Origin of the sequence: Rhizobium sp. WYJ-E13 (assembly GCF_018987265.1) — a bacterium.
Taxonomy (GTDB): Bacteria; Pseudomonadota; Alphaproteobacteria; order Rhizobiales; family Rhizobiaceae; genus Rhizobium.
The window spans coordinates 2,130,723-2,239,728 of sequence record NZ_CP076853.1; the positions used below are offsets into that span (position 1 = coordinate 2,130,723).

Sequence of the window (109,006 nt, forward strand, 5' to 3'; positions counted from 1 at the left end):
CAGGCTCGACGAGACGGGCGAGGTTGCGTAGCGATTCCTGCCAGCCGAGATAGCAGGCCTCCGGCGGGATGAGGTCAGGGATGCCGGCCTGCACCACATGGAGTTCGGTGCCGACCGAAACCTTCGTCAGGGTCACCGTCACGTCCATTTCGCCGGGCAGGTTGGCGTCGTCGAACTTGTCGGTGTAGCGAAGCTTCTGGCCGGGAACGAGCTCCAGATACTCGCCGCCGAAGGAATGGCTGTGGCCGGTGGTGAAGTTGCGGAAAGACATCTTGTGTGTGCCACCCACGATCGGTTCCAGATGGTGGACCGTGCAGACAAAGCCGTTGGGGGGAAGCCACTTGGCAACGGCATCGGCTTCCAGGAAGGCGCGGTAGACCTTGTCCGGGGTGGTTGCCAGGACGCGGTGAAGGCGAATTGTGCTTGGCATGATGATTCTCCCTTTGGATTGAACTTTGGCAATGCCTCTAGGACGGGCCTGATCTGGCCGATCCGACACGGCGCTCGATTTTTTTGCTTCCGCCCTCTCGTCTGCCCGCGATGGAGGACCGCATCCCGACCTTCCGCCGAGGCGGTGCATGTTTCAAGCTTGCTAATTGGAAAACAGCCGATCGGGCGTGGATGGCTGTCGGTATTGGCCTGCCTCAAACGTTCTTTGGTCGACGAGGCAATACTTCGGAAATTGAAACGATAGTTTGGAGATTGAAAACATGGCGCTCAAGCGGATGGACAATGTAGGAATCGTCGTCGAAGACCTGGATGTGACGATCGATTTCTTTCGCGAACTCGGCCTCAATCTCGAAGGACGGGCCATGATCGAGGGAGAATGGGCCGGACGCATCACCGGACTGGGCGATCAGCGTGTCGAGATCGCCATGATGCGCACACCTGACGGACACAGCCGGCTGGAGCTCTCCCGCTTCCTCGCGCCTGATGTCGTCGCGGATCATCGCAACGCACCGGTCAACGCGCTCGGCTACCTCCGCGTCATGTTCGCCGTCGATAACATCGATGACACACTTGAAAGGCTCCGCAATCGCGGTGCCGAACTCGTCGGCGAAGTCGTGCAGTATCAGGAGGCGTACCGGCTCTGCTACATCCGCGGGCCTGAAGGGATTCTCATCGGGCTTGCTGAGGAACTCGGCTGAGTACCGTATCGATCGGGGCTTCGGTGCCCCGATCCTTAGCCGCCCTTCCCCTTGCGCGCCGCCTTGCCGGCACTCGCCCGCTTGCCCGCCACCTCCACCAGCCGGCGAAAGGTCGGGCATTCCATATGCGAGGGCGCCGGGCATTCGGCCACGTGCCGCAGCGTGTCGCGCAGCGCCGAGAGCTGGCGGATCTGGCGGTCGATCTCGTCGGCCTTCTCGTGGAGCGTTGCGCGCGGCAAATCCGGGCCGCCGGTCCCGCCGAACATGCCGGAAATTTCCGTGAGCGAGAAACCGGCCGTCTTGCCCATCGAAATCAGCGTCAGCTGCAACAGCACCTCTGGCGGAAACTGCCGGCGCAAGCCGTGGCGGAAGACCGAAGTGATGAGCCCGACCTCCTCGTAATAGCGCAACGCCGAAGGCTTGATTCCGCTTCGTGCGGAGACCTCTCCGATATCCAGAAATTTCATGCTTGACCTCAAGTCGGCTTGAATTGGTAGCCTGCTCTTGAACGACATTTCAAGCAAGAGGATATCGATATGCAACAGGCAGAAATAACCGGATCGGAGAACGCGGCAAGACGAGGCGCCACACTGACGCTGTCGCTCTCGATGCTGCTCGCCTCGCTCGGCACCAGCATCGCCAACATCGCCCTGCCCAAACTCGCGGAGGATTTTTCGGCGCCCTTCGCCCAGGTGCAGAGCGTCGTCGTTGCCTATCTCGCGGCCCTGACGATCTCGGTCGTCATCGTCGGCCGGCTCGGCGATCTCTATGGGCTGAAGCGCATGCAGCTTGCGGGCCTCGGCCTGTTTGCCATCGCCTCGTTGCTTTCGGCCATGGCACCCGATCTGACGCTGCTGATGGCGGCGCGCGCCGCTCAAGGCGTCGGCGCGGCCTTCCTGATGACGCTCTCGATGGCGCTGATGCGCGAGACGGCGAGCGAGGCGCGCATCGGACGCGCCATGGGCCTGCTCGGCACCGTCTCCGCGCTTGGCACGGCGCTTGGCCCGTCGCTCGGCGGCGTATTGATCCCGCTTGCCGGCTGGCGCGGCATTTTCTGGGTGCAGGTTCCGCTGGCGGGTCTGGCGCTGATCCTCGCCATCGCGACACTGCCGGCTGACAGGGCCAGGGGCAAGACGCGCCCGGCGGGCCTGCTTGCCATGCTGGAACGGCGCCTCGTCCCCAATCTCGTCGTCAACATCGTGGTCGCCGCCGTGATGATGACGACGCTGGTGGTCGGCCCCTTCTATCTCGGCCTGGCGCTTGGTTTGAAGCCGGCCTGGGTCGGCCTCGTCATGTCCGTCGGCCCGGTCATCTCCATCGCCAGCGGCGTGCCCTCCGGCCGGCTGGTCGATGCCTGGGGTGCTGCCCGCGTCCTGTCGATCGGCCTTGCGATGCTCGCCGCCGGCGCTTTCCTGCTGGCGATCCTGCCTGGGCTTTCAGGCGTCGCGGGCTATGTCGCCGCCATCATCGTGCTCACACCCGGCTACCAGCTTTTCCAGGCTGCCAACAATACGGCAGCCCTTGCCGATGTGCCGAAGGACCGGCGCGGCACGGCCTCCGGCCTGCTCGGCCTGTCGCGCAATATCGGCCTGATGTCAGGCGCATCCCTCATGGGCGCCGTCTTCGCCTATGGCGCCGGCACGCAGGATTTCATCCATGCGGCGCCGGCGGCGATCTCAGCCGGCATGCGGCTGACCTTCCTGCTCGCCGGCGGGCTGATGCTGTCAGCCATGGCCGTTGTCTTCGTTGGCGCCTTCGAACGGACATCGGCCAAGGCATAATAGTCCGTAACCTGCCTCGGGCGGTGCTACCGCCGCTAGAGGCAGCCTCTGCTAAAACAGCCACACCACGCAGGGCAACTCAGGCAAATACGGTAATGCAGACGGCCGTCCAGATTAACCCCGTCCCCAGTGCCATCGCTCGCCTGGCGACGGCGACCTTGTCTGCCTCGTCCTCCGCGACAGGTGTGGTCACGATCCAGGGCACGCAACCAAGTGCTGCAAATCCGATGACAGCCACAGTCATCACAAGATAATCGACTGCACGCCAGCTCCCCTGTTCATAGACCCCCCAGTAACCCAGAAAGGCCATTCCGACTGCAAACATGGTGGCGGACGCAGAGCAAAGCCCTGTCACGGAACCGGTCGGTGCATGCAGGTTGCTTTTCTCACGTGTCTGCGAGCTCATGACGCAATATCCACGACGGTTGGCTGTCCCTTCCGCAAATATGTCAGGAATTGAACGCGGCGTGAAGCGCTGGTGCCCCGTATGGGACATCAGCGCGTTCCCCGCCTTTGCTACAGCAGCCGAACCGACATCCCACCATCGACGATCATCGGGCTGCCGGTCATGAAGCTCGACTGGTCCGACAACAGGAAGAGCGCTGCCTGCGCGATCTCTTGAGCCGCGGCCATCCGCTTCATCGGATGCAGGCCCGAGATATAATCGAGGAATTCGGGGTTATTCTCCCCGCCGGCAGGCGTGATGGTGCCGCCGGGAAGCAAGCTGTTGATCCGGATGCCATCGGCCGCGTAATCGGCGGCGACCGATTGCACGAGGCCGATCAGGCCCGCCTTGGAAGCTGCATAGGCCCCCATGCCCGGCAAGCCGCCATTGCTGTATCCGACGAAGGACGAGGTGAAGACGATCGAGCCGCTGCGCTGCGCTTTCATGACCGGCAGCTGCGCCTTCAGCGCAAAGAAGGCGCTCGTCAGGTTCGTGGAAGTCACCGCCTCCCAATTGGCCACGCTCATCTCCGAAAACGCCCCCATCTCGCCGACTATGCCGGCATTGTTGAAAGCGCCGTCGAGCCGGCCGAAAGCATCGAGCGCCCGGTCGACCAGCGCCTTCGCGTAGGTCTCGTCGCGCACATCACCGGCGAGAGACACGGCCGTGCCGCCGCTTTCATTGATCTCGGAAACCAGCGCCGAGAGGTTCTGTGCCCGCCGCGCGCCGAGCACGAGTTTCGCGCCCCTCCCCGCAAACAGCCGGGCGGCGGCCGCTCCGATGCCGCTGCTCGCGCCGGAAATGATGATGATCTTGCCGTCCAGTTCCATATCCAAACCTCCTGTTTTGATGGTCATGGAGGGGTAGGAAATATGAGAAGCGGCAGCCACCCGATTCCGGATCGGCGGCCTGCCAGCCGACACTGAAACCCGTTAACCATCTCCCGCTCTCTAAGACCATAGTCCGGCGGATGCCGGACCTCGGTCCGATGCACGCCCCGCGTTTCGCGCCTAACATCGCCTTCATTCGATAGCGGCCATCCCGAGTCGGCTATCTCACGATTTTTGATGAATTATCCTGCGAGGAGATCCGGATGCGTATCGCAACTCTTGCGTCCATAGCCGCACTTTCGATGATCATGGCGTCCAGCCCGCTGACGATCACCGGCGCCGATATTGCCGCCATGGCAAAAGGCGGTGGAAACGGTGGCGGCAACGGCGGCGGTAATGGCGGAGGCAACGGCGGCGGTGGCGGCAGCAGCAATGGCGGCGGCAACGGTGGCGGACAAAGCGGCAGTCACGAATACCGCGGCCACCAGTCCGGCACTTCCCGGATGGGCATTTCATCGCACGACGGTTCTAAATCCGCGAAGGGCAAATCCGGCGAGGCGAAGACGAAATCGCTCACTGCGAAAAACGCCGCAGCCGATATCAAGCAAAAGAACCTCGCCTCCGAGCTAAAGGGCCTGAACTCTCTCAACCGCAGCTACAAGGCCTATATGCACACGTCCGATCCGAAGATGACCGCGATCGCCGCCTATGCGATGGCCTATGCCCAGTTTGAACTCGATAACGGCATCGAGCCTTCAGTCGACGACCCGGTCCTCGGCGACGCGGCATTGGAGGATGCGCTGGCTTCCGCAACGCGCAGCGGCGAAGTGAGCCCAGAGGTCCTCGCCGAGGCCAAGACCATCCTCGGCGTTGGAGAAGCCGACGGCAAAATCGATCAGATCCGTGATTCCCTGTCCTACTCCGCCCCGACCTCGACAGGGAATTAACGGCTCCTCGATCCGCCGGGCACCATGCCCGGCGGATCGATTGCGCTTGTCATGGGCTTTCCCATTGGCAGGATAGTTTCTTCCCCCTGCAGCTGCACCCGCTTCCCGCGACATCCCCAGCCGACCTGCAACAGGCTTCGAGCCGAGACCGAAAAAACCCGCGAAAGACCTCTTGGGCCGGACCCAGCGTCATAGTTTCGAAAGGGTTCCGAGACAGCGCGGGAGGCGTGATGGACGCCAAGGAACGGGAACTGGCTGACGGCGCCGCAATGGGCTCTTCTTACGCCTGCTCCTCGATCGTCACTTGCGCCACATCAGGCGCGCCGCTGTTGATCCGCGTCGCGATGAAATGGCCGACAGCCACCGCCGCGATGCAGAGCACGACGGACGCCGCAACATTGATGCAGGCCCGCACCACGGCACCTGATCGCAGCAGATCGAGCGTCTGCAGGCTGAAGGAGGAGAAGGTCGTATAGCCGCCACAGAAGCCGACGATCACGAAAAGGCGCATGGTATCGGAGACCGGGAAGCGACCGTTGGCGAGCGTCAGCGCGCTGAAAAAGCCGATCACCAGCGAGCCTGTAATATTGATGATGATCGTGCCCCAGGGCAGACCACGGCTGATCGGCATGGCGAGGACAGAGACGGCGTAGCGGGCGAAAGTGCCCAAGGCGCCGCCGGCCATGACGATGAGACAGGTATAAAACGACATGCTCGCTCCAAAAATCTCGGACGGGCAATAAAAAACCCGCCTTGCAGCGGGCTCCGGACAGATTCCCACCGCGGTTGAACACGGTAGGAGTCATCAGCCTTTACGGCGGTTTCGGGGGTACTCCATCCCCATCGAGGTCGATATATAGCGCGGGCTGCGGTGGAATGGCAAGGGGTGAGAGATGGATGATCTCACCCCGACAGACACCCATGAAAACGCTCGGTCTCCTGGTACGGCCGGCTCGCCCGCCAGACTGTTATTTCCCGCGCGGCGGCCTGCGGGTTTTATCGCTCTTGTCCTTGGCGGAAGATGTCTTTGCATCGAAGGCCTGACCGAAATTGGTGCCTCCCAGGTGCCCGCCGCCGCTGGTGTTGGCCACCTGGCGCGCGGCACGTCTAAGAAGCGCTGCAGCATTCGTCTTCGTCATTGTTGTTCTCCTGAACAAACCGGCTTGAAAACAAAAAGGCCGGGACTGGCCCGACCTTTCCAAGGTTCGCATATCCGCAGTGCCAGTACATCCGTGGTCAAAGCGGGGTGCGAGCCGATTGATTATGCAGAACCGAGGTTCTGCGCCGCGTTCTTGCCGCTGCGGCTGTCGCGGACCAACTCGAAAGTCACCGACTGGCCTTCGCGCAGCGCAGACATGCCGGACTGCTCGACAGCCGAAATGTGAACGAACACATCCGGCGAGCCGTCGGTCGGCGAGATGAAGCCAAAGCCCTTGGCCGTGTTGAAGAATTTGACGATACCAGTATTCATGCACCATTTCCTTTCAATCGCAAAGAATTACCAAGCCCGCTGTGTGCAGGCGATAAATGGTCGAGCTTGAGAGGAAAGATTAGCCAATGCGCATCTTGCGCAGAAACGAAGCTGACGAAGCAAATTCGATAAGCTGAACATAGGGAGCATTTGTGTTCGGAACAAGGTATATTTTATTTTTATTAATTTCGCCGGCTGTTGTGGAGGCAGCAAAAAGGGCGCATCTTGATCGGGTCAGCAGCCATTTTCACGGGCGCTGTTGGTTAAGGGCATCCACACCCTGGCCCCGACCAGAAGGAGGACTGAATGTCTTCCACGATCCTGATGCATCCAATCGCGATGTCCCCAATTACGATGTCTTCGGCCGGCGAAACCGTTCTTGACAGCGACGATATGAATCTGCTGGCCCGTGTGCTCCATCGAGCCGGATATGACCAGGCTGCCGAGCCGGCGCTGTTCGTGCATGCTGCAACCCAGATCCGTTCGCTGTTCGCAAGCGGCATCCGCCATGAAACGATCCTCATGGCAGCGCTTCAGAATGCCAGCGATTATTCCGGCGTGGCCGATCCCTTCGTCAAGCGCCGCTTTGCCATCCAGGGCCTGCCGCCGGTCGGCGCCGCGCCGGCAGCATGATGCGCAAGAGAACGGATACGCCCGTAGGTGAACGGCATCTGCAGCTCGTGCATTCCAGACCGGCCAATGCGGCCGATCTGGAATCCGAAGTCTCGGCATCGCTTCACCGCGCGGGCGATATCGATGCGACCTATATTTTCGTATCGGCGCATGATGGCGGCGTCACCCTTGCGGGATGGGTGCCGCTCTACACCCAGATCGAGCGGGCGGCGGATGTGGCGTGGGGCGTCGGTGGCGTGAGGCACGTTTTAAACGAGCTGTCCTGTTCGCTCTGAAGGGAAACACATGCCGGTACCCTTCGAATCCATGCCGCAGGAAGAACGCCTCGCCATCATCGAGCTGCTGGTCGCCCATCTTGCCACGGCCTCATCCGACGCGGCGGCTGCCGGCAACGCCTCGCTGCACGCCGAAATCGGCAAGGTTTCGGGACGGCTGAAGACCTGCCGCGAGCAGATCTCCGCCAGCGACCCGGCATCCGCCAGGCCCGTCGTCTCCGCAGCGCTGCGCCTGCTGTCGCACCTGCAATCCAGAGCTCCCGGCGCCACGGCATCTGCCCGTACGGATTTCTGCTGATTTGGCAGCCGCCGGGTCGTCCACGCGCAGCGGGTAGTGTGCTGAAGGACCGATCGAGACCCGTGGCTCGACCCCAGTCCGGCAGGACAGAGGGGGGTGAGCCCCACGATACGCCCCTATTCGTTAATCCTCACTCGCACCAGCCGCCGCCTCGAACAACTCCGGCACCGCCGGGTTCCTGCCGGCTCGCGGTGCGCACAGCACCACATCGAATTCCGGTGCATCCACAAGCACCCGCGACACCACACCCTCAGCAAGATCACTGCACAACGATTGCGGGATCAGCGCCACCCCCAGCCCCTCCTGCACCAGCCGGATGATCGTGTGCTGCAGGCGCGGCTCGAAGGCATAATGCGGGATGACGCCGCCGGATGCGCAATAGAGGCCGATCGCCGTGCGCAGCGTTGGCGCCACGGTTGCGGGCGCGGCGATCAGCCTTTCGCCCGCAAGCGACTGCGGCCCGATGGTTTCGGCATCAGCCAGCCTGTGGCCCGACGGCACGATCAGGCACAGCCGGTCGCGGGCGAGCAGTTGCGTGCGCAGATGCGGTGCAGGACCGCCGCCGAAGGTGACGGCCGCATCAAGTTTGCCTTCGGCCAGCATCTCCTCGATATCGGTGGGTATGCGCTCTTCGAGGATGAGGCGCACATCCGGCCGCGCTTCGGAATAAAGCCGCACCAGCGCCGGGATGACGCTATGGGCGGCATGCATCATGAAGCCGAGCTTCAGCTCGCCCTTCATGCCGCCGGCGACCAGTTGCACATCGCGGCAGGCGGCATCGAATTGATCAAGCACGGCGCGGCAATCGGCAAGGAAATGCTGGCCGGCCGGCGTCAGCGCCACATTGCGCGAATTGCGCTCGACGAGTTTTGCGCCGAGCCGCTTCTCGATCGCCGCGATCTGCCGGCTGAAGGGCGGCTGGCTCATGTTCATGCGCGCCGCCGCATGGCCGAAATGCAGCGTTTCGGCCAGCGCCACGAAATAGCGCATATGACGTGTGTCCATTCAATACCCCAGAAGTATCAATCAGCATCCAAGATGACATTGGATTATCTCGATCCCAGGCGATAGGCAATGATCGCCCAGCCAAGAATGACATCCGAGTTGCCCCATGCTGACGAACCTGACGATTGTCCTGCCGATCTTCGCCCTCATCCTCGCCGGCTGGATTGCCCGCAAGACCGGCGCGCTCGGCGAAAATGCCACGCGGGAGGTCAACCGGCTGGTCGTCTATCTTGCCTTGCCGGCGCTGCTCTTCGACATCATGGCCAATGCCAAGCCCGCCGAGATCTGGCAGCCGGGCTTCATTCTCGCGTTTACATCAGGCTGCGCCGTCATCTTCGGCGCCACGCTCTGCTGGCGCATCGCCAAAGGCCGGCATCTCGCCGATGCCGCGATCGACGGGCTGAACGCGAGTTACGCCAATACCGGCTTCATCGGCTTTCCGCTCGTCCTGTCCCTGGTCGGCGACACCGGCATGGCGCCGACGCTGATCTCCACCATTCTCACCGTCTGCGTGCTCTTCGCCGTCGCCATCATCCTCATCGAAGGCGGCCTGCAATCCGAAAATCGCCGACGCGATATCGCCATCAAGACTGCCCGCTCGCTGGCAAAAAACCCGCTGCTCGTCGCGCCCGCGCTCGGCGCGCTGGTCATGGTCTCGGGTGTGGCGCTTCCCGCCCCCGTGCATGCCTTCCTGAAGCTCTTGGGCGGTGCCGCCTCGCCCTGCGCGCTGATTGCGCTCGGCCTGTTTCTCGCCGGCACCAAGGCCGGCGAAGCGAGCGCCCGGGCAACGACGACAAGCATTCTCGTCGGCCTGAAGCTGATCGCGCAACCCGCCGTCACCTGGGTCATCGCCGCACCGCTCCTCAACCTGCCGCCGACCGCCGCCCATACCGCCGTGCTGCTCGCAGCCCTCCCGACCGGCACCGGCCCCTTCATGCTGGCAGAATTCTACGGCCGCGAGGCGAGCCTCACCGGCCGCGTCGTGCTCGCCTCCACGGTGCTCTCGGTGCTGACGATCTCGGCCTATCTGGTGGTTGCAGGCCATTGAGGCGAAGCCGCAGGTAACGAGACCGGGCTTTGACAGGTGAAAACCAGATCGCACACGCAGCAAGCAGAAAAAGAGTAGTTTATTCTTCTCAATAGCTCCTTATACATACAGAAGTTGCAGCGCTTGGGGAGCGACACATGAGACGATTGCTATCGTTTTTGGCTATTATCGGATTGATCGCATCGGTCGCGGCTGCGGAAGATGTAAAAAAGCCAACCGTCGATTTATGGATCAACGAGATTGGAGCCGAAAATCCTCTGATGGAGGCGATCCTCAAAGATCATATGGATGAAGCGGTTCGGATAGACAGCCTGCTTCAGGCGGAGAATCCCGAAGCTGGTCAAAACGCGATGGTCGCAGTCCAGCGGAAATACAGCAACCGTGCATTTTCGCGCGCCAGTGATGCGGCAGCAATCCAGGTGATCAAGAAAAGCGCTGAAATCATCGACTTCTTTAGCGAAAACTATCCGCAAGGCTGCTTCGAGCTGCTCCACAAACAACTGTCATTCAAGGCAGTATCAATCCTCAACGAAAAACGCATCTACTCGCCTTATCAGGAGATCCAGCGGCTTGCTTACGAGGACGGAAAAAACCGAGCACCGGTTGAGAGAATGGACATAGCAACCATGTACGACGTCGTGACCAAGGATTTGGGAGTAAGCGATGATGAGATCGACATGATCGTGAAATCCGAGAGTACTCCCGCGCCGCACCTTTGTTCAATCATGAAAAAGTACCTCAATATCGAGGCCGTACGAGAGTCCCAGAGGGGCCAATATGCAAGGGCGAACATCTCTTCGAAGAGAGCGGAATGACGATATGGCAAAGGTTCATGCACCTATGGCAATATTTTACGCTCGCGTGGATCGTCGCTCTTACACTGGTGTGTTGGCCGCTCGTTGCGAATGACGCGTGGTGGACGGGCACGGCGAAGGTCGAAGATTACGCATTGACCGAGTTGCCGATACGCTGCGTTGAGGCCCGTGGCACATTTGCCGTTGACTATGAAATGCGCGATCCAGCCGAACCATGGAACCGCGACCCCTATGAATCGTACGATCTGGCCTGCTGGTACGGTGAGAAGCAATTCAAAGCTCTCTGGCCGGAACATAAGGATACGCCGTTCGCTGAACTTTCGGTCGCGCAATACAACTCTTTGGGCTGGACGCAGACTGACCCGGCCGGCGCTTACAAGGGGACCAAGTTGGCCGCGCTCATCCTATTCATTCCGCCATCAATATTGCTTTCGCTCGGATGGCTGCTTCGGCTCGCGTATTCAGGTCTACCGCCAACCGCCTCATAGGCACAAGACGTGGCTTTCCCGTCTGGATGCACCGGGTATTCAGCGATCAGAGCGAACCGCCGCTCAATCTGGAGGCCTAGAAGAGCCCGATCAGCCGGGCCGAACTGATCATCAGGCCGGCAATCGCCACCAGCACAAAGGCGCACACGAGAATAAAAAAGATCCGGTTCTTCACAATGTCTCCTTGGGGCTGCTGCGGGCAAGGCGCATCATCGACACCAGCCAATCCGCCACCTCATAACCGATCTCATCATTGCCCACTACACTATAAAAGTGCAGGATCAGCCGCCGCATTCATTCGATCTGACATTGAGGGAAGCCGGGGCCAATCATGTCATCCATCACCACAGGCAATGAAGAGCAATATAGCGACAGCAAAAAGCTTGCCGCCCGCGGGCGCCTGAACCGGGAATATACGATCGCCGAAACCGGCTGGTTTCCCTGGGTGGCGAGGCATCTGCCGCTCAAATCAGGAGATCGCGTGCTGGATGTCGGCTGCGGCCCCGGCTGGTTCTGGGCTTCGGTGGTAAATGAACTGCCCGATGATCTTGCCCTCACCCTTGCCGATCTCTCCCCCGGCATGCTGCAGGAAGCACTCGAGCGCTGCCACCCGCTCGCCTTCGCCGAAGTCACAGGAAAGCAGGCCGACGCCACCGCCCTGCCCTTCGAAGACGGCTCCTTCGATACCGTCATCGCCATGCACATGCTCTACCATGTCGCCGATCAAGCTAAGGCGATTGCCGAAATGCACCGCGTGCTGAAACCGGGCGGTCACCTTGCGGTGACCACCAATGGTGCGGGCAACATGCGCGGCATGTATAAACTGACGACGGTGTTCGGCAGCCCGCCCTACGACCCGGCGGGTGCGGCCTTCGGCTATGAGACGGCAGAGCGGCTGATGCAGGCGCAGTTCGGCAATGTGACGATGACGGAACACCCGGCGCATATGCGGATAACGGAGCCGGAAGATGTGTTTCTGGCGCTGACCTCCTATCCGCCGGGGGATCGGGCTGATGAGGCCGAGCTCGCCGCGTTTCGGGCGGCGATATCAGAGGCATTCCGGGCGGGCGGCGGTGTGCTTGAGGTGGGCAAGGAGACCGGGTTGTTTATCAGCCGGAAGGTAGGGTGAGAGCGTGCCTCGCTGCTTAGTTACCCGAGCAACTGCGACCTCACCCTATCAGCTTTCCCTCGGTCCAGAATTCTTGGACCTTGATCCACCATTTGCTCGTTTCTGACCGCAACCATGGAATAAAATCCTCAGGCTGAGCAACGTTGTAAAAATGCTCGTTCTGCAAGTCTTCGAGCAGCCCGATCGTCACTGCTTCTTTGACATAGTCGTCGCCGCTGATGTGCCAGCGTTCGACGACGTCAAAGACCGCATCTAACCGCTTCGTGTCACCTGCCTCGAGATGCTCAATCAGATGACGCGCAAGGTCATTGAGAGCCAGGTAAAGCGGTAGCTCGTCTCCATCAGGCAGAAATGTCGCCAGGAAGGCCTCCCATTTTCCTCGAAAGGATGGATCGGCCAGCAAGAGCGGCTCAAACATATTCGAGCGATCGAACTCGAATTGGTTCATATCGATATTTCCCTTCGGTGGTGGCTGTGTTTCATTGCGCGACATCCGCTCGAGAAGGCAAGGCTTACTTTGGGCACCAACGCAACCCTCCCCACCCCTCATTCCTGTGCTTGTCACAGGAATCCAGCCTGCCCAAGTCCTTGGGCAGGAAAGACTATTTTCCTTGAAGTCTATTAGCGAGCGCTATCGCGCAGATAGGCAACGCGCTGGTTTTCCGTGAAAGAGTCCTCTCGGCTTGCCGACGCAAGCCGGCTGGATTCCTGTGACGAGCACAGGAATGAGGGAGGAGAGATTTCACCCCCACAACCATCTCCACGTTAGCCCTACCCCAACTCAAGAGGTTGGTTCATGGCTACCGTTGTCTCTATCTGCAATCTCGCCCTTTCCAATATCGGCAAGGACAATATCAACGATCTCACCGAAAAGAGCGCCGAAGCACGCGCCTGCAACCAGTTCTATGCGCAGACGCGCGATGTGCTCTTGCAGTCCTTTCCTTGGGCTGCGGCCGGCAGGACGCTGGCGCTGGGCGCGCTCGACAATGACAAGCCGGGTGTCTGGCGCCATTCCTATGCGCGGCCGGCCGATTGCCTGCAGATCCGCTGGATCAGGCCGCGATATTCCGCTGATGCCGCAGCGCTGCCGGAGACGCTCAACCCCGATCTCGACGAGGCCGGCCGCGAGATGCAATATGCTTATGCGCTCGAGGGCGACCGGCTCTATTGCGACCTCTCGCCCGCACTCCTGCGCTATACCTGCCGCCTGACCGACCCGACGAAATATGCGCCGCTCTTCCTCGAGGCGCTCTCCTGGCATCTGGCCGTGCGGCTTGCCATGCCGCTGACGCGCGATCCGAAGATCCGCGCCGATGCGATGGCGCTCGCCCAAAGCAGCCAGCGGGCCGCCGAACAGGCCGAGGCCAATCAGGTAAGGCACACCAGCGAGAATTTCGTCAGCGAGCTGATTGCGGTGCGCGCCCATGGCTGATTTCCGCGCCTACCAGCCCTCCTTCACAGCCGGTGAACTCTCGCCGGCCCTCGGCGCCCGCGTCGATCTTACCAAATACCAGAGCGGCCTGCGCACGGCACTGAACGTCTTCGTCCATCCGCATGGCGGTGTGTCGAACCGGGCCGGGCTGCAATTCATCCACGAGATCAAGGACAGTTCGAAACAGGCCCGGCTGATCCGCTTTCAGTTCAATACCGAGCAGACCTATATCCTCGAATTCGGCCACCAATATATTCGCATCTTCCGCGATGGCGGCCTGGTGCTGTCGGGTGCGGCCCCCTACGAGGTCGTGACCGCCTATACTGATAATGACGTGCAGGACCTCGTCTTCGTGCAGGAAGCCGACGTGCTCTATCTCTGCCATGTCAATCATCCCGTGCGCAAACTCGGGCGTCTCGCCGATAGCAACTGGACGCTGACGACGGTTCAGTTCAAGCCGCTGATCAATCCGCCCGCAGGCACTCCCTCCGTCACCAAGCCCGGCGATACATCAGGCAAGCCGGGCTATGTGGCAACCACATACCGCTATCGAGTCTCCGCCGTGGCCGACAGCGGCGAGGAAAGCCTGCCGTCCAACGCCGGTGCCGTCGTCAACGACCTCGCCATCCAGGGCGGCATCAACCGTGTCACCTGGGCGGCGGTTTCGGGTGCGGCGCGCTACATCGTCTACCGCGACGACAACGGCATTTTCGGCTATGTCGGCGGCACGACGGGCCTGACCTTCGACGACGAGAACATCACGCCCGATCTCTCCGATACGCCGCAGACGGGCCGCAACCCCTTCAATGCTGCGGGCGACTATCCGCGCTGCGTAACCTTCATCGAACAGCGCCTCGCCTTCGCCTCGACGCAAAACGACCCACAGGCCGTCTGGCTCAGCCAATCCGCCAATTACGAGAATTTCGGCGTCTCCTCGCCCGCCAAGGCAAGTGACGCCGTGACCTTCCGCATCCGCGCCCGGCAAGTGAACGAGATCCGCTCGATGATCTCTGTGCGCGGCCTGCTGCTGCTGACGTCGGGTTCCGAATGGATCGTCACCGGCGGTTCGGCCGCCGATGCGATCTCGCCCTCCGCCATCAAGCTCGATAACCAGGGCTATCGTGGGGCCGCCAAGGTGCAGCCGATTGTCGTCGGCAATACGGTGCTTTTTGCCCAGCGCCTTGGCGGCGTGGTGCGCGATTTCTCCTACGATTACACGCAGGACAGCTATGTCGGGAAGGATCTGACCATCCTCGCCCGCCACCTCTTCAAGGGCCGCGAGATATCGGCCTGGGATTATGCGCAGGCGCCGGATTCCGTCGTCTGGGTGGTGCTCGATGACGGTGCGCTGGTCTCGCTCACCTACATGAAGGAGCAGGATGTCTGGGCCTGGACCCGCCATGAGAGCGGTGCCGATGCCTTCTTCGAGGATGTGACCGTCATCGAGGAGAATGGCGAGGACGTGCCCTATTTCATCGTGCGCCGCACGATCAATGGCACTGAGAAGCGCTATATCGAACGGCTGCACAGCCGCGCCTTCGATGATGTCGAGGACGCCTTCTTCGTCGATTGCGGGCTGACCTATTCCGGCCCGCCGGCCACGACCATTTCCGGCCTCGGCCATCTCGAAGGCCAATCCGTCGTGGCGCTGGCCGATGGCAATGTCGTGCGCAATCTCACCGTCGCAGGCGGAGCCGTGCGGCTGCAGAACGCGGCCTCGAAAATCCATATCGGCCTGCCGGTGACGGCGGCGATCCAGACGCTCGATCTCGATGTCGGCCAGGTGCAGGGCCTCGGCACCGTGCAGGGTCGCTCGAAATCCGTCTCCGAAGTGACCTTCCGGGTGGAAAATACCCGCGGCATATTCACCGGTCCTGCCGATGGCGAGCGCGATGGCAATGTGCTGGTGGAATACAAGCAGCGCCGCGATGAAAACTGGAACGAGGCGATCAGCCTCTATACCGGCGATCTCACCATCACCCCCTATTGGGACTGGAATACCAGCGGCGCCATGTGGGTAAAACAATTCGACCCGCTGCCGATGACGATCCTCTCCATCATGCCGGATGTCACCCTTGGCCGCTGAGATTGCCATCGTACCCGCCCGGCCCGGCCATATCAGAGAGATTGCCGGGCGCATGCGCCGCGCCGATAGCGAGGAGGTCTTCGCCGCCTCCGGACGCTCGCCGACCTCGGCGCTTTCCTTCTCCTACCGCCATTCCTCGCTTGCCTGGAGCGCGCTCTTCAATGGCCGGCCGGAGGTGATGTGGGGTGTCGGCGATATCAATATCCTGACCGGCATCGGCGCGCCCTGGCTGCTCGGCACGGATGCGGTCGAAGAGAATTTCCGCGCCTTCCTGCGGATATCGCGCGATTGGCCGGCTCAACTGTTGAGCCGCTATCGCTTGCTCCGAAACGTCGTGGATGCCCGCAACATGGTCTCGCTCCGCTGGCTCGAATGGCTGGGTTTTCGGCTGTTCGAGCCGGTGGAGATCAATGGCCATCAATTCCGGTTATTCGAAATGGGAGTAGCAGATGTGTGATCTTGGTCTAGCGCTGACATTGGGCTCGACGCTGCTCGGCGCCGCCGGCCAGGTGCAGCAGGCAAAGGCGACGGCGGAGGCGAACAAATACAACGCCCAGGTCGCCGAAATGAATGCGCAGATCGCCGACAAACAGGCGAAGGACGCGATCGAGCGCGGCAAGCAGGAAGAGCAGCAGAAGCGCCTGCAGACCGCGCAGCTCGAAGGCCGGCAGCGCGCCGCAATCGCCGCAAACGGCGTGGACCTCTCCTTCGGCTCGCCGCTCGACACCATCGTCGATACCGCCAAGATGGGCGAGATCGATGCGCTGAACGTGCGCACCAATGCCTATCGCGAGGCTTATGGCTACAAGATGCAGGGCACCAATCAGCTGGCCAGCGCCAAGCTGGACCGCATGCGCGCCGACGCCGCCGTCAAGGGCGGTTATCTCGAAGCTTTCGGCACCGTGCTCGGCGGCACGGGCAAGGTCTACAGCCAGGCGAATTCGCTTGGATATATCAAGTGAGGTGAAGAATGCCGACTGTTCCGACCTATCAGGATACGCAGCCGCATATCGCGCTTCGCCCGGAATATACCGAGGGTTTTACGGTCAAGGCCGATGCCGAGGCCTTCGGCTCGGCGATCGGCAAGGGCATGCAGGGCCTTGCGACCGGCATGGGCACGCTCGGCGACGCCGTGGTGCAGGTGGAGCAGCTGGACAATGCCAATTCCGCCAAGGATGCCCAGACGAATTTCGCCGACTGGCAACGCGGGGCGCTTTACGGCAAGGACGGCTTCCTGACGCTGACCGGCCGGGCCGCCGTAGAAGGCCGTACCGCCTTCGAAAAGCTCGTCGAGCAGAAACGCGCCGAATTCGGCAAGGGCCTGACGCCGGGTGCTGCCCGCAGCTATGAAGAGGCCAGCCGCGCCAGCATGAACACCCTGCTGGACAGCACGATCCGCCACACCTTCGACCAGCGCAAGGCGTGGTTTGCCGAGACCTCGCAGAAGAGCATCAAATCCTCGGCCGAGGATGCCGTCGCCGCCTATGGCGATCCCGCCAAGGTGACGGCCGCCATACAGAAGGGCGTCACCGAGATCGAGCATCAGGGCCATTTGCAGGGCTGGAGCCAGGAAAGGCTCGACGAGGAGCGCGCGCAATATGTCTCCGACACGACGAAAAAAGTCGTGCTGCAGATGGCAAACGAAAGCCCCATCAAGGCCGAGCAATATGTCAAATCCGCCCCCGGCCTGTTGCCCGCCGCCAAAACCGAACTGCTGACGACGCTCGACCCCGCCGTCACCGCCGAAAAGGCCAGGCACAACGCTACCGACATCATCGCCGGCCTTGCGCCGACCTATACCGGCGCGCCGGATACGGACACCGGAACGGCCCCCTCGCCCGGTGCACCGCAGAGCCAGACAACAGCCGCCAATGGCACTACGCCGCCAGCCGGCGGTGCCAGCCCAGCAGCCGCCGCGCAGCCCACCAAAGCGAGCACGAAAATCAGCGGTCTTGACGCCAAGGACGCCGGCGACAAGACCGCGGACACCCGGCTGGCCGGCTCGCCGACGACGGGATCTCAAACCGCTGTCTCTCAAGCCACAGGCCCGCAAACCACCGCGGCTCAGGCCCCCTCCCGCCAGCCGAGCGGCCCGGAAGATTTTCGCACCGTCGCAAACACGATCGCCTTCCCCGGCAAGGCGAAGGACGATGTTGCGCTGGCAGGCTTCGTGAAAAACGCCGCCGGAACCTCGGTCGATCCCTCGCTCAAGGACTGGCTCGCTACGCTGGCCCAGGGCGTTCTCGGCACCATGGGTCCGGTCGGCACGACCATCGAGGCCGTGAAACTCGGCTCCGGCGCTTTTCTGCGCTTTGGCCTGCCGACCGAAACACCCCGCCCGGGCGACCTCGTTGTCCTCGGCCCGGGACAAAAGGCCGGCATCGCGAGCGGCACCCGCGACGGCAATGACGACAAGGGCTATATCGGTTTCTTCCGCGGCTACGATGCCGACGGCAACGTCATCGTTCTCGGTCCTGATCCGCGACGTGCGGGCGAAACCGCGCTTTCCGCCCACGCCCCGAGCCGGGTGGTCGGCTTCCGCACATCCGGCACCGTCGATGCCAGGACGATGGCCTTGCCGAACTACAATCCCGACGGCCTGCGCATGCTCGAAGAAGGCCTCAACCGGATCACCGACCCCGGCCTGCGCGCCGCCACCGAAGCGCAGCTCGGCGGCTATGTGATCTCGCAGAAGAAGGCGATCGACGCTCAGCGCATCCAGGTGCAGGAATGGGCCAACAACCAAGTCGTCGCGGACCCCAGTTTCGATCCGACGACATTGCCGGTTCCCTACCGCCAAGCCATTGGGCCGGCGGGCATGACGACGCTCCTCGACTATAAGGAAAAAGTCCGTGCTTACGGCCAGCCGACCACGGACCCGCAGATCCTCTACGATCTCCAGACGCAATTCGCCACGGACCCGGCTGCTTTCGCGCGGACAGACCTCTTCGAATACCGTGCCAAACTCTCCGACAAGGACTGGGAAAAGGTCACCGGCTGGCGGCAGATGGCCCTCAGCGACCAGCGCAAGGCCCGCCTTGAAAGCCTGGATCTCAAGACCGCCTTCGAACTCGCCCGCCCGCAGCTCGAAGGCCTCGGCCTCATCAACACCAATCCCGGATTCTTCTCATCCGGCGACGCTCCCCGCCGCGCCGCCCAATTCCAGACCATGCTGGTCGACCAGATGGACGAGTTCAAAACTACCCATAACGGCCAGAACCCGACCCAGAGCGACGTCCAGAAAATGATCAACCGCCTGCTCTTGCCAATCGTCATCAGCACGCCCGCCCACGGCCGCGGCCTGCCGGCGAGCGAGCAGCCGGCCTATCTCTTCGAAGCCAACAGCCGCGCCAACGACGCGACCTACGACATCACCGTGCAGTACCAGGATATTCCGCGGGATCTGAGGTTGGCGATCGAGGCGGACCTGAAGAAACGCAACGGAAAGCAGCCAACGCCTGGAGAAATTGCGTATGAATATGAGCTATTTATTCTTAATCGCTGACCTGATGCAGTAGGAAAAGCCTCTCGTTTCGAGCCATGACCGATCCCGATCAATCACTCACTTCGATCGGCGGAGCACTCTCGAAATGCTGCTTCAGCCGCTCGATCTCCTCAGCCGACCAGCCGGGGGGGCCCGTGACCGCCAGCCACGCATCAATATAATGCTGCGGTGCATAGACATGCCCGAAGCCCAGCGGCGACGTTGTGGCGATCATGGCGTCGAAGCCGAGCTGCAGGGCGGTGACGATCGGAAACCACTGAAAATGCGGTGATACGTCGGGGCCGCGCTGCCCCTTCATCCACACAGGCTCCCGATAGAGCGCCCGCCAGTCGAAGAAGGTGACGGGATCGCTGGCATATTGCAGGAAGACGATGCGGACCGGCCCCCAGGCGGCACCGGCAGTGGTGGCAGACGTCCACTGATTGGAAAACCGGATCATGCTGCCATCGCGAAATTGCGGCAGCCAGGCCGGCGATCCCGGATTACGGTTTGCGGTCAGATAGGACCATGTGGAACTCGCAAAGGGCGGCCCGCTCCACAGCGCCCCCTGGAACGGATCGTCGAACACCTCGAAGAGATTGACGGATGATTGCGAATTCAGCGCCCCGAGGCTCAGGCCATGCAGATAGAGTTTCGGGCGATGATCGCGCGGCAGCGTCCGCCAATAGCCGTAGATTTCCCGAAACAGCGCCCTTGCCGTATCGGATCCGTATTCCGGCTCGACCATCAGTGACAGCCAGCTGCTGAGATAGGAATACTGGATCGCGACGCTGGCGACATCCCCTCGCAGCAGATATTCGACCGTATCCAGAGCTTCCGGATCGACCCAGCCGGTTCCCGTCGGCACGACGACGATCAGGGAGGATCGCTCGAATGCGCCCTGGCGCTTGAGTTCGGCAAGCGCCAGGCTTGCGCGCGCATCGGCATTGTCTGCGCTGTTGAGGCCGACATAGACCCGGATGGGATCCTTTGCGGGAGAGTTCAGGAACGCGCCGATCTGGTCCCGCGTCGGGCCAGAGGTGATGAAATGACGACCCCGTCGTCCGAGCTCCTCCCAGTTGACGAGCGAGACCGCACTTCCCGTTTTGGCCGGGTCGTCTGGCATCGGCGTATCATCGTCAATCAGCGCATCGGCCTCCCGGAAGGAGGAATCGACGACGCGCAACGCGACATGGAACAGCACGCCGTCGACGACAGTCCAGAAGGCGAAGGCCGAAATCAGGATCGCGGCAAGGGCGGCAATCCGCCTGGGAACGATACGGCTGGCGCGCTCATAGCTCGCAAGCACCATCATCTTGAAAAGCCGGCCGATCGCGATGAGAAGGATGAAGACCACGGCTGCGGTGAGGATCAGCAGGAAGGGTTCGATCGTTGCATTGGGCGGAAGCTGCATCAACGCCCGGACCGAATTCTGCCAGGATGACGCCTGCCACACGAAAAACGTGGCGATCAGCATACCGGCTATGACCGCGACCGATCGCACTATCCATCCGGGGCTGAACCGCAACGACGGGATCTCGAGATAGATCCAGAGCCATTGCAGGACGACGCCACAGAAATAACCGACCGCAGCGCTCGTGCCCGACAGGGCACCCTGCACGAACCAAGACCGGGGCATGAGGCTCGGCGTCAGCGACAGGCACAGGCAAAGCAGCGCCAAGAAAAGCCCCGGCCACGAAAGCGGCCTGACGGAAACGATCGTCCGATATCGCATCATTGCCCTCACACCACGCCGATTGCTGCACCTCCCTGTTTTATGTCAGGTTTTGCATACAATCCAGAAGCGATGTGCGGGCGTATGGTCTGCCGTCCGGCGACCGCTATGGTTTCTCGTAGAAATGTCCGTAGATTGCCTGACCGTAATGGTCTTCTTCTCCGGCGAAGTTTTTCTCACGAAGATAAAACGCGCGATATTCCCTATCGATATCTGTTCGAGCGAGGGTGATGTTGCTGTTTCCCCGCTTCCTCATCTCCTCGACGAGCGAATTTAGAACGAAACTGGCGTAGAAATCGAAATGCTTCCGGCGGCAAATATAGCATTTGTCATTTGTCACCAGGAATACCCTGAGATCGGTCCATGATCGGTACAGATATTTGTAAACCGCCGGCAGGATCTGCGAATAATTCAGGTTCGCGTAGTCGTCCAGGCAGAGCACGCCATCTGGCGCGAGCAGCGCGTCGGCAAGCTTCATCTCTTCAAGCGTACCCCGATAGGAGTGCGTGGAATCAACATGCATAAACCGAACTGACCTCTTCAACGACGTATACCCGTCGTAGCTCTTCGCGAATTCTTCAGATCTCCCCAGGTGAAAATCCGGCTTGGCGAAGAAAGAAGCGGCGGTCTCCGCAGTCATATACGGCTCAACGTCCACCAGAACGAACTTGTCTTTAGGCTGAACATGGGCGCTCAACACAGCCGCTGATCGTCCCTTGAAAACCCCAAACTCCAGAATGCTGCCCGTGACACCTGTCGCCTTCTGAAACGCAAGCACGGAATCCATCAACTGCATCGAAAAGGCAGACATCATGCCTTCAATACTGTCCGCCTTCTCCTGGACTTCCCCAAACGGAAACGTGGCGACTCCATCCATGTTAACAGCCGGGTGTCGCCTGTGTCTAAAGCGGGCAAATAAGTCCATTCCCATCATCCCCTCGTTGCCGCTCACCGATTGCAGATTTGTTTCAGAAGAGCAACGAAGAAGGGGGATGATCCCCAGGGGATGGATGCATCACTGGTCCGCCTGCAGTAAATGTACATGACCGCGCCTTACCCCTCAATTAAACGATGATCCTTGGCCAACGCTCCGCGCCATGTTGGCGATCAACCTTTGTCCCGGACGCGCTGACAAGCTCCCAACGCGGAAGACGTGGTTACGACGTCACAGCTTTCGATCTTTTCGCTATCCGAGAAGGCATCAATGAAATAGGGATTTCTGACTTGTCGAAAGATCTTGTCTCCAATCTGCATTATCTGCGGGGCCTTATGTCGAACGAAAGCTTCAATCAACTGCTGAATATATTCTGGCTTCGGCCGGAAACCGCTCTCTGGCGGTACCTGGACATCAAAGCGATGCGCGACTTCGAGTTCGTTGGCCAGTCGCTCGACTTCGGGTGCGGTGACGGTTTGTTCTCTTTCATCAGGGCCGGTGGAAAGTTCGATCCGCTCTTTGATGCTTTTCAGAAAACCGCCAATCTTGATCGCTTCTATGAGAAAGTCGACGTATTCGACGCCTACGATGACAGCTACGCGCCATTGGTGACCAAAAGACCGGATTACCAAATCTCTGTTGGCTTCGATCACAAGCCGAATCTTTTGAAAAAGGCGGCCGGATTGGGTCTCTATACTGAGACGGTGGCTGGCGACGGGAACGAGCCTCTGATTTTCGAGGACGAAAGTTTCGATACGATCTTCTCCAATATCGTCTACTGGCTGGAAGATCCTGCGAAAGTACTTGGCGAGCTTTCCAGAATATTGCGCCCTAGCGGGCGGCTGTGTCTGATGCTGCCAAACACGACCCTTCCCGAATACAGCTTTTTCAACCGCCTATTCGTACAGACTAAGAACCCAGCATGGGGTTGGCTTGACGGAATTGATCGTGGCCGACTGAGCGACAACATTAAGCAGGCCGCGAGCGACGAGCAGTGGCGGGACGTTTTTAATGCCTCGGGTTTGAAGGTACATCATCACTCTCAACACCTGTCGAAACACATCATTCAGGCTTGGGATATCGGCTTCCGGCCAATGTTCCCCGCGTTCCTGAAAGCTGTTGAAGCCATCCCCGCCGACAAACTTGCTGACGTGAAAACTGAATGGGTGGAATCGCTAAAGAGGTTCGCCTTGCCATTCGCCGCTACCGAGACCCGCGATAACCCCACCAACGCGTTCCACTGCTACATCCTCACAAAGTAGCGGGTTACACTAATCCGCCTGCCCACAGATGCGCTCAAAACCAGCCGCCGTTCGGGCGGCTTTTTCCTTGTATCGGGATAACACAGTAACTCCGGCTGCGAGATACGGAGTCCATAATCCCGCGCCCGATGGCGTTGGTCTCTACTCACCACATCAGCCCGACAACCTTCTTGCGCCTATGGTCACCAAAACCAGAGGCGTGATCTATGACAATTTCAACCGAGACAAATCGGTCCGGCCCCTACAGCGGGGACGGCACCACCACAGCCTTCGAATACAAATTTAAGATCCTCGAACCGCAACATCTGCAGGTGATCCGCACGGACGCCTCCGGCGCGGATACGATCCTTGTATTGGATGCCGACTACACAGTAACCGGCGTTGGAAACGATGGCGGCGGAAGCGCCGTCATCACCCCTGCCCCAGCCGCCGGCAGCAAGATAACGCTGCTGCTGAACGTGCCATTCACGCAGGAAACCGATCTGGAAAACCAGGGCGCGTATTATGCCGAAACCGTCGAGCAGGCGCTCGACCTGATCGTGATGCGACTTCAGCAATTGAAGGAACGGGCGGCCCGCGCCGTTACCATTCCACCGAGTTATGATTCCGCCACCATCGACCAGCTTATTTCCAATGTGCTGGCGCTGAGCGACAAAGGAGCAGCCATCGAAGCCGTCGCGGCTGTGGCGCAATATCTGGAAACAGTCGCTGGCATAGCTGATGATATTCCTGCCGTTGCGGACCTCACGCAAATTGCTGGACAGAAGGCCAACGAAGCTGCGCAATCAGCGGCGGCCGCAAACGCAAGCGCCAATCTCTCGACCGCCTATGCGAACAATCCGGAAGACGTTCAGATCCCAGGCTCGGGCGGCCTTTTCTCTTCATTTCATTGGTATCGAAAAACGCTCGCACTCTACGATTCGGTTGCCGCCGGCATCGCCGGAATGTTTCACAGTTCCGCCGCAAAAGCGGACATCACAGATAGCGACGAATTCGCCATTGCCGACAGTGCTGACGGCTGGGCCCTGAAAAAGGTTCTGGCGAGCAGTGTTGTCAAATACGTCTGCATTGCCACCGGCTTCGATTTTTTTACCGGATTCATCCCGGCCTATGTCGGGGCTTCATCCGTCACCATCGGCCCAGGCATGGGTTTTTTTGGCGGCAAGAAACATCAGGCCGCCATTGCCACGGCAAAGACGCTTGTTCAGTTGCTCGACACGGGATCCGTGCAGCCGTCAAAGACCTATTTCCTCTATGCCATCAGGAAGGCATCGGATGGCACTACGGATTTCGTGATGTCGCTGTCGGCATCAGAGGCAGGTGTCACGAAGCCGGTCGGCTGGGAATGCCTGTCCGGAAGCCGCGTTGGCCTGATCCTCACCAATTCATCGGGGAACGTCGTCCCGTTCTGGCAGACCGGCAATGAGGTCAACACCGACACCTACGCGTGGTTTACCGCCAATGCCAATGTGCAGGGCTTGGCAATACCGAGCAATATTCCCGTGGGATTGAGTGTCGATGTCTCGGTGCAGATCGACACTGTCGTCGCAGCCCCCGGGCAGGATTGTATCGGCATCGTTTCGGATGCTGCTGCCGCAAACTACACCACCGGTGCCGCCCATCAGGTGCGGTGCCGGTCACGCTCGGGCAACGATTATCCCGACCAGAGCGCGGCTGCGGGCAAGGCACGCAGCAATGTCAATGGCCAGCTCTGGAGATACGCCGCGGTGACAAGCACGGCCTGCGCAGCCTCCGTCTTCGTCTGCGGCTGGCATGATTACACCTGCAAGAGGCTATTTGCATGACAACAGTGTATGTTCGCTACGACAGCGTCGGAACCATCCTTGAAATATTCTTCCGCGATCAGCCTGATATGATCCTCGTGGCTCATGATGACAAAGAGCCCGCGATTGCGAAATACCTTCGCGGCCCCCTCGGCCGAGAAGATCGCTTCCCGCCCCTCAAGAAATGGCAGCTCTGGCTCGCGGCACTCGAACTCGAGCCGCCGATCGTCAAGGCAGATATCCTCGCGACCGTCGGCGGCATGGCCGATATCTCGTTCAAGGACAAGGAAACGATCCGCATCATGATCGAGGATGCGCAGGATTATTCCCGCGAAGATCCCCGCATCGATCTCCTGGCTGTCGCCATGGGCATTCCGCCGAACCAGATGGACGACCTCTGGCGATGGGCGGCCGAGTTTCGGCCCCTGTAACGGCGAGCAAGTGTGACGGCAACCGGATGTGACAGCATGTGGAGCCGGCCAAACCGGTCCCACTGAGAGTCACTGGCCGGCAATCACACTCACAGCGGCAGCGGCTTGCCCGTCTGCTCGGCCATCATGTATTCCGCATACCAGTCCGGCCAGTTCTCGTCGTGCTTTCCGCCATTGCGCTTCTCATGCTCGCCATGCGCCTCTGCCGCCCGACGCAATCCCGCGGCGACGTCTTTCGCCGTGCCGAAGGCGGCGAGGTCGGAGGTGATGCGGCCGGGCAGCCGGGCGGTGATTTCCTGGAAGAGCCAGCCATTGCCGTCAGGGTCGCTGAAGGCTGCGAAGGAGCGGTAGCTGCCTCTGTCGGGATCGGGGCCGCTGACCCGGCGCCGGCCGAAAAGATAGGGCACGTCGGGGCCGCTATAGACTTCACCTTCGGGATGAAAGGCCTCGCTGACCTCAACGCCGCGCTCGCGTAGCTCCTTGCGGGCGGTCTCGATGTCGGAAACGATGAGATAGAGGCCTTGCGCGGAGCCGGGTGCCGCCGGTGTCACGTTCTTCCCGAAAATGACGGATGCGTTTGAGCCCGGAGGGGTGAACTGGATCACCCGGTAGTCATCGCCCGAGGAATAATCGGCATCGAGGCGCCAGCCGAGCCCGCCGTAAAATGCCTTGGCCCGATCGACATCCGAAACGGGCACGACGATGATCTCCAGCTTCATCTCGCTGGTGCCGTTGCCGGTCATAGTGTTTGCGCTGCTCATGATCTTCCCCCTCCCATCGTCACGACGATGGTGTTGATGATGATGATGACGGCGATGCGGCGAATGCATCGCCCGCGCCCACTCTACCACGTTGCGCGCCGGTGATCTCCGCTCAACCCTCTCGCGGCATCGCCTTGATGAAATCGATGAAGGCGCGCAGCGGCGCCGGCACCAGCCGCCGGCCGGGATAATAGAGGAAAGGGCCGGAAAAGCTCTCCCACCAGTCCTCCAGCACCGGCTCCAGCGCGCCGCTTGCAAAATAGGGCCTGAGCCAATCCTCGAAGGTGAAGACGACACCGGTTCCGGCGACCGCCGCATCGACGGCGAGATCCGTGCCGCCGCCATTCTGGACGATCAGCGGGCTTGGCGGATCGACCCTGACGATCTCGCCATCGCGCTCGAACTCCCAGACCGGAATGGCGCGGCCGGCAAACCGCCCGCGGATGCAGGCGTGATTGAGCAGATCGCGCGGATGCTCCGGCCGGCCATGTGCCGCGAGATAGGCTGAAGACGCGCCCCCGGCATAACGCTGGACCCGCGGGCCGATCGGTACGGCGATCATGTCCTGCTCCAGCCGCTCGTCGTAGCGAATGCCGGCATCGCAGCCGGCAGCGATGATATCGACGAAATTCTCCTCGGTGACGATTTCGAGACGGATGTCGGGATAGGCTTTCAGAAACGGCGGCACGATGCGCGGCAGCACCAGCCGCGCCGCACTGACCGGCACATTGAGCTTCAGCGAGCCGGCCGGCCGATCGCGGAAATCCTTGACGAAATCGAGCGCCGCATCGATCTCGCCGAAGGCAGGACCCAGCCGCTCCATCAGCCCGCGACCGGCCTCGGTCGGCACCACGCTGCGCGTCGTGCGGTTGAAGAGCCTGACACCAAGTTCCGCCTCCAGCCGGCGCACCGCATCACTCAGCGCCGACGAGCTCATATGGCTCGCCCGCGCCGCCTCGCGGAAACCGCCGGCTCTTGCGACGGCCAGAAAGGCGCTGACATCGCCGATGTCGAGCGTACCCTGCTTCATGTGCCAGTCTCCGTTAATTGTCCTCGATGCCGGACAGCCCGTCCGGATTATAGCCAATTGTCGCAGCAATGTTAGAGGCCTATCTCCTCATTGCCTTCAATCGGAGATCCAGAATTCATGTCAACTGTCGAAAAATCCGGAAGCTTCAAACTCGGCGACCGCACGGTCAAGCGGCTCGGCTATGGCGCGATGCAGCTCGCCGGCAAGGGTGTCTTCGGCCCGCCGCGCGATCGCGACGAAGCCATCGCCGTGCTGCGCGAGGCGGTCGAAAGCGGCGTCGATCATATCGACACCAGCGATTTCTACGGCCCGCACGTCACCAATCAGATCATCAGGGAAGCGCTGCATCCCTATGGCGACGACCTCGTCATCGTCACCAAGGTCGGCGCGCTGCGCGGGGCTGACGCCTCCTGGTATCAGGCCTTCTCGAAGGAAGAACTGACCGCGGCGATCCACAGCAACCTGAAAAACCTCGACCTCGACGTGATCGAGGTGGTCAATCTGCGCGCCATGTTCGATGTGCACGGCCCGGCCGAAGGCTCGCTCGAAGCGCCGCTCACGGTTCTCGCCGAGTTGCAGCGGCAAGGCCTGATCAAGCATATCGGCCTGTCGAATGCCACGGCAAAACAGGTGGATGACGGCCGCAGGATCACCGAGATCGTCTGTGTCCAGAACCAGTACAACCTCGCCAACCGCGACGATGACGCGTTGATCGACAAGCTCGCCGCCGAAGGCACCGCCTACGTGCCCTTCTTCCCGCTCGGCGGCTTCTCGCCCCTGCAGTCCTCGACGCTCTCCGATGTCGCTGCCCAATTGGGCGCCACGCCTCTGCAGGTGGCCCTCGCCTGGCTCCTGAAGCGCGCGCCCAACATCCTGCTGATCCCCGGCACCTCCTCGCGCGGCCACCTCAGAGAAAACCTCGCGGTGGCCGATATCGAATTGTCTGATGATGTGATGGCGCAACTCGACGGCATTGCCGCAGCGAAAGGCGCCTGACTCTACGGAAGGAACGAAACGCGGCCGATCACCTGCCGCGTTTCGAAGCCCACATTACGGCCCCTCCCCAGATTGACGAATCGCCAAGGCATCGACATCTTTCTCGTCAGGCGTGGCCTGCGCCCAACCTCCAGCGATCCTCCCCGGCAGGATCTTCAAAACGGAGGCAAAGGGACTTCCGTCTCGGGTTCGAAGACCTTGGTCCGATCGCTCGGGCGTGGTTGCCGGGGAACATGCGTCCGTGACGGAGAGGCCAGACAATGACCCAGAACGGAAATCTCAAACGCAGGGTTCGCGCCCGCGCCGCAAAAACCGGCGAATCCTATACTTCAGCCCTCAGCCATATCCGCAAGAAGCCGACGGATGAGCCTGCCGGCAAATCCCTGCGGCTGGCGGTCGCCCAAACGTCTGTTTGCCTAGACCCATGCGATGCCGCGGCATTCCGCACCAACGGCGCCGAAATGCGCCACCTGATGCGCCAGGCGAGCAAGGCCGGCGCCCGGCTGATCCACTTCCCCGAGGGAACGCTCTGCTTTCCGAGCAAGCGCCTCCTTTCCGAAACCGGCCCCAGGGAGATCGGCGCTGCCGACTGGAGCCGTTACCAATGGGAGGTCCTGCGCGAGGAGTTGGAGGAGACGAGAAGGCTCGCAAAGAGGCTGGAGCTCTGGACGGTCTTCGGCGCGCCGCACAGGCTGACCCCGCCGCACCGGCCGCATAACAGCCTCTATGTCATCTCAGACCGGGGCGAGCTGGTGACCCGTTATGACGAGCGCCTGCTCTCCCACACCAAGATTTCCTTCATGTATTCGCCGGGCAAGATCCCCGTCACCTTCGAGGTGGACGGTATGCGCTTCGGCTGCGCTGCCGGCATAGAATCTCACTATCACGAGATCTTCACCGAATATGAGCGGCTCGACGTCGATTGCGTGCTCTTCTCCACATCGGGCGAAGTCCCCTCCGCCGCTCCTCCCTTCGCCGCCGAAGTCCTGGGAGTTGCGGCCAGCAATGCATTCTGGGTGAGCTACGCCGCCCACGCGCCGCAAAGCGTCATCGCCCCCTGCGGCATCGCCGGCCCCAAGGGCCAGTGGGCCGCTCGTTGCCCTGATGACGGCAAACCCGGCATCGCCATCGCCGAAATCGCCACCGACCCGGCCAATCTCGCCCGCCCCTGGCGGCGCAACGCCCGGGGCGATCTCTACCGGCCGCACCAGATCGAGGGGGATCCGAGGAGCGACAGCCGCGAATCCTTTTGAAGCGGCAGGGGCAATTCCGGCAGACCGTGCAGCAATTGTGCTGGAATTGCATGCTTCTTACTTCAGGAAAAGACCGGTCACGGCAAGCCCCGCGCCAACCCCGTAGATCAGCACCATACCTGCATACACGCAAGCGGTTGAAGATTCATATTCCCAGCCGGATGGTAGTTCCACAAATCCTGAGACTATGCATCCCACGAGACCGGTTATCAAAAAATGCCACTTGTCGATTGGTTTCTCATCCACGTCATCAGAAGGCCTGATCTCTCCAGGAGGGTGAAATTTTAGCCGAAATCGGTTTGTCGAAACGATGACCATCATCATAATGAGACCGGACCACCCAAGCCCCCGACCCAGATAATCCGTCCGTTCATCGCTTGTTGAGTGAGAAGCCAGATCCGCCTGCCAGAGGCATATGATGCACGTCACATAGACAAGGATCACGCCAGTCAGCACGCAAAAAAATGCCAGCAGCGAATAGAGCTGTCCCTTGGGCAATAGCCGCGCCCAATATCTCGCCCCAAACCAGGCCGCCATGAAGGTGGGCACGAGTGTGGAGAGGAAGCCCAGATTGGAAGTCATGCGCTCGGCCCCCTAGCGCTGGTCGGGCGGCGACCAGCGCTTGCAGCCGTCACGGCAATATTGCGGGAAGGCCGCGCTCGCGCTTGCCAGCGTGGGGTAGATCACGACGATGGTGACATTCCCCGCCCTGCTGACCGAGACGAGAAACATTCCGGCCGGCAGGCTGTTGAGGTAGGCATCGCCATTGGGGAAGGCAGCACCCGGCCGCGGCGGCTTCGTCGCTCGGGAAGCAACGAATCTGATTGCCTGCAGGCTCTGATTGTCCTTGGCCAGATAACCGGAAAACCGCTTCTTGGCCTCCTCCTCGCCCAGATCATGGACAGCTTTGACGATGTCAATCGTAACATTCCTGGTCACAAGATTGACAGGCACATCCTCGTTTTGATGGGAAAAGCCTGATGAACCGATGATCTCCCAGAAGCTGTCGGCGCGATAGGGCATGAACTCTCCGTAAAGTGCGCGGCCATCCAGCATGCCGATCCGGAACGTGCCGATCTGATCGCCGACCTCAACTTCATCGAAACACACGCTTTTCCGCTCTCCGACATCGCAGGCATACCAGCCCTGCTGCGACAGAATGCTCTCATAGGCATCCCCTACCTGCACGCCGAATATGAACTCTGCAGGCCCGCCATTTTCAGGCTCCGCCGCATGGGAAGCCGATGGCAGGAAAAACAGAAACAGGCCAACACCCGCAGCCCTCAGCCGACGAGCGAAGTTCCGCAAAAACATGCTCCTCACAGACCACCCCTGGCGCCCGCAGACGCTTCCGTCACCTCTGCCTCGTGCGTTATCCATCTCTTCCCAAGCCGGCTTCTGCCGCCATGACGCATCATGTCTCTACCGAAAATCGTTCAGATGATTGAGGTCACCGAGATAGCCGAGGCCCGAAAGCGCGAGCACGACGATCAGACCTGACAGCACGCCGGCGAAGCGATCGCGGCCTTTGCGCCTGATGAAGCGAACGATGAAGAAAACGATCAGGCCGACGACAAACGACGGCAGCGATCCGCCGATGATCTCGCCGATAAGTCGCGGCCCTGCCGACGGCGGATAGGCCGTCGCCGCAACGAAACGGCGCACCAGACTGCAGACCAGCGCGACCGCCGCCAGGATCGCGATTCCCGATACCATACCACCTTTGCCACCGGCCGAAGCCCCACGCAGATCAGTCCCGTTTGCCACCGGCATTCCCCCTTCGATTTATAAAACAACTCTTGCGCACCTACCCCTGTCTCTCGGCCGAACGGGAGACAGACATGGACAACATGCAGGACAATAACGCCTCGTCGCGGAAGCGAGACCGGCAGGCCGCAGCTACTGCGAGCAGCATTATTCAATCCTCGGATGAAAATCCAGATCAGGTCGCGGAAGATAAAGATCTCGCGGTCACATATGTGCGCGTTACCGGAAACCTTGCCCCGCCTCCCCAGATGCTTCCAGGGAATCGCGAGCTTCTTCAGGGAATTATCGACGCCGAACGTAACAGACGCATTCTGGCGCTGTCGCCGCGGACGGCAAGCTGGCTCCGCGAAAACCCCTCTGCAGCGATGCTGGCGAAGGACGATATCCACAACCTCTCTTCCTTCGAAGAGGTGGCGCAGCGGTTCGGCCAGGTGCCGAAGGCTTTCGATGATCCAGCGAAGGAGCCGGTCGCCTCATCCACGAATCCCGAAACTCCTCCGTCTACAGGCCCTGTAAGCCCAGCGGCACTGCAACAGGCGCCAGCCTCAAATGCCGTTAGGCCAGACACCGCGGAAAACGTTCCCTCCGCCGCCGAAAGCGGTCTCAGCGAAGACGATAGAAAAAAAGAAGAACTCATTGCTGAGATCCGTAACGCGAAGAAGCTGTCTCCCGAAGAGTACGAGGTGCTCAAAGAAAAAGTCCGAACGCAGCCTTGGTTCGACGCGGGCACCGGCACGCTTTATCTGGATGCCGTGCGGGAAGGAAAGACCACCGACAAGGAAGTAAATGCGGTACTGAATTCCAAGTCCACCACTGTAACAACCGAGAGCGGAATTCAAAATTTCAAGGAACTGGGCAAGGGCACAGCTACGGGTGTCGTTGTAGGTGGTGGCCGCATAATGGAAGGCTCCGGTCAGCTTATCAATAGCAGCCAGTCGGAAGCGCAAAAGGCACTCATGGTCGAGATCGCCAGAGCCGCGTCGCTATCACCTCATGAGGTCGATCTATTACGTTTGAAAATCGATCAGCAAAACATCCTTCCGCGGGATCTTGCGCAGAGGGTTATGTCTGAGGTGTTGGCGGGGGACACGGTACCTGACGATGTCGAGCAGCGGTTTGCCCCTTTGCTGCAAGGGGTGTCTGAAACCTTGCAATCCGGAGGACAACGCCTCGCCGATTACGGTAAGACGATGCTGCCCGCAGCGCCTGGATACGAAAACAGTTTAGGCCGGCAGTCCGGAGAAACCTTTGGCCAGGCACTGATTGCGACCGGGACGACAATTGCTCTCGGCCCCTCAAGCACCGCAGGCATTGTTGGCGGCCTTGTTGTGGAATCGTTGCGAGCGGCAGGAGACGGAACTGCTGCTGCGAGAGAAGCGGGTTTGCCGGAGGATAAGCAGACCTTGGCAGCCATGCTCTACGCCCCGACCGCGCTCGCCGATCTGATCCCGTTCGGAAAAGCCGCATCGTCAGCACTGAAGTTCCTTCCCATAAGCACGGTCGCGCAACATTTGGTCAAAACAATCGTCAAGGATGGTGCAGCGCAGACAACTCAGCTCGTCGCCCAGAACACCATCAAGCACTTTTTCATCGATCCCAAGCAGGAGATCCTCGAAAAGTTCAAGGACACGTTCGTCGCAGGCGGTTTTGCTGGTGTGGGCAAGGAACTCTTGATCGATCTCGGCGAGAAACTGCTTCTACGCAAGCGCGGTTCTGCGCACAATTCTGCCTCCCGCCCCGAAGCGGCCATTCAGGACCGCCAGCAATTTGAAGAAATGGCGACGACGGCAGCGTCGTCGAAATTTCGCCAGCGCGACCCTGAAGGGCATCGAGAGCACACCGCCGAAGTGCTGAAAGGCACCAAAGTCGAGCACTTCTACACGTCGCCCGAACGTGTGGACAACTATGAAAAGGCGACAGGCGTGGATTCGTTCGGGCTGAACGGCACTCCCGCCATGCAGGTGGCAAAAGATACCGGCAGCGATCTGAAGATCCCAACTGCCGACTACCTGGCCAAATCCACCCCCTCCAAAGCGGATGCGGACTTCAGGGACAGTATGCGCTTCGGCGCCGACGCCCTCAACCATTCCGAAGCCCTTGCTTCGCATATCGGCGTGCCTGCGCCCGGTCTCAATCCGAGAGTTAAGCAGAACGGCCCCTACATCGCCACTGGATACGTGGGTAACCAAAAGGTCGATGACTACACGGTTTCGCATTCTCGCAATGCCGATCCCACCGCGAAGAAGATGGGACGCGTCGCGAATTCCGGAAACACGCAGCGCTATCCAGACGGGCTGAGGATCACGAGCCCCCACCAACAGCCCTGAACGCCTGCCGATTTCCCGAGAGGATTCCCGTTGACCAATCTGACCAACAATTCCGCCGATAGCGAAGTACTGTCCGCCAAAACTTTGCCCGAGAGCCAAACGGCGGGAGCACAAATTCCCCCGGTAGCCAACCTCGTCTTTAGCCGTCAAGACCGCAATCTCGATGCCGCGCCCCACGCTTCGAACAGCACCGACGGCTTGGCGATCCTAGATATATTCCGCAAGCCTGATCTCTCCACCCTACTGTTTGGAGCAAGCCGCTATTTCCTTCAAACCATGCAGGACATGGCAGCACACGATATCCTCATCGTGACCGAAGATTTCGCCCATCTCGAAAACTGGTGGCGCGAAAACGCCCGCGCCATCGCAGCGGATGCCGCGCGCGCGGCATCCGGCGTCAAGATCACTGCCAAGGACGTGCTCGCCGCGCTCGATCGCGGCACCACCGGCAGCGCCGCGAAAGACGCGGCCATCGATACCGACATGCAGTCTCGCTTCGCTCACGCCGCTGAAACCTATCTGATCGAAGGCATAGCACCCTCACCCGAGATGCGCGGCGTCTTCGAGCAGTTCCGCGACTGGCTACTCTCCATCTATCGCCGCCTCGTCGCCCTCGACATCTCCCTCGCTCCCGACGTCGCCGCCATCTTCTTTCGGATGCTCGCCAGCGACATCGCAATCGAGATGGCCCAGCAGGATGTCGGCGGCGAAGCGCCCGTCTTTGCCGATGCGCAAGCCGCCTGCCTGACGCAGCCGCATTACGACCGCCTGCTGAAGCTGCGCGCGCTCGCCTCACAGGAGGCGAAGGCCCGCCTTCTGCGCCAGATGATGGAGCCCGTGCGGCGCGAGGGGCAGAAGGCTTACAAGGCGGAGAAGGCTGCTGTGCGGCGCGAGGTGGAGAAGGAGATCGACGCCACCAGCCTCTACCGCGCCATCGAATGGATGGCGAACCGCCGCTGGCTGGATGAGGAGACGCCGCCACCATCAGGCGACATCCGGTTCGACAAGGCCGCCCTCGTGGCGCGCTATGGCGCGGGCATCCTCGAAGCCCTGCCCCGCAGCAAGCACTTTCTCCATGCCGATCACGGCGGGCTCGATCCGGATATCGTCGCCGACCTCTTCGGCCTCGGCTCCGGCGACGAGCTGGTCGCCGCCATGGCGCTGGCGCCTGCCCGCGAAGACGCAATCGCCTTTGAAGTCGAGCGCGTGATGCTGCAGCGCCATGGCGACATGCTGATCGACGGTTCGGCTGAAGAGCGGGCAATCGCTGCCGTGCACAACGACCGGCGGGCCGAATGGCTGGCGGCCGAGCTTGCGGCCCTCATCGAGGTTGCGGGCTCGGGCGACGGGCTGACGGCGGTCGAAGCCAGGGCCTATGCGCTCTCGGCAACCGCGGGCATGGAGGTGGCCGATGCCATGGACGGCGCGCGCTTCCTCGCCGCCGGCAGGCGTACCGCTATCGAAGCCATCAGGCTGGGTGACGAACTGGCGCAGGATGAGACCTGGCGCGAGAGGGCAAGCCGCAAGGCTGCCGGCAATGCAGACGCCGCCGCTCACGGACAGGACGAGCGTATCGCCAGGCTGATCACCGCCAAACGCCGCCAGCTTCTCAATCACGCGATTTATGCCGAAAGCCTCGACATTATCGGCGAGGTGGAAAAATTCGAGGCCGAAGCGGAAAGCCTCGCAAGCGGCCCCACGCGCGAAAAACTCGCCGCGGCCGTCCTTCGCGACAATGGCCGCATCGATTATCCGGGCGCGATCGACGCCCTGCTCGACCGCTTCGGCCTCGGCGGCCGGGCGGATCGTCAGACCGGAGTTCAGGCGGGCGGACAGGATGATCCGCGCATCGCCCTCAGAAACTATAGTCTCGCCATGAAGGCGGCAGGCCGGGAAAACGAGCTTGCCATTCCCGATAGTGTGCTGATCGGCTCCGGCCGCCAGTCCTACAAGGAGATCACGCTGGAGCGCTTCCGCGCCGTCGCCGCGGCGCTGAAGAATCTCGAACATGCGGCCAGGCGCGCCGGCAAGCTGATCGATGCCGATCGCGAAGCCGATATCGAGGCGACCGTTGCGAGCCTCGTCGGCGCCCTGAGAAGGCCGCGACCGGCCGGCCCTGCCAAAGGCGAGCGTCCTCCCCTCGATCCGGCCCGTGCGGCGGATGCGCTGTTGCTTGAGCTCGACGCCACCGCTGCCGGCCCAGCCCACCGGGCCATCAAGGCGCCGCTCGATGCCGCAGCAAGCCGCCTTGCGCTGCGCAAACAGAAGGCGGCCGCTGATCTGGAAGAGCTCTACAATGTCTACTCCGGCGAGGAGCGATACCAGATGGCAACGTCCCGCTATCTCCCGGCCCTCGGCCAGTCCCTGTCAAAATGGGAGGCTATTGCCATCGCGCTGAACACCGGCAACGAGGTCAATCGCCGGCGCCTGACGGATGGCCGCATCCAAGGCGCGCTCGACGAAGCCGGGCTCGCCGCCGTGCTCGCCTCGCTCGATGCGCGCGATGCCGGCTTCGTGCAGTCTGTCTGGGATTATCTCGCCGCCCTCGAGCCCGATATCGCCGCCCGCGAAAAGCGTGTGACCGGCATCGCGCCGCAATGGGTGCAGCCCGTCTCCGTCGAGATCGCCGGCAAGGCGCTGAAAGGCGGCTATTATCCGCTGGCCTATGATGCCGCCGATGCGGCACCGGATCCGGCGCAGGCCCTTGGCGCCGGCCGTTTCGCCAAATCCGCAACCGAGGCCGGTCATGGCAGGTCCCGCGTCGACCTCGCCGCCCGGCCGCTCGATCTCGACATCGCCGTCCTGCACCGGCACGTCAATCATCTCATCTACGACCTGGAATTCAGCGAGCCACTCGCGAATGCAAGGCGCCTGCTTGACGATGCCGGCCTCAAGACAGCCTTCGAGGAGGCCGGCCGTGCCGCTGATCTGGAGGCCCTGAAGGCCTGGCTCAGCGAAATGGGCGCCGGCGAATTGCGCTCCGCCGATCGCATTGGCCGCATGGCTCGCCTGGCAAAAAAGAACGTCACCGCCGTCAGCCTGGCGAATGATCTGGCGGCCTCGCTTTCAAGCCGCTGCCAGCTCGCCGGGATCATCGCCGCCTCAGGCAGGGGCGATTTCGTGGCCGCGCTGCAGAATGCCTTCCGCCCCGGCATTATCGGGGAGGTCGCCAGCCGTTCGCCTCTCATGGCCAGCCGCGGGTTTTTCGCTGAGGCCGGAACGGCATGGGAGACGATGGCCGGCTGGCTTGAGGGAACGCTGCGACACCATCTCATCGAGAGACCGGCCTGGCTTGCCTTTTACAACAATGGCATCGGCCAGTTCGGAGGGGATGAAGCGAAGGCTCTTGCCCATGCCGATGCCCGCATGCGGCAGGCGATAGTGGATCCGTTCCCGGCCCATGCCGGCAGCAACGAAACCCTGCTGCTCTTCAAGGCGCTGGGCGCGCATCTCGCCGCAAAGTTCAAGGCCGGTGCCGAAGCCACCGGTCAGGATGCGGACACGGCAGCCCGGCAGGGCATTGCACTCGCCATGGATCTGACCGCGCTCGCGATGACGGATATGGTCTTTACCGCCGCCATCGGCGGGCACGACAACGGCCCTGCATGGCCGGCCTTCCTGGCCCAGCACACCGGCTATTCCGTCATGGCCGCCCTGCCCGCCATCCGCGATGCGGAAAAGCCGCTTGCCGGCACTGAGAGCGATGCCAGGGCGCTCGTAAAGGCCATCCGCCCTCCGTCAGGCGACATCGGCATCGGCCACCAGCATGTCACCGAGATCCTCGAAGCCACCGGTCTCGCGGCGGAGTCGCCCGCCGATGAAATCCCCCGCAAGGTGGACGCCGGGTTTGCGCGGATCGGCCAGCCGTGATTTTCGATCTCAACCGTTTGCGCCCTATCCATGATGCCAAAAAGGAATGGCATCATGGATGAGACAACCCGCAACGAGCTTGAGAAGCTCCACAGCAGGATCGGTGATTTGAAAGAACGTGTCGTCTCGCTGGAAGCGCAGCAGCCGCATATCAACGCCGCCCTGCTGCGCATCGAAGGCAGCGTCGAAAAGCTCGCAAACCGCATCGGCAAGGCGCTCTGGGCCGTCGTCGCCATCGTGCTGACTCCGCTTGCCGGCCTGCTGATCAAGGCAATCGCCTCAGGTGCGTTCGCCCGCTTTCTTTAGGGCAAGTCCGGCAGAGGTGTGGGCGGTTTTGCATCTCAAGAACATCGCGATCCCTCCGAGTTCAGCTTGACAACTCTCCCCACCTCATCCTGCCGCTCTCCATCATCATCAAGGGCAGCAGACATGACCCTCGTCTTCATTCGCATTCTCTTGCGTTACCTAGCCGCCATCCTCGTCACCCGCGGGCTGATCGCGCCCGATCTCGGCGAGATGATCTCGCGTGATCCCGATGTCGCCATGGCGCTTCAGATTGCCTCCGGCGCACTTATCGCGGCAACAGCCGAAGGCTGGTATTATCTGGCGCATCGCTGTGGATGGGCGAAATGAAGTGGCTGAGCGACCTGCTGCTCGGCGGCATCATCGAGAAATTCACCGGCCCGCTGCTCGCCGCTTATCAGGCGAAACTCTCGGCCGAGACCGACCAGCAGAAGCTTGCCGCCGCGGAAGTGATCAAGGGCATCGAGGCCGCCCGCGACATTGCGGTGGCCGAAGCCGCCGATCGCTGGAGCGCCACCCGCCTCGGCCGTCTGCTCATCGTCATCCCCTTCGGCCTCTGGTGGGCGGCGATCTACATGGTGCAGATCCTCAATCCCTGGTTCGGCCTCAATCTCATCGTCGTCGATGTGCCGCCGCGCATCAATGACATGGCGCTGGTGCTGATCCCGGCGATCGTCATCGGCGATGCCGGCGCGCTCTTGGCGCGGCGTCTGAAAAGATAGCAAGACACCGCCTCAACCATCTGCTGCGATCATTGCAGCGTCAAGAGAGCGCTGGGTTGGGGGCCGAATTCCTCCGGTGACCTTGCGAAACGCCTTCGGCCGGAGCCAGGCGCTCTCTTGATACCCTCTTCGAGATACGTCCTTGCTCGCGTATAAGATTTCCACGCCGCCATTTGGCATCACGCGAGATCGAAGACGTTGAACATGTCCGCAAGTCTGGGAGCAGCCCATAGTCAGGTCACCCTGGTTTCCGCCGAAGAGCGGCCGGACCTGATCCCGGCTTTTGCCGAACTCGGCGCGGCCGTCTGGCCGAAATTCATCGGCGGTGACGAGGCGATCGTCAAACATTGGAACAGCCTCTTTTCGCCAGGACTCAGCCGCCACCAGTTCCTTGCCCTCGGCCATGATGGCCACGGGAACGAACGCGTCCTTGCCACATCGAACAACATTCCCTTCTTCTGGCCGAATCCCGATGACGAAACCTCCCTGCCCGACGAAGGGTGGGATGCGGTCCTTACCCACGGCGTCGGTGCCGCTGCATCGCGGCAGAGGCCCAATGCCCTCTCCGCGCTCGCGATCGTGGTGACGCCCGATGTGCGCGGCTCGGATCTCGCCGAACGCCTGATCGCCAATATGAAGAAACATGCGAAGAACGTCGGCTTCGATGCGCTCGTCGCCCCCGTGCGCCCCACGAGGAAGCCGGCCTATCCGCTGGCATCATTCACGGACTATATCGGCTGGACGACGCCGGACAGCGCCCCCTTCGATCCCTGGCTGCGCAAGCACTGGCAGCTCGGCGGCCGGATTGTGAAGATCGCTCCGCGTTCGATGCGCGTCATGGCACCGCTGGAGCAATGGACCGTCTGGACCGGCCTGCGCTTTCCCGTGTCCGGCCCCTATCATGTAGAGGGCGGGCTGGCGCCGCTGATCGCCGATCGCGAAACCGACATCGGCCGTTACGAGGAGCCGAATGTCTGGATGCGGCATAGGCTCGATGACACCGGCCGCTGACGGCTCGGGCGGATGCGAGTATGTCTCCGCCGTTGTCGATATCAGCGGATTGGCGCCTTTCGCATTATCTCTGGCGTCGTCTGCAACTGAACTGGCAGGATGCGCAGGCTACCTTACGTTCCATGCAAGAACAAAAAGGTGCATCATGAACAGCAAATCCCAACCTACGGCCCTGGTCACGGGCGCGTCATCCGGCATGGGAAAAACCATCGCCGGGCGGCTGATCGCTGACGGCTACCTGGTCTATGTCGCAGCCCGCAGCGTCGAGAAGATGACAGATCTGGCAGAGCTTGGCGCAATCCCGCTGCAGATGGATATTTCGAAGGACGAGGATATCGTTGCCGCGGTGCGTGCCATCACCGAAAGATCAGGTGGTGTCGATGTGCTGGTCAACAATGCCGGCTTCGGTCTCTACGGCCCTGTCGAGGAGATCCCGCTCGATGAAGCGCGCTACCAGTTCGAGGTCAATGTCTTCGGCCCCGCGCGCCTGACCCAGCTTCTGCTTCCGGCAATGCGGGCGCGCGGCGCAGGCACCATCGTCAACATCACCTCGATGGGCGGCAAGATCTATACGGTGCTCGGCGCCTGGTATCACGCCACCAAGCATGCGCTGGAAGGCTGGTCCGACAGCCTACGGCTCGAGCTCGAACCCTTCGGCATCCGTGTCGTCGTGATCGAGCCGGGGCTTATCGAGACGGGCTTTGGCGATGCTGCGTCCCGGGGCATCCTGGAACGGTCCGGCACCGGCCCTTACGGGAAGCTCGCGCAAAGCGTGGCCGCCTCCATCGACAGGAGCTATGGCCGGGGCCAGGGCACCGATCCCAAGGTCATCGCCGATGTCGTCGGCAATGCCCTCCTGTCGGCCCGGCCCAAAACCCGCTATGCAGCGGGCAAATACGCAAAGCTCATGATCTGGGTGCGCAAGTGGCTGGGCGACCGTGTCTTCGACCGGCTGATCAAGAGCCAGATGTGAAGGCAGCGGCGGAGGATGCAGCGATGACCAGGGATACGGGCGACAGGTGCAGGCTGCCGCAGGCCTTCTGGCGGGCGGCGGAACGCATGGGCCTGCCCGCCCCGGCTCTGCTGCGTCAGGCAAGGCTGCCGGCGACACTGCATATCGCGCCGGAGACATGGCTGTCCACGGCACAGTATTTCGCGCTGTGGCGTGCGGTCGAAACGCTGTCGCAAGACCCCGCCATCGGCCTGCGCATGACCGTCGAGACCGATACTTCGGTTCATCCGCCCGCCACGATGTCGGCCTTTTTCGCCCGCGATTACCGCGACGGGCTGCATCGGCTGGCGCGGTTCAAACGGCTCTGCACCCCGGAGGAACTGACCGCAGCCGAAACCGGGAGCGAATGCCGGGTCGCGGTGCGATGGCTTCATACCGATGAAGCCGAGCCGGATGCGGCCGCCGACGTCACCTTTGCGGCGATCCTCGAGCTCGGGCGGCGGGGAACGGGGCGGCATCTCAGGCCCATCCGGGTCGAGATGACCCGAACCGGGCCGGTATCCGAAGCGCATCGATCCTACTTCGATGCACCTGTTCGTACCGGCTGCGCGAAGAACGTGCTGGTGCTGGATCGTGCCGATCTGGATCTGCCGTTCGCCGGGCACAACCCCGAACTGCTTGCGATCCTCGATCCCTCTCTTGCCGCATCGCTTGACGAAATCGAAGCGCGATCCTCGGTCTCCGATCAGGTGAAGATCCTGATCAAGCGCCGCATCGCCAGCGGCAAGCCCGATATTGCCGATGTAGCCCGCGAAATGGGCATGAGCGAGCGGACCCTGCAACGACGCATCACCGAACAGGGCACGAGCTATCGCAGCCTGCTGGACGAGGCGCGCCGGGAGCTCGGCCGCCATTTGCTGTCCGACGAGCAGAACGGCGTCGACGAGATCGCATTTCTGCTGGGCTTTCAGGATACCAGTTCGTTCTATCGGGCCTTTCGCACGTGGGAGGGCCTTACCCCCGCAGAGTGGAGAAACCTTCACTGAACTGTTTATCTGGCGCCAGCGAAACCCGGTACTCGTCTGCCGAATACCGATAGCAGCCGTCTGCGATTCCTTGTCCGCGCCGCACTGCGCCCGAAGCACAGATTTTACCCCGTAGTTACCGTTACGTACTTTCGTGCCGCGCACAAAAAGCCTAGAATTAAGCGGACACTAAAATGCCGTCCGGGGGAGCTTTGGCATGGGCGATGGAAGGAAGACGAGAAGGCAGCAGAACCGCCACTGGAGCGCCATCGGCGCAACGCTCGCAACGGTCTCCCTGGCCGCTCAAACGGCAGCGGCAGCAGATGAGGCAGCGACGCAACCCTATCACGCCGCCCTCACCGATCATGTGCCCGTCTTCATCACCGCGCCTGGACAAACCGACTATCTCTTCGTCGTCGTCATCGTGATGATGCTGTTGATCATCCTCGCGATCGGCAATTTTTATTTCCAGCTCCATGCCGTTCCCGAGCGCATCGCGCACCGGGCCAACAAGGTGCAGCTGGAGATCGTCGCCGTACTGGCACTGATCTCCCTCTTCACCCACAATCATATCTACTGGATTATCGGCCTGCTGCTGGCAATGGTCCGTATTCCCGACTTTTCGACGCCGCTCTATTCCATCGCCCGGTCCATTGCGAGGCTCGCGAGCCGCAGTCCCGAGGCCGGCATCGCTCAGAGCGCCCCCGTCCCCCCGGCTGAAGCGCATCCGGTTGAAGCGCCCTCGGCTGCAGCAGCGCAGCATCATCAGGCCAATCATGGGTCAAGCGGCGCTCCCGTCTCCGGCGCTCCGATCGCCCCTGCCCCGTCGCCTCATCCGCAGCTCATCCAGCCGGTCGTTACAGCCAGCGCCCAGAAAGCCGGCGCCCAGGAAAAAGGTATCTGACCATGCTGGAATTGCTCCTCTGCTCGATGCTGACCATTTTTCCCGATTATCTCTTCCGCCGTTATGGGCAGGGAAAGCGCATCGGCTATGAGATCACGCTCTACAGCATGTGGTACGAGTTGCGCTGGGGTATAACCGCCTGCCTGCTGCTCACCATCTCGCTGATCACCATGATCTTCTATTTCCACCCCGCGACGAATAGCGTCACCGCGGTCTTCCGCACCGTCACCATATTGCCGGAAGCGATGGGCCGGGTGGATGAGGTCTTCGTCGGCGTCAACCAGAAGGTCGCGGCGGGCGCGCCGCTCTTCCGCCTTGACGATTCCGCCCAGAAGGCCGCGCTCGACGTGGCGCGCAAGCAGATCGCCGAAGTCGAGGCCCAGACAAAGGTGGCCGAAAGCGAGCTTGCGAGCGCCGACGGTGTGATACGTCAGGCCGAAGGCGCCTTGCAGGTTTCGATCGACGAACTGCAGATGAAGACCCAGCTCCTGAAGAACGACGCCGTTGCCCGCCGCGAGGTGGACCGGCTCACCAATACGGTCGAAAGCCAGCGCGGCATGGTCAGCGCCGCCTATGCCAACAAGGAGACGCTGCAGACCAAGCTCAATGTGCTCTTGCCGGCGCAGAAGGCGAGCGCCGAGGCGGCTTTGGCGCAGGCCCAGGTCGAACTCGACAAGACGGTCGTCAAGGCCGGCATCAGCGGCACTGTTCAACAGTTTACGTTGCGGCGCGGCGATGTGCTCAACACCATGCTGCGCCCAGCCGGCATCCTGGTGCCCGAAGAGGCCGGTCGCGGCACGCTGATTGCCGGTTTCGGCCAGATCGAGGCGCAGGTGATGAAACCCGGCATGGTGGCCGAAGCCACCTGCGTCGGCAAACCCTTCGCCATTATCCCGCTCGTCGTCACGGAGGTGCAGGATGTGATCGCCGCCGGCCAGTTGCGCCCGACCGACCAGCTCGTCGATGTCGCCCAACTGGCAAAACCGGGGACGCTGACCGTCTTCCTGCAACCCCTCTTCCCCGGCGGCCTGGACGACGTGCCCCCGGGCGGCAGCTGCATCGCGAACGCCTATACCAGCAATCACGATGCGCTCGCCGACCCCAGTATCGGCACCTTCAAAGCGATCGGCCTGCATGTCATCGACACGGTCGGTCTCGTCCACGCGATGATCCTGCGCATGCAGGCACTGTTCCTGCCGGTGCAAACACTGGTGCTGAGGGAACATTGAGGCCGGCGACGGGCCGGCGCACGGTCCGCCTGCTATTGAAGTGGCACGAACAGGCCGAGCTTGACGTCGCGCAGCACGACATTCGTGTGCATGCGGCGGATCTGCGGGTTTTCCGCCATGATCAGGGCCGCGATGTCGTCATAATGCTCGACGTCGCGGGCGGTGACGATTGCGATCAGATCGACCGCACCCGTGACGTAATAGACCTGCTGTATATGATCCTGTTTCTCCGCCCATAGGCGGAACTTCGCCAGCGCGTCGTAATTGTCCCGCTCGATCTCCATCCCGACGATGAACACCATCGATGTCCCCGTCGCCTTGCGGTCGAGGACGGCCACCTCCGCCTTGATGATCCCTTCCTCGCGCAGCCGCTTCAACCGCCTCTGCACGGCCGAGACCGATAACCCGACCCGTTCGGCGACCGTTTCGGCCTTCAGCTGGCAGTCGCGCTGAACGATATCGAGAATCTCACGGTCAAAACGATCCAGTTGTTCCATTGTCCAGTCCGATTTCTGTCGCGGCACTTCGCGTATTCTGCCGCATTTGCCGCATGAAGAAGATTATTTTGCGCAAAATATGCAGAATGAATGAAAATTGCGCGAAAAAACCGCGTTAATTTATCATTATCCTTCGCGAATTCACTTCCGCCGGAACCATGCATGCCCGATCAGTCCTCTCCTGCTCTTCGTGTCGAAGATCTCCATAAAAGCTTCGGCTCGCAACAGGTTCTCAAAGGCATTTCGACCGAGGCCCGCAAGTCCGATGTGATTTCGATCATCGGTTCGTCGGGTTCCGGCAAGAGCACCTTCCTCAGATGCATCAATTTCCTGGAAACGCCGGATCGTGGCCGCATTGCGATCAACGGCGAGGAGATCTTGCTGAAGATGGGTCGGGGCGGGCGGCTGCAGCCGCGCAACTGGCGGCAGATCGAACGGCTGCGCACCGGGCTCGGTATGGTCTTCCAGAGCTTCAATCTCTGGGCGCATCGGACAGTGCTGGAGAATGTCATCGAGGCGCCGGTGCATGTCATGGGCATTTCGCGGCGCGAGGCCATCGAAAAGGCCGAGGCGCTGCTCCACAAGGTCGGGCTCTTCGATAAACGTGACGCCTATCCCGCTTTCTTGTCCGGTGGCCAACAGCAGCGCGCGGCCATTGCCAGGGCGCTCTGCATCGATCCCGCTGTCATGCTGTTTGACGAGCCGACATCGGCGCTCGATCCGGAACTGGTCGGCGAGGTGCTCAAAGTGATCCGTGACCTTGCAGAAGAAGGCCGGACGATGCTGATCGTCACGCATGAAATGCGCTTCGCACGGGATGTCTCGAGCCGCGTTCTGTTCCTGCATCAGGGACGGATCGAGGAGGAAGGCCCGCCGGAGCAGATATTCGGGGCGCCGGTGAGCGCCCGCTGCCGGGAATTTACCGGTCTCAACGCCCACTGACGCGAACTCTCATCGACAACACAAACCAGGAGAATCCTGCGAATGAAGCTGATCCCCACCCTTTTCGCCGGCGTTGCCCTTGCGCTTTCCGCTGTCGCCGCGCAGGCCGAAGTCCGCTTTGGCGTCATGAACGAATCCTATCCGCCTTTCTTCGCCAAGGATGCCTCCGGCCAATGGCAGGGATGGGAAATCGACCTCATGAACGCCGTCTGCGAGGAGATGAAGGAGAAATGCTCGATCGTCGACATTTCCTGGGATGGTCTCATCCCGGCTCTGCAAAGCAAGAAGTTCGACGTGATCTGGTCGTCGATGTCGAACACCGCGGAACGCTCGAAGGTGATCGACTTCACCGACAAATATTACAACACGCCGAGCACCCTGATCGGTCCCAAGGACCAGAAGCCAGGTTCGACGGCCGAGGACGTGAAGGGCAAGACCATCGGCATCCAGGTGTCGACGATCCAGTCGGAATATTACAAGAAGTATTTTGCCGGCGTCGCCGAGGAAAAGACCTACCAGACGCTCGACGAGGCTTTTCAGGATCTCGCCTCTGGCCGTATCGACTATGTTTTCGGCGATTCGCTGGCGCTTGATGCTTTCCTGAAAAGCGATGGGGGTAAGGATTGCTGCGCCAAGATGGGCGACGTCGCCGACGATAAGGAAATTCTCGGAGCCGGCGTTTCGGGCGGCCTGCGCAAGGAAGATACCGAACTGAAAGCCAAGCTGAACAAGGCGATCGCTGCGGTTCGCGCCAATGGCCAGTACGACGCGATCACCAGGAAATACTTCGACTTCGACATCTACGGCGCAAAGTAAGCAGTCCTGATGGCGACCGCACAACAAGGCATTCTGGACCTGCTGTCTCCCTATCCTCCGGGATGGGGCGGCGTTCTCCTGGCAGGTGCGGTCTCCACGGTCGCCATCTCGGCTTGCGCCTTCGCGATCGGCCTGCTGCTCGGTACGGCCGGCGCGCTTGGAAAGCTTTCGGGCAACCGCGTTCTCCGCCTGCTGCTCGATGTCTACACCACCGTTATCCGCGCCGTTCCCGAGTTGATCCTGATCGTCGGGCTCTATTACGCCGGCACCGACGGTCTCAACCGGCTTTTGGCCGCGCTCGACCTGCCGCCGGTCAATGTGAACGGCTTTGTCGCGGCCGTCGCGGTGCTGGGCTTCGTGCAGGGCGCCTATATGACGGAGGTGCTGCGCGGCGCGATCCTCGCCATTCCCCTTGGCCAGATCGAGGCCGCCAAGGCCTTCGGCATGGGGCCGGCGCTGAGATTTCGCCGCGTGATGTTGCCGGCACTCTTGCCGAACGCCCTGCCGGGCCTTGCCAATCTGTGGATGTCGGTCACCAAGGACAGCGCACTGGTTGCGGTCGTCGGCTATCAGGAACTGGCGCTCGCCACCCGCCTTGCCGGGGCAAGCACCAAACACTACTTCGTCTTTTTCCTCGCCTCGGCTCTTCTCTACCTCGCCATCACGCTCGTTTCCAACGTCCTCTTCAAACTGATCGAGGGGCGGATGCGACGGGGACAGCTGCGCCTTGCCTGAAGCGAACGCCCCATGAATTTCACCTGGATCTCTTCCTATTGGCCGCTGCTTTTGACGGGCGCCTGGCAGACTGTCTGCCTGCTGGTGATATCGGTGGTGTTCGGCTTCGTCATCGCGATTGGCCTCGCCTTCGCGCAGGTCAGAGGCTGCGGACTGACACGGCTGCTGGCGCGGGGCTACTGCACCTTCTTCCGCGGCACCCCTCTGCTGATCCAGCTGTGGCTTCTCTACTACGGCGTGGGTTCGCTGCTGCCGATGATCCCCGGCATCCGGCAGAGCCTGTTCTGGCCGATCCTTCGCGAAGGCTTCTTCTTCGCTGCGGTCAGTTTCACGCTGAACTACGCCGCCTATGAGGCAGAGGTATTGCGCGGCGCGCTGCTTGCCGTTCCCAAGGGGGAACTCGAAGCCGGCCGAGCCTTCGGCCTATCGCCTTGGAAGCTGACCCGCCGCATCTGGTTGCCGCGCGCCATTCGCATCGCCTTGCCGACCATTGCGGGCGAGATCGTCATGCAGCTCAAGGCGACGCCGCTCGCCTTTACGGTGACGGTGATGGATCTCTACGCCGTCGCAAACAAGGTCCGGCAGGACACGCTGCTCGTCTACGAACCGCTATTGGTCGTCACCCTCTTCTATCTCGCCTTGACCGCAGTGATCGCCCGCGTCTTTCGAGGTCTCGAAGCGCAGGTGCCGGTCCGTCGCTAGGCCCAAAGAACCGGCCATGAACTCGCTTACCCACGAACCATCTGCACCCCACCCACTTTCCTATGAAAAACCCGCTGCCGGTCACGGCGCAACAGACCGAATGGAGACCTCTTCGTGAGCACGACCCGAATTCTCGACGGCGGCATGAGCCGCGAGTTGCTGCGGCTGGGCGCCGAACTGAAACAACCGGAATGGTCGGCGTTGGCGCTGATCAACTCGCCTGACATCGTGCGCCAGGTACACCAGGAATTCATCGCCGCCGGCTCGCAAATCGTTACGACAAACAGCTATGCGCTCGTGCCCTTTCACATTGGCGAAGACCGGTTTCGGAAGGAAGGGCCGGCGCTGATCCGTCTTGCCGGCCGCCTGGCACGTGAGGCGGCCGATGCGGTTACGGATCGGAAGATACTGGTCGCCGGTTCGCTGCCGCCGATCTTCGGCTCATACGAGCCGCAGAACTTTCAGCCTTCTCGGGTGCAGGATTATCTCAAGGTGTTGGTCGAAAACCTCGGCCCCTTTGTCGATATATGGCTCGGCGAGACGCTGAGCCTGATTGCCGAGGCAGAAGCCGTCCGCCAGGCGGTGGCGACATCAGCCAAGCCGTTCTGGATTTCCTTCACGGTGGCGGATGACGAGGCAGCCATGAAGGGCGCAGAACCGAGGCTCCGCTCCAACGAAAGCGTCGAGGACGCGGCATCCTGGGCGGCATCCTCGGGCGCTGAAGCCCTCCTGTTCAATTGCAGCAAGCCAGAGGTCATGCAGGCGGCCGTGGAGACGGCAGCGCGCGTGCTCCGGAAGATGGGCGCTCCCCTCGAAATCGGCGTCTATGCCAATGCCTTCGAAGGGGAACAGGGCGAGGCAGCCGCCAATGAAGGCCTGCACGACACCCGCAGCGATCTGAATGACGATGCCTATTCGCACTATGCCTGCTCCTGGGCCGAAGCGGGCGCGACCATCATCGGCGGCTGCTGCGGCATCGGTGCAGCCCATATTCATCGCTTGAGGACAACGTTTTCGGATTGAAGCACCCGCTGGTCGCGATACTCCTGTTCTCCTGGGCAAAGAGTGCAGCCGCATCGCCAACGCCTATACCAAAGGGATCAGCCTGCATGTCATCGATACGGTCGGCGTCATGCATGCCATGATCCTGCGCATGCAGGCCATGCTGCTGCCGGTGCAGACGCTGGTGCTGACGGGGTATTGAGCGAAGCGGTAGGGTGCCGCAGTTTGATAACGGCACCCCATTGGACTATCTTGGACGCATGACGCATTTTGGAAACCAGATCGTTCCTGCCGAATTCCCCGAGCTGAAGATGCTCGCGTGGAACCGGAATCCTGCGCGTCCCATTGCCGCCGACGAAGCCTTTGCCTTGTACGAGCGGAACTGGCGCTTCGTCGATCGTGAGAACCTGACCTCTCGTGAAAAGCTCCTGATCGAGGAGCTCACCGAAGAGTATGGTCACGGCCTCATGCTGGTTTAACAGATTTACCGATGCTTCCGACGACGCGACCTTGCGCGATACCACCCGCGCCGCCACCTATGCAGTGTAAGACCGCCTCATAGAGACAGGCATGAACCCCGCAGACGACTTCACCGGTGCCCTCGCCCTTATCCCCGAGGGCTACAGCGAAGGCAGTTTCGAGGCCGGCCGCTGGGGCGCCACGGTCAAGCGATCCCCCGACGGCAAGCGCATCTGGCTCTATGCCGAAGATCTCTCCGGCACCGATATCGTCAGCTTCAACCTCTATCTCCTGGAGGCAAGCGGCAGCACGCTGAAACCCTGCGAAATGTCGTCCGCGAAAGTCATCGCCTTCGTGCTCGGTTACCGCCCCGACCCGCATTAGCCGATACTGCCGGCAAAACGCTCAGGCCACCGCTGACGCTGAAAAGCCTCGATGACGAAATCGATGAATACCCGCGTCTTCAAGGGCAGCAGCCTTTTGTTGGCGTAGTAGATCGAGATCGGCCCGATATCGACATACCAGGAGGGCACGAGCCGGATCAGCTCGCCGCTGTCGAGATAGGCAAGCGCATCCGGCTTCGAGATCAGCGTAACGCCGAGCCCGAGAAGGGCGGCACCGCGCATGGCGGCGGGATCGTTGACGACGATCTTTGGCGCGAGATCGACCAGCTGTTCCACTCCCGCTGCGTTACGCATCTGCCGTTGCGGAATGCGCCCGGTATTGATCGATTTCATGACGATGCCGTCCATCCCCGCAAGCCCGGCCGGATCGATCGGCGGCACACGGCCCTGCATATAGGCTGGTGATGCCACCGCCACGAGATGGGCTGGCGCAAGAGGCCGCGCCACTAGGCCCGAGGCGAGCTCGAAGCCTCCGCCGATTGCCGCATCGTAACCCTCCGCGATCAGATCCACCTGCCGGTTCTCGAACATCCATTCCGGCTGCACCAGCGGATAGCGTTTCATGAAATCAGGCAGCATCGGCAGGATATAGCCCGTGCCCAAACCCGGCGGCAGGCTGACCTTCAGCACGCCTGCCGGCTCCGCATGCTCGTTGGAGATCTCGGCAATCGCCCCCTGCAGCCCCTCGAGATGATCGCGCACGGAGAGAAGAAAGCGCTCGCCTGCCTCCGTCAGCGTCAGGCTGCGCGTGCTGCGGTGAAAGAGCCGGAGTTTCAAATTGGCCTCGAGCGCCGCCACATTGCGGCTGACCGCCGCCGGTGTCAGACCGAGGCGTCTGGCCGCCGCCGAAAAGCCGCCAAGCTCGGCGCTCCGCACAAAGGATTCCAGATTTGCCAAACTCTCCATTGCCGATCACCTTCAAGGAAAACTTGAAACTGATACCACCCACTCCCCTCTAATAAAACATGAATGACATCGCGATAATGCCTTCATCGAAACGAACACGACATGCAGAAAGGAAACTTGCCATGTCCATCGGTATCATCGGCGCCGGCAATATCGGCGCAGCCTTCGCCCGCGCTCTCGCCCGCAACGGTATCGCCGCCACCATAGCCAACAGCCGCGGCCCTGAAACGCTCGCCGAACTCACCGCCGAGCTCGCCCCCCATATCACCGCGGGCACCATCGAGGAGGCGGCAAAGGCCGATATCGTCCTCATCGCCGTGCCCTGGTCGAAACTGCCGGCAGCACTGTCCGGCCTGCCGGACTGGGCCGGCCGCATCGTCATCGACGCCAATAACCCGATCGAAGGCCCCCTCTTCAAGCCGGCCGAGCTCGGCGGCCGCCTGTCGAGCGAAATCGTCGCCGGCCTGGTGCCCGGCGCCCGCCTCGTCAAAGCCTTCAATCACCTCTTCGCCAATCTCGTCTCCGCCGACCCCAGGGCCGAAGGCGGCAACCGAGTGCTGTTCTATTCCGGAGACGATGCGCAGGCGAAAGCTGAAGTTGCTGACATCATCACGCGCCTCGGCTTTGCCGGCGTCGACCTCGGCCCGCTCAAAATCGGCGCCAGCCTGACGCAATTCCCCGGCGGCCCGCTGCCGGCCCTCAACCTCGTCAAGTTCGGCTGAGAGAGGTTGATATGTCACCGCTCGAAACCGCAAGGATCTTCTTCGCCCATTGGAGCGCCAGCCGCATCGAGGAGGCGCTCGCCATGCTTGCCGAAGAGGTGCTCTACGACAACGTGCCCCTGCCCGACATCGTGGGCCGCGAAAACGTCCGTAAATTCCACGCCGATTTCGGCACCGGCTCCGCCTTCAAGGTGGACTGGCAGGTCACGGCAATCGCCGCCTCCGGCAACGTGGTGCTGAACGAGCGCATTGATATCTTCACCCATGAAAGCGGCAGCCAGATCACCCTGCCGGTCATGGGCACGCTGACGGTGGAAAACGGCAGGATCACCGTTTGGCGCGACTATTTCGATCTGGGGAGTTTTGAACGGCAGCTGGCCGCGATAAAGCGGTAGCAACTCAAAGCCCGGTCGCATCAGCGGCCGGTGCCGCTCACTGCTGCTGAAACGCCAGCCGAACGCCGAGCGCCATGTAGATCGAGCCGATGACCTTGCCCTGCCAGCGGCCAATCGTCCGGTTCCTGTTGAGCCAGCCGCGCACCGAACCGGCGCCGATCGCGAGCGCCGATGTCACGCAGATGCTGAGCGTCACGAAGATGATGCCGAGCAGCGCGAATTGCCCGATCACCGAACCGCTTTCGGGATGGATGAATTGCGGCAGGAAGGCGAGGAAGAACAGCGCCGTCTTCGGGTTCAGGATTTCCGTGAAGACTCCCTGCCGGAAAGCCTTGCCGGGGCTGATCTCCGGGGCGGCCGCCAAGTCGAGATTGCCGGATTTTTCGATGAAGGACCGGTATCCAAGATAGATGAGGTAGGCCACACCGATATATTTGACCACTTCGAAGGCGAGCGCCGAGGTCGCAAGCAGGGCCGAAAGGCCAAAGGTCGCCATGGTGGAATGGATGAGATCGCCGACCCCAATGCCAAGCCCCGTTGCAATGCCGGCCCGCCTGCCGCCGCTGACCGATCGGGCGAGAACCAGCAGTGTTGCTGGCCCGGGAATTACCATCAGCCCGAGCACGACAAGAACGTAGGTCGTCAAAACAGCGATGCTCATCTTCGATTTCCGTTGCTTGAAATGTCCGCCTTCAAATTAACGGCTTCTGGCGTCTGCGCAATATTCGAAAAGTTTATGCCGCGACAGCTGCCCGGATCCCCATCCCGCGAAAAACGCCTTGCGCGGCGCAGCGAATAAGCGCAGGATTCCAATTGCTGGCAGCCACTTCAAGGGCGCTGCCGGTTCGGGCGTTAGCCCTGGCCCCAACGAAAGGAGGACGCGATGTCTTCCGATTTTTATCCGCCAAGCCTGTCGCGCAATCTCATCCGGACCGGCGCATTCGGTTACCGTGAGAATGTGGCGCTCGGCATTCTCGATCGTGCCGAAGCCGCTGGGCGGCAGGGCGATCGTTTTGAAGCCGCAGAAAGTTTCGTGGCTTTTCCCAATTTCAGCCATGGGCCGGAGACCGGCCGGAGAACAAGCACGCTGCGCATCCATTCCCTGGGGCATTCCCCAGAACAATCCCAAGCGCAACCCCAAGGCCAATCGCGCCTTTCCACTTTGGCAGCCTCTCTGGACGAGCATTCCGGCATCGGACGGCAGCCCCTTTGATGCCGCGCCGGCCAGCCGTCGGCGGGCCGCAATACCTGATCTGTCCCGCATCGTCACACCAGGAGGAAACCATGGCGAAAGGCCAAGTGCGCAGCAACAAAGAAACCCGCAAGCCGAAGAAAGACCGCTCTGCCGCATCCTCGGCAACGCCTGCGCCCGGCACGCAGGTCAAGATGGCAGGCAGCAATACGGGCAGCGACAAGAAGAAATAACGCCCGAGCCCAATCCGGCGCGGCGGCCTTCCGGCCGTCCCGCCCATCATCCAAGAGGACAGCAATATGACCACCAAAAAGCGCGCAGCCGAAAATCTCTTCCGCGCGCCACAGCCCGAAAAAGACTCCGATGCCGAAAAGCTTCAGGATGTTCGCAAGCGGCTGCGCTTGAGACAGCGCGAAATCAGGCAGGACGAACGCAGCGAGCGCCAGAAAACGAGAGTGACATTACCCGCCGTTTCATCCTGAAACCGCCGGCCCCGGAAAACCTGGAAGAACTGGAAAATCCGGAAGAGCCGCAATACTCCGACACCCGAATGGCTCGGCCATATCAGGAACGAGCAAGGACCATCACGTGGCAGAATTCAATTATACGATCGAAGCCGGGCTCTACACCGGCAAGACATTGCGCAGCTCCCGCGGCCCCCGCTACAGGCGCTTCGAAACCGCCGCGGAAGCACTGCGTTTTGCCATGGAAGAGATGCCCGGCTCGCAATTGCGCGGCTGCGTGCTGGAGGTGAACGAAGCCCGCTTCGACGAAAGGCAGATCCGCGTGCTCTACGATGCACCTGCCTATCCGCTCTCGCGCAGAGAGAAGTGACGGACGCCTCCTCCGCGGTCATTTGAGTGCTGCGTCATGAAAACACGGAGGCAGGATGACGATTTTCTCCGTCCGCCACATCACATCCTACCATTACAAACGGCCGGTGCATTTCGGCCAGCACCGGCTGATGTTCCGCCCCCGCGACAGTTTCGACCAGACGCTTTTGAACTGCAGCCTCGATGTCTTTCCCAAGCCGGAATCCGTCCGCTGGATTCACGATGTCTTCGGCAATTGCATCGCGCTGGTCGATATAACGGCCGCCTCCGCCGAACTGCGCTTTGAAACCGTCATCCGTCTCAACCATACTGCGCAGGTGCCGCTCGATCTGGAGATCGACCGCCAGGCGCTCAGCTTTCCCTTCACCTATGACGAGGACGAGGCGGTCGATCTCGAGCGCACCATCGACAGGCACTATCCCGATCCCGCAGACGAGGTCGGCAGATGGGCGCGGCAATTCGTGCCGCTTGTTCGGCAGCCGCGCACCGGCCATATCCTGATGACGCTCTGTTATGCGATCCATGAGAGCTTCAGCTATGTCAGGCGCTTCGAGCACGGCACGCAGGCGCCCCGCGAGACATTGCTGCTGCGCAGCGGCACCTGCCGCGATTTCGCGCTGCTGATGATGGAGGCGACCCGTTCGCTCGGCTTCGCCGCCCGCTTCGTCACCGGCTACGTCTATGTGCCCGATCGCGACGGCTCCGTCACGCTCGGCGGCGGCTCGACCCATGCCTGGTGCCAGGTCTACCTGCCGGGTGCGGGCTGGGTGGAATTCGACCCCACCAATGGCATCGTCGGAAACCGCGACCTGATCCGCGTCGGCGTCGCCCGCGACCCGCGCCAGGCCGTGCCGCTCTGCGGCAGCTATGACGGCGGAGCGCACGATTTCGACAATATGCGTGTGCAGGTCAACGTCACCATGGAACGGGATTTCGATGCCGCAAGCGGCAGGTGACGGAACACCTGGCCCGCTTGTGCATTCGCCTGCAGGACGTTCATTTGATCGAAGGGACACGACTTCCATGAAGATCCGCGCAGGCTTTCACATCGGCTATGAATGCGAACACGAAACGCCCATGCTGCTGGTCCTCGACATCCACCCGTCCCGCCGCGTCGATCTCCTGACGGAACAGGTCCTCGGTTTCGACCGGCCGATCGAGGCCTGGTCCTATGTGGACGGCTTCGGCAATGCCTGCAGCCGCATCACAGCGCCGCCGGGTCTCACCACCATTTCCACCGAATTCGAAATCTACGACAGCGGCCTGCCCGATCCCGTGCCCGAGGGCGCCATGCAGCACGATATCGATGATCTCCCTGATGATGTGCTCGTCTACCTGCTCGGCAGCCGTTACTGCGATACCGACCGCCTTGCCGACTTCGCCTGGAAGACCTTCTTCGGCATACCGCCCGGCTGGCCGCGCGTCCAGGCAATCCTCGATTTCACCCATAACCGCATCGCCTTCGATTACCAGAAGGCCGATCCGCTGCGAACCGCCTTCGGCGGCTTCACCGACCGGTCAGGCGTGTGCCGCGACTTCGCCCATCTCGCCATCACGCTCTGCCGCTGCATGAACATCCCGGCACGCTACTGCACCGGCTATCTCGGCGATATCGGCGTGCCCGTCGACCCGAACCCGATGGATTTCAGCGCCTGGTTCGAGGTCTATCTGAGCGGCCGCTGGTACACACTCGACGCCCGCCACAACACGCCCCGCATCGGCCGCATCCTGATCGCCACCGGGCGCGACGCCACCGACGTCGCCATGTCGACGGCTTTCGGCCCTGCGGTGCTCAAACGCTTCGAGGTGATCACCGAGGAGATTCCGGTGTGATGTGACGGGGGAAATGAACGCCTTATTCAAAGAGTTCGGCGTGGGTACCGGCACTAACGAACACGACCAGATTCCTCTTGTCGTCTATGGAGTAGATGAGCAGAAAGTCACCACCGATGTGACATTCTCGATGATCTTTCCAGTCACCCGTCAGCTCGTGATCTTTCAGCTCGGCCGGCAGAGGACCTTCATTGTCGACGATCAAACCGACGACCTTCTTCAGTGCGACCATGTCATAGCGGCCGGCCCCCGAAAGGCGCTCCCAATCTTTCTGAAATTGTTTGGTATGGCTTGATTGCCGCGGCAACGAAGCCCGCTTGGTGGAAGCGGGCTTCGCTCGGTTTCTGTCACTTGGCAAGCGTGTTGCCCTCAAGTGACTTGATCAGCTCTTCGGCAGTGTCGAAATGCTTGCCATGATCCGCCTTGATCGCTCTTGCTTCTTCCATCGCAGCGATCGTCCTGGCGTTCGGTCGAGTGAGTTCGACGGGAAGAGCCTTATCTCGGGCGATTCTGGTCAAAACGATGCGGATAATGTCCGAGGTGGTCAATCCAAGGCTATCGAGTACCAAGGCGGCATCATCCTTCACCGAAGAGTCGATGCGGGCACGCACATAGGCATTTGCAGCCATCTTCAGCCTCCTTGTTGAGTTCGATATTTATGTAGCCCAATTGAGCAACACCTTCAAGAAACGTTCCCTATCAGCGTCTTGCTTCAAAACGCCCTTGGGAGACCCGCCTGCTTCAGCGTCTCATTGGCAGTATGGCGGGATTTGACACCATGATCGACCGTGAAATGGCGATTTGAAATCGGACTGAACCAGATTTCATGGTCGCCCTTTCCCGGCCGAACATATTTGCAGCCGGCTTTCGACAGTAACTCTTTAAGTTCCTTGAGATAGCCGGCCATGCAGTCAGTAGGTGGGATTGGGGATACGAACGAGCTGCTCGGCCATGATATGAACAGGGATTTCCGGCAGGTCGGACGTAAATCCGTTCAGCTCGAAAAGATCCGTTATGGCAGCGATGACCTTGGGCTCAAGAGCTTCCAGAGTATCGGCCTCAACGGCCAGCCCATCGATGTCGCTGCTGCTGGCGACCCATACGGCAGCCTCTTCATCCCACTCCGCGCGCACAACGATCGATACGTGCTTCATACGATGAGTTCTCCAAATCGGACACGATTGTCCAACACGCTCGCGCGCCACCAGTGTGGCTCGCCACGGTGTCATAGTGCACATATGTAGCGGAAAGAAAGCGAATTTTTAGTAGAGCGGCCTCTGCAATCGCGATCATCGGGGCAAACCACGGCTCCCGCTCGCAACGCTTCAATGCAACTCCTGTAACCCCGCCTCATCCGCCAGGGTGAAAATGAACCTCGTCCTGCGCGGCTCGTTCCTTTCCGCGCCACCCGTCGCAGGCATCGCGCTCCTGTAAGGACCTGCCCAGCACCGGTTCAGGCCCGCTTGAGGGCCGCGAGATCGCCGTTCTCCAGAGCCGGCAGATTGGCCTCGATCTTGTCGATCGGCCAGTCCCACCAGGCAAGTTCGAGGATCTCGCTGATGACCTCGACAGGATAACGCATGCGGATGATGCTGGCCGGATTCCCTCCCACGACCGCATAGGGCGGCACATCGCGGGTGACGACCGAGGCGGCGGCGACGATGGCGCCTGCGCCGATCCTGACACCGGGCATGATGACGGCATCATGGCCGATCCAAACGTCATGCTCGACCACCGTATCCTTCACCGGCAGATCCTTGTAGCCGAAGGTCTCCGGCTTGAAGATGCGGAACGGATAGGTGGTGATGCCACCCATCGGGTGATTGGCCGAACTGGTGATGAAATAGCTGCCGCGGGCGATCTGCACGAATTTGCCGATGACAAGCCGCTCCCGGCAACCCGGCCCGAGATAGGGCGCCAGGATCTCGGCCGTCTCCTCCAGCTTTCCGTAATGCGTGAAATAGCTGTAATCGCCGATCTCCATGCGCGGATGATCGATGACGTTCTTCAGATACATCGTCGCCTTCGAAACCCGACCATCGGGATAGGTGATGGGAAAAGCTGATTTCGCGTCGAGAAGCGGCATGAAAAGACCCCTGCGCGGACGTGTGAGAGCCTGCCGCCGATATGACGGCACGGCATTCGATCGTGGTCGGATGGAAATCTATCCGCCGCCACCGCACAGTGACATGGGCCGAAGGACGGAATCCACAGCAGAGTTCCCGCACTGGGCGAAGCCCTCGGCATTTGCGCTGATATCGGCCAGTCCTGAAAATCCCCGGCCTGAAGATCTGCGGAAAACATGCCGAAATCCGCGTTGGCCGTTCGACGCCCGTCCCGTTAAGGCACGCCACGCCTTCATCGCACCCTCACAAACCAGTGGTAGCAAAAGCAAATGGCGCCCGCTCTATGGACAGCGCGCCACTGAGACCTATCTGCCGCATCTGTAAATGCAACTGGAGGGTAAGCGATGTCAGAACTTGTAGTGCTTGGTTTCGATACTGTCGATAAGGCGGATACCGTGCTCAACCGGCTCGTCCAGCTTGAGAAGGAATATCTCGTCGATCTCGAAGACGCCGTCATCGCCGTGCGCGATGCTTCCGGCAAGGTACGCCTCAAGCAGAGCGTCAATCTGACGGCGACAGGGGCGGCAAGCGGCGGGCTCTCGGGCGCGCTCTGGGGCTCGCTCGTCGGCCTGCTCTTCCTCAATCCGCTGGCCGGAATGGTCCTCGGTGGCGCCTTCGGCGCGGGCTCCGGCGCGCTCGCCGGCTCGATGACCGATTACGGCATCAACGACGATCTCATCAAGAAGCTCGCCGACACCATCCCCGTCAACAGCTCCGCCCTCTTCCTGCTGCTGCGCAAGGTGCAGGCCGAGAAAGTGCTGGCCGAATTCAAGGGCGAACACGCCACCATCCTGCGTACCTCGCTCTCGCCGGAGCAGGAAGAGCAGCTGCGCAAGGCGCTGGCGACGGGGCCGGCGGTTGTGACGCCGGCTGCCTGAGCGCTCGGCATAAAACGAAAGTGCCGGGCACCGGCCGTGCGCCCGGCACATCTGTTTTCAGATCGTAATGCCGCTCGATGCCGCGAGGCGCTGGGGGCGCAGGTTTGTCGCGCCGATGTGGATAGCTGAGCAGCCGTTCGAAACTGCGGATGACGATTTTGCTTTCGCATGGCGCTGTTGCATGTCTTCGATATGAAAGCACTCGACGCGCCGAGGCGGCGTGCCGTGGGGCACCCCCGTGCTTCCCTCTTGTTCGCACAGTTCCGACACCAGTCCCTACGGTATCAGCGCCAGCACCGGCGCTGCACTCACCAGCACCACCTCCTCGACCTTCCCCGCCGGCAAAACCACCGTCGCCTCGCCCGTCTTGCGGGCGCGGTCGAGCTTGGCGAGGATCTGTCTGCCGCCCGTCAGCCCGCAGATGGAAAGCGCGCCGGTAGCATCTGGCTCGATACTGTCGGCCGGCGCGAAGAACAGCACGGCATCGTCCCAGATCGACAACGGGCCGGAAGAGGCGCGCACCTGGGCGGCGATGATGGCGCGGTTGCGGCCGGCGGCGATTGCCGGCTGCGCCTTGTCGAGCACCGCTTGCGGCAAGAGCTGCGGCTCGGCAAGCGAGCGGACTTCACCATTCTCGCCGATCGTGGCCGAGAGCAGGACTTTCGGCCCCAGCCGCTCGCCGTACCCGGGCGTGCCGGCACGCCCTGTAATGCCGGCATGATGCATGACCTCGGTCACCGGCACCCCGAGGAAGGCCGCAATCTCAGCTGCCTCCTCCATCGTCATCCTGCGCTTGCCTGAGAAGGTGCGGGAGACGGCAGAGGCGTCCTTGCCGAGATGGCGGGCGAGCGCGCGCAGCGACTGCCCCCTGTCATCAAGCTGGTTGTGAAACCAGGCGCCATCGATCTCAGCCATCCGTGTCCCCATGCACATATGCGGCGTTGCTGATTTGTTGCAAAAAACGCAACGACACGCAAGCAACCGCACCGGGCTTTTTGCCGTCAACCTTTCACATGGTTGATGTGCTGCGGTTGCACCGTTACCCGTCTTTCGGTCGAAAAACACTCTCTCCGACGCCGAAGTGTAAAAGATAGGTATTTTTTCCTATTTGCGATTGACGTTGCGATTTCGACAACATAATCTCAACTCCAACAACAAGAGCCGCATGGCAGGAGGGAAGATCAGCATGGCAAAGGCCCCGACGCCCTGGCAGAAGGTCGCCGCCAAACTGGCGCTGAAGCCGAGCTCAAGCGCCATCGCTCCAAGATCTCGCGGGCGCTGCGGGATGAGCGCGGCCTCATCAATGGCCGCGACCAGGTCATGCTTCTTTTAGCGGCAAGGCGCCTTGGCGTTTCGCTCACCCTCTCCGACCTGATGCCGGAGGAACAGGATGCGTAGGGAGCCGCTCTCCATGCTGGCGCAATCGGAACTGATCGATGCGCTGGTCGGGCGCTGCGTCATGCACGGCGGCGAAGCGGCCGGCGAAACGCTGCTGGTGATCGACCACGATGATGTCGACGACCTCGTGCATCTCGCAAACCGGCTGCGCCGGCTCGCGCTTTTCGAAGACCGCATCCGGGCGATGGTGATGGCCCCGCCATAGGGTTCAGTCACGCCGGAAACCGAAGACCCCGGGACCGAAGACCAAAGACCGAAGACCGAAGACCCACGACATCAGGCGACCGCCGGATCGGACGGCGCGCGTCTCCCAACAAGTGAGGACCGATATGCAGACGATCACGACACGCCCGACCCCATCAGCGGCACCCGCCCCGCTCACCATCACCAAGCCCCTGCTCTGCCCCTGCTGCAAGCAGCCGGTCACCATTCCCGCCCCCGAGATCGTCATCGATCACTATGGCATCACGCCCATGGAAGGGCGCATCTTCGAGGCGGTCTGGAAGGGCAAGGGCATGCCCGTCATCACCGAGCGCATCTTCACCGCCATGTATATCGACGACCCCGATGGCGGCCCATCGCCGGACAAGATGTACCTCGCCTTCAAGGTGGCGCTCTGCCACCTGCGCCAGAAGCTCGAAGGTTCCGGCATCGGCATTGTCAATGTCGGTTATCGCCGCGGCTACCGGCTGGTGCTGGAAGGCAAGTTTCCCAATTCCTCGTCACGATGAACCGCATCCCGTTAAATCCCCACCGGATACATGAAATGACCATGGCCGCCGCCCGCACCGCGCCGGCCATGCTGCGATATAGACAACATTCCTTGCAAGAGCCGCAACATGCCCTCAGATGTCGAACGGCTTCGCCGCGATGTGTCGCTGTCTCAGACAGCGGCGCACTATGGCTGCAGGCTGCAGGGAAACGGACATGAATATCAGGCCTGCTGCCCCTTCCACGCCGAGGAGACGCCGTCCTTCACCATCTTCGCAGGCCAGGACGGCATCGAGCGCTTCCACTGCTTCGGCTGCGGCGCGAGCGGCGATATCCTGGATTTCGTGCAGCAGATCAAGGGCGTCGATCTCACCGAGGCGATCCGTATTCTCGATGGCGCCAGCCATATCCGGCCGAACATAGGCCCGCGCGTGCGGCAGGTGCGCGACGCCTATGAAGGCATCACCCCTCTGGCACCGCCTTCAGAGCCGATCAAGCCCGGCGTCCGCATCCGCCTCTATAATCCCAAGCGCAAGGGCGACCGCTCCGAATGGGGCTCCTTTGCGCCGTCAATGGTCTTTCCCTATCGTGAGGCCAGTGGCGCTCTGACAGGCTATGTTCTGCGCCATGATCTCGCTGACGGGGGCAAGGAAACGCCGATGGTCATGTTTGCCCGTCTGCCCGACGGTCGCGAGACCTGGTGCCGCTATCCCTTTCCCAGGCCGCGCCCGCTGTATGGCCTCGAAAGTCTCGGCAAGACGAAGCAGGTGATCATCGTCGAGGGCGAGAAATGCCGCGACAGGCTGGCGCAGAAATCCGGCCGCACCGTGTTGTCCTGGGCCGGTGGCACGCAAGGCGTCAAGCACACCGACTGGTCGCCGCTATCAGGCCGTGACGTGGTGATCTGGCCGGATTTCGATGCGCCGGGCCTTTCGACAGCGGACGAGATCGCCGCCATCCTCTCCGGCCTCGGCGCGCGCGTCCGCCTCGCGGGCTTTGCCGATGCGACGGCCGCCTCTGATCTCAGGCATTTCACCCACGCCGACTGGCAGGCGGGCCAGCGTCCCGGCAAGGGTTGGGACAGCGCCGATGCCGTCGACGCCGGCTGGACCCGCCTCGAGCTCGATGCCTTCATGCGCGCCACCATCCGCCGCTACACGCCCGCCCCGGCAGAACCCCCGCCACCAGTAGAGAAGCCACCGGCAGAAAAGCCGGGCGAGCCCGGGCCGAAGGCGCCGCCGCCGGGCGCCGATGGCATAGACCGCATGCCGGAATGGTTTCCGAGCCAGCCCTTCGGCTCCGAAGTCTGGCTGGCGCGCATCTTCAACGAGCATCTGGAGCAAGCCTGCGGCGGGCGGATCGTCCGCGCCGATGGCAGGTTCTGGGCCTATGGCCCCTTTGCCTGGCGCGCCATCCCCGAGCAGAAGATCCGCCTTGCCATGCATGCCTTCGATGCCATCGGCATCGGCCCGAAGGAAAAGCCGCTGAAGCTCGGCAGGCACATGATCGACGGCATCATCAACGAGTTCGGCACGCGCACTGCCGATGCCGGTTTCTTCGGCAATCCAGCCATCGGCGTCAATGCGCAGAACTGCACCATCACCCTTGACGACGCCGGCAAGGTGATCTGCCGCGAGCACGCCCCGGATGACCGCTTCCGCTTCACCATATCGGCTGATTATAACATGCACACCGAGAGCCACCCGCCTGAGGGCTCGCTTCTGCATCGGCTGCTGCATGGCGCTTTCCTCGGCGATCCCGATGCGGCCGACAAGATCCACCTCGTTGCCGAGATGCTGGGGGCGGCCGCCTTCGGCCTTGCCACCCGCATCCGCCAGCCGAAGGCTTTCATCCTGCTCGGCGAGACCGCCAGCAACGGCAAATCCACCATCGCCTCGCTTTTTCGCGCACTCCTGCCCGAAGGCTCGGTATCCTCCATCTCGCCCGCCTTCTTCAATGACGAGAAGCGCATCATCAATCTCGCCGGCAAGGCGGCAAACGTCGCCGACGAACTGAGTGCTGCGGCCATATCAGGCGAGGAGTTCAAGGCCGCCGTGACCGGCAACCCCATCGAAGGCCGCAGCCTCTACAAGGATGTCCAAAGCTTCGTCCCGCGCGCCCTGCACTGCTTCACCACCAATACCCTGCCCCGCTTCAACGGCGGCATCGACCGCGGCCTGCGCCGCCGCCTGGTCGTCGTCCAGTTCAACCGCACCATTCCCGACAACGAGGTCATCCCCGACATTGCCGAGCGCATCGCCGAAGAAGAGCTGGAACTGCTGCTCGGCCTTGCCGTAGCCGGCGCCCAGCGGCTGAAGCGCAATGGCAGCTACACCATCCCCGAAAGCTCGAAGGAGGCGCTGAATTCCTGGCTGCTGCTTGATCCGCTGAACGAATGGTTCGACATCCGCGTCGAGCCTGCATCGACCGAACCCTCCGGAGGCTGGCTGCGCACCGCAAGGCTGTTTGAAGATTTCCGCAAATGGGCGATCGACCAGGGTTACCGCGAAAGCTTCCTGCCGCCCGTCAACACCTTTTCCCAGCGCTTGAAATCCATGCCCGAGGTGCGCCTGGTGCGGTTGGCCAACGGCATGGTGGCGCAAGGGGTGACGCTGAAGGAAAACACATTCGCTGCCGCGGCGGGTTACGCCGACGTGTTCTGAGCGTCTGCTATTGCCGAGCGAGACCTCGCGCTTTTCCGCCACTATCGCAAAGCAATTGGCGACACCGAAGCCCTCCCTACAGCGCCGCGCGTCTTTTCAGACGCGCAAAGGACGCTGTAGCACTTTGGATTGCTGCATAATTTCATCCCTAAATCGATTCCGATTTAGGGAATTATGCAGTAGCCCAATATGATTAGGCGCGATCGAGGAACGATCCCGCAAGATCTCGGTTGTCTCATCGGCCCTCGAAGGCCGGGCCGCCGCCGCCCCACTCCGCCTTCCTGTAGCGGAGGCGGCGGCCCCACCGTCCCCCCAAAGCCTCACCGCACAGTCCTGGATCTTGCGCCTGATAGCCACCGGATCTCGGCGAGGCCCCACCCAAACCCAACCCTCACCTCTGCAAGCGTCACCGCGCCATTGCCCGAAGTAAAGGCCTGATTGCCGGCACGCCGTTTGCCACCGTTATGCGACGGCCGCAACTGTTGCCGTCGGAAGGTTGTCGCGATCCGACCGAAAAAGGAATATGACATGACCGCGGCCAATTTCCCCGAATGCCTTTCCATCACGCTCGCATCCGAAGGCGGCCTCTCCACCGAGCGCACCGACCCTGGCAACTGGACCGGCGGCAAGATCGGCAAGGGCACGCTGAAAGGCACCAAATACGGCATCTCGGCTGCCGCTTTCCCCGACATCGACATCCGAAACCTGACGCTCGACGACGTCAAACCCATCTACAAGACGAAATACTGGGACCAGATCGGCGGCGACACTCTGCCCTCCGGCTTCGACCTCGCCACCTTCGACTACGCCGTCAACTCCGGCCCCGCCCGCGCGCTGCGCGACGCCCAGGCCGTGATCGGCGCCCCCGCGGACGGCAAATTCGGGCCAGTCACCCGCGCCAAAGCAGCCACCGCCGGCACCAGGGAAATCAAAGCACTCTGCGCCCGGAGGCTAAGCTTCATGCAAAGCCTGGCGATCTGGAAGACCTACGGCAAGGGCTGGTCGGCCCGCGTGGCGAAGATCGAGGCCAAGGCGGTGGCGATGTTCCTGCGCGGCCAGCCGGGGGTGGATGCGAAGGCGGCGCTAGCGGATGAGGCGGAGAAGGCGGAGAAGACTGCGGGGACACTGCGGAGGGCTGGTGCGGCGATTGCGGTTTCGGCCTCGGGTAGTGCGGGGACCGGTGCCGCCCTGCCGGCTGAGCCGAATTTACTCGCTCTTGGTGCGCTGATGCTGGCCGGGCTGGTCGTGGCGTGTGTGCTGGTCATGAGGGCCGCAAGAGAAAAGGAACGCGCAGAGGCATACCGGGCCGCCGGGCGGTAACGACCGAAGCTGGTCCTCCTCGAATGGCAGCGTCACCGGCTCATCAGCCCATACATCCTGTTTATCCGCACTTGGACTGCATCCGCGATAAGAGCCTCCCGCCTGCTGCCACACGCCTGTCATCAGGCGATGCAATTTTCAACCAAATCTAGAAGAAATAAAATAAATTAAAGAACATAATTCCCGCCAAGCGAGAATCGAAATAAAGAGGTCTCGCAAATCACAGCACAAGACTCTGGCAGCAGCACAATTGAGGAATAATCATGCGCGCTTATCTTGCATTGACATTGATCGCCACCGGGTTGCTCACCGGCTGTGTTCCGACCGAGAAACAATATGATGCAGCTGTCAGGGTGGTGCGAGGCAGCGAGAGTCAGAGAAACGGGCTTTTGGACGAGTGCATCAGGCAGGTCGGCTTTTCCGACAAGAAGGCCCGCCATAACGCCGCTGTCGCGCTGAATGTGGCAGACAAGGACGCTCCGAAGGCTTTCTGCAGCCGATACACAAATGCGATCGTTTCCGGCGACATAACCTATCAGGATACGCTCGACATGAAAAATCACCGCTACACCCCAAAGCTGATCAAGATCTTCCGGGGCGGTTGAGGTGGACGACGCTCGCCTAGAGCCTTTCCTGGTCAGATATAAGCATTCTGTTGGCTCAAACGGAGTCGAATGGTCGACCGGCCGGCGCGCGTCGTAGCCCAGATCTACGGCCAAGCCGGCCGCTCGATGAGGCGACCCGTTTCAGCCAACGCGCTATACTATAATTGAGGAATAATCATGCGCGCATACCTTGCAATGACACTGATTACTACAGGAATTCTCGCCGGCTGCGCTCCGACCGAACAGCAATATGATACAACGGTTACAATGCTGCAGGGCAGCCCGCGGGCACGAACCGAAGTTCTGAACATGTGCATCAAGCGCATGAGTGCGACCGACGCCGCCTGGCACCGCAACGCCGCCATCGTCATGAACGTATCGGAGAAGGACGCCCCGCGCGTTGCCTGCAGCCGGTATCTGAAGGCCCTCGTCTCCGGTCGCGCCACCTATCAGGACACGCTCGACCTCAGCAATCGTCGCTATACTCCGAAGCTCGTCAAGATCTTCCAAGGGCGTTAAGTCGCCTGACCGGTCATCCGTCGCAACTGCCGTTCACGCTCGCTGGCCTAACCGGCCCCGCGAGCGTGATTTGGCGTATCGGCCCGCAAGTTCCGCCGATATCGGTGAAACGGCTCCCAGCGGCAGTGCTCAACCGGCCCATGACATGGCAGTCCTCGCCCAGATGCCGCGCTGCGCCTCCGGGACGTGATCTATGGCGTTGAGCCTCATCGTTATGGAGCAAGCCTCTCCATCGCTGAGTTCGGCAAGTCTCGTCAGCTTATTCAACTCGTCCACGGTCACGCCCAGGCGCTGCGTGATCATTTGCGCGATGTCCTGCGCGGTGAAGGTAACGGTCGCAGGCTGACGCGCCTTCCCATCCTCATAGGCCAGGCGCTTGGCCTCCAGATATTGCCAGTAGCTCTCTTTCACCTGCGGAATGGCCTGCGCGCCCTGCGACACCCGCATGGCCACCAAATCCTTGCAGCCCTGCGGATAGTAACGGGCAACAGCCTCATTGAGCTCGCCCATCTTCTTCAAGACATCGATCGCAATTGCATCGCTTGCTCGCGACAGTGCAGGACTGCCGTATTTCGCCACCATCTCGGCCGCCTGTACACGCGGATCGATCTTTCCTCCCGAGGCTTCGGCCTTGGCAAACAGCTGCCGCGTTTCATCTTCGTGATCCATGAAAACCGCGTGAACGAAAGGATTGATGCCGGCGAGAACCTGCATCTCCTTTTCGAAGGAGCCAACCTTCGTTTCCTGCGCAGCCGAGTCCGGTGCGGGCTTCGCATCTGCGGCAGGCTTTTGCTTCTCCGGGGACGGACCGAGCGAGAGCAACGCCCTGCCCCAATCGCCCTGCAGCTCTTTCGGCAAAGCGCGTACGTTATAGAGTTTCTTTGCGATTGAGCACATGTCCTGGTCGCTCACCCCGGCAGGAGCTTCCATCACCTTGTCTATCTCGCTCCCGGTCATTCCCAGGTACCGCGTCATGATCCGGTACACCTCCTTGCCGGACATCAGGGCAACCGGAGCGCGGAATTTCCCATCCTCATAAGCATAGGTTTTCGCTTGCAGATCATCCATCCGACCGTTTCTGACTTCCACAACGGAATACCAGTCAGGCATATTGCCGGTGAAGAAATACTCGCAGCCTTCGGGATATTTGGCGGCCACGATATCGGCAAGCGCGGCCGTCTTGTCCATGACCGCAATCACGGCACTGTCGCCTGCGCGCGCGAGGGCCGGAGTGCCATACCTGTCGATGACCGCCGCAAGGGTTTTCTTCTGTTCAGCCCATTTCTGACGGCTCGTCTCCGCGTAGACTTTCAGTACGATATCCCTGTGATCCCGATAAATGGCCTGCAGATAAGGATTTATCCGCCCGGTCAACCGGATCACCATATCCACGGGATCTTCCTCGGCATCCTGAGCGAATGCGCCCGATGCGAGGAACACGACAGCAATCAACAGCGACAATAATCTCTTCATGAAACCCCACCCTAAATAGTTGCAATTCTTTTACGTCTGAAATTCCGGACCGTCCATGGCCCACTCGGAAAATGGTAAAAATATCCGGGGGATGCGCGCGATGCCTCGGCGGCGGCGCCTTGCACATCCCGCAGCGTCAGCCACCCATAGATGATATCGAACGGCAGATTCCAGCCGCCCGTTCGGGCACCCACAAGGACGGCCCACCACTCAGCTATCCAGCTTCAGCGCCAGCTGCTGCCCGCCGAACACCTTCAGCACATGTTTGTTGATCGGCCGCATCGCCTCGATGCGGCGCTGTTCTTCCCGCCTGCGCGCTTCGTGGCGCTCGCGGTCTGCGCGCAGCTGCGCGGCGAAGGCCATGGCCTTGTCTGCTGCTCCTGAATAACTCGGGCTTGCTGCCATCGAACTCTCCATCAGAACATAGATGAGAACGTTTATTTGTTCCCATTTTGTTCTCATTTCCAGAGAAGTCAAGAGCATCGTTTCAGGGCAATAACAAGGGTGGCTTTCCGGCGCAGGACAAGCAGCACCGGCAGAAAGGAGGGAAAGCGCCAAGTCTTTGACGCATAAAACTATTCTCTCATCTGGATCCAGACCATAGCGAAAGACATGAGACCGCAAAGGATGGCGATCAGAAGCAGGCTGTCCATCAAAATCCTCCTGTTTGTGGCAGAAACGCGGCAGAAGGATTTTGGTTCAGTCGCACCCTGTTTCAGGCGATCTTGGCACCTCTGTTCTCCATCTACGCCGGCCTGATCACAGTCATGATGACGATATTGCCGGCCTCGTCCCGGGCGCTGTCTGTCGTCGCTATAACTTTGCCGGCAAACTCTTCCTCGGCCTCGGCGAATGCCTCCCGCACCAGCCGGAGCGTTTCCAGATAGGCGCGGTTGTCTCGCCTGGGCATTGCAAGCAATGCCTTGATCGCTGCGCTATCGTCGGCCATGACGCTGATTGCACTCCCTTGCTCGATCCTGACATCGAGAATATCAGGATCGTCCTGCGTTGCCTTCCTGTAAAACGGCACGGGGGTCAAGTGCGCGAGGCAGCCTCCAGGCCGATGACGGTGCCCTCAAACACCCCATCTCGCTTTATCGCCATGCCTCATGTATAAGCCCTCGTCCCATCGCTACTCCTCCGGCGTTTGGCCAACGAGGGCTTGCAGGATCGGGCCTCTGCCACGACATGAGGCCAAGGGACCCACAACCGCACGAAAGAAGACTTGAGATCATGACCAGGGCGAAGACGGCTGCAGCAGAGACGAACCAGCGCTATTTCAAGGCGCCGGTCTTTGCCGTTGCGCCGATGATCGACTGGACGGACCGCCACTGCCGCACGTTCCACCGCCAGATCAGCCGCAACGCCCTGCTCTTTACGGAAATGGTCGTCGCCGACGCGATCATCCATGGCCCGCGCGATCGCCTGCTCTCCTTCGATGCCGCGGAACACCCTGTCGCCCTGCAGCTCGGCGGTTCCGATCCGGCCAAGCTTGCCGAGGCCGTGCGCATTGCCGAGCCCTATGGCTACGACGAGATCAATCTCAATGTCGGCTGCCCGTCGGATCGCGTCCAATCCGGCACGTTCGGCGCCTGCCTCATGCAGACGCCCGAGACGGTTGCAGAATGCATCGCCGCCATGAAGAAGGTCGCTGATGTCCCGGTCACGGTCAAATGCCGCATCGGCGTCGACGAGCAGGATCCGGAAGTGGCGCTGCCGACCCTGATGACCAGGGTGATCGATGCCGGCGCCGACGCGATCTGGATCCATGCCCGCAAGGCCTGGCTGAAGGGCCTGTCGCCAAAGGAAAACCGCGAAATCCCGCCGCTCGATTACGAGATCGTCTACCGCATGAAGGCCCGCTTCCCCGATATCTTCATCGGCATCAATGGCGGCATCCAGACGCTGGATGAGGCGGAAGCGCATCTTGCCCATGTCGATGGCGTCATGCTCGGCCGCGCCGCCTATCAGAATGCCGGCATCCTCGCCGACGTCGATCACCGCTTCTATGGCGCCCCCGCCACGGAGCCGGATTGGAACGAGTTGCGCGACCGCATGATGGCCTATGCCGAGAGCCACATCGCCAATGGCGGCCGCCTGCAGCATATCGCCCGTCATATGGTCGGCCTCTTCACCGGCCTGCCCGGCGCCCGCCGCTATCGCCAGATCCTGTCGACCGATGCCGCAAAGCCGAATGCCGGCCCGGAAGTGATCGCCGCAGCCTTCGCCGCGGTCGATTTCGCAGGCACGGCGGAAGCCGTCAGCGCCTGAGGCCACGCCTGCCGTTTCCTTTGGCGATGGGGCGCTCTTGCCGGCACCTAAGTCGGCGCTTCGGCGGGTGCTTCCGTCGGTGTCGGCCTCGGGGCAAATGCCCTGGTGGGCGGAAATTCGAAGAATTTCGCATTGCAGCCGCTCAGCGGTGAAGCCGGAACCGGGGTGAACGTCGCCGCCAGCGTCTCTCGCCTCGAGCTGAGACCGGCGTGCTAGGTCGACAACGCCGCCTTTTGAGGCGGCGCTTTCCACCATTGCGCCAAGTCGATAGCCGGCCACGATTTCCGCTTCTGCCTGTGGCGCTGGAGATCAGCTACCTGGTTCGAACTCGTGCTTGCGTTCTGGCCCCTGCGAAATCGGAGTGTCCTTCTTGCGCCACGTAGCCGGCACCCACGGCGACGTACAAATCTGCATAGTCCTTGGCGACCTGCTGCACGGTGGCTGCAAGGCTTTCCTCAGCGTCGGAAACCGAGCGCTGCGCATCCAGGACATCGAGCAGCGACGAAGCGCCATCCTTGTAGCTGGTGGTCGATAGCGCGAGCGCTTCCTGTGCCGTCTGCACCTGTCTGCGCCACGGTTCCAGCGTCTGCGTGTCACGGCGAACGGCCGAGATCGCGTTTTCAACTTCTTCGACGCCGTTCAGCACCGCTGCCTTCCACGCCAGATATTGGGTCCTGGCATCGGATTTCTCGACCTCGACATTGGCCCGCAATTTTCCGCCATCGAAGATCGGCAGGCTGAGCGTTGGCCCGAAAGACCAGCTCGTCAGGCCGCCGCCACCGGCGCCGGACGATTTGACCCAGCTCGGAGAAATCGAGCCGGAAAGCGAGATCGACGGATAGAGCTGGGCTTCGGCTGCGCCGATATCGGCCACGGCCGCCGCCAGCTCGCGTTCTGCCTTGCGAATATCGGGACGATTGCGGATAAGATCGGCCGGAATGCCGGCGCGAATGTCGCCGTGGAAAACCGGCTGGCCCGCGCTCTTGCGCAGCTCGTCCGTCAGCGAGGCCGCCGGCATTCCGAGCAAGGTTGCAATTTGATGGGCCGACTCGGTGAAGCTCTGTTCGAGGCCGGGAATGTCGGCCTTCGTCGACTGTACCAAGCCCTCGGCCTGAACGACGTCGAGGCGGGAGGCCGCACCTGCCTTGAGCTGCAGCAGCGTGAGTTCGTAGGTCTGCTGGCGGGATTTCAAGTTCGCCTGAGAAAGCGCGATGCGCTCCTGGTAGTAGCGGGCGTCGATATAGCTGTCGACCAGGTCCTTCAGAAAAGTGAGTTTTGCATCGTCGGCCGTCGCATAGGCTGCCCCAAGCGAGGCAATCGCGCTCTCTTTCGAGCGACGGTACTGGCCGAAGAAGTCGAGCAGCCAGGAAAGGCTGGCATCGCCCCCCGTTGTGTTCGTGGCGCCAACCGTGGTGCGGAGCCGTCCCTTCTCGCCGGATACTGTATGAGATGCGTCGACAGTCAGGCTCGGCAGGCTCCCTGCACCGGCAATCGTTACGTTGGCGGAAGCCGAGTTGATGCTTTCGAGCGCCTGCAGCACATCAAGGTTCTCGCTGAGGCCGTAAACGACCCACCCGTCGAGCTTCGTGTCGCGATAGGCGGTCCACCACTGCTCCGTCACGACATTGCCGTTGCTCTTGTTACTCCCCTCTTCGAATTTCGCTGGAAGCGGCATCTGCGGGGGAGCGTGATCCGGGCCGCTGACGCAGCCCGCCAGCACAAGCGCGAGAGCAATTCCAGGAAAAGTGCGAAGCGGTTTTCCGTCCGGAATTGCGTAAAAACAAAAACTTGGAGCGGTTATGCGCTTCCGTGAAAAGCTGAACCGCTCTAGTCCCGATGTGGCGGAACTGAGGGATGATAGTCTTGTGCAAAGCGACCTACTCACTGGCGAGCCTTCCGAACCTGGATCGAGGGTTCAGGCTTAGCGAGGCCAGGGTTAATGGCGGTTAAGAAACTGTAAAGTTAGGTAAAATCCCGACCGAAAGATCTGGGCTGTCTGGGAAGCTCCAGGGTGATCGCCAGGCCACCCGCCTCCGGCAATGACGCATGCACGCGCCCGCCATGGCGTTCGATGGCCTGCCTGGTGATGGCGAGACCCAGACCGTATCCGCCTCTCGGCACGGCATCCTTCCCGCGTGAAAACGGCTGGAAGATCCGTTCGAGTTCGTCTCGCCTGACGCCCGGCCCCTGATCCGTAACGCAGATCTTGAGGCGGTCGGCCGTCGCCTCGCAGGACACAGAGATGAACGAATGATCGGCGGTATACTTGACCGCGTTGCGGACGACGTTTTCGAGCGCCCTGTAGATGAGCTCGCCCTCGACCTCGGCGCGGAAGACGCCGTCGACCCCCGTGGTGATCGAGACCTCACGCGCCTGGGCTTCGAAGGCCGCGTCGCCGAGGATTTCGTTCAGGAGTTCGATGACATCGAGGGTCTGCGTCTTCAGCGGCAGGCCGGATCCCACCGTCAGCCTGGCAAGCGTCAGAACCTCTCCCACCAACGTATCGAGCCGTTCGACCTCCCTGTCCATACGATCCAGCATGGCGCCGAGCCTGGCCGGGCTCTGCCGGAGGACGCCGACTGCGGCCTGCAGGCGGGACAAGGGCGAACGCAGCTCATGGGAAACGTCATGGAACAGTCTCTGCTGCGCATCCTGAAGCTCTTGCAGCCGTGCGGCGGTGGAATCGAAATCATGCGCCAGCGCGGTGACCTCGTCCCTTCGTCCCGCCATCTGGTCTCCGATGCGGAAGTCGAAACGGCCGTGGGCAAGCGCACTCAGGCCGTCGCGAAGGTGGACGACCGGACGAATGAGGTATCTGGCGAGTGCTGCCGCGGCGACGGTGCTCGAAACGAAGATCGCAAGCCAAGGCACCAGCAGAGCCAGGTTATCCATGATGTTGAGAAGGAAGCTGGCTTCCGGCGCCACGGAGATCCGGTAGCAAGTTGCGTCCTTGAGGACGGTTCTCATCTCCGCCGTGCCTTCGCCTGTGCACGCACTCGGGTCCGCCATCTTCGAAAGCGTCAGCCCAAGCGGCGTCGTCACCTCACTTGTGCGGATGAAGCGCTGGGCGGCCTCCTCCCCGTCCCTTGCGAGCACGTTCGCCGTCAGCGCCAGGATGATCGCCCGCTCCTGGTACTCCCGATCGCGGCCGGGAGGCGGAATCTGAAAGAGGTTGACGATAAGAATGACGGCCCCGACGCCCACCACAAAGGTCAGCCAGATGATCGCGAAGAACTTCCAGAAAAGCCGGGGCATGGTCAGTCCACGAGAAGTTGATAGCCCTGGCCGCGAACGGACTGGATCCAGGATTGCCCGTCCTCCCTCAATCCGAGCTTCTGGCGAACGCTACTGATATGGACGTCGATCCGGCGATCGAACGGCGTGAGCGGCTTGCCGAAGGCCCGCTTCGAAATATCCTGCTTCGACACCAGCTGGCCGGCGCTGCGGGCGAGAACTTCCAACAGGCTGAACTCGGTGCCGGTCAGCTCCAAAGTCGCACCGCGCCATTCGGCGCTTCTGCTGCCGGAATGGATCACGAGCTGCCCTGCCCTTACGGTGTCGGCCGACACCTCTGTTGCCCGCTGACCCGCGCGTCGCAGAATGGCGCGCAGCCTCGCCGCAAGCTCGCCCGGCGAGCAGGGCTTCGGCACATAGTCGTCGGCGCCGAGATTGAGACCGGATATCCGATCGACATCATCACCTCTTGCCGTCAGCATCAGGACGGGGACCTGGCTCAGCTTCCTGACCCTCTGCAGGACTTCGATCCCGTTCATGCGGGGCATCATGATGTCGAGCACGATGATGTCGACCGTATTGCCGGCAGCGGCAGCAATGGCGGCGCGGCCGTCCGTGTCCGTTACGACGTCATATCCTTCCTCGACCAGATATTCCTGCAGAAGCGTCGTCAGCTCGGCATCGTCATCGATGAGGAGAACCTTGTTCATTCGCGTTTCCATTATCAATTTCGACAAGCCATACAGCACGAATACCGTCGTGCGGCCAGGTTTTACCCAACTTAACACGAACTTGACCGCACTTAACGTTCGCCCCGTTACTTATCCTGCCATGACATCGACGCGCGCCAAGACCCGCTTGCCATGCATGAACGGCAATCCTTCGTCGAATTGGCGCCGATCGGGAAAAGGCGCCGATACCTTGACGACAAGGAATGCATCGTTGAGAAGAACCTCCAGACTATTGGCCTCCGCCTTCGTTGCGATGGCGCTGTTCTCTCCCCTCCGCAACGCCATGGCGCAACAGGCCGCGGCAACCGCCCTCACCGTCTCTTTGACGGCGCCGGCTCAGCGGGACTGGCCTGAGACCGTTCCCGCGAGCGGGTGGCTGAAACCATGGCAGGAAGCGGTCATCGCCTCCGAGACGAGCGGGCTGCGCATCACCGATGTTCTGGTCGATGTCGGTTCCGTGGTCACCAAGGGCCAGACGCTCGTCCGGCTTTCCCAAGAGAGCGTGCTCGCCGATCTTCGCAAGCAGGAGGCCGCCGTCGCGACCGCCAAGGCGAGCCTCTCGAAGGCCAAGGCCAATGCCGACCGGGCGCGGCAGCTCCAGCCTTCAGGGGCGCTCTCCGATGAGAAGATCGTCGAGTATCTCGCCGACGAGCAGACGGCGACGGCAAGTCTTGCATCCGAAGAGGCCGCGCTCGACAGCGAAAAGATCAAGCTTGCGCAGACGACCATTACGGCCGTCGACGACGGCCTCATCACGTCGCGTTCCGCCGATCTCGGCGCCGTCGTCTCCGCCGGCACGGAACTGTTCCGCATGGTTCGCCAGCAGCGGATCGAATGGCAGGCCGAGGTTTCCGCCCGCTACCTCCCACGCATTTCGGAGGGCCTGAGCGTCCAGGTCAACGGGCCTGAAGGTCACGCCATCGAGGGCAAGGTGAGGCTGGTCGGGCCGTCGGTCAGCACCGATACCAGCCGGGCAATCGTCTATGTCACGCTGCCGGCCGACACCCGTCCACGCACGGGCCTTTACGTCACGGGCAACATCGAGCTGCAGACCTCCCCGGCGCTGACCGTCCCCGAGACCGCAATCGTGTTCCGGGACGGGATCAGTTACGTCTTCACCGCAGGGGAGGATCAACGGGTGCAAAGGATCCGGGTGGAAACCGGCCGCCGCAACAATGGCGAGGTGGAAATCGTCTCCGGCATAGACCGCGCGTCGAAGGTGGTGACCTCGGGAGGCGCATTCCTCTCGGACAATGACCTCGTGAAGATCGCGGAGAAAAACTGATGAACTTCTCGGCATGGTCGATCCGCAACCCCGTCCCGGCAATATTGCTGTTCGTGATGCTGACGGTTGGGGGACTCTTGGCCTTCAAGACCCTGGCGGTCCAGAACTTCCCCGATATGGACCTTCCCACGATCAGCGTCAGCGCGACGCTCGACGGCGCGGCGCCGGCACAGCTCGAAACCGAGGTCGCCCGCACCATCGAAGACAGTTTGGCTTCGCTCAACTATCTCGACCACATCACCACGACCATCACCGACGGCACCGTCTCGATCAAGGTTTCCTTCAAGCTGGAGAAAGACAGCGAAGCGGCGCTCAACGAAGTCCGCAACGCCGTCGACAGCGTCAAGGGCGATCTTCCGGCGCAGATGGAGACACCAAGCGTCACCAAGGTCACGGTTCAAAGCTCCGCGCTGGTCACCTATGCCGTCCGCTCGACTGCTCTCAACGAAACGGAGCTTTCCTGGTTTGTCGACAATGACCTGACCAAGGCGCTGCTCTCGGTGTCCGGCGTCGGAGAAGTCAACCGCATCGGCGGGATCGACCGCGAGGTTCACGTCGATCTCGATCCCGCGACAATGGCGTCGCTCGGGGTCACCGCCGCGACTGTATCGTCGCAGCTGAAGGCGGTGCAGGCGGATACGTCGGGCGGCCTCGGCGAAATCGGCGGCACCCGTCAAACGCTGCGCACGCTCGGCGCTCTGCCATCGGTCGAGGCATTGAAAGGACTGAGAATTCCCCTGGCCAACGGCCAGCAGGTTCGCCTCGACGAAGTCGCATCCGTCACCGACAGTTTCGCGGAGCGGTCCTCAATGGCCTATCTCGACGGCAAACCGGTGATCGCGGTCGAGATCAAGCGCTCGAATGGCTTTTCAGACAGCGGCGTCTCGACCGACATCGACAAGGCGATCAAACAGTTCGCCGCCAAACATTCCAATGTCCAGATCGATGAAGCCTACAGCACGATCGGGCCGATCATCGATAACTACGATGGTTCGATGCACATGCTGTACGAGGGGGCGATCCTGGCGATTATCGTCGTCTGGCTCTTCCTTCGTGACTGGCGCGCGACGATCCTCTCGGCCGTGGCGCTGCCCCTATCCGTGATCCCGACCTTCCTGGTCATGTACCTTTGCGGCTTCAGCCTGAATACCATCACACTGCTGGCACTGTCGCTCGTCGTCGGCATCCTCGTCGACGACGCCATCGTCGAGATCGAAAACATCGCTCGTCACCTGCAGATGGGCAAGCGGCCGATCGATGCCGCACTCGAAGCCGCCAACGAGATCGGGCTCGCGGTCATCGCAACCACCTTCACGCTGGTTGCGGTCTTCCTGCCGACGGCCTTTATGAGCGGTATTCCAGGACTTTTGTTCCGCCAGTTCGGGGTCACCGCCGCCGTCGCCGTCCTTGCCTCGCTCGTCGTCGCGCGCCTGCTGACGCCGATGATGGCCGCCTATTTCATGAAGGCTGTCCCTCCGACGGAGGAAAAGGACGGCCGCATCATGCGCATCTATCTGGCAGTCGTGAAGGCGGCCATGAATCGCCGGAAGACCACGGTGGCCGTAACTGCTGTCGTCGTCGCACTTTCGCTGTCCACGATCCCGCTGCTGAAGTCCGGCTTCCTGCCCGCTTCCGACGACGCGCGAACCCAGATCACGCTCACCATGCAGCCGGGCGCCACCATCGAGCAGACGGACACCGCGACCCGAAAAGCCGCCAATATCGTCGGCAAGCTGCAGGACGTCACCCGTGTCTTCTCCTCGGTCGGCTCCACATCTTCGGGCGGCGGCCCCGACGCCAGCACCACGAGCAGCGTCAATTCCGCCACGATCGTCGCTGTGCTGACGCCGATCGGCGAGCGTGACCGCAAGCAGTCGGAAATCGAAAACGACATCCGGCAGGCTCTTTCGGTTCTATCCGGCGTGCGTGTCGCAGTCGGCGACGGCGCCAACGGCACCAAGCTGGAGATTACCCTTGCCAGCGACGATGCCAACGCCCTCGACAGCGCAAGTACTGCGCTCGAGGAGCAGCTCCGCACGCTGAACGGCATCGGAGCGGTGACGTCCACCGCAGCAAGGCAGGCACCCGAGATCCAGATCACGCCCGATTTTGCGCGCGCAGCCGCATTGGGGGTAACGTCAAGCGCTATCGCCGAGGCCGCGCGCGTGGCCACGAACGGTGAATATTCCGCCAACCTGCCGAAGCTCAACCTGCCGCAGCGCCAGGTTCCGATCGTCGTCCGCTTCAGCCCGGAATCGCGCACCAGCCTGGACGATATCAAGAACATGCGAGTGGCGGGCACGAACGGCAATGTCGATCTCGGATCGATTGCCGATATTGGGATTGGCGGCAGCCCCTCCGAAATCGACCGCATTGACCGGATGCGCAATGTCACCGTGTCGGTCGAACTCAACGGCCGTATCCTCGGCGACGTCAACCGCGAGGCACAGGCGCTGCCGGCGCTCCAGCATCTGCCGTCCGGCGTCACGCTGGTCGAACAGGGCGAGCTTCAGCGCAGCTCGGAACTGTTCCAGAGCTTCGCCCTGGCCATGGCGATCGGCGTGTTCTGCATCTATGCGGTCCTCGTCCTGCTCTTCCACGACTTTCTGCAGCCGCTCACCTTGCTGATGGCCCTGCCGCTCTCGCTCGGCGGCGCGCTCGTGCCGCTGGTGCTGACCGGGACCAGTTTCTCGATGGCAGCCGTCATCGGGCTGCTCATGCTGATGGGCGTGGTGACGAAGAACTCCATCCTGCTCATCGAATACGCGATCATGTCGCGCCGGCAGGGCATGCCCCGCTTCGATGCCCTCGTGGATGCCTGCCACAAGCGCGCCCGGCCGATCGTCATGACTACCATCGCCATGGCATGCGGCATGCTTCCGGTCGCTCTCAGCCTGACCGGCGGCGATTCGAGCTTCCGCCAGCCGATGGCGATCGTGGTGATCGGCGGCGTCATGATGTCGACGCTGCTCAGCCTCATCGTCATCCCCGTCATCTTTACATTTGTCGACGATCTGGAAGGGGCGCTGATACGGTTCCTGCGCCGGGTCGGGCTGCGCCAGGAAAGCGCCGATGACGAGGTGCGGTCTGTATCCAACGATCGCGAGGCCATCGCTTTCAAACCCGACCAGAAACATATGCACGGCCGCAGATGACGGCCAACCTCTTCGGTCGCGTTCTCCCCAGGACGAGGCCGCGGGACGTATACCCCCGCAGGCAGCGTCTTGCCGCCTGCGCGTCCTGCGTTCCGACAGGCGCAATCCGATAAAGCTGAGATCGACGGGCTGTTCCTGCAGCAGTCGACGCGGGAAGGCATCCGACTTGTCGGGGAACGTCGCATCACTCGGCCCGGCGATGTAGGTCTTGCCGGCGGCGGCCGACCGGTCGCCGCTTCTCCGAGGCCCTTCACGCTCGCGACCATCGGCAATCCTCACGCGCGACATTTGCTGTTCCGCAAGTCTTCACAATGGAATGGTGGGACCGTATTTTGCGTTGTCCAAGACAGCCGCAACCACCAGCCGCGATTGCAGTCAACCATCGTTGAGGGGCCCGCCAGCATGAAAGATGTCGTCGCATTGGTAACAGGGGCAAGCCGCGGTGTCGGCCGCGGGATCGCACTTGCCCTGCTCGCCGAAGGAGCCACGGTTCACGTGACCGGCAGGACGCGTTCCGAGGCGGAAGCAAGCGGGGGCAAACGCTCCGGCTCTCTGGAAGGGCTCGCGCTTGAGGCTGCGGACCTGCCCGGACGCCTTGTCCTTCATCATTGCGACCACGCCAACGACGCCGAGACCGAGAGTGTGGCGGAAGAAATCAGAGCCGGCAACAGGCTGGACATTCTGGTGAACAATGCATGGCCCGGCTATGAAAACATGGTCGAGAATGGTGATTTCACCTGGCCTCGCGCCTTCTGGGAGCAGCCCCTCTGGCGGTGGGACGCGATGATGGGCACGGCACTGAGGGCGGCTTTCATCACGTCGCGTGCAGTGGCGCCTGTCATGATCTCGGCACAGCACGGCCTGATCGTCAATATTTCATTCTGGGCAGCGCAACTCTACGACGGGAACGCGATCTATGGCATCGCCAAAGCTGCTGCGGACAAGATGGCCGCAGACTTCGCGCACGATCTGCGTCCGCACCATGTCGCCGCCGTCGCTCTCTATCCCGGCCTGGTCCGCACCGAAGCCGTCATGCAGAATGCGGAATATTTCGACCTGTCCAACTCCGAGTCACCGCAGTTTATCGGCCACGTCATATCAGGGCTCTGGCGGGACGCGGCGCTGATGTCGAAATCCGGCAAGGCCCTGGTCGCGGCAGAGCTTGGCCGGGAATATGACATTACCGACATCAACGGCTACAGGCCTGTTCCCCTCACTGCGGCGGACTTTGCGAAGACCTGAGTCCAACTACCGAGCCGTCCAGACAGCCGGCGATAGCGAAGGTGACATCTACCCCGCCACTCAACCTTCCGGATTATTTTCAGCAACCCAGCCCACACGATTTACGCGTAACTTACAACCTGATATCGCAGCCTGCGGGTTAAGGGATATCACATGACGACGCGCAACGTCGCGGGGATCGCCGGGGATGCCGACAAGGCGTGCTTCGTCCAGGTCCTGTTGCGACCAATCAGATTTTTCAGACTCCGCACGGTGCTTACAACTTGGCACTGGTACTACGCATGCGAGCCGGTAACGGGCGTCCACGGCGAGATACTTGAAGGCTACGTCATGCGCCGGCGAGAAGGTGGCTCAATCCTCTACCGCGGCATGACCGATGAGGAAGCCGAAGCTTGCAAGACCGATCTCCATGTTCTGGCTCTTTTGAGATTTGGCGGCGTGTAGAAGAAGCTGGATAGCGGCAGCCAATTCGGACCTTCTGCTTCATGAGGGCCGATCGAAAAGGCCAGGCGGCGGGACGCTGACGAAGGACCGTTTCGCCCGGTCAACGCTCTCTTCTATGCATCGCTCGGCTTCCGGCTCGTTGAAAAATCCGAACCTTCGCCGTGCCCGCAGGCCATCCTCATTTCCGAGGCCGAAAAAGGCCGTGATCCGGCCAGGCGCATCGGCATTGTTCTGGCGTCTTGATACCCCTGGCGCCGGCGGCAGCCCGTCACTTCGAAATCCTGGAGCCTGCGCTTTCGGCCTGGCATCTGGCGAGATTGTCGAAATTGATCTGCAGAAACATAACCGCACTATCCGGCTCCAGCGCGCCGACAGAGAGCGTAACAGACGTAATCCCCGCGACAGGCGCTCTTACGCCTGCTCGCGCCGGCCAGCGGAATTCATAGTCCCGCTGTTCTTCGTGAAGCGCCATCACCCAATCGGCAGGCCGCGTCCATTGTGCGTTTGCATGCAGCGTGTCCACCTTCGCCGGTGAGCCGTAGATCGCCTCAAGCCGCCGCACGACCGCATCCATCTGCTTGCGCACTGCCACTCCGCCGGCATCGTCCACCGTCCGCGGCGCGACGGCCGTTACCGAGCATAGCCCGGTTTTCTCACCGACAGTCACCAAATAGCCGGTAAAATCCGGGTCGGGCTTCGGCACGGATGCAAGGCGGTAGCGCTGGGAACCCATCGCATTTGCAGTAAGCCCCAGCGATGTCCGCGTCTGGCCTTCATGCAGCCCGAAAACCTCCGCCTGCGGTGATGCCGATGGCTGGGCAAAATGCAGGATCGTCGCGATGATGAGGGCAATCAGGCTCATGGGCTGAAATCCGGTTTGTGCAATTGTAGCTAGCGTGCAACCTCAATTTGCGTCAAGCCGGAGCTCCCTAAGACAAAGCGCACCCCGTGCACGCTCCAACGCTCATCGAGACCAAGGCACCTCCTACCGCAGTTCCTCAAAGAAACTCGCGAGGCGCTTGCCCGTCACTATCTCAAAAAGACCGCACTCCCCGCCTCCGGAATTTCCGTCCTGCGCGGTTTCGACGCAGCGCCCATCAAGCCGCCACCAGCAGTAGCACATAGGCCACGACCGTCACCATCAGCCCCCGAAACGCAATCGTCACGAAGCGGTATTTGCTGCGCGCGATATGCGAGAGGATATCGGCATTCTCGACATATTGGTCGAAGAGATAGCGCTCGTCGCGCCGGATCGCCGCATCGAAGAAGGTATCTCGATGAACAGGCCATGCCCCCCAGAACATCGAGGTCGATTTGTCGAGTCGCCGCGGCAGCACGACCAGGATGGCAGAGAGAATCGAAAAGACCGAGGCTGCGGCCAGGAGCCCGGAGAAGAGAATGGCCTGCGGCGTGCCCTGCGCGTAGCGCGCAAAGGTGAAGACCGCCCTCACCTCGGCTGAGCTCACAAGAAAGGCGAGCATAAAAGTAAAGATATAAGCGGCCTTCTGATCCGATATCTTGATCTGGTCATAGAATATGTCGTTGATTTTCTTGACGTGGTCGAAATACTCCGAGCTGATATCCTCGGTCGACGGAGAACTGGAGGGCAGTTCCGCAAAATTTTCAAACTCGCTCAAAGGAAGTCCCCACCCGCAATAGTGTTTCCCTAATATTACACTTGGCCTTGAAAGCAAGAACACGTGTGCATCCACCTTGACTTTTACAGCCCGCTTGGCCAAACGGGAAAAGGATGCGGGGGTATCTGTCAATGTCGGGGCCGAAGTCTATTCTGTGCGCAAGCACATCTCTTGCGCTCATGTCAGCTTTACTTGCATTTCCGGTTGCAGCCGAACCGGTTCAGCGCCCGACTCCGGTTGCAGGCTCTGTCATTGCCCGCAAGACCGGCGAGGAAGTACGCTTCGTCGATGTCACCAACTGGCGCGTCGTCGATCTCAATCAGGACCTCCTGGATGGAGACGTGCTGCGCACCAATGCCACCGGCCAGCTCGCCATCCTCTTTTCCGATCACACGCAGATCCGCCTCGGCCGCAATTCCGCGCTGCAGGTCAAGAAGATGTCGCAAACCGGCGACACGATCCTCAACCTGCAGTCCGGCACCATCTGGGCGCGCGCCCAGCGTGGCGGCCAGGGCCTGACGGTCGAAACCCCTGCCGCCGCTGCCGCCATCCGCGGCACGGACTGGACCATGACCGTCGAAGGCGCCAGGACCTCGATGATCGTGCTCGAAGGCCGCGTGGCGCTCAGCAACCCGCAGGGCAGCGTCGAGGTGAACGAGGGCGAAGGCGCTGTCGCCACCATCGGCCAGGCGCCGCACAAGATCATCAGCGTCAACCCTGACGACCGCGAGCAGATGCTCTTCTATCTGGACCTGCGCGACGGCTTCGGCCTGATGCCGACTTCGCCGCTGCGCGCCGACCGAATGGCCTCAGAGCGCAGGCGGTTGCTGGCCCTGCCGCCTGCGCGCCGCACGACGGATGATTGGCTGGAACTTGCCGAAGTGCAAAGCGCCTTCGACGGCCGTCAGGCTGCAGCCGCAACGCTACAGAATATCCGCGGCCGCAAGCTGACGGTCGCCCAGCAGGCGCGCGTCGACCTGCTCGACGCCACCATCGCCGGCTCCGAAAAGCGCTATGGCGATGCGGCAAAGCTCTTCCAGAAGGCCCTGCCGCATCTCGACCCGACCCGCCGCAACATGGCCCAATATGGCGGCTATTTCGCCCGGTCTCTGGCCGACCCCACGCATGCCGAGCCGCCGCCGAAAAACACCACCGGCCCCTACGGTGCGATCATGGAAGCCTATACGGCAGGCTTCCTGGAAAATCCGCCTGTCGCGCTTGAGATCATCAGGAAAGCGGAACAGCGCTATCCCGATGATCCAACCCTGCCGGCGGTCCGCGCCCAGCTCGCGCAGCTCGTCGACGACCGCAAGCAGATGAAGGAAGCCTTTGAACGCTCGCTGGCGCTCGACCCCGATCATCCGATGGCGCTCGCCGCCCGCGCAGGCTACAGAGCTGCCTATGAAAGCGATATCAACGGCGCGCTGGCAGACCTGAACCGCGCATTGGAACTTGCCCCCGGCGCATCGGGCACGCTCAATTCGCTCGGACTGCTGCAGAGTTCGCGCGATGCCAATGGCGAAGCCGAGGAAGCCTTCAAGAAGGCGATCGAGCTTGATCCGCAGGACCCCTTGCTGCACGCCAACCTCGCGATCCTTTATCTCGATCAGGCCCGGATGAAGGAGGCCAAGCGCGAGATCGACACGGCAATCGCCCTCGACCCGTCCTTCGATATCGCGCTGCTTGCCCGCGGCCGCTACTATCTGCAGACCGGCGAGCGTGACAAGGCGCTGGAAGATCTGCTCGCCGCCAGCACCGCCAATCCGGGTCACTCACAATCGCAGCTGATGCTTGCCGCCGCCCATTATGAAAAGGGCGATCGCCTCCCCTCCCAACAGGCGCTCGACAATGCCAATCGCCTGGATGATAACGATCCGGTCATCTCCGCTTTCCGCACCGCCGTCGATATCGACGATTACAATGCCGATGGCGCAATCGCCAATGCGCAGGAATTCCTGCGTCGCTCGCGCGCCCGTGGCGGCGATTTCAGCGGGCTCGGCGCCAATCAAAGCGCCGGCTCGACTCTGAACAACGCCTTCCGCCTGCAGGGGCTGGATGCCTGGGGCCGCTATTATGGCGATGCCGTCTTCGATCCCTTCAAAGGCAGCGGTTATATCGATCAGTCGATCAAGGGCAGCATCTTCCCATTCGTCAATGCGACGAGCTTCAGCGACGACAATGTCATCCTGAACCGGGCCAATGCGTCAAGCTACTCGTCCTTCATTCAGGGCCTGCTGCTCTCTCCGCATATGCTGTCCGGCCGTTCGCGCTCAGCATCGCTGTTCGACGTGCCCTTCATCGAAGGCTCGGTCGGTGGCGGCATCAACAGCGTCGATGGCCACACACGCCGCACTGGCGAAGCGGAAATCCAGGGCTATTCGAACGCGACGATCCCGATCAGCTTCTACGGCAATCTGACCTGGGAGGAATTGGCGCTGGACGGCACCTACTCGGGCTTCGGGGGCTATGCGACCGATAACAAACTGCTCGGTGGCAACGGCTATATAACGGCCACTGTGACGCCCGACGATCGTGTGGTGGCTTATGTCAACCATGCCAAGAATAGCGGAACGCTGAATGCGCTGTCACAAGGCACGGCGCTGACGGATTTCCTCAATCTTCTTGGCGCCGGCCTTCCGGATATCGTGACCTCGCAATATTCCGATCGGCTCGTCGATGCAGAGATAACTAATGCCGGTATCGGCTGGAGCCACACGTTCAGCTATGAAAACATCCTGAACGGAGCCTTCCTCTATTCGGAAACCAAGTCGAAGGTCGATAACTTCCTAAGCGTGGATGATGCGCCGCTCTTCGGCCTGCCCGATCCGGAAGTCATTCCCTTCCTGGACACTACGGAGGAATCATCCTCGAAGACCTATATCGGAGCTCTCAGCCATTCCATCGGCAACGGTCCCCTGACCTGGCGATACGGCATTGAAGGCGGCTGGATCGATGGCAGCACGACCACGTCTTCTCGCCTGCATGATCTCTTTCCCAGGCTTCTGATTATCCCCGAAACCACCGACGGCCCCAACCCTGTAAGCAATACCGTCAATATCGGCCGCGCCTATATCGACGTTCTGCATGACATTACGCCCGACCTGAAAGGCGAATACGCCCTGTTCGGTACGCGCATGGAAGGCGACGGCGTCGATGTGAGCCGGCTGGAACCGCGCTTCGGCCTTGCCTGGGCTCCGACCCAGAGCCAGTGGCTGCGCGCCGCCTTCATGCGCCAGAGCCTCGATCTCGGCGTTCCTACTCTTGCCCCCATCGGCATCCTTGGTCTGCAGGCAAATCAGTTTTCGGTCAGTGCCGAAGGTTATGCGGACACGGCAGCCTTCCAGTGGGATGCAGAGTGGACCGACAGATTCTTCACTTCCGTCGAATACCAGCATCAGGAACTGCACGATTTCTCCATCGATCTGCCGCTGATTGCACTTCCTGCCGATGACAGTATGTCGCTCTCGCGCGGCTCGATCGACCGCGCCGCCGTCACCGCTAACGTCGCGCTCGGCAACGGCTTCGGCCTGTCCGCCACCTACGCCTATATGGATTCCGAGAACAAGGATCAGGGATCGCTGAACTACGGTGGCAACCTGCCTTATATCCCGCAAAACTCCGGCCAAGTCGCACTCACCTGGGTCAACGAAGCCAAGGTGAAAGCCACCGTTGCCGCCAATTATATCGGCGAGCGTGATGGCGACGATCTCGGCACCAAGCTCGACGATTACTGGAGCGTCGACGCGCACCTCATCTGGGAACCCTTCGACAAGCGTATCGCGCTCGAAGCCGCCGCCTATAACCTGCTCGACGAGGATTTCGAAATCACGCCCGGCGTGCCCGGCTGGGGCCGCGCCTTCAAGGGCAGCCTGAAGATCCGCTTCTGATGATGGCGCGCCCGGCCGCCCTGCAACGCCCCAACGCAGAGCGTCCGGATCTGCCGCGCGGGGAGACCGGGCGCCCGCCCGGCTGGCCCTTCTCCAGCCGCGGCATTCGCCTGCTTGTACTGGCGCTGGTCACGCTGATCACCATTTCGCTGATCTCGCGCCTGCCCGCCTGGTCGCTCACGGAGCTGCGCACCTTCGACTATCTCTCCACCATCGACGACCCGACCCCGCCCGATGGCGGGCCGATCATCGTGGCGATCGACGAGCCGGCGCTTGCCGATATCAATGCTCAATGGCCCTGGCCGCGCAGCCTGCATGCCGAACTCGTCAAACAGCTGCGCGCCGCCGGCGCAAAGGCGATCGCCCTCGATATCATCATGGCCGAGCCTTCGACGCCCGAAAACGATCAGGCGATAACATCCGTCGTCGGCCCGGACGTGGTGCTCGCCGGCGATGAGACGCTCATTCAGACGCCACAGGCCGATCAGCTGGTGCGCACCACGCCGCTGCCGCAGTTGACGCAGGCAGGCGCACGCACCGGCATCGCCTCCATCACGCTGAATGGCGACGGCATCTTCCGCAATATTCCATCCTATGAGGACGGCTTCGCCATGGAGCTTGCCAAGGCTGCGGGCATCAAGGCGCCGCATCTGCCGGCAGGCGCGCTCGTCCAGTCCCTCGGCCCGGCCCGCAGTTACCCCACTGTCTCCTACTATCAGGCGCTCGACCCAAGGAATTTCCTGCCGCCCGATATATTCAAGAATCGTGTCGTGTTGGTCGGCCTCAGCCTGCAGAATGCCCCCGAGATCGACCAGGGCGGCGTCGATGCTTATGCCACACCCTACACGGTGCACACCGGCAAGCTGATCTCGGGCGTCGAGGTACAGGCCACCATCTATGACAATATCGTCCATGGCCTGGCGATCACGGAGGCCGGCCTGCTGCTGGTCGCGATCTGCATCCTCATTGCCGTATTGCTGGCCGCCGCCACCGTCTGGAAAGCCACGAGCTGGCGCACCTTGGTCGCCACTGCCGCTGCTGTTCTCGCCTTTGCGGCGGCCAGTTATGCCGGCATCCGCTTTACCCATGTCTTCGTCTCGCCGCTTGGGCCGACCGTTGCATTCGTCGCGGTCGCCTTCGGCCAGGCGGCTTTCGATTATGCGCAGGAGCGCCACCAGAAGCGCCAGATCACCCGCGCTTTCGCCCAATATATCTCACCCGATCTGGTGCGCCGCCTCTCCAACGATCCCTCGCAGCTGAAGCTCGGCGGTGAGCGGCGCACGCTGACCGTCCTGTTTTCCGATGTGCGTGGCTTCACCACCATCGCTGAAACGATGAAGGACGATCCCGAGCAGCTGACGACGCTGATCAACCGGTTGCTGACGCCGCTATCCGATGTCGTCATGGATCACGGCGGCACGATCGACAAATATATGGGCGATTGCATCATGGCCTTCTGGAATGCGCCGCTCGACGACCCCGACCATGCGCTGCATGCCGTGAAGGCCTCGATTGCCATGCAGGATGCGATCGCCACGCTGAACCGCGATCTGGAGCGCGAAGCCATCGCGTCGGGCCGGCCGCTGCATGTCCTGAAAATGGGTGTCGGCATCAATACCGGCGAATGCATCGTCGGCAATATGGGCTCCACCCGCCGCTTCGACTATTCCTGCCTTGGCGACAGCGTCAACCTCGCCTCTCGTCTCGAAGGCGCCTCGAAGAACTATGGCGTGGCCCTGCTGCTCGGCGAGGAAACCGCCCGCCTTGTCGCCGACCGCTACGCCGTGGTCGAACTCGACCGCATCATCGTCAAGGGCCGCACCGTCCCCTCGCCCATCTTCACCGTGCTCTACGGCTCGCACCGCGCGGTATTGCCGGAGCATAACGCCTTCCTGGAGGCGAAATATGCGGGCACACTGACCATGGCGGATCCCGCCTTCGAAACCCTGCCGAAAGCCATACCGGAGCTTGCGGCCTATTACGCGCTGATGCGCGGCGCCCTCGCACAGGACTAACCCGGTCCACACCGCACTTTCCCCCGGCGGCCTTTTGCGTCTAGGATGTCGAAGACTCGTCAATCAGCCAAGAAGTCCCATCATGTCCCTTCCCGCCACCGTCATTCCCTTGCCGCAGCCCGTTCTCCTGCCCGTCGAAGACAGCGCAGAAAGCTTCCCCGTCCGCCGCGTCTATTGCGTCGGCCGCAACTATGCCGACCACGCCATCGAAATGGGCCATGACCCGAACCGCGAGCCGCCCTTCTTCTTCCAGAAGAATGCCGACAACCTGTTTTCCGGTAGGGACTTCCCCTATCCGCCGCTGTCGAACGATGTGCATTTCGAGGTCGAATGCGTGCTGGCGCTGAAGGCCGGCGGCGCCGATATTCCCGCCGAAAAGGCGCTCGACTGCATCTATGGCTACGGCGTCGGCATCGATTTCACCCGCCGCGACCTGCAGGCCGAAGCCAAGAAGCTCGGCCGCCCGTGGGAGCTCGCCAAGGCTTTCGAACATTCCGCCCCGGTCTCTCCCATCGTCCCGGCCAGCCGCATCGGCCATCCCACCGCCGGCCGCGTCTGGCTGGAGGTGAATGGCGTCAAAAAGCAGGATGGTGACTTAAACCAGATGATCTGGAAAGTGCCGGAAATCATTGCAGAGCTTTCGAAACTCTTCGTTCTCGCCCCAGGCGACGTCATCATGACCGGAACACCTGCCGGTGTCGCCGCCATCAACAAGGGCGACAGCATTTCCTGCGGCGTCGACGGCATCGCGACGCTGTCGCTGAAAGTGGTCTGAGGAGGCAGCGATGGCGATCTATGCGCTCGGAGGCATCAAGCCGAAACTGCCTCCACCAGGCACCTTCTGGATCGCCTCCGACGCGCATGTGATCGGCGATGTGGAACTTGCCGAAGAGGTCGGCATCTGGTTCGGCGCGGTGCTGCGTGGCGACAACGAACCGATCGCGATCGGCAAGGCCACCAACCTGCAGGAAGGCGTCATGGTCCACACCGACCCCGGCTTCCCGACGACGATCGGCGAAAATTGCACCATCGGCCACCACGCCATCACCCACGGCTGCACGATCGGCAACAACTCGCTCGTCGGCATGGGCGCCACCATCCTGAACGGCGCCAGGATCGGCAACAACTGCCTCGTCGGCGCCAATGCGCTAGTCACCGAAGGCAAGGAATTCCCCGACAATTCCCTGATCGTCGGCTCACCCGCCAAAGCGATCCGCACGCTGGACGACGAGGCGGTCGCCAGGATCGCCCAGTCCGCGAAGAAATATGTCGGCAACTGGCAGCGCTTTGCGCGGGATCTGGTGCGGATCGATTGACAATCGACCGCGCGGATCGACCAAAATCGACCGCGGGATCGTAGGCGACCGCAGGAGGATCGGTCAGCGAAGCAGTTTTCAGTCGGTTGCTGCGGCGAGAATCCTGCCGCCTTTCGGCTCCTGGACGATGATGGCGCTCTTGAGGTCGCCGGTTGCAGCCGGGATCGGCAACCTCAACATCTTGCCGTTCCAGGTCCCGAGACGCGTCAGTTCGTGCACGACATGGGCATGCGGCAATGTCTCGCCGGCATTCTCGCCTCTGGCGACCGGAACCTGCACGGTGCCCGGAGCGTAGCGGACGAGCCACACGTCGGCGGCGGCGGTCCGGTCCTTCGCAGCGTCGATGACAGCCGCATTCCGGACAAGCGCGATCCCAGGGCCGGATAGTGCGGGCTCGGACGCGATCACGCGCCGGATCTCGTTGAGATCATAGCCGATGGTCGACTGATGGCCATTGACCACCATCTGCGGCGTGAAAGGGCCGGATTGGCCGAGTGCCGGCTCATAGGTCACCTGCCGGTCAGTGAACTCCCTCCTCCCGAAAATGTCCTTCCATCCAAGATAGTCCCAATAAGTCACCGAGAAGCTCAAAGTGAGCACATCAGGATCGTTGCTGAGCTTGACGAGATTGGCATTGGCCGGAGGACATGAGGAACAGCCCTGGCTGGTGAACAGTTCGACGACCGCAGGCGATTGCCCAGCGCCGGCCTGAGCGGCGGAACCAAGGCCGAAGACTGCTGCGATGATCGCAAGATTGAACGCGGCGGATTGTTTCATGGCGGTGCTCCCTGGTGATCTGCATCTCGTTCTCCTTCGCAGGTGGAACGCCATTCGTTACAGCTTCACGCACTTGTGACGGCGTCGCCCGGATGTCCTGAAAGCCGCACCGCCAGCCTTTCCCGGTGAAAGGTTCGCGGCTGCGAAGAAAAAACTTCGGAACGCCAGTAACAAATCCCGCTTCGCCTACGTACATGCAAGTAGGGGCGTGACGGTACCGGACATCGAAAACGATCATGGCAACACTCGACGATCACAGCCAGGCCACTCCAGCAGGCCCGATGACAACAATCATCCGCCGGCACTCGCTGGCGACCCGCATTACACACTGGATCAACGTTCTCTGTCTCAGCCTGCTTTTGATGAGCGGGCTGCAGATTTTCAATGCCCACCCGGCGCTCTATTGGGGCCAGTACGGCGCGAATGCAGACCCGTCATGGCTGTCGATCGGTGCCGTCGATGAGGATGGCGCAACGCGCGGCGTGCTTCGCATCGGCAAGCTGCAGATCACGACAACAGGTCTTCTCGGCGTTTCGGGAACCGGCGATGACGCGGCCGAGCGTGGCTTCCCTTCCTGGATCACCATTCCGAGCTACCAGGATCTCGCAACCGGCCGCCGCTGGCATCTGTTCTTTGCCTGGCTCTTCGTCATCAACGGATCGATCTATGCGCTCATCGGCTTTCTGTCAGGCCATTTCCGCCGCGATCTGGCACCGAGCGGGGAAGAGATCTCGCCGCGCCATCTGGGGCAGGAGATAGCCGACCACGCGCGCCTGCGCTTCCCCAAGGGTGAAAAGGCAAGGCGTTACAATGTGCTGCAGAAGCTCGCCTACCTGATCGTCATCTTCATCCTGCTGCCGCTGATGTTTGCAACGGGCCTGACCATGTCGCCCGCCATGGATGCCGGCTATCCCTTCCTGCTCGACCTCTTCGGCGGCAGGCAAACGGCCCGGTCGATCCACTTCATCTGCGCCTGGTCGATCGTCCTCTTCGTTTTCGTGCATATCGCAATGGTGATCCTGTCCGGCCTCTGGAACAACATGCGCTCGATGATAACGGGCCGCTACGTGATCGAAACCGAAAGGGACGATCGATGACCTTCTCCATCACACGCCGCGGCCTGTTGATCGGGTCGGCTGCCGGCCTCGGTGCATTCGGCCTGACCGGCTGCGACGATGTCGTCCAGAACTCCAATGTCCAGTCCGTTCTCGATATGGCCGAGACGCTGACGATGAAAAGCCAGCGGCTGCTCGTTCCCAGGGACAAGCTGGCGCCGGAATATTCCGAAGCCGATATCTCGCCGACATTCCGGCCGAACGGCACGAGCCAGCCCGACAGCGAAGCCTATGCGCAGATGATGGCAACCGGCTTTGCCGACTGGCGACTGAAGATTGACGGGCTGGTAGAGCGTCCCGTCGAGCTTTCGCTCGCAGATCTGAAGAAGCTGCCTTCACGCACCCAGATCACCCGGCACGACTGCGTCGAGGGCTGGAGCGCCATCGGCAAGTGGACGGGCGCGCAGCTCGGACCACTGCTGCAGAGCGTGGGGCTGAAGCCTGCCGCCCGCTATGCCGTCTTCTACTGCGCAGACCAGCTCGAACTGACGCTGGACGGCAGCGGAACCTACTACGAAAGCATCGATCTTATTGACGCCTTTCACCCGCAGACCATCCTCGCCTACCAGATGAACGGCAAGGATCTGGAGGTCGCCCACGGCGCCCCGCTTCGCCTGCGCGTCGAGCGCCAGCTCGGCTACAAGCATGCCAAATACCTAATGCGGATCGAGATGAAGGACAGCTTCGCCGGCCTGTGGGGCGGCAAGGGCGGCTTCTGGGAAGACCGGGGCTACGAGTGGTACGCCGGAATCTAGGAATGACCGCCGCTGCAAGATCGGCAACACCTGCCTCATCGGCGCCGACGCGCTCATTACCGAGGGCGATGAATTCCCCGACAACTCCCTGATTGCCATCGCACGGCAAGGCCATTCGTGCGCTGGAGATCGAGGCGATGGCCTATGGATATGGGCAAAGCAGCCCTGATGCGTCAGCATGATCCGGCGGGGAAGCTCATTGGTATGCGCAGAACATCTGGCATCCGCAAGCCGACGCTGGCATAAATGAGCTTCATCGAGGGAGGCATCATGATGCAGAAGAACGCGCCGGACTTCAGCCTTGCGGGCAAGGTGACTTTGGTGACGGGAGCGAGCCGTGGCATCGGTCGGGCTTGCGCACTTGCCTGTGCCGCAGCAGGCTCCGATATTGTTTTGGGGGTCCGTGATGTCGCAGCCTCGGCGGACCTCGTTGCCGAACTCGAGGGCATGGGACGAAAAGTTCTCCCTGTCGAACTGGACATTCCCAACAAGGCCCATATCGCACAAGCCGTCGACGCGGCGCTTGCCACGTTCGGTCGGATCGACATCCTCGTCAACAATGTCGGCGTGGCTCCGGGCAATCTTGCCGAACTCGTTGAGGAGAAGGATCTTGATGAGATACTCGATGTCAACATCAAGGGCACCTTTCTGATGACGCAGGCAGTTGGCCGTCACATGATCAAGCGCCATGGGGGCCGGATCATCAACATCAGCTCACAGGCCGGTACCGTGGCACTGCGTGGCGAGGCAATCTATTGCATGAGCAAGGCGGCAATCAATCACCTCACGCGCTGCCTCGCAGCCGAATGGGCACGCTACGATATCACCGTAAATACCGTATCGCCGACGTTCATTCAAACCGACGGCACAGCACCTTTTCTGTCCGATGCCGACAATCGCAAAGCGACGCTCGATCACATTCCACTCGGTCGAATCGGTGAAACCGATGATGTGGTGGGTGCCGTAGTCTTCCTTGCATCGCCGGCTGCGAGCCTGATCACCGGCGCGAACCTGCTGGTGGACGGTGGATGGTCCGTCGCCTGAGGCCGAGACGCCAGCGGCACTTTTCTCCGCAACTTGACGCGGCCCCACGATTCACGGCCTAGTTTGCATTCCCGATATCAAAGCGAACGATTCTGTAGTCCTCCATGCGCCGCAGCCTTGTCCTTCAGCCATGACTTTGCCCCTACAGCGGCCGGCATTCAGATCGAATAGCCTCTGCATCACCTCGACTGACTGCCGACTACCGATCAGCTTGCGCCGATCGGGGGTGGATCGACTATTGCCGAGAAGGCGAGCGGCGAACTCTGGCATGCATCTCTTCTGCCAGCGCTTTCAAGGATGCGAAAAAGGCCGGCATCGGCCAGCCTTTTCCTGGTGCTGATCTTCCCGAAGCCCAGAGGTCTCAGGTGTTCAAGCCGCCATCCACATTGAGAATGGCGCCTGTGATGTTCCTTGCAGCCGGGCTTGCGAGGAAGGCGACGGCAGCCGCCACATCCTGCGGCTCGCCGTAGCGGCCGAGCGGTATCAGGGCGCGCTGGAAATCGGCAAATTCCCCGTCGGCCGGGTTCATGTCCGTATTGGTTGATCCCGGCTGGATCAGGTTGACGGTAACATCCCGAGGTCCGAGTTCGCGGGCGAGACCGCGCGTGAAGGACTGCAGCGCGGATTTCGTCATGTAATACACCGTGCCGGTATCGCCGACGATGCGTTCGGCGCCGGCCGAGCCGATATTGATGACGCGGCCTCCGGCTTGCAGATGGGGAATGGCGGCCTGCGCAGCGAGCACCGGCGAGCGCACGTTGACATCAAGCAGCGCATCGATCTGCGGGACGCTGAAGCCGGCAATTGTATCGTAAAGCGCGATGGCGGCATTGTTGACGAGAATGTCGAGACCGCCAAGCGCGCGAGCCGCCGCCTCCACCGAGCGCTTCACGGCCTCCGGATCGGCACTGTCGGCCTGGATTGCCAATCCCCGCCTGCCCTTGCCCTCGATAGCGCGAACGACCTCGGCGGCGCGATCGGCAGAGCGCTCATAGGTGATGGCGACATCGGCGCCCTTTTCGGCGAGCGCCACCGCAATGGCGGCACCGATCCCACGCGATGCGCCCGTCACGAGAGCACGTTTTCCAGCGAGTTCAGTCATCAATCGTCCCTTTCTGTATTGATCGACACAGAATTAGTTGGGAATGCCGAACGCACCCGTCAAGAATATTATATCGATCGACACAAAAATATCTCGAGCCGTTGCCGAGGCGCCCCGGCGGGTTTAAATAGTGACCGATGCAGAAATCCGACCAGGCACCGCAAGCCCAGGATACGACAGCCACCCGCACCCGAGGGCGACCGCGTGCCTTCGACCGGGAAGCTGCGCTCGCGAACGCGACCCGCCTGTTCTGGGAAAAGGGTTTCGAGGCGACGTCGATCACCGACCTTACCGAGGCGATGGGCATCGGATCGCCAAGCCTCTACGCGGCCTTCGGCTCGAAGGAGGCGCTCTACGCCGAGGCATTAAACTACTACCACGAGACCAACGAGGCGCTTGTCTGGGCGGGCTTTCGCGCCGCCCCTACGGCACGCGAAGCTATCAAGGCGCTTCTCATGGACTCGGCGGCGGTCCTGACCGGCTCCGTCGTCGATATTCCCCTCGGCTGCATGGTGGCCCTCTCCTCGGTCGGCAGCGAGGGCCATGCCGAACTCGGCGAACTGGTGCGAACCGCCCGCGCCGTCACGCTCGACCTTCTGAAACTGCGCCTGACCCAGGCGGTATCGGCAGGCGAAATTCCAGCCTCGACCGACATTCATGGCCTCGCCCGTTTCGTGCAGACCGTCCAGAGCGGCATGTCGATCCTCGCCCGCGATGGAGCAAGCCGCAGCGAACTGGAATCCGTCGCCGAAGTCTCGATGCTCGGGTGGGACGCCCGCACGCTGGACGACGAGGCGGCTGCGAAGATCACTTAGGCGCGAGGAAATATGTCCGCAACTGGCAGCGCTTTGCGCGGGATCTCAAGCGGATCGATTGAAAATCGACCGCGGGCGGATCGACTAAAGCGAGCAGTCGTCAGGATGCTGCGCGCTTCTGAGGCTCTTCGTGCGCCGCCACGTTTAGTTTGCGAAGCGCTTCCACCATTTTCCCTGGCTCGGAGTTGATCAGGAGCAGATAAGCACGCATGGCCTGCACAGGCCGTGCGCGGCCCTGTTCCCACTGCTTGAGCTGATCGAACCCAAAGCCAAAGGTAGAAGCGAAATCCTTCTGGGTTAGTCCAGTGCGTATTCGAATGGCCTTTACATCGATTTCGGCGGGTACATGGAGCTTATACGGCACAGCTTCGCCGCGAGCGACGGCCAAAGCCTCGTTCAAGCCCTCTGCGATCTGATCAAATACCTTCTTGCTCATGTTCATTCTCCGACGGCGACGGGTAACACCCTTCTTGAATACTCTTGCACGATTGCGTCAGAAATCTTCTTCAGACTATTTCGTTCCGCCTTTGTGAGGTTTGCCTTTTGGCTTTTCCCGAAAACGGTCAGCAGGAAAACGGGTAGGTTTTCTCCAGTGTAAAAAGTGATTGTCCTTACGCCGCCACTCTTACCTTTGTTGTTTCCGCGGATCGCCCAACGCAATTTTCGACAACCTCCTGTTCCTTCCATCTCATCACCTGCATCAGGATTGGCCGCGAGATAGTCAACAAGCTCCGCAATGTCCTCGTCAGACATTCCCGCCGACTTTGCCGTATTGCGGAACGCATGAAGTTCTGCCACTGCCTGCATGGTTTGATATGTATGTAAATTACGCACCTTGTCAATAACCGTGACGAGGTTAGGCGTTCGTCACAGGCGAAATCCAGCCCCAGGAAACTTCGACGAAAGACGGCAAAAACCGCACGAGGACAGATGATTTCGATGCATCGCTCACCCCGCCGGGGGCGCCACCCTCCGCGCAAATGGCACCCACAGCAACGCACACCCCGTCAGCACGGCAACCACCATCCACGCCTCGTTGATCGCCTGAACGGTCGCCGCCGTCTGCACCAACGGATCGAGCATCGCTGTCGTATCCGCATCGAACTCTCCCTGATGCCCCGCAATTGCCTGCAGCGGCGCGCCGACAAAAGCGGCAATATCGATATCTCCCGCCTTCAGCCGGTCCCAGATGCCTTGGCCGAGCGGGTCCGAGCGGGTGTAGATAACAGTGTCGATCAGCGCGATGCCGATCGCGCCCCCAAGATTGCGCATCAGATTGAACAGACCGCTCGCGTCAGGAATGCGCTCCGGCGGCAGGGTGCCGAGGGCCAGCCGCGTTGGTGGCAGCAGGCAGAACATGATGGCCACGCCGCGGATGATCTGCGGCCAGAACATCGCATCGTAATCAGTCCGCGGATCCTGAAACGCGCTCATGCCGATGCCGACAGCAAAGAGCGTGAAACCGACAGCAGACAGCAATCGGGCATCCGTCCGCTTTTCGAGAGCGACCGCGATCGGCGCGGTGACGAGCTGGGCAATGCCCGTCACCAGCATCGTCATGCCGATCTCGAGCGCGTTGTGTCCGCGCACGAAGGCGAGAAAGACCGGCATGAGATAGACGGAACCGAAAAGCCCGATGCCGAGAACGAAGCTCAGCGCGGACCCCACCAGAAAGTTCCTGTTGCTGAAATTGTTGAGCTCGACGACAGGTATCGCTCTGCGCAGCGACCGCCATGCGAAGACGCATCCTGAGACCACAGACAGACCGACGAGACCGGCGACAGCGAGCGAGGTCCAGCCGCTCGTCGGCGCCTCCTTCAGGCCGATTTCCAGCGCTGCCAGGCTCGCTGCCATCAGCAGCAACGAGACGATATCCAGATGCCGGAGCTCCGAGAGATTGACACTCTCCCCGGGAAGCGAGCGCATGGCGACGAGCGCTGCCAGAATGCCGGGAATGATGTTGATCAGGAACAGCCAGTGCCAGGAATAGGTCTCGGTCAGCCAGCCGCCGACGATCGGCCCGATGGTCGGCGCGAGAACCGCGAGAACGCCGGCGATCGTCGTCGCAAGCGCCTGCCGCTTATCGGGAAACAGGATGAAGACGGCCGAAAACACCGAGGGGATCAGCGTGCCGCCGGAAAAGCCCTGGATGACCCGCCAGGCAATGAGTTCGCCGAAATTGCCGCTCGCAGCACAGCCTGCCGAGGCGATGACGAACAGCGAGAGCGCGGTCACGAAGAGCCAGCGCATCGTCAGCAGACGGGTCAGGAAGCCCGTCAGCGGTATCGCCACCACCTCGGCGATGAGATAGGCGGTCTGCACCCAGCTCATCTGATCCGGATGGATGTCGAGCGCCGACTGGATGGTCGGAAGCGAGGTTGCGACGACCTGCACGTCGAGGATCGCCATGAACATGCCGAGGCACATGGCCAGAAAGCCGATCCATTTGCGCTGTGGCGCAACTGCGGACGAAACGGGTTCAGACCGGTCGGGCATGAAATGGTCCTGCAAGAGCTTCAACGCGTCGGCATGGACAATAGCCGCGATGTGCCTCTATCGCCAGAGTCACCTGGTCCGCCGTCAGCATGCCGATAACCGGCGGCGATTTGCAGGGGATCTCAAGTAAAGATTCTTGAAACCTGCCTCTTGCAATTTTTGCCGCTGCGCATCATATCCCGGCTTCACCTGAAAACGGACTTGCGCTTGGTATCGACGTTGGTCGAGCCGCGTTCGAGCTCCACAGGACAAGGGCGCTCCCCGCAAGGGTCGAGCGCCCTTTTGATTCCCCCCGCGGTCCAATCCTTGCCGCCCGATCCGTGCCATCAGTCGCCAAGACTGAACAGAACCGACGGATCGGGCGTGACCGGCGGGACGAAGAAGGTCAGGCGCACGGCTTCCATGATCAGCAGCGGCGGCTTCATCTCGCCGGCAAGCTGCGTTATCCGGGCCTGCAGTTCGCGCACCTTGTCCGGATTCCGATCGGCAAGATCGGCCGCCTCGGACGGATCGCCGGAAAGGTCGAAGAGCTCGACTTTTGGCGGCAGCGATGCCTTCCAGACCAGTTTCCAGTCACCCTGACGGACAGCGCCGGCCAGCGGATCGACATTGTAGACGATTTCGTCGCGCGGCGACGGCATGTTTTGGCTGATCATCGCCCATACGTCCATTCCGTCGAGCGGCTTGCCCTTACCGATCCCTGCCCCGGCAAGTCTTGCCAGCGTCGGCGCCATGTCCACGATATGCACCATGCCGCCGACCGCGCCGGGCTTGATCATGCCCGGCCAGTTGGCGAGCGCCACGACGCGTGTTCCGCCCTCGTACAGCATTCCCTTGCCGTCCCGTTACGGGCCGTTATCGGCGGGAAGTCCCCCCGAGATCTTGCTGTCGCCGGCAAACATGGAGCTTTTCACGCCGCCATTGTCACTGTGGAAGACGATGAGCGTATTGTCGCGCATCCCGCGCTTTTCGAGTGCTGCGACCACCTTGCCGATGCCGTCATCCATGACGGATATCATCGCCGCATAGGCCCTGCGGTTCTCGTCCTCGATAGTCTCAAAGCGATCCAGATATTCTCTGGGCGCCTGGAATGGCGTGTGCGGCGCGGTGAAGGCCAGATAGAGAAAGAGCGGGCGGCCGGCATCGTGATGCTCGATCGTGCGGGCGGCCTCCTCGCCGAACAGGCTGTTGTCGAAGCCCTTTTCCTCCAGCGGCTTGTTGTTGCGGTACCAATCCTTGATGCCGTGCGAGGAATGCTTGAAATGGTCGATTTCGCCGACAAGCGCGCCGTAGAAACTGTCGAAGCCGCGCTGCCGCGGCCAATATTCGGGCTTGGCATGGCCGAGATGCCATTTGCCGACCATCGCCGTCCTGTATCCGGCGTCCTGAAGCATCTGCGGCAGCAGATATTCGTCGAGCGGAATGCCGTAGGTTCCCGCCGCCGGAATGACGCCGGTCTGCAGCCCGTAGCGCAGCGGATAACGCCCCGTCATGAATGCCGCCCGCGTCGGCGTGCACATCGGCTGCGCATAGAATTGCTCGAAGCGCGCGCCCTCCTGCGCCAGCTTGTCGAGATGCGGCGTCCTGATGTCGGAACCCTGGAAGCCGACATCGCGCCAGCCGAGATCATCGGCGACAATATAGACGATATTCGGCCGCGCCGGCGGCACTTCAGCCGCCTCTGCCCCGGCAGGACTGCCCAGCACGCCGGCGGCCAGGGCGACGCCGGAAAAGGCGGCGCTGCTCATCAGGATCTGCCGTCGGGATATCATACTGCCTTCGCCCGTCCCGGCGGGCGCTGCTTCGTCATGGTCCATGATGCGTTCCTCCGTCCGGTCAGCCAACCGGGAGCGGTGATTATGCGCCGGCGCGACGGGCGGGCAAGCTGGTCTTTTGGAGGAACGAAGCCGGCAGCAACCGGGATGTTCAGCGGCGCCAGCGGCTTGCTTTCGATCGCATCCAGAAAACGCCGGCCTCGGGCCGGCACTACCGGCTTGCCGTCGCTCCGGCATAGGGCGTGCTTTTCATCGCCGCCTCTACCCCAACAATTCCCATATCGATGAAGCCGAGAAACAAGGTCTTCGCCTTCTCCGGGTCCTGGTGCTGCCGGAAGTTCCGGTGCGCCTCGATGAAGGCGACGCTCCAGGTGGCAAGCAGCATGGCGCTCGCAAGCTTGGCCGCGAGATCGTCAGCCGGCCGGCCGGCACTTTCGGCAAGCGCCACTGCCAGTTCCCCGGCAATCTCGTCCCGGATGGCCCGCGCCCTCGCCTTCAGCGTCTCGCTGTTTTCCACCGTCTGGATGAAATTCTGGCTCGCCGGCGAAAATATCAGATAGGGCGTCTGCTGGTTCACGAGCCGGTACGCCAGCAGCCGCAATGTCTCGATCGGCGAAACCTCCGGATCGCGCTGTCGCAGGGCTTCGCGCAGCGTCTCGCGCGCCTCCTCGTCGCGGTCAAAGAACATGTCCTCCTTGCGCGGAAAATGGTTGAACACCGTCATCCGCCCGACATCGGCCGCCGCCGCGATCTCATCGACAGTCACATTCTCGAAGCCCCGCTCGAAAAACAGCCGGTCGGCAGCAAGCGAGATCGCGCGCCGCGTGGCAAGGCGCTTGCGGGATCTCCGATCTGAGGGTGTTTCGTCTGATGGCGTCGTCATGCGCCTCCCATAGCAGGATTTATATACTGAGTACACTGACGTTGACAGGCAGCGCCCAACATCCTATTACTGTACTCAGTACATATATAGATGAAGTACACACAAAGCCAAGTTTGACGTGGAACCGGGCCGCCATGCCCGGCACCGCGATCGGCAAAGCTTTGCCTGCATCCTCCGTAGGAGAATTCCATGAAAGCCATTCAGTTCAGCCGCTATGGCGGCCCCGATGTCCTCGATATCGTCGAGATCGATCCGCCGCATCCTAGCCCCGGCGAGGTGCGCATCAGGGTGCGAGCGGCCGGCGTCAACCCCTCCGACTGGAAGCGCCGCGAAGGGCAATATCGCACTTTCGAGGAAGTAACCTTTCCCGCGGGCGTCGGCGTCGAGGCTTCGGGCATCGTCGAAGAAATCGGCCCCGGCGTTTCCAACACTTTCGTCGGCGATGCCGTCTTCGGCTATGGCGAAGCGACGATGGCGGAGCGCGCCGTCCTCACCCACTGGGTCCACAAGCCCGATGACCTGCCCTTCGAGATCGCCGGCGGCCTCCCCGTCATATCGGAGACGGCATGGCGCAGCCTTGACGAGTCAGGCGTCAAATCCGGTGAGACGCTGCTCGTCAGCGGTGCCGCCGGCGGCATCGGCTCGGCCGTCCTCCAGCTCGCCCGCATCAGGGGCATCACCGTGATCGGCACGGCGAGCCCGCAGAAGCACGACTATATCAGGGACCTCGGCGCCATCCCGACCACCTACGAGCCGGGTCTTGCCGACCGTGTGCGGCAGCTCGCGCCCGATGGCGTTGATGCGGCACTGGATGTCGCCGGCTCCGGCATCATCCCTGAACTGATCGCCATGACTGGCGATCCCGCCCGTGTGCTCTCTGTCGCCGATTTCTCGGCCGAGGAATATGGCGCGAAATTCTCCCGCGGCCCGCCGAAGGAGCCGGAACGCGTGCTGGCCGATGTGGCCCGGCTCTATTCGAAGGGCCTGTTCCGCCTGCGCATCGAGCAGAGCTTTCCGTTGGAGCGGACGGCTGAAGCGCTGTCCATCAGCGCCGCCGGCCGCGTGACCGGCAAACTCATTATTTCCCCGTGATATCACCTATGAACAAACCCCTCATCGTCATCTTCACCGCCATCTGCCTCGATGCCGTCGGCATAGGGCTGATCTTCCCCATCCTGCCGCACCTGCTTCAGGAGGTGACGCGGACCGAGGACATCGCCGTCTATGTCGGCATCATGACCGCGCTCTATGCCGCCATGCAGTTCGCCTTCGCCCCGGTGCTTGGGGGCCTCAGCGATACGATCGGCCGCCGTCCGGTACTCCTGATTTCGCTCGCCGGTGCGGCGGTCAATTACCTCATCATGGCCTTTGCGCCATCCCTCTCGCTGCTCTTCATCGGCCGCGCCATCGCCGGCCTCACCAGCGCCAATATGTCCGTCGCCTCGGCCTATATCACCGATATTTCGCCCGCCGATCAGCGCGCCCGCCGCTTCGGCCTCACCAACGCCATGTTCGGCGCCGGCTTCATCATCGGCCCCGTTCTCGGCGGGTTACTCGGCGATTACTGGCTGCGCCTGCCCTTCATCGCCGCTGCAGTGCTCAACGCCTGCAACCTGCTGCTCGCCCTCTTCGTCCTGCCGGAATCTCGACCACTTGAATCTCGGGTGCCGTCGCGCCGGAAGCTCGATCTCGCCGCGCTGAATCCGCTCCGGCCGCTGAAACGGATCGTCTCGATGAAAGGCCTGCTGCCCATCGTATCCGTCTATTTCGTCTTCAGCGCCGCCGGCGAATCCTACGGCACCTGCTGGGCGCTCTGGGGCTTCGACACATTCGGCTGGAACGGTGTCTCAATCGGCCTGTCGCTCGGCGCCTTCGGCATCTGCCAGACGGTCTGCCAAGCCTTCCTGCCGGAGCCGGCAACCCGGTTGCTCGGGGAGCGCTGGTCGGTCATGACAGGCATCGCCTGCGCCTCGATCGCCCTGTCAGTCATGGCCTTAGCAAACCAGGGCTGGATGATCTTCGCCATCATGCCGGTCTTCACCCTGGTCGGCATCGGCAACCCAGCCTTCCAGGCGCTCGCCACAAGGCAGGTCGAACCCGACCGGCAGGGCGAGCTGCAAGGCGTGCTCGCCTCCACCGTCAGCCTCGCATCCATTATCGCCCCACTCGGGTTTTCATCGCTCTATTTCATGACGCGAGAGAATTGGCCGGGCGGTATCTGGCTGTCGGTGATCGCCCTCTATGCGATTGCGGTGCCGCTGGTGCTCATCAGCACGAGAACCGCTGGCACCTTACGGACACTACAGAATTGATCCGCGCGCGGCTGAGATGGGGTGGAAAGCGGACAGTCGGCTTGCCATTGGGTTCTCGGGAGCACTCGCCATTCGGCGTCGTAGAGGAAACTCTTCGGAGCTCGATTGGAAGCTTTGTGATAGGCGGTGGCAGATGCTCTTCCATAAGGAACGATTGTTCCAGAATATGTCGCCGGTTTAGTCGCGGAGCGCAACAAAGTCGTGGGTCTTGACCGTCTCACGCAAATTCTGCATTTTGAAGATAGCGCTACGTAGGGTGCACCGGCCTTTGAGCCGACTGGGCAACGCCCGCCTACAACTTCAAAGGTAGCGCTTATGCCGAATCTCGAAAACCTCAAGAAGCAAGCCAAGCAGTATTTGCGGTGGCATCGCGAGCGGTATTATCCAGTCGCGGCCCATATCCGCGCTGCTTTGCCACGATTTCAACACCTCGACGATAATCAGATATTGGAATCCAGTTTCAAGCTGAATGACGCGCAAGAACTTGTCGCGCGTCAATTGGGATTCGAGGGGTGGCTGGCGCTCAAGTCAGGAGCCCATGGCATGACCAATCAAAGCAAACAGACCGCATCCCACCCGGTTCTGAGTTCTGTCTCCGCGCAACTCTTCGTCTCCGACATCAAAGCGTCGTGTGAATTCTTCACCGACAAACTCGGCTTCGCGCTCGACTTTGTTTACGGCGACCCTCCATTCTACGGACAGGTTGTTCGTGACAACGCGCGCCTCGCTCTGAGGCTAGTTTGCGAGCCTGTGTTTGTCGGCGACATCCGACAACGCGAACATCTGCTCTCCGCCTCGATCACGGTCGACACCGCCAGTGAGATCAAGCGACTCTTTCTGGATTTCCAAGCTGCCGGAGTGGATTTTCACCAGACGCTCAAGAAGGAGCCGTGGGGTGCCCGAAATTTCATTGTTAGGGACCCGGACGAAAATCTCATACTGTTTGCTGGTCCGGCCGACTAAAGATATCTCAAATCTCTGAATACCGACCTAGATTGTCGCAGAATTCCCGAAATCTGCGACACGCTTTTCCGGTAGATCAATGTCAGGTCTTCGGCGGCTCGACTGAGCCGGCGAACGTCCGCAATAAAGGTCGATAGCTGACTTTCGTCAATACTTGGAAAGATGACCGCTTCGGGCGCGATAGCTGCCATCGCCGCCCAGCCTCGATCGGGCCCTCGCAAGAAACGCGCCACGATCCCTTGAGGTCTTGACGTCACACATCCTTCATCTTCCGCAGCTAGGCAGGCCGAAATCCGGAGACTGTCCATGGACTCGACCGCGCCAGCAAACCGCCCCAAAATCGCGGAGACCATCATCCACCCGACCGCCAGCATCAGGGATTCGAGCATCGGCACGTGCTGCGAAATCCTGGAAAATACCTCTCTGCACACGGTCGAACTCGGGGATTATTCCTATCTGGGGCAGCGCTGCATCGTCGGCGATGCAACGATTGGAAAGTTCTGCGCCATTGCTGCCGAGGTCAGGATCGGCGCGCCCAATCACCCGATGGACCGCCCCTCCATGCACCGCTTCACCTATTGCCCGGAATATTACTCCGCGGATGCCGTGCGCGACCATTCCTTCTTCGCCGAACGAAAGGCAGATCGCGCCGTCATCGGTCATGACGTCTGGATCGGTCACGGGGTCATCGTGCTCCCCGGCGTCAAGGTTGGAGACGGCGCCGTACTCGCGGCAGGCGCAGTCGTCACCAAGGACGTCGAACCCTATACTGTTGTCGGCGGCGTTCCCGCCAAATTCATTCGCGAGCGGTTCTCGCCGACAGTCGCCGAAAAACTTGCCGCCATCGCCTGGTGGGACTGGCCATTCGAGACGATCATGGCGCGGCTTGCCGATTTTCAGTCCAGCGACATCGAGACCTTCTGCAAGCGCTGGGCTTAGTACGTGTTTACCGAGGGAGACAGGCGGATCATGAGCGACGAAAGACAAGAGCATAATGCAGCCTGCCACTGCGGCAGCGTCAAATTCCGGGTGCGGTTGGCAGACGAATTCAATACGATCCGCCGCTGCAACTGCTCCTACTGCCGCATGCGCGGCGCCATCGCCGTCTCGGCCGAGCTCAAGGATATCGAATTCGTCGAGGGCGAAGACAATCTGACGCTCTATCAATTCAATACCGGCACAGCGAAGCATTATTTCTGCAAGACCTGCGGCATCTACACTCATCATCAGCGCCGCTCGAATCCGAGCCAGTTCGGCATCAATGTCGCCTGCATCGAGGGCGTCAGCCCCTTCGATTTTTCGGAAATCCGGGTCATGGACGGCATCTCCCACCCCTCCGATTCCGGCTCCGCGGCCAAAGTCGCCGGGATCCTTCGCTTCGAACCGACAAGATGAAATCACGCTCAAGCGTTCGGACTAAAATGGTATCCCGAACCAGGTCGCAAGCGCCACCATGCCGCGGACGACCGCCAAGCTCAAATAAGGCCCTGGCATTTGCCGAGCCTCAGTGGAAGCGAAACCACCAATTTGAGTACATTCCCTCGCGATTTCTACCCCGAGAACGGCTCCAGCGTCCCGAACCAGGCGACAAGCGCCACAACGCCGATGGCGATCAAGATCTCCGCAATCGTCCCGGCCGCCAGCGCCTTGGCGGCCGAGTGCGACCGGCCCATGCGCGGCACCAGCCCATAGCGGTTGAAGACCGCCATTAGCACCATGATCACGACAAGGCCGATCTTCAGCGCAAGCAGACGCTGATAAGGCACGCTCCAGTCGAGCGGCATCCCGCCTGTTATCAACAGGCTGTTGGAAAGCCCCGAGAGAATGACCAGCGCCACGGCGACATGCCCCGCGCTGGAAAATCGGATCAGCGCTTTCAGTGCATCAGTTCCCGCCCTGTGGTCGCGAAGTCGGCAAAGGACCAGCACAACCGGGGCCAGCGCGCCAATCCATGCGCCGCCCGAGAGCACATGCACCATGTCGTTTGCCCGGTGCAGCACCCGCAGCCGGCCGTCATTCATCGCCGCATGGCCGGTCAGCGCCAGGCCGCAGAGCAGCAAGGCGGAAACGACAGCGGTCGCCACCATCTGCCGGCGCGACGGCAGCCCTGTCACCGCCAGGAGAACAACGGCAAACATGGCCTGCCAAGCCCATGCAGTGCCGATGGAGGTTCCCGTCAGCACTGACATCATCGTGTCCGTATCCAGCCCATCCGCCCAGCCATTGCCGAGCATGGCGCTGCGCACCGGCAGCAGCGCCGTCGTGGAGATCACGGCCAGCGCCACGGCCGCAAAACGCGCCACCCTGAACTTCGCCCAGATGCAGCCGCTCAAACCCTTGGGCACGAGCAGCCACAGATAGGCCGCACTGCCCCAGAGAAACAGCGCTGCCCCGTCGAAGGCGAAACGGCAGAGGATGAAGGCCGTATCCGGTGTCATCAGGGATTGACGGTGAACGTGAAACTGCCCTTGGTCTTGTGCCCGTCGGTGGAAAGCACATGCCAGTCGACCGTATAGCTGCCGGGCGCGAGCTTGTCGGAGACCGGCACCATCAGCACCTTGTCGCCGTCCTCGAGCATGCCGTCGCCGAGCTTGATGTCCTTCTTGTCAGGGCCGGTCAGGGTGACGCCGCTGAACTTGAGGTTCAGCTCTTCGGTGAAGGTGAGATCGAGTTCGCTGGGCGACGCGACGGCCGCCTTGTCAGCCGGCTCGGAGCTTGTCAGATGCGCATGCGCGAAGGCCTGCCCTGCAAACGCGACGCTTGCGAGGGCGGTGACGGAGAGAATGCGGGTCATCGGGGACATCAGATCATGCCTTTCGTTTGGTTGGGACAGGCGATGGCGCACAAGGCCCTCGCGAGATTAGACAGTCGGAGAGCGGATTTATTCCGGGTCATGCTGTAGATTATTGGCACGAGCCACCTCACACCCCTCCGCGCAACAACACATCGCGGATCTTCGCCAGCGCCTCATCCCGATCCGCCCCATAGGGGATCAACCCCTTCAGCCGCCCATCGGCGCCGATGAGCAGCAGCGAGACGGTATGGCTCATGTGATAATTGCCGTCTTCGCTCGGCAGCTTTTCCGCATGGATGAACCAGCCGTTGGAAACCTTCTTCATCTCCTCCGGCGCACCGGTAATGCCAGTGATGCGGCTCGAGAAGGCGCTGACATATTCATGCATCACCTCCCGCGTATCGCGCTCCGGATCGATCGAGAAGAAATAGGCCTTCAGCGCCCTGCCCTGATCGCCAAGCGTCGTCAGCCAGTCCGCCACCTCGTAAAGCGTCGTCGGGCAAGCCTCGGGGCAATGCGTGTAACCGAAATAGACGAGCGCCGGATGGCCCCGGAAGATCGACTGATCGACGTCGTTTCCCCGGTCATCGACGAGGGAAAAATGCGTATCGAAAGGCCCGGTGCGCGGCTCCGAAAGATAGAGCGACACGACAATCGCAATCAGCGCGCCGACGAAGACCACACTTGCGGTAACGCCTGAAATGGCAAGGGTGCGCGCGCTCATTGGCCATGCCCCTCATGGCCGCCCTGACCAGCGCCACCGGCCTCGTCCGCCATCATGACGGTACCCTCGAAGCTCGCAAATGTCGCCAGCACTTTCGGGTCAAGCCCGGCTTCGGCCTCAGCCAGATCCGCCGCAAGCGCCCTGGCATTCTCGGCGGAAAGCCCGACCTTCTCCAGCGCCGTTGCCTCCCTTATGCCGTCGCCGCTGCAGAGAACGATGCTCCACCCGTGATGCCCCTTCTTCAGCAGTGCCCGTCCGCCGCGCCCATCCTGCTGCCAGCCGGCAATCGCCCAGTCGTTCCTGACGACCACGGGCAGGATTGTCAGCGGCTTGTCCGGCCTCTCGAACATGGTCTTCAGCGTCGCCGGGATCGCCTCCTCCGGCGATGGTCCGGGCATGTCCATGCCCTCCATGCCGGGCATCGCCATCCCGCCATGATCCATCGCACCATGCTCCATGCCGCCGCTTGCACCGCCGACATCATCGAGCGGCCCGGCAATCCTGCCGACGGCAAAATCGACCGCGATCTTTCCAGCCCTCTCGAAGCTCAGCACCGCCCGGATCGTCTCGCCCTGCTTGAAGGGCTTGCTCACGTCCTGGAACATCAGGTGGTAATTGGGAGCAAGCGTCACCGTCTGCCCGGCGGGAAGGGCAAGCCCGCCCTTCAGCTCGCGCATGGTCATGATGCCGTTATCCATGCTCATCTGGTGCAGTTGCACGGCCCTGGCGCGGTCCGAACTGGCGGCAACGAGTTTGTCCGGCTCGCTGCCCGTATTGGTGATGACAAGATAGCCATCGCCGACCTTGGCCCCCGGCACCATGGAATGCGAGGCCGCATGGTCGATCCGGATCTTGCCGGCGGCCGGGTCCTGCGCAGCCGCAGCCGTCGCAACCAGCAGGCCCAGAAGAAAAGAGAAAATCGTCTTCATCATCATCTCCTCAGGCAAAGGCGCGCTTCAGCGGCGGCACGAAGCGGATCACCATCTGGTCGAAGGCGATCATCACCAGGATCGTGAGCCCACTCATCGGAAAGGCGATGGCGAAGGCGAGCACGATGGTCCAGAGCCCCAGATAGACGGAGCGCCGCGGCGGCATCGGCGGCACGCCGACCCGCCCGGCCGGTCGCCGCTTCCACCACATGACGGCACCGGTGACGCAGGAAAGGATGATCGCCAGGCACGTCGCCAGCATCAGAAGCTGGTTGAAGAGCCCGAATTCCTGCCCCTGATGCACATTGATGCCCCATTCGATAGCCCGCCCCAGGAAGGGATATTGGCCAAAGGAGAGGTCGACGAGCGGCTTGCCGGAATACTGGTCGATGTGAAGCGTTCGCTCGTTGGTGAGGTCATCGGGATAGACCGCCGCCGTATAGACGCCGGTCTCGCTGCCGGGAATGGCGAGGTCGAAACCCGGCGCCATGCCGAGCACGCGTGCGATCTCGACGGCGCGATCAAGCCCGATCGGCTTCTTCGACTGCGCCGCCGCGATATCCGACAGCGGTACCGGCGCCTTCTCGACGATCCAGCCGGCCTTCGGCAGGATATCCTCCGTCACCTTCTGCGACTTCGGCACGGCATCCCACAGCTGCACGGGATAGCCGAGATCATGGCTCGTCAGCCAGGCATTCACATTGGCGCCCCAATAGCCCGACCAGGGCATGCCGGTCATCGCCATGAAGAAGATCAGGATGCCGGCGAATGCGCCGGTCACCGCATGAAGATCGCGCCAGAAGACCCGCCGCGAAGGCGTGCCGCGCACGGTCACGACGCCACCCGTCTGCCGCCGCGGCCACCAGAGATAGATGCCGGTCACGACCAGCACCATGGCAAAGCCGCCTGTGATTTCGATCAGCTTGTTGGGCGTCGTCCCAAACAGCGCAAGGCTGTGGATGCGCTTGACGACATAGTTGAACTCCTCGGTCGTCCCGACCGTATCGAGCACCTTGCCGTCATAGGGATTGACGAAAACCAGTGTCGAGCCGGCATCCGAGGAAACGGTGACGATCGCCGAGCGGTCGAGCCCGGCCGGATCCTTGTAGGAGCTTGCGACGGAACCAGGCACGGCCGCCGCCGCGATATCGGCGATCTCATGCGACGCCATCGCCTCGCCGGCGGGCTGAACAATATAGCGATAGGCAAAGACCGTATCGTTGATCTCGTCCTTGAAGAGATAGAGCGAGCCGGTGATCGCGAGATTGAGCAGGAATGGAATGGTGAGCAGGCCGGCAAAGAAGTGCCAGCGCCAGATGGCGCGATAGAGCGAAACGCCGGATACGGCGCTCTCCGCCACCTCAGCGGCAATAGTGGTAGACATGGAAGTTTATCCGAATCCGCGGCCGGCTGCGTCAGCGCGGCCCGGCCATGATTGCAAGACGCATCACGGCCCATTGCCGCAATGCGGGTTCAGGCAAGGATCGGATTGGCAGGCGGCGCGCGCGGCCCGGTATTCGGTGGGAAAAGCTGGCGATGGAAGGCTTCGACACGGCGCGGCAGCTCCACCGCGACCGTAAAGCCAATCCGCGCACCGGTGATATCGGCAGGCTGCGGCAGCACCACGGAGGCACTGATGCGGCAGGCTTCGCACGGATTGAGATGCGCGATCTTGCCGTGTTCCTTGCCGCTGTCGTCGACAACGGTGACGCAGAGCGTCGGCAGCGTGCCATCGGGCAGCACATATTGCGCAAGCGCTGCGGGGCTGATTGCATCCTCGGCAAGGGCCGGAACCTGATGCGCAAAGCCGACGAAGACGAGCGCAAGCGCGCATAGAATGCGCACCATCAATTGCTCGATCCTGTCCAGACGGTGTTGCATCGTTCCCCTGCGCCTTGAGGCCCCTACCTCAGCATCGAATCCGTGATAGCGACATACGCGGGAAAGCTCAATGCGACATTCGTTCGCCGCATGCCGCCCCATGTTTCAAACAAACGGCTTCCCCCCCACCGGCAAGACGGCGCAAGAGACTGCCACCCCGCAATCGAGACCTCTTCACATGCGATGAGAGATCTCGTCCTGATGCCGTTCGTAAGCGTGTCGCGCCTCGGCCAGCGCTTCATCGACATTGTGCGACCGGCCGGCCAGCGGCACATCGCCCTGCCTGCCGTCGGCAATCAGCAGGCGCCACCCCCAAGGTTTTGCCGACGACAGGTTCTCTCCATCGCGGGCGATGGTCCCCACATATTTGCCGTCGACGGTCAGGTGGAAAACGCTCGGCTCGCCTGACGGCACAAGCGCGAAATTCGCGCCTTCCTGATGTCCAATCATGGCACTGCTCCAACTGATGATGATCAGCGATCCGAACCGCCGCCTCGCGCCGTTGTTCCCGAGCCCATGCTTCTGAAAAGCCGCTACTTCCGAAAGCAAGTCACCATGAGGCGACGGCAAGAGATCCGAACGTGATGATCACGGCAACAAGCAGCACCAGCCCGATATAGATCGACATATATCTGACCCGGTATTTCGTCGCCGGCGTCATGGCGCAGCTCCGGGAGGCGGC

The 109,006-nt window shown here is 61.5% G+C and carries 121 protein-coding genes, 2 pseudogenes and 1 riboswitch (2 of these 124 only partly in view); of the genes and pseudogenes, 73 read left to right on the forward strand and 50 right to left on the reverse strand.

The features are described 5' to 3' along the window. Positions 1-430 carry the 5' portion of an SRPBCC family protein gene (locus tag KQ933_RS10745; RefSeq protein WP_216758756.1) on the reverse strand. Its footprint begins 14 nt before the window's first position, so only the first 430 of its 444 coding nucleotides appear in the window; the start codon lies at positions 428-430; the stop codon falls past the left edge of the window. Between the two features lie 280 nt (positions 431-710). On the opposite strand from KQ933_RS10745, the gene KQ933_RS10750 reads away from it, so the two are divergent. Further along, positions 711-1,148: a VOC family protein gene (locus KQ933_RS10750; RefSeq protein WP_216758757.1), complete on the forward strand. Its 438-nt coding sequence runs from the start codon at positions 711-713 to the stop codon at positions 1,146-1,148. A 35-nt stretch (positions 1,149-1,183) separates the two neighbouring features. On the opposite strand, the gene KQ933_RS10755 is transcribed toward KQ933_RS10750, so the two are convergent. Beyond that, positions 1,184-1,615, reverse strand: coding sequence for a helix-turn-helix domain-containing protein (locus tag KQ933_RS10755; protein ID WP_216758758.1), 432 nt, complete (start codon positions 1,613-1,615; stop codon positions 1,184-1,186). A 69-nt stretch (positions 1,616-1,684) separates the two neighbouring features. On the opposite strand from KQ933_RS10755, the gene KQ933_RS10760 reads away from it, so the two are divergent. Continuing rightward, the gene (locus KQ933_RS10760; protein WP_216758759.1) at positions 1,685-2,929 is read left to right on the forward strand and encodes an MFS transporter; all 1,245 of its coding nucleotides are present in this window, start codon (positions 1,685-1,687) and stop codon (positions 2,927-2,929) included. Positions 2,930-3,008: 79 nt separating this feature from the next. Here KQ933_RS10760 and KQ933_RS10765 read toward each other — a convergent pair whose 3' ends face one another. Then, a complete protein-coding gene (locus tag KQ933_RS10765) occupies positions 3,009-3,335 on the reverse strand; it encodes a hypothetical protein (protein WP_216758760.1) in 327 nt (108 codons plus the stop codon). 110 nt (positions 3,336-3,445) lie between these two features. Next, positions 3,446-4,204, reverse strand: coding sequence for an SDR family oxidoreductase (locus tag KQ933_RS10770; RefSeq protein ID WP_216758761.1), 759 nt, complete (start codon positions 4,202-4,204; stop codon positions 3,446-3,448). A gap of 263 nt (positions 4,205-4,467) precedes the next feature. Between KQ933_RS10770 and KQ933_RS10775 the strand changes: the two genes are divergently transcribed. Continuing rightward, entirely contained in the window at positions 4,468-5,151 is a 684-nt protein-coding gene (locus KQ933_RS10775; RefSeq protein WP_216758762.1) for a hypothetical protein, read from the forward strand. 280 nt (positions 5,152-5,431) lie between these two features. On the opposite strand, the gene crcB is transcribed toward KQ933_RS10775, so the two are convergent. The 3 genes from crcB to KQ933_RS10790 all read right to left on the reverse strand — a co-directional run bounded on the left by crcB (position 5,432) and on the right by KQ933_RS10790 (position 6,622). Continuing rightward, positions 5,432-5,863, reverse strand: a complete 432-nt coding sequence (gene crcB, locus KQ933_RS10780; RefSeq protein ID WP_216758763.1) for a fluoride efflux transporter CrcB — start codon at positions 5,861-5,863, stop codon at positions 5,432-5,434. A gap of 77 nt (positions 5,864-5,940) precedes the next feature. Beyond that, a riboswitch (Fluoride riboswitch) is annotated at positions 5,941-6,002 on the reverse strand. Positions 6,003-6,119: 117 nt separating this feature from the next. Beyond that, the gene (locus KQ933_RS10785) at positions 6,120-6,290 is read right to left on the reverse strand and encodes a hypothetical protein (protein WP_216758764.1); all 171 of its coding nucleotides are present in this window, start codon (positions 6,288-6,290) and stop codon (positions 6,120-6,122) included. 122 nt (positions 6,291-6,412) lie between these two features. Then, positions 6,413-6,622 carry a cold-shock protein gene (locus KQ933_RS10790; protein WP_183736320.1) on the reverse strand — a complete coding sequence of 70 codons (210 nt, stop codon included), beginning with the start codon at positions 6,620-6,622 and terminating at the stop codon, positions 6,413-6,415. A 306-nt stretch (positions 6,623-6,928) separates the two neighbouring features. Here KQ933_RS10790 and KQ933_RS10795 point away from each other — a divergent pair, with 306 nt between their 5' ends. Genes KQ933_RS10795 through KQ933_RS10805 form a run of 3 tightly spaced genes read left to right on the forward strand, consistent with a single transcriptional unit; the run spans position 6,929 to position 7,828 of the window. Beyond that, positions 6,929-7,255 (forward strand): hypothetical protein, encoded by a 327-nt coding sequence (locus KQ933_RS10795; RefSeq protein ID WP_216758765.1) that lies wholly within the window; start codon positions 6,929-6,931, stop codon positions 7,253-7,255. Beyond that, positions 7,255-7,530 (forward strand): BON domain-containing protein, encoded by a 276-nt coding sequence (locus tag KQ933_RS10800; RefSeq protein WP_216758766.1) that lies wholly within the window; start codon positions 7,255-7,257, stop codon positions 7,528-7,530. The genes KQ933_RS10795 and KQ933_RS10800 overlap by 1 nt, the downstream gene beginning before the upstream one ends. Positions 7,531-7,540: 10 nt before the next feature. Beyond that, complete coding sequence (locus KQ933_RS10805) at positions 7,541-7,828, forward strand: hypothetical protein (RefSeq protein ID WP_216758767.1); 288 nt, start codon at positions 7,541-7,543, stop codon at positions 7,826-7,828. Positions 7,829-7,951: 123 nt separating this feature from the next. Here KQ933_RS10805 and KQ933_RS10810 read toward each other — a convergent pair whose 3' ends face one another. After that, positions 7,952-8,833 (reverse strand): LysR family transcriptional regulator, encoded by an 882-nt coding sequence (locus KQ933_RS10810; RefSeq protein ID WP_216758768.1) that lies wholly within the window; start codon positions 8,831-8,833, stop codon positions 7,952-7,954. Between the two features lie 106 nt (positions 8,834-8,939). Here KQ933_RS10810 and KQ933_RS10815 point away from each other — a divergent pair, with 106 nt between their 5' ends. The 3 genes from KQ933_RS10815 (at position 8,940) to KQ933_RS10825 (ending at position 11,184) form a co-directional block, all read left to right on the forward strand. Next, positions 8,940-9,881, forward strand: coding sequence for an AEC family transporter (locus tag KQ933_RS10815; RefSeq protein WP_216758769.1), 942 nt, complete (start codon positions 8,940-8,942; stop codon positions 9,879-9,881). A 137-nt stretch (positions 9,882-10,018) separates the two neighbouring features. Then, complete coding sequence (locus KQ933_RS10820; RefSeq protein ID WP_216758770.1) at positions 10,019-10,696, forward strand: hypothetical protein; 678 nt, start codon at positions 10,019-10,021, stop codon at positions 10,694-10,696. Beyond that, complete coding sequence (locus KQ933_RS10825; protein WP_216758771.1) at positions 10,693-11,184, forward strand: hypothetical protein; 492 nt, start codon at positions 10,693-10,695, stop codon at positions 11,182-11,184. The genes KQ933_RS10820 and KQ933_RS10825 overlap by 4 nt, the downstream gene beginning before the upstream one ends. A gap of 76 nt (positions 11,185-11,260) precedes the next feature. Here KQ933_RS10825 and KQ933_RS10830 read toward each other — a convergent pair whose 3' ends face one another. Continuing rightward, entirely contained in the window at positions 11,261-11,410 is a 150-nt protein-coding gene (locus KQ933_RS10830) for a hypothetical protein (RefSeq protein ID WP_216758772.1), read from the reverse strand. A gap of 105 nt (positions 11,411-11,515) precedes the next feature. Here KQ933_RS10830 and KQ933_RS10835 point away from each other — a divergent pair, with 105 nt between their 5' ends. Then, positions 11,516-12,313, forward strand: coding sequence for a class I SAM-dependent methyltransferase (locus KQ933_RS10835; RefSeq protein WP_216758773.1), 798 nt, complete (start codon positions 11,516-11,518; stop codon positions 12,311-12,313). A 40-nt stretch (positions 12,314-12,353) separates the two neighbouring features. Here KQ933_RS10835 and KQ933_RS10840 read toward each other — a convergent pair whose 3' ends face one another. Further along, complete coding sequence (locus tag KQ933_RS10840; RefSeq protein ID WP_216758774.1) at positions 12,354-12,761, reverse strand: hypothetical protein; 408 nt, start codon at positions 12,759-12,761, stop codon at positions 12,354-12,356. A gap of 348 nt (positions 12,762-13,109) precedes the next feature. On the opposite strand from KQ933_RS10840, the gene KQ933_RS10845 reads away from it, so the two are divergent. The 5 genes from KQ933_RS10845 to KQ933_RS10865 are packed head-to-tail and all read left to right on the forward strand — an operon-like array spanning position 13,110 to position 19,336. Continuing rightward, the gene (locus KQ933_RS10845) at positions 13,110-13,745 is read left to right on the forward strand and encodes a hypothetical protein (protein ID WP_216758775.1); all 636 of its coding nucleotides are present in this window, start codon (positions 13,110-13,112) and stop codon (positions 13,743-13,745) included. Next, entirely contained in the window at positions 13,738-15,831 is a 2,094-nt protein-coding gene (locus KQ933_RS10850; RefSeq protein ID WP_216758776.1) for a hypothetical protein, read from the forward strand. The genes KQ933_RS10845 and KQ933_RS10850 overlap by 8 nt, the downstream gene beginning before the upstream one ends. Next, on the forward strand, positions 15,812-16,288 hold the full coding sequence (locus KQ933_RS10855) for a hypothetical protein (protein WP_216758777.1): 477 nt from the start codon (positions 15,812-15,814) through the stop codon (positions 16,286-16,288). The genes KQ933_RS10850 and KQ933_RS10855 overlap by 20 nt, the downstream gene beginning before the upstream one ends. After that, positions 16,281-16,793: a hypothetical protein gene (locus KQ933_RS10860; protein WP_216758778.1), complete on the forward strand. Its 513-nt coding sequence runs from the start codon at positions 16,281-16,283 to the stop codon at positions 16,791-16,793. Before KQ933_RS10855 ends, KQ933_RS10860 begins: the two co-directional genes overlap by 8 nt. Before the next feature lie 8 nt (positions 16,794-16,801). Continuing rightward, on the forward strand, positions 16,802-19,336 hold the full coding sequence (locus KQ933_RS10865; RefSeq protein WP_216758779.1) for a hypothetical protein: 2,535 nt from the start codon (positions 16,802-16,804) through the stop codon (positions 19,334-19,336). Between the two features lie 49 nt (positions 19,337-19,385). Here the strand turns inward: KQ933_RS10865 and KQ933_RS10870 are convergent, their stop codons facing one another. Continuing rightward, positions 19,386-21,053 (reverse strand): alpha/beta-hydrolase family protein, encoded by a 1,668-nt coding sequence (locus tag KQ933_RS10870; RefSeq protein WP_253958319.1) that lies wholly within the window; start codon positions 21,051-21,053, stop codon positions 19,386-19,388. 103 nt (positions 21,054-21,156) lie between these two features. Beyond that, the gene (locus tag KQ933_RS10875; RefSeq protein ID WP_216758780.1) at positions 21,157-21,975 is read right to left on the reverse strand and encodes a class I SAM-dependent methyltransferase; all 819 of its coding nucleotides are present in this window, start codon (positions 21,973-21,975) and stop codon (positions 21,157-21,159) included. A 299-nt stretch (positions 21,976-22,274) separates the two neighbouring features. Between KQ933_RS10875 and KQ933_RS10880 the strand changes: the two genes are divergently transcribed. The 3 genes from KQ933_RS10880 (at position 22,275) to KQ933_RS10890 (ending at position 25,461) form a co-directional block, all read left to right on the forward strand. After that, positions 22,275-23,246 carry a class I SAM-dependent methyltransferase gene (locus tag KQ933_RS10880; protein ID WP_367882515.1) on the forward strand — a complete coding sequence of 324 codons (972 nt, stop codon included), beginning with the start codon at positions 22,275-22,277 and terminating at the stop codon, positions 23,244-23,246. Between the two features lie 206 nt (positions 23,247-23,452). Further along, positions 23,453-25,051, forward strand: a complete 1,599-nt coding sequence (locus tag KQ933_RS10885; protein WP_216758781.1) for a hypothetical protein — start codon at positions 23,453-23,455, stop codon at positions 25,049-25,051. After that, the gene (locus KQ933_RS10890) at positions 25,048-25,461 is read left to right on the forward strand and encodes a hypothetical protein (protein WP_216758782.1); all 414 of its coding nucleotides are present in this window, start codon (positions 25,048-25,050) and stop codon (positions 25,459-25,461) included. The genes KQ933_RS10885 and KQ933_RS10890 overlap by 4 nt, the downstream gene beginning before the upstream one ends. An 89-nt stretch (positions 25,462-25,550) precedes the next feature. On the opposite strand, the gene KQ933_RS10895 is transcribed toward KQ933_RS10890, so the two are convergent. After that, on the reverse strand, positions 25,551-26,222 hold the full coding sequence (locus KQ933_RS10895) for a VOC family protein (protein WP_216758783.1): 672 nt from the start codon (positions 26,220-26,222) through the stop codon (positions 25,551-25,553). Positions 26,223-26,334: 112 nt separating this feature from the next. After that, positions 26,335-27,252 carry a LysR family transcriptional regulator gene (locus KQ933_RS10900; RefSeq protein ID WP_216758784.1) on the reverse strand — a complete coding sequence of 306 codons (918 nt, stop codon included), beginning with the start codon at positions 27,250-27,252 and terminating at the stop codon, positions 26,335-26,337. Between the two features lie 117 nt (positions 27,253-27,369). Between KQ933_RS10900 and KQ933_RS10905 the strand changes: the two genes are divergently transcribed. Both KQ933_RS10905 and KQ933_RS10910 read left to right on the forward strand, forming a co-directional pair. Continuing rightward, positions 27,370-28,248, forward strand: a complete 879-nt coding sequence (locus tag KQ933_RS10905) for an aldo/keto reductase family oxidoreductase (protein ID WP_216758785.1) — start codon at positions 27,370-27,372, stop codon at positions 28,246-28,248. A 260-nt stretch (positions 28,249-28,508) separates the two neighbouring features. Continuing rightward, complete coding sequence (locus KQ933_RS10910) at positions 28,509-29,501, forward strand: carbon-nitrogen hydrolase family protein (protein WP_216758786.1); 993 nt, start codon at positions 28,509-28,511, stop codon at positions 29,499-29,501. Between the two features lie 57 nt (positions 29,502-29,558). On the opposite strand, the gene KQ933_RS10915 is transcribed toward KQ933_RS10910, so the two are convergent. From KQ933_RS10915 to KQ933_RS10925, 3 genes are all read right to left on the reverse strand, one after another. Beyond that, the gene (locus KQ933_RS10915; protein ID WP_216758787.1) at positions 29,559-30,083 is read right to left on the reverse strand and encodes a hypothetical protein; all 525 of its coding nucleotides are present in this window, start codon (positions 30,081-30,083) and stop codon (positions 29,559-29,561) included. Between the two features lie 12 nt (positions 30,084-30,095). Further along, entirely contained in the window at positions 30,096-30,809 is a 714-nt protein-coding gene (locus tag KQ933_RS10920; protein WP_216758788.1) for a hypothetical protein, read from the reverse strand. Between the two features lie 114 nt (positions 30,810-30,923). Further along, complete coding sequence (locus KQ933_RS10925) at positions 30,924-31,268, reverse strand: hypothetical protein (RefSeq protein ID WP_216758789.1); 345 nt, start codon at positions 31,266-31,268, stop codon at positions 30,924-30,926. A gap of 74 nt (positions 31,269-31,342) precedes the next feature. Between KQ933_RS10925 and KQ933_RS10930 the strand changes: the two genes are divergently transcribed. The 10 genes from KQ933_RS10930 to KQ933_RS10975 all read left to right on the forward strand — a co-directional run bounded on the left by KQ933_RS10930 (position 31,343) and on the right by KQ933_RS10975 (position 43,611). After that, positions 31,343-33,595: a hypothetical protein gene (locus KQ933_RS10930; RefSeq protein ID WP_216758790.1), complete on the forward strand. Its 2,253-nt coding sequence runs from the start codon at positions 31,343-31,345 to the stop codon at positions 33,593-33,595. Between the two features lie 30 nt (positions 33,596-33,625). After that, entirely contained in the window at positions 33,626-37,465 is a 3,840-nt protein-coding gene (locus KQ933_RS10935; protein WP_216758791.1) for a hypothetical protein, read from the forward strand. A 54-nt stretch (positions 37,466-37,519) separates the two neighbouring features. Beyond that, positions 37,520-37,771, forward strand: a complete 252-nt coding sequence (locus KQ933_RS10940; RefSeq protein ID WP_216758792.1) for a hypothetical protein — start codon at positions 37,520-37,522, stop codon at positions 37,769-37,771. A gap of 123 nt (positions 37,772-37,894) precedes the next feature. After that, positions 37,895-38,098 carry a hypothetical protein gene (locus KQ933_RS10945; RefSeq protein WP_216758793.1) on the forward strand — a complete coding sequence of 68 codons (204 nt, stop codon included), beginning with the start codon at positions 37,895-37,897 and terminating at the stop codon, positions 38,096-38,098. Continuing rightward, complete coding sequence (locus tag KQ933_RS10950) at positions 38,095-38,490, forward strand: hypothetical protein (protein ID WP_216758794.1); 396 nt, start codon at positions 38,095-38,097, stop codon at positions 38,488-38,490. Before KQ933_RS10945 ends, KQ933_RS10950 begins: the two co-directional genes overlap by 4 nt. Before the next feature lie 204 nt (positions 38,491-38,694). Further along, positions 38,695-39,501: a hypothetical protein gene (locus KQ933_RS10955; RefSeq protein WP_216758795.1), complete on the forward strand. Its 807-nt coding sequence runs from the start codon at positions 38,695-38,697 to the stop codon at positions 39,499-39,501. A 145-nt stretch (positions 39,502-39,646) separates the two neighbouring features. Further along, positions 39,647-40,474 carry an oxidoreductase gene (locus KQ933_RS10960; protein ID WP_216758796.1) on the forward strand — a complete coding sequence of 276 codons (828 nt, stop codon included), beginning with the start codon at positions 39,647-39,649 and terminating at the stop codon, positions 40,472-40,474. An 86-nt stretch (positions 40,475-40,560) separates the two neighbouring features. Continuing rightward, positions 40,561-41,499 (forward strand): AraC family transcriptional regulator, encoded by a 939-nt coding sequence (locus KQ933_RS10965; RefSeq protein WP_216758885.1) that lies wholly within the window; start codon positions 40,561-40,563, stop codon positions 41,497-41,499. A 346-nt stretch (positions 41,500-41,845) separates the two neighbouring features. After that, positions 41,846-42,382 carry a hypothetical protein gene (locus KQ933_RS33415; protein ID WP_253958327.1) on the forward strand — a complete coding sequence of 179 codons (537 nt, stop codon included), beginning with the start codon at positions 41,846-41,848 and terminating at the stop codon, positions 42,380-42,382. A 2-nt stretch (positions 42,383-42,384) separates the two neighbouring features. After that, the gene (locus tag KQ933_RS10975; RefSeq protein ID WP_216758797.1) at positions 42,385-43,611 is read left to right on the forward strand and encodes an HlyD family secretion protein; all 1,227 of its coding nucleotides are present in this window, start codon (positions 42,385-42,387) and stop codon (positions 43,609-43,611) included. Positions 43,612-43,643: 32 nt separating this feature from the next. Here the strand turns inward: KQ933_RS10975 and KQ933_RS10980 are convergent, their stop codons facing one another. Beyond that, the gene (locus KQ933_RS10980) at positions 43,644-44,108 is read right to left on the reverse strand and encodes an Lrp/AsnC family transcriptional regulator (protein WP_216758798.1); all 465 of its coding nucleotides are present in this window, start codon (positions 44,106-44,108) and stop codon (positions 43,644-43,646) included. Positions 44,109-44,270: 162 nt separating this feature from the next. Here KQ933_RS10980 and KQ933_RS10985 point away from each other — a divergent pair, with 162 nt between their 5' ends. The 7 genes from KQ933_RS10985 (at position 44,271) to KQ933_RS11015 (ending at position 49,148) form a co-directional block, all read left to right on the forward strand. Further along, positions 44,271-45,050, forward strand: a complete 780-nt coding sequence (locus KQ933_RS10985; protein WP_216758799.1) for an ABC transporter ATP-binding protein — start codon at positions 44,271-44,273, stop codon at positions 45,048-45,050. A 42-nt stretch (positions 45,051-45,092) separates the two neighbouring features. Continuing rightward, positions 45,093-45,866, forward strand: coding sequence for a transporter substrate-binding domain-containing protein (locus tag KQ933_RS10990; RefSeq protein WP_216754918.1), 774 nt, complete (start codon positions 45,093-45,095; stop codon positions 45,864-45,866). A gap of 9 nt (positions 45,867-45,875) precedes the next feature. Continuing rightward, positions 45,876-46,601, forward strand: a complete 726-nt coding sequence (locus KQ933_RS10995) for an ABC transporter permease (protein WP_216754919.1) — start codon at positions 45,876-45,878, stop codon at positions 46,599-46,601. A 12-nt stretch (positions 46,602-46,613) separates the two neighbouring features. Next, complete coding sequence (locus KQ933_RS11000; RefSeq protein WP_216754920.1) at positions 46,614-47,303, forward strand: ABC transporter permease; 690 nt, start codon at positions 46,614-46,616, stop codon at positions 47,301-47,303. 114 nt (positions 47,304-47,417) lie between these two features. Continuing rightward, positions 47,418-48,326 carry a homocysteine S-methyltransferase family protein gene (locus KQ933_RS11005; protein WP_216754921.1) on the forward strand — a complete coding sequence of 303 codons (909 nt, stop codon included), beginning with the start codon at positions 47,418-47,420 and terminating at the stop codon, positions 48,324-48,326. Positions 48,327-48,565: 239 nt separating this feature from the next. Further along, a complete protein-coding gene (locus KQ933_RS11010; protein ID WP_216758886.1) occupies positions 48,566-48,784 on the forward strand; it encodes a hypothetical protein in 219 nt (72 codons plus the stop codon). 91 nt (positions 48,785-48,875) lie between these two features. Next, the gene (locus KQ933_RS11015) at positions 48,876-49,148 is read left to right on the forward strand and encodes a hypothetical protein (RefSeq protein ID WP_216754922.1); all 273 of its coding nucleotides are present in this window, start codon (positions 48,876-48,878) and stop codon (positions 49,146-49,148) included. Here KQ933_RS11015 and KQ933_RS11020 read toward each other — a convergent pair. Further along, positions 49,145-50,074 carry a LysR family transcriptional regulator gene (locus KQ933_RS11020; protein WP_216754923.1) on the reverse strand — a complete coding sequence of 310 codons (930 nt, stop codon included), beginning with the start codon at positions 50,072-50,074 and terminating at the stop codon, positions 49,145-49,147. The genes KQ933_RS11015 and KQ933_RS11020 overlap by 4 nt on opposite strands. Before the next feature lie 122 nt (positions 50,075-50,196). On the opposite strand from KQ933_RS11020, the gene KQ933_RS11025 reads away from it, so the two are divergent. Together KQ933_RS11025 and KQ933_RS11030 are read left to right on the forward strand one after the other, a co-directional pair. Next, positions 50,197-50,796: an NAD(P)-binding domain-containing protein gene (locus KQ933_RS11025; protein WP_253958222.1), complete on the forward strand. Its 600-nt coding sequence runs from the start codon at positions 50,197-50,199 to the stop codon at positions 50,794-50,796. A gap of 11 nt (positions 50,797-50,807) precedes the next feature. Beyond that, complete coding sequence (locus KQ933_RS11030) at positions 50,808-51,191, forward strand: limonene-1,2-epoxide hydrolase family protein (protein ID WP_216754925.1); 384 nt, start codon at positions 50,808-50,810, stop codon at positions 51,189-51,191. A gap of 37 nt (positions 51,192-51,228) precedes the next feature. On the opposite strand, the gene KQ933_RS11035 is transcribed toward KQ933_RS11030, so the two are convergent. Continuing rightward, positions 51,229-51,852, reverse strand: a complete 624-nt coding sequence (locus tag KQ933_RS11035; RefSeq protein WP_216754926.1) for a LysE family translocator — start codon at positions 51,850-51,852, stop codon at positions 51,229-51,231. 222 nt (positions 51,853-52,074) lie between these two features. Here KQ933_RS11035 and KQ933_RS11040 point away from each other — a divergent pair, with 222 nt between their 5' ends. The 6 genes from KQ933_RS11040 (at position 52,075) to KQ933_RS11065 (ending at position 55,049) form a co-directional block, all read left to right on the forward strand. Further along, positions 52,075-52,404: a hypothetical protein gene (locus KQ933_RS11040; protein WP_216754927.1), complete on the forward strand. Its 330-nt coding sequence runs from the start codon at positions 52,075-52,077 to the stop codon at positions 52,402-52,404. Positions 52,405-52,475: 71 nt separating this feature from the next. Next, positions 52,476-52,616 carry a hypothetical protein gene (locus tag KQ933_RS11045; protein ID WP_216754928.1) on the forward strand — a complete coding sequence of 47 codons (141 nt, stop codon included), beginning with the start codon at positions 52,476-52,478 and terminating at the stop codon, positions 52,614-52,616. A 66-nt stretch (positions 52,617-52,682) separates the two neighbouring features. After that, complete coding sequence (locus KQ933_RS11050; protein ID WP_216754929.1) at positions 52,683-52,865, forward strand: hypothetical protein; 183 nt, start codon at positions 52,683-52,685, stop codon at positions 52,863-52,865. A gap of 106 nt (positions 52,866-52,971) precedes the next feature. Next, on the forward strand, positions 52,972-53,217 hold the full coding sequence (locus tag KQ933_RS11055) for a hypothetical protein (RefSeq protein ID WP_183736155.1): 246 nt from the start codon (positions 52,972-52,974) through the stop codon (positions 53,215-53,217). 55 nt (positions 53,218-53,272) lie between these two features. Continuing rightward, positions 53,273-54,172 carry a transglutaminase family protein gene (locus tag KQ933_RS11060; RefSeq protein WP_216754930.1) on the forward strand — a complete coding sequence of 300 codons (900 nt, stop codon included), beginning with the start codon at positions 53,273-53,275 and terminating at the stop codon, positions 54,170-54,172. Positions 54,173-54,239: 67 nt separating this feature from the next. Then, the gene (locus KQ933_RS11065) at positions 54,240-55,049 is read left to right on the forward strand and encodes a transglutaminase family protein (protein WP_216754931.1); all 810 of its coding nucleotides are present in this window, start codon (positions 54,240-54,242) and stop codon (positions 55,047-55,049) included. Positions 55,050-55,071: 22 nt separating this feature from the next. Here the strand turns inward: KQ933_RS11065 and KQ933_RS11070 are convergent, their stop codons facing one another. From KQ933_RS11070 to KQ933_RS11085, 5 genes are all read right to left on the reverse strand, one after another. Further along, entirely contained in the window at positions 55,072-55,407 is a 336-nt protein-coding gene (locus KQ933_RS11070; RefSeq protein WP_216754932.1) for a type II toxin-antitoxin system YafQ family toxin, read from the reverse strand. Continuing rightward, entirely contained in the window at positions 55,397-55,678 is a 282-nt protein-coding gene (locus KQ933_RS11075; protein ID WP_216754933.1) for a type II toxin-antitoxin system RelB/DinJ family antitoxin, read from the reverse strand. Before KQ933_RS11075 ends, KQ933_RS11070 begins: the two co-directional genes overlap by 11 nt. A gap of 83 nt (positions 55,679-55,761) precedes the next feature. Continuing rightward, positions 55,762-55,956, reverse strand: coding sequence for a type II toxin-antitoxin system HicA family toxin (locus KQ933_RS33420; protein WP_253958223.1), 195 nt, complete (start codon positions 55,954-55,956; stop codon positions 55,762-55,764). A gap of 4 nt (positions 55,957-55,960) precedes the next feature. Continuing rightward, positions 55,961-56,203 (reverse strand): DUF1902 domain-containing protein, encoded by a 243-nt coding sequence (locus KQ933_RS11080; protein WP_216754934.1) that lies wholly within the window; start codon positions 56,201-56,203, stop codon positions 55,961-55,963. A gap of 299 nt (positions 56,204-56,502) precedes the next feature. Continuing rightward, complete coding sequence (locus KQ933_RS11085; RefSeq protein WP_216754935.1) at positions 56,503-57,135, reverse strand: CatB-related O-acetyltransferase; 633 nt, start codon at positions 57,133-57,135, stop codon at positions 56,503-56,505. Between the two features lie 384 nt (positions 57,136-57,519). On the opposite strand from KQ933_RS11085, the gene KQ933_RS11090 reads away from it, so the two are divergent. Beyond that, positions 57,520-58,053, forward strand: coding sequence for a DUF1269 domain-containing protein (locus KQ933_RS11090; RefSeq protein ID WP_216754936.1), 534 nt, complete (start codon positions 57,520-57,522; stop codon positions 58,051-58,053). Between the two features lie 276 nt (positions 58,054-58,329). Here the strand turns inward: KQ933_RS11090 and KQ933_RS11095 are convergent, their stop codons facing one another. Next, the gene (locus KQ933_RS11095; RefSeq protein WP_216754937.1) at positions 58,330-58,968 is read right to left on the reverse strand and encodes a helix-turn-helix transcriptional regulator; all 639 of its coding nucleotides are present in this window, start codon (positions 58,966-58,968) and stop codon (positions 58,330-58,332) included. A 475-nt stretch (positions 58,969-59,443) separates the two neighbouring features. On the opposite strand from KQ933_RS11095, the gene KQ933_RS11100 reads away from it, so the two are divergent. The 6 genes from KQ933_RS11100 to KQ933_RS11125 all read left to right on the forward strand — a co-directional run bounded on the left by KQ933_RS11100 (position 59,444) and on the right by KQ933_RS11125 (position 65,269). Next, positions 59,444-59,656, forward strand: coding sequence for a hypothetical protein (locus tag KQ933_RS11100; RefSeq protein ID WP_183803919.1), 213 nt, complete (start codon positions 59,444-59,446; stop codon positions 59,654-59,656). 124 nt (positions 59,657-59,780) lie between these two features. Continuing rightward, positions 59,781-60,182 carry a helix-turn-helix domain-containing protein gene (locus KQ933_RS11105; RefSeq protein WP_216754938.1) on the forward strand — a complete coding sequence of 134 codons (402 nt, stop codon included), beginning with the start codon at positions 59,781-59,783 and terminating at the stop codon, positions 60,180-60,182. 108 nt (positions 60,183-60,290) lie between these two features. Next, positions 60,291-62,825: a CHC2 zinc finger domain-containing protein gene (locus tag KQ933_RS33425; protein WP_253958224.1), complete on the forward strand. Its 2,535-nt coding sequence runs from the start codon at positions 60,291-60,293 to the stop codon at positions 62,823-62,825. 528 nt (positions 62,826-63,353) lie between these two features. After that, entirely contained in the window at positions 63,354-64,145 is a 792-nt protein-coding gene (locus KQ933_RS11115; protein WP_216754939.1) for a glycoside hydrolase family 108 protein, read from the forward strand. Positions 64,146-64,408: 263 nt separating this feature from the next. After that, positions 64,409-64,750 (forward strand): hypothetical protein, encoded by a 342-nt coding sequence (locus tag KQ933_RS11120; protein ID WP_216754940.1) that lies wholly within the window; start codon positions 64,409-64,411, stop codon positions 64,748-64,750. A 177-nt stretch (positions 64,751-64,927) separates the two neighbouring features. Continuing rightward, complete coding sequence (locus KQ933_RS11125) at positions 64,928-65,269, forward strand: hypothetical protein (protein WP_216754941.1); 342 nt, start codon at positions 64,928-64,930, stop codon at positions 65,267-65,269. A gap of 129 nt (positions 65,270-65,398) precedes the next feature. Here KQ933_RS11125 and KQ933_RS11130 read toward each other — a convergent pair whose 3' ends face one another. Then, positions 65,399-66,337 (reverse strand): hypothetical protein, encoded by a 939-nt coding sequence (locus tag KQ933_RS11130; RefSeq protein ID WP_216754942.1) that lies wholly within the window; start codon positions 66,335-66,337, stop codon positions 65,399-65,401. On the opposite strand from KQ933_RS11130, the gene KQ933_RS11135 reads away from it, so the two are divergent. Beyond that, on the forward strand, positions 66,323-66,733 hold the full coding sequence (locus KQ933_RS11135; protein WP_216754943.1) for a hypothetical protein: 411 nt from the start codon (positions 66,323-66,325) through the stop codon (positions 66,731-66,733). The genes KQ933_RS11130 and KQ933_RS11135 overlap by 15 nt on opposite strands. Before the next feature lie 219 nt (positions 66,734-66,952). Here KQ933_RS11135 and KQ933_RS33430 read toward each other — a convergent pair whose 3' ends face one another. Together KQ933_RS33430 and KQ933_RS11145 are read right to left on the reverse strand one after the other, a co-directional pair. After that, positions 66,953-67,300 carry a hypothetical protein gene (locus KQ933_RS33430; RefSeq protein ID WP_253958225.1) on the reverse strand — a complete coding sequence of 116 codons (348 nt, stop codon included), beginning with the start codon at positions 67,298-67,300 and terminating at the stop codon, positions 66,953-66,955. Positions 67,301-67,487: 187 nt separating this feature from the next. Further along, complete coding sequence (locus tag KQ933_RS11145) at positions 67,488-67,781, reverse strand: hypothetical protein (RefSeq protein ID WP_216754944.1); 294 nt, start codon at positions 67,779-67,781, stop codon at positions 67,488-67,490. A gap of 194 nt (positions 67,782-67,975) precedes the next feature. Here KQ933_RS11145 and dusA point away from each other — a divergent pair, with 194 nt between their 5' ends. Together dusA and KQ933_RS11155 are read left to right on the forward strand one after the other, a co-directional pair. After that, a complete protein-coding gene (gene dusA / locus KQ933_RS11150; RefSeq protein ID WP_216754945.1) occupies positions 67,976-69,013 on the forward strand; it encodes a tRNA dihydrouridine(20/20a) synthase DusA in 1,038 nt (345 codons plus the stop codon). Between the two features lie 30 nt (positions 69,014-69,043). After that, positions 69,044-69,229, forward strand: a pseudogene (locus tag KQ933_RS11155) (DUF992 domain-containing protein); the annotation flags it as partial. Between the two features lie 97 nt (positions 69,230-69,326). Here the strand turns inward: KQ933_RS11155 and KQ933_RS11160 are convergent. The 3 genes from KQ933_RS11160 to KQ933_RS11170 form a co-directional block, all read right to left on the reverse strand. Further along, positions 69,327-70,688, reverse strand: coding sequence for an efflux transporter outer membrane subunit (locus KQ933_RS11160; protein ID WP_253958226.1), 1,362 nt, complete (start codon positions 70,686-70,688; stop codon positions 69,327-69,329). A 287-nt stretch (positions 70,689-70,975) separates the two neighbouring features. After that, positions 70,976-72,268, reverse strand: a complete 1,293-nt coding sequence (locus KQ933_RS11165; RefSeq protein WP_216754946.1) for an ATP-binding protein — start codon at positions 72,266-72,268, stop codon at positions 70,976-70,978. A 2-nt stretch (positions 72,269-72,270) separates the two neighbouring features. Next, positions 72,271-72,957, reverse strand: a complete 687-nt coding sequence (locus KQ933_RS11170; RefSeq protein WP_216754947.1) for a response regulator — start codon at positions 72,955-72,957, stop codon at positions 72,271-72,273. Between the two features lie 232 nt (positions 72,958-73,189). Here KQ933_RS11170 and KQ933_RS11175 point away from each other — a divergent pair, with 232 nt between their 5' ends. The 4 genes from KQ933_RS11175 to KQ933_RS11190 all read left to right on the forward strand — a co-directional run bounded on the left by KQ933_RS11175 (position 73,190) and on the right by KQ933_RS11190 (position 79,104). Beyond that, positions 73,190-74,263: an efflux RND transporter periplasmic adaptor subunit gene (locus KQ933_RS11175; RefSeq protein ID WP_216754948.1), complete on the forward strand. Its 1,074-nt coding sequence runs from the start codon at positions 73,190-73,192 to the stop codon at positions 74,261-74,263. After that, positions 74,263-77,418 (forward strand): efflux RND transporter permease subunit, encoded by a 3,156-nt coding sequence (locus KQ933_RS11180; RefSeq protein WP_216754949.1) that lies wholly within the window; start codon positions 74,263-74,265, stop codon positions 77,416-77,418. Before KQ933_RS11175 ends, KQ933_RS11180 begins: the two co-directional genes overlap by 1 nt. Before the next feature lie 402 nt (positions 77,419-77,820). Then, positions 77,821-78,660: an SDR family NAD(P)-dependent oxidoreductase gene (locus tag KQ933_RS11185; protein WP_216754950.1), complete on the forward strand. Its 840-nt coding sequence runs from the start codon at positions 77,821-77,823 to the stop codon at positions 78,658-78,660. A 153-nt stretch (positions 78,661-78,813) separates the two neighbouring features. After that, positions 78,814-79,104, forward strand: a complete 291-nt coding sequence (locus KQ933_RS11190; RefSeq protein WP_216754951.1) for a hypothetical protein — start codon at positions 78,814-78,816, stop codon at positions 79,102-79,104. A 268-nt stretch (positions 79,105-79,372) separates the two neighbouring features. On the opposite strand, the gene KQ933_RS11195 is transcribed toward KQ933_RS11190, so the two are convergent. Together KQ933_RS11195 and KQ933_RS11200 are read right to left on the reverse strand one after the other, a co-directional pair. Further along, positions 79,373-79,966, reverse strand: coding sequence for a hypothetical protein (locus tag KQ933_RS11195; protein ID WP_216754952.1), 594 nt, complete (start codon positions 79,964-79,966; stop codon positions 79,373-79,375). A gap of 235 nt (positions 79,967-80,201) precedes the next feature. Further along, a complete protein-coding gene (locus KQ933_RS11200; RefSeq protein WP_216754953.1) occupies positions 80,202-80,741 on the reverse strand; it encodes a Pycsar system effector family protein in 540 nt (179 codons plus the stop codon). Positions 80,742-80,920: 179 nt separating this feature from the next. On the opposite strand from KQ933_RS11200, the gene KQ933_RS11205 reads away from it, so the two are divergent. From KQ933_RS11205 to KQ933_RS11220, 4 genes are all read left to right on the forward strand, one after another. Next, positions 80,921-84,628, forward strand: a complete 3,708-nt coding sequence (locus KQ933_RS11205) for a FecR domain-containing protein (RefSeq protein ID WP_253958227.1) — start codon at positions 80,921-80,923, stop codon at positions 84,626-84,628. Then, a complete protein-coding gene (locus tag KQ933_RS11210; protein ID WP_253958228.1) occupies positions 84,628-86,643 on the forward strand; it encodes an adenylate/guanylate cyclase domain-containing protein in 2,016 nt (671 codons plus the stop codon). The genes KQ933_RS11205 and KQ933_RS11210 overlap by 1 nt, the downstream gene beginning before the upstream one ends. An 82-nt stretch (positions 86,644-86,725) precedes the next feature. Beyond that, complete coding sequence (locus KQ933_RS11215) at positions 86,726-87,418, forward strand: fumarylacetoacetate hydrolase family protein (protein ID WP_216754955.1); 693 nt, start codon at positions 86,726-86,728, stop codon at positions 87,416-87,418. A gap of 10 nt (positions 87,419-87,428) precedes the next feature. Then, on the forward strand, positions 87,429-87,959 hold the full coding sequence (locus KQ933_RS11220) for a gamma carbonic anhydrase family protein (RefSeq protein ID WP_216754956.1): 531 nt from the start codon (positions 87,429-87,431) through the stop codon (positions 87,957-87,959). Positions 87,960-88,037: 78 nt separating this feature from the next. On the opposite strand, the gene KQ933_RS11225 is transcribed toward KQ933_RS11220, so the two are convergent. Beyond that, the gene (locus KQ933_RS11225; RefSeq protein ID WP_216754957.1) at positions 88,038-88,736 is read right to left on the reverse strand and encodes a thioredoxin family protein; all 699 of its coding nucleotides are present in this window, start codon (positions 88,734-88,736) and stop codon (positions 88,038-88,040) included. Between the two features lie 236 nt (positions 88,737-88,972). Here KQ933_RS11225 and KQ933_RS11230 point away from each other — a divergent pair, with 236 nt between their 5' ends. The 4 genes and pseudogenes from KQ933_RS11230 to KQ933_RS11240 all read left to right on the forward strand — a co-directional run bounded on the left by KQ933_RS11230 (position 88,973) and on the right by KQ933_RS11240 (position 91,650). Beyond that, entirely contained in the window at positions 88,973-89,833 is an 861-nt protein-coding gene (locus KQ933_RS11230; RefSeq protein WP_216754958.1) for a cytochrome b/b6 domain-containing protein, read from the forward strand. Then, positions 89,830-90,606, forward strand: a complete 777-nt coding sequence (locus tag KQ933_RS11235; RefSeq protein WP_216754959.1) for a molybdopterin-binding protein — start codon at positions 89,830-89,832, stop codon at positions 90,604-90,606. Before KQ933_RS11230 ends, KQ933_RS11235 begins: the two co-directional genes overlap by 4 nt. Positions 90,607-90,622: 16 nt before the next feature. Then, positions 90,623-90,700: pseudogene (locus KQ933_RS33435) on the forward strand (gamma carbonic anhydrase family protein); the annotation flags it as partial. A gap of 179 nt (positions 90,701-90,879) precedes the next feature. Beyond that, a complete protein-coding gene (locus tag KQ933_RS11240; RefSeq protein WP_216758889.1) occupies positions 90,880-91,650 on the forward strand; it encodes an SDR family NAD(P)-dependent oxidoreductase in 771 nt (256 codons plus the stop codon). Positions 91,651-92,011: 361 nt separating this feature from the next. Here the strand turns inward: KQ933_RS11240 and KQ933_RS11245 are convergent, their stop codons facing one another. Further along, positions 92,012-92,752 (reverse strand): SDR family NAD(P)-dependent oxidoreductase, encoded by a 741-nt coding sequence (locus tag KQ933_RS11245; protein ID WP_216754960.1) that lies wholly within the window; start codon positions 92,750-92,752, stop codon positions 92,012-92,014. A gap of 137 nt (positions 92,753-92,889) precedes the next feature. Between KQ933_RS11245 and KQ933_RS11250 the strand changes: the two genes are divergently transcribed. Then, positions 92,890-93,567: a TetR/AcrR family transcriptional regulator gene (locus KQ933_RS11250; RefSeq protein ID WP_216754961.1), complete on the forward strand. Its 678-nt coding sequence runs from the start codon at positions 92,890-92,892 to the stop codon at positions 93,565-93,567. Positions 93,568-93,667: 100 nt separating this feature from the next. Here the strand turns inward: KQ933_RS11250 and KQ933_RS11255 are convergent, their stop codons facing one another. From KQ933_RS11255 to KQ933_RS11275, 6 genes are all read right to left on the reverse strand, one after another. After that, entirely contained in the window at positions 93,668-94,003 is a 336-nt protein-coding gene (locus KQ933_RS11255) for a DNA-binding transcriptional regulator (protein ID WP_216754962.1), read from the reverse strand. Positions 94,004-94,005: 2 nt separating this feature from the next. Continuing rightward, the gene (locus KQ933_RS11260; protein ID WP_216754963.1) at positions 94,006-94,374 is read right to left on the reverse strand and encodes a type II toxin-antitoxin system RelE/ParE family toxin; all 369 of its coding nucleotides are present in this window, start codon (positions 94,372-94,374) and stop codon (positions 94,006-94,008) included. Positions 94,375-94,515: 141 nt separating this feature from the next. Further along, positions 94,516-96,063: a DHA2 family efflux MFS transporter permease subunit gene (locus tag KQ933_RS11265; protein WP_216754964.1), complete on the reverse strand. Its 1,548-nt coding sequence runs from the start codon at positions 96,061-96,063 to the stop codon at positions 94,516-94,518. A gap of 326 nt (positions 96,064-96,389) precedes the next feature. Further along, positions 96,390-96,893 (reverse strand): sulfatase/phosphatase domain-containing protein, encoded by a 504-nt coding sequence (locus KQ933_RS33815; protein WP_367882477.1) that lies wholly within the window; start codon positions 96,891-96,893, stop codon positions 96,390-96,392. 15 nt (positions 96,894-96,908) lie between these two features. Then, the gene (locus KQ933_RS33820; RefSeq protein WP_367882478.1) at positions 96,909-97,880 is read right to left on the reverse strand and encodes an arylsulfatase; all 972 of its coding nucleotides are present in this window, start codon (positions 97,878-97,880) and stop codon (positions 96,909-96,911) included. 169 nt (positions 97,881-98,049) lie between these two features. Further along, the gene (locus tag KQ933_RS11275; RefSeq protein WP_216754965.1) at positions 98,050-98,721 is read right to left on the reverse strand and encodes a TetR/AcrR family transcriptional regulator; all 672 of its coding nucleotides are present in this window, start codon (positions 98,719-98,721) and stop codon (positions 98,050-98,052) included. A 189-nt stretch (positions 98,722-98,910) separates the two neighbouring features. Here KQ933_RS11275 and KQ933_RS11280 point away from each other — a divergent pair, with 189 nt between their 5' ends. From KQ933_RS11280 to KQ933_RS11300, 5 genes are all read left to right on the forward strand, one after another. Beyond that, positions 98,911-99,813: an NADP-dependent oxidoreductase gene (locus KQ933_RS11280; RefSeq protein ID WP_216754966.1), complete on the forward strand. Its 903-nt coding sequence runs from the start codon at positions 98,911-98,913 to the stop codon at positions 99,811-99,813. An 8-nt stretch (positions 99,814-99,821) separates the two neighbouring features. Next, positions 99,822-101,033 carry a TCR/Tet family MFS transporter gene (locus KQ933_RS11285; protein ID WP_216754967.1) on the forward strand — a complete coding sequence of 404 codons (1,212 nt, stop codon included), beginning with the start codon at positions 99,822-99,824 and terminating at the stop codon, positions 101,031-101,033. A 315-nt stretch (positions 101,034-101,348) separates the two neighbouring features. After that, positions 101,349-101,996, forward strand: a complete 648-nt coding sequence (locus KQ933_RS11290; protein ID WP_216754968.1) for a VOC family protein — start codon at positions 101,349-101,351, stop codon at positions 101,994-101,996. A 306-nt stretch (positions 101,997-102,302) separates the two neighbouring features. After that, positions 102,303-102,935, forward strand: coding sequence for a DapH/DapD/GlmU-related protein (locus tag KQ933_RS11295; protein WP_216754969.1), 633 nt, complete (start codon positions 102,303-102,305; stop codon positions 102,933-102,935). Between the two features lie 30 nt (positions 102,936-102,965). Beyond that, on the forward strand, positions 102,966-103,391 hold the full coding sequence (locus tag KQ933_RS11300; RefSeq protein ID WP_216754970.1) for a GFA family protein: 426 nt from the start codon (positions 102,966-102,968) through the stop codon (positions 103,389-103,391). 155 nt (positions 103,392-103,546) lie between these two features. Here KQ933_RS11300 and copD read toward each other — a convergent pair whose 3' ends face one another. The 8 genes from copD to KQ933_RS11340 form a co-directional block, all read right to left on the reverse strand. Next, a complete protein-coding gene (gene copD / locus KQ933_RS11305) occupies positions 103,547-104,434 on the reverse strand; it encodes a copper homeostasis membrane protein CopD (RefSeq protein WP_216754971.1) in 888 nt (295 codons plus the stop codon). Beyond that, entirely contained in the window at positions 104,434-104,799 is a 366-nt protein-coding gene (copC, locus tag KQ933_RS11310) for a copper homeostasis periplasmic binding protein CopC (RefSeq protein ID WP_216754972.1), read from the reverse strand. The genes copD and copC overlap by 1 nt, the downstream gene beginning before the upstream one ends. 118 nt (positions 104,800-104,917) lie before the next feature. Continuing rightward, entirely contained in the window at positions 104,918-105,514 is a 597-nt protein-coding gene (locus KQ933_RS11315) for an SCO family protein (protein ID WP_216754973.1), read from the reverse strand. Beyond that, positions 105,511-106,443 carry a copper uptake system-associated protein gene (locus KQ933_RS11320; protein WP_216754974.1) on the reverse strand — a complete coding sequence of 311 codons (933 nt, stop codon included), beginning with the start codon at positions 106,441-106,443 and terminating at the stop codon, positions 105,511-105,513. The genes KQ933_RS11315 and KQ933_RS11320 overlap by 4 nt, the downstream gene beginning before the upstream one ends. A 10-nt stretch (positions 106,444-106,453) precedes the next feature. Next, positions 106,454-107,827 carry a PepSY domain-containing protein gene (locus KQ933_RS11325; RefSeq protein WP_216754975.1) on the reverse strand — a complete coding sequence of 458 codons (1,374 nt, stop codon included), beginning with the start codon at positions 107,825-107,827 and terminating at the stop codon, positions 106,454-106,456. An 89-nt stretch (positions 107,828-107,916) separates the two neighbouring features. Beyond that, positions 107,917-108,324: a hypothetical protein gene (locus KQ933_RS11330; RefSeq protein WP_216754976.1), complete on the reverse strand. Its 408-nt coding sequence runs from the start codon at positions 108,322-108,324 to the stop codon at positions 107,917-107,919. Positions 108,325-108,498: 174 nt separating this feature from the next. Next, on the reverse strand, positions 108,499-108,774 hold the full coding sequence (locus KQ933_RS11335) for a hypothetical protein (protein WP_216754977.1): 276 nt from the start codon (positions 108,772-108,774) through the stop codon (positions 108,499-108,501). A gap of 207 nt (positions 108,775-108,981) precedes the next feature. Continuing rightward, positions 108,982-109,006, reverse strand: the end of a protein-coding gene (locus KQ933_RS11340) for a hypothetical protein (RefSeq protein ID WP_216754978.1). The gene runs 155 nt beyond the window's last position; the window shows 25 of its 180 coding nt (coding positions 156-180); its start codon lies off the right edge, out of view; it ends in the stop codon at positions 108,982-108,984.

Excerpts from the sequence above, each read along its gene's own strand:
- KQ933_RS10805 (WP_216758767.1), top strand. The coding sequence starts at position 7,541 with ATGCCGGTACCCTTCGAATCCATGCCGCAGGAAGAACGCCTCGCCATC.
- crcB (WP_216758763.1), bottom strand. The coding sequence starts at position 5,863 with ATGTCGTTTTATACCTGTCTCATCGTCATGGCCGGCGGCGCCTTGGGC.
- KQ933_RS10975 (WP_216758797.1), top strand. The coding sequence starts at position 42,385 with ATGCTGGAATTGCTCCTCTGCTCGATGCTGACCATTTTTCCCGATTAT.
- KQ933_RS11215 (WP_216754955.1), top strand. The coding sequence starts at position 86,726 with ATGTCCCTTCCCGCCACCGTCATTCCCTTGCCGCAGCCCGTTCTCCTG.
- KQ933_RS10855 (WP_216758777.1), top strand. The coding sequence starts at position 15,812 with ATGTCACCCTTGGCCGCTGAGATTGCCATCGTACCCGCCCGGCCCGGC.
- KQ933_RS10910 (WP_216758786.1), top strand. The coding sequence starts at position 28,509 with ATGACCCAGAACGGAAATCTCAAACGCAGGGTTCGCGCCCGCGCCGCA.
- KQ933_RS10795 (WP_216758765.1), top strand. The coding sequence starts at position 6,929 with ATGTCTTCCACGATCCTGATGCATCCAATCGCGATGTCCCCAATTACG.
- KQ933_RS11000 (WP_216754920.1), top strand. The coding sequence starts at position 46,614 with ATGAATTTCACCTGGATCTCTTCCTATTGGCCGCTGCTTTTGACGGGC.
- KQ933_RS10775 (WP_216758762.1), top strand. The coding sequence starts at position 4,468 with ATGCGTATCGCAACTCTTGCGTCCATAGCCGCACTTTCGATGATCATG.
- KQ933_RS10870 (WP_253958319.1), bottom strand. The coding sequence starts at position 21,053 with ATGATGCGATATCGGACGATCGTTTCCGTCAGGCCGCTTTCGTGGCCG.
- KQ933_RS33420 (WP_253958223.1), bottom strand. The coding sequence starts at position 55,956 with ATGGCCGGCTATCTCAAGGAACTTAAAGAGTTACTGTCGAAAGCCGGC.
- KQ933_RS10850 (WP_216758776.1), top strand. The coding sequence starts at position 13,738 with ATGGCTGATTTCCGCGCCTACCAGCCCTCCTTCACAGCCGGTGAACTC.
- KQ933_RS10940 (WP_216758792.1), top strand. The coding sequence starts at position 37,520 with ATGGATGAGACAACCCGCAACGAGCTTGAGAAGCTCCACAGCAGGATC.
- KQ933_RS11065 (WP_216754931.1), top strand. The coding sequence starts at position 54,240 with ATGAAGATCCGCGCAGGCTTTCACATCGGCTATGAATGCGAACACGAA.
- KQ933_RS11295 (WP_216754969.1), top strand. The coding sequence starts at position 102,303 with ATGGACTCGACCGCGCCAGCAAACCGCCCCAAAATCGCGGAGACCATC.
- KQ933_RS11220 (WP_216754956.1), top strand. The coding sequence starts at position 87,429 with ATGGCGATCTATGCGCTCGGAGGCATCAAGCCGAAACTGCCTCCACCA.
- KQ933_RS10990 (WP_216754918.1), top strand. The coding sequence starts at position 45,093 with ATGAAGCTGATCCCCACCCTTTTCGCCGGCGTTGCCCTTGCGCTTTCC.
- KQ933_RS11095 (WP_216754937.1), bottom strand. The coding sequence starts at position 58,968 with ATGGCTGAGATCGATGGCGCCTGGTTTCACAACCAGCTTGATGACAGG.
- KQ933_RS11275 (WP_216754965.1), bottom strand. The coding sequence starts at position 98,721 with ATGACGACGCCATCAGACGAAACACCCTCAGATCGGAGATCCCGCAAG.
- KQ933_RS11115 (WP_216754939.1), top strand. The coding sequence starts at position 63,354 with ATGACCGCGGCCAATTTCCCCGAATGCCTTTCCATCACGCTCGCATCC.
- KQ933_RS11250 (WP_216754961.1), top strand. The coding sequence starts at position 92,890 with ATGCAGAAATCCGACCAGGCACCGCAAGCCCAGGATACGACAGCCACC.
- KQ933_RS10815 (WP_216758769.1), top strand. The coding sequence starts at position 8,940 with ATGCTGACGAACCTGACGATTGTCCTGCCGATCTTCGCCCTCATCCTC.
- KQ933_RS10765 (WP_216758760.1), bottom strand. The coding sequence starts at position 3,335 with ATGAGCTCGCAGACACGTGAGAAAAGCAACCTGCATGCACCGACCGGT.
- KQ933_RS10950 (WP_216758794.1), top strand. The coding sequence starts at position 38,095 with ATGAAGTGGCTGAGCGACCTGCTGCTCGGCGGCATCATCGAGAAATTC.
- KQ933_RS10930 (WP_216758790.1), top strand. The coding sequence starts at position 31,343 with ATGGACAACATGCAGGACAATAACGCCTCGTCGCGGAAGCGAGACCGG.
- KQ933_RS10825 (WP_216758771.1), top strand. The coding sequence starts at position 10,693 with ATGACGATATGGCAAAGGTTCATGCACCTATGGCAATATTTTACGCTC.
- KQ933_RS11040 (WP_216754927.1), top strand. The coding sequence starts at position 52,075 with ATGTCTTCCGATTTTTATCCGCCAAGCCTGTCGCGCAATCTCATCCGG.
- KQ933_RS10890 (WP_216758782.1), top strand. The coding sequence starts at position 25,048 with ATGACAACAGTGTATGTTCGCTACGACAGCGTCGGAACCATCCTTGAA.
- KQ933_RS10955 (WP_216758795.1), top strand. The coding sequence starts at position 38,695 with ATGTCCGCAAGTCTGGGAGCAGCCCATAGTCAGGTCACCCTGGTTTCC.
- KQ933_RS11180 (WP_216754949.1), top strand. The coding sequence starts at position 74,263 with ATGAACTTCTCGGCATGGTCGATCCGCAACCCCGTCCCGGCAATATTG.
- KQ933_RS10860 (WP_216758778.1), top strand. The coding sequence starts at position 16,281 with ATGTGTGATCTTGGTCTAGCGCTGACATTGGGCTCGACGCTGCTCGGC.
- KQ933_RS10875 (WP_216758780.1), bottom strand. The coding sequence starts at position 21,975 with ATGGACTTATTTGCCCGCTTTAGACACAGGCGACACCCGGCTGTTAAC.
- KQ933_RS11325 (WP_216754975.1), bottom strand. The coding sequence starts at position 107,827 with ATGTCTACCACTATTGCCGCTGAGGTGGCGGAGAGCGCCGTATCCGGC.
- KQ933_RS11170 (WP_216754947.1), bottom strand. The coding sequence starts at position 72,957 with ATGAACAAGGTTCTCCTCATCGATGACGATGCCGAGCTGACGACGCTT.
- KQ933_RS10885 (WP_216758781.1), top strand. The coding sequence starts at position 23,453 with ATGACAATTTCAACCGAGACAAATCGGTCCGGCCCCTACAGCGGGGAC.
- KQ933_RS33815 (WP_367882477.1), bottom strand. The coding sequence starts at position 96,893 with ATGCTGTACGAGGGCGGAACACGCGTCGTGGCGCTCGCCAACTGGCCG.
- KQ933_RS10985 (WP_216758799.1), top strand. The coding sequence starts at position 44,271 with ATGCCCGATCAGTCCTCTCCTGCTCTTCGTGTCGAAGATCTCCATAAA.
- KQ933_RS11225 (WP_216754957.1), bottom strand. The coding sequence starts at position 88,736 with ATGAAACAATCCGCCGCGTTCAATCTTGCGATCATCGCAGCAGTCTTC.
- KQ933_RS10835 (WP_216758773.1), top strand. The coding sequence starts at position 11,516 with ATGTCATCCATCACCACAGGCAATGAAGAGCAATATAGCGACAGCAAA.
- KQ933_RS10755 (WP_216758758.1), bottom strand. The coding sequence starts at position 1,615 with ATGAAATTTCTGGATATCGGAGAGGTCTCCGCACGAAGCGGAATCAAG.
- KQ933_RS11120 (WP_216754940.1), top strand. The coding sequence starts at position 64,409 with ATGCGCGCTTATCTTGCATTGACATTGATCGCCACCGGGTTGCTCACC.
- KQ933_RS11210 (WP_253958228.1), top strand. The coding sequence starts at position 84,628 with ATGATGGCGCGCCCGGCCGCCCTGCAACGCCCCAACGCAGAGCGTCCG.
- KQ933_RS11025 (WP_253958222.1), top strand. The coding sequence starts at position 50,197 with ATGTCCATCGGTATCATCGGCGCCGGCAATATCGGCGCAGCCTTCGCC.
- KQ933_RS11090 (WP_216754936.1), top strand. The coding sequence starts at position 57,520 with ATGTCAGAACTTGTAGTGCTTGGTTTCGATACTGTCGATAAGGCGGAT.
- KQ933_RS10845 (WP_216758775.1), top strand. The coding sequence starts at position 13,110 with ATGGCTACCGTTGTCTCTATCTGCAATCTCGCCCTTTCCAATATCGGC.
- KQ933_RS11230 (WP_216754958.1), top strand. The coding sequence starts at position 88,973 with ATGGCAACACTCGACGATCACAGCCAGGCCACTCCAGCAGGCCCGATG.
- KQ933_RS11235 (WP_216754959.1), top strand. The coding sequence starts at position 89,830 with ATGACCTTCTCCATCACACGCCGCGGCCTGTTGATCGGGTCGGCTGCC.
- KQ933_RS10900 (WP_216758784.1), bottom strand. The coding sequence starts at position 27,252 with ATGAAGCAGGGTACGCTCGACATCGGCGATGTCAGCGCCTTTCTGGCC.
- KQ933_RS10945 (WP_216758793.1), top strand. The coding sequence starts at position 37,895 with ATGACCCTCGTCTTCATTCGCATTCTCTTGCGTTACCTAGCCGCCATC.
- KQ933_RS11160 (WP_253958226.1), bottom strand. The coding sequence starts at position 70,688 with ATGCCGCTTCCAGCGAAATTCGAAGAGGGGAGTAACAAGAGCAACGGC.
- KQ933_RS11050 (WP_216754929.1), top strand. The coding sequence starts at position 52,683 with ATGACCACCAAAAAGCGCGCAGCCGAAAATCTCTTCCGCGCGCCACAG.
- KQ933_RS11245 (WP_216754960.1), bottom strand. The coding sequence starts at position 92,752 with ATGACTGAACTCGCTGGAAAACGTGCTCTCGTGACGGGCGCATCGCGT.
- KQ933_RS11255 (WP_216754962.1), bottom strand. The coding sequence starts at position 94,003 with ATGAGCAAGAAGGTATTTGATCAGATCGCAGAGGGCTTGAACGAGGCT.
- KQ933_RS11060 (WP_216754930.1), top strand. The coding sequence starts at position 53,273 with ATGACGATTTTCTCCGTCCGCCACATCACATCCTACCATTACAAACGG.
- KQ933_RS10820 (WP_216758770.1), top strand. The coding sequence starts at position 10,019 with ATGAGACGATTGCTATCGTTTTTGGCTATTATCGGATTGATCGCATCG.
- KQ933_RS11165 (WP_216754946.1), bottom strand. The coding sequence starts at position 72,268 with ATGCCCCGGCTTTTCTGGAAGTTCTTCGCGATCATCTGGCTGACCTTT.
- copD (WP_216754971.1), bottom strand. The coding sequence starts at position 104,434 with ATGACACCGGATACGGCCTTCATCCTCTGCCGTTTCGCCTTCGACGGG.
- KQ933_RS11185 (WP_216754950.1), top strand. The coding sequence starts at position 77,821 with ATGAAAGATGTCGTCGCATTGGTAACAGGGGCAAGCCGCGGTGTCGGC.
- KQ933_RS10800 (WP_216758766.1), top strand. The coding sequence starts at position 7,255 with ATGCGCAAGAGAACGGATACGCCCGTAGGTGAACGGCATCTGCAGCTC.
- KQ933_RS10840 (WP_216758774.1), bottom strand. The coding sequence starts at position 12,761 with ATGAACCAATTCGAGTTCGATCGCTCGAATATGTTTGAGCCGCTCTTG.
- KQ933_RS10895 (WP_216758783.1), bottom strand. The coding sequence starts at position 26,222 with ATGAGCAGCGCAAACACTATGACCGGCAACGGCACCAGCGAGATGAAG.
- KQ933_RS11130 (WP_216754942.1), bottom strand. The coding sequence starts at position 66,337 with ATGGATGATCTGCAAGCGAAAACCTATGCTTATGAGGATGGGAAATTC.
- KQ933_RS11125 (WP_216754941.1), top strand. The coding sequence starts at position 64,928 with ATGCGCGCATACCTTGCAATGACACTGATTACTACAGGAATTCTCGCC.
- copC (WP_216754972.1), bottom strand. The coding sequence starts at position 104,799 with ATGTCCCCGATGACCCGCATTCTCTCCGTCACCGCCCTCGCAAGCGTC.
- KQ933_RS11300 (WP_216754970.1), top strand. The coding sequence starts at position 102,966 with ATGAGCGACGAAAGACAAGAGCATAATGCAGCCTGCCACTGCGGCAGC.
- KQ933_RS11280 (WP_216754966.1), top strand. The coding sequence starts at position 98,911 with ATGAAAGCCATTCAGTTCAGCCGCTATGGCGGCCCCGATGTCCTCGAT.
- KQ933_RS11315 (WP_216754973.1), bottom strand. The coding sequence starts at position 105,514 with ATGAGCGCGCGCACCCTTGCCATTTCAGGCGTTACCGCAAGTGTGGTC.
- KQ933_RS33820 (WP_367882478.1), bottom strand. The coding sequence starts at position 97,880 with ATGGACCATGACGAAGCAGCGCCCGCCGGGACGGGCGAAGGCAGTATG.
- KQ933_RS10760 (WP_216758759.1), top strand. The coding sequence starts at position 1,685 with ATGCAACAGGCAGAAATAACCGGATCGGAGAACGCGGCAAGACGAGGC.
- KQ933_RS11240 (WP_216758889.1), top strand. The coding sequence starts at position 90,880 with ATGCAGAAGAACGCGCCGGACTTCAGCCTTGCGGGCAAGGTGACTTTG.
- KQ933_RS11030 (WP_216754925.1), top strand. The coding sequence starts at position 50,808 with ATGTCACCGCTCGAAACCGCAAGGATCTTCTTCGCCCATTGGAGCGCC.
- KQ933_RS11020 (WP_216754923.1), bottom strand. The coding sequence starts at position 50,074 with ATGGAGAGTTTGGCAAATCTGGAATCCTTTGTGCGGAGCGCCGAGCTT.
- KQ933_RS11285 (WP_216754967.1), top strand. The coding sequence starts at position 99,822 with ATGAACAAACCCCTCATCGTCATCTTCACCGCCATCTGCCTCGATGCC.
- KQ933_RS11190 (WP_216754951.1), top strand. The coding sequence starts at position 78,814 with ATGACGACGCGCAACGTCGCGGGGATCGCCGGGGATGCCGACAAGGCG.
- KQ933_RS10980 (WP_216758798.1), bottom strand. The coding sequence starts at position 44,108 with ATGGAACAACTGGATCGTTTTGACCGTGAGATTCTCGATATCGTTCAG.
- KQ933_RS33425 (WP_253958224.1), top strand. The coding sequence starts at position 60,291 with ATGCCCTCAGATGTCGAACGGCTTCGCCGCGATGTGTCGCTGTCTCAG.
- KQ933_RS11330 (WP_216754976.1), bottom strand. The coding sequence starts at position 108,324 with ATGCAACACCGTCTGGACAGGATCGAGCAATTGATGGTGCGCATTCTA.
- KQ933_RS10915 (WP_216758787.1), bottom strand. The coding sequence starts at position 30,083 with ATGACTTCCAATCTGGGCTTCCTCTCCACACTCGTGCCCACCTTCATG.
- KQ933_RS11045 (WP_216754928.1), top strand. The coding sequence starts at position 52,476 with ATGGCGAAAGGCCAAGTGCGCAGCAACAAAGAAACCCGCAAGCCGAAG.
- KQ933_RS11080 (WP_216754934.1), bottom strand. The coding sequence starts at position 56,203 with ATGAAGCACGTATCGATCGTTGTGCGCGCGGAGTGGGATGAAGAGGCT.
- KQ933_RS10810 (WP_216758768.1), bottom strand. The coding sequence starts at position 8,833 with ATGGACACACGTCATATGCGCTATTTCGTGGCGCTGGCCGAAACGCTG.
- KQ933_RS11335 (WP_216754977.1), bottom strand. The coding sequence starts at position 108,774 with ATGATTGGACATCAGGAAGGCGCGAATTTCGCGCTTGTGCCGTCAGGC.
- dusA (WP_216754945.1), top strand. The coding sequence starts at position 67,976 with ATGACCAGGGCGAAGACGGCTGCAGCAGAGACGAACCAGCGCTATTTC.
- KQ933_RS10995 (WP_216754919.1), top strand. The coding sequence starts at position 45,876 with ATGGCGACCGCACAACAAGGCATTCTGGACCTGCTGTCTCCCTATCCT.
- KQ933_RS11085 (WP_216754935.1), bottom strand. The coding sequence starts at position 57,135 with ATGCCGCTTCTCGACGCGAAATCAGCTTTTCCCATCACCTATCCCGAT.
- KQ933_RS11100 (WP_183803919.1), top strand. The coding sequence starts at position 59,444 with ATGCGTAGGGAGCCGCTCTCCATGCTGGCGCAATCGGAACTGATCGAT.
- KQ933_RS10960 (WP_216758796.1), top strand. The coding sequence starts at position 39,647 with ATGAACAGCAAATCCCAACCTACGGCCCTGGTCACGGGCGCGTCATCC.
- KQ933_RS10785 (WP_216758764.1), bottom strand. The coding sequence starts at position 6,290 with ATGACGAAGACGAATGCTGCAGCGCTTCTTAGACGTGCCGCGCGCCAG.
- KQ933_RS10750 (WP_216758757.1), top strand. The coding sequence starts at position 711 with ATGGCGCTCAAGCGGATGGACAATGTAGGAATCGTCGTCGAAGACCTG.
- KQ933_RS10770 (WP_216758761.1), bottom strand. The coding sequence starts at position 4,204 with ATGGAACTGGACGGCAAGATCATCATCATTTCCGGCGCGAGCAGCGGC.
- KQ933_RS11195 (WP_216754952.1), bottom strand. The coding sequence starts at position 79,966 with ATGAGCCTGATTGCCCTCATCATCGCGACGATCCTGCATTTTGCCCAG.
- KQ933_RS11015 (WP_216754922.1), top strand. The coding sequence starts at position 48,876 with ATGAACCCCGCAGACGACTTCACCGGTGCCCTCGCCCTTATCCCCGAG.
- KQ933_RS11205 (WP_253958227.1), top strand. The coding sequence starts at position 80,921 with ATGTCAGCTTTACTTGCATTTCCGGTTGCAGCCGAACCGGTTCAGCGC.
- KQ933_RS11035 (WP_216754926.1), bottom strand. The coding sequence starts at position 51,852 with ATGAGCATCGCTGTTTTGACGACCTACGTTCTTGTCGTGCTCGGGCTG.
- KQ933_RS10905 (WP_216758785.1), top strand. The coding sequence starts at position 27,370 with ATGTCAACTGTCGAAAAATCCGGAAGCTTCAAACTCGGCGACCGCACG.
- KQ933_RS11075 (WP_216754933.1), bottom strand. The coding sequence starts at position 55,678 with ATGGCTGCAAATGCCTATGTGCGTGCCCGCATCGACTCTTCGGTGAAG.
- KQ933_RS11105 (WP_216754938.1), top strand. The coding sequence starts at position 59,781 with ATGCAGACGATCACGACACGCCCGACCCCATCAGCGGCACCCGCCCCG.
- KQ933_RS11320 (WP_216754974.1), bottom strand. The coding sequence starts at position 106,443 with ATGAAGACGATTTTCTCTTTTCTTCTGGGCCTGCTGGTTGCGACGGCT.
- KQ933_RS10865 (WP_216758779.1), top strand. The coding sequence starts at position 16,802 with ATGCCGACTGTTCCGACCTATCAGGATACGCAGCCGCATATCGCGCTT.
- KQ933_RS11010 (WP_216758886.1), top strand. The coding sequence starts at position 48,566 with ATGACGCATTTTGGAAACCAGATCGTTCCTGCCGAATTCCCCGAGCTG.
- KQ933_RS10790 (WP_183736320.1), bottom strand. The coding sequence starts at position 6,622 with ATGAATACTGGTATCGTCAAATTCTTCAACACGGCCAAGGGCTTTGGC.
- KQ933_RS10965 (WP_216758885.1), top strand. The coding sequence starts at position 40,561 with ATGGGCCTGCCCGCCCCGGCTCTGCTGCGTCAGGCAAGGCTGCCGGCG.
- KQ933_RS11290 (WP_216754968.1), top strand. The coding sequence starts at position 101,349 with ATGCCGAATCTCGAAAACCTCAAGAAGCAAGCCAAGCAGTATTTGCGG.
- KQ933_RS11265 (WP_216754964.1), bottom strand. The coding sequence starts at position 96,063 with ATGCCCGACCGGTCTGAACCCGTTTCGTCCGCAGTTGCGCCACAGCGC.
- KQ933_RS11260 (WP_216754963.1), bottom strand. The coding sequence starts at position 94,374 with ATGCAGGCAGTGGCAGAACTTCATGCGTTCCGCAATACGGCAAAGTCG.